This window comes from Nocardioides sp. Soil_C_8, from assembly GCF_057656315.1.
The window spans coordinates 169863-279435 of record NZ_JBDGKQ010000002.1; the positions used below are offsets into that span (position 1 = coordinate 169863).

A 109573-nucleotide genomic window follows, 5' to 3' on the forward strand; every position below is an offset into this window, starting at 1 on the left:
GCGCTGGGCCTTCTCCGCCTCCCGCTCCGCGGCACGCTGGGCCTTCTCCGCCTCCCGCTCCGCGGCACGCTGGGCCTTCTCCGCCTCCCGCTCCGCGGCACGCTGGGCCTTCGCCGCCTCCCGCTCGGCCGCACGCTGGGCCTTCGCCGCCTCCCGCTCGGCCGCACGCTGGGCCTTCGCCGCCTCCCGCTCGGCAGCACGCTGGGCCTTCTCCGCGTCCTTGTCGGTCGTCGTGTCGTCCGTCGTGTCGTCGGTGGCCTGGTCGTCCGTCGACTGCTCGTCGCTGTCCTGCGTGGTGGTCGTCGTGTCGGTCGCGGACCCGTGGGTGGCGGACGACCCCGGCCCGCCGGAGCCGGCTGCGGTCGCAGCCTCCGAACCGTGGGTGGAGGCCTTCTCGGCAGAGGCGGCGACGACGGCGGCGAGCGGCTGGGCGCTCAGCTCGGCGGGGATCGCTGCGGGAGCTTCCTTCGCGACCGGCTCGGACGGCGGCGCCACCGGGGTACGCTCGACCGGCGCGGCGATGGGCTTGCCGGGGCGGACGAAGTCGCTGAGGCCGAACCCCCGGTCGACGGAGATCCCCATCAGGACTGCGCAGAGCACTGCGACGAGGACGAAGCCGACGAGCGGTCGCTTCTGGTCAACCCCCACGGGGTCCCCTTCCCACATGCTGACGAGACGCCAGTGTCTCCGGACCATGACGGAAGTCCTGCTTCGATGGCCCGGAATAGTCCGAAGTGACTAGACCGCCATGGTTAGATGGGGTCAGCGTCACCTCGGGCCAGGGGTCAGGCGGACTTCTTCTTGCGGCCCTCGGCCTCGCGCGGGATGAGCGTCGGCGCGACGTCGTCCTCGACGACCTCGCGGGTGACGATCACCTTCGCGATGTCGCCCCGCGACGGGACGTCGTACATCACGTAGAGGAGGACCTCCTCGATGATCGCGCGCAGCCCACGAGCGCCGGTGCCACGCTCGAGGGCCGCCTCGGCGATCGAGTCGATGGCGTCGTCGGTGAACTCGAGCTCGACGCCGTCGAGGTCGAAGAGCTTCTGGTACTGCTTGACGAGCGCGTTGCGCGGCTCGGTGAGGATCTGGACGAGCGCCTCCCGGTCGAGCTTGCTCACGCTGGCGATCAGCGGCAGGCGACCGATGAACTCGGGGATCAGGCCGAACTTGGTGAGGTCCTCGGGACGGACCTGGGCGAGCAGGTCGTCGGCCTCGCGCTCGGCGGCGCCACGGACCTCGGCGGTGAAGCCGAGCGACTTCTTGCCGACGCGCTGCTCGATGATCTGCTCGAGACCGGCGAACGCGCCGCCCACGATGAACAGGATGTTGGTCGTGTCGATCTGGATGAACTCCTGGTGCGGGTGCTTGCGCCCGCCCTGCGGCGGCACCGACGCGGTGGTGCCCTCCAGCATCTTCAGGAGCGCCTGCTGCACGCCCTCGCCCGACACGTCACGCGTGATCGAGGGGTTCTCCGCCTTGCGGGCCACCTTGTCGATCTCGTCGATGTAGATGATGCCCGTCTCGGCCTTCTTGACGTCGTAGTCGGCGGCCTGGATGAGCTTGAGGAGGATGTTCTCCACGTCCTCGCCGACGTAGCCGGCCTCGGTCAACGCCGTGGCGTCGGCGATCGCGAAGGGGACGTTGAGCATCCGGGCGAGGGTCTGGGCGAGGTAGGTCTTGCCACAACCCGTCGGCCCGATCACCAGGATGTTGGACTTGGCGACCTCGACGACGTCGTCCTTGGCCTTGCCGGTGACGGGCTGGAGGCCGGCCTGGACGCGCTTGTAGTGGTTGTAGACCGCGACGGCGAGCGACTTCTTGGCGTGCTCCTGGCCGATCACGTAGGAGTTGAGGAACTCGAAGATCTCGCGGGGCTTGGGCAGCTCCTCGAGGCTGACCTCGGCACCCTCGGCCAGCTCCTCCTCGATGATCTCGTTGCACAACTCGATGCACTCATCGCAGATGTAGACGTTGGGGCCAGCGATGAGCTTCTTGACCTGCTTCTGGCTCTTTCCGCAGAAGTTGCACTTGAGCAGGTCGCCGCCGTCACCGATACGTGCCACGAGTCGTGTCCTCCAGTCTCGCCGGATGGGGGTTCCGGCTCTCCACACCTTGCGCTGTGCTGTCGTGCAGTGGGCCGTACGACGGTACCCCGTGCCGGCCCCCGACGGGGGCCGGACACGAGATGTCGCCGACCATCATTTCGAGCCTCGGGCCGCCGTCAGGCGAGGGCCGGGGCGCCCTTGCGGGACTCGATGACCGCGTCGATGAGGCCGTACTCGACGGCCTGCTCGGCGGTCAGGATCTTGTCGCGCTCGATGTCGCGGCTGACCTGGTCGATGTCCTTGCCGCTGGAGTCCGCGATCATCCGCTCGAGCAGCTCGCGCATCCGCAGGATCTCGTTGGCCTGGATCTCGATGTCGGAGGTCTGGCCGAACGTGCCCTCGGTGTAGGGCTGGTGGATCAGGATGCGGCTGTTGGGCAGCGCCATCCGCTTGCCCTTCGCGCCGGCGCCCAGCAGGATCGCCGCCGCCGAGGCCGCCTGGCCCAGGCACACGGTCTGCACGTCGGGCTTGATGAACTTCATCGTGTCGTAGATGGCGGTCAGCGCCGTGAACGAGCCACCGGGGCTGTTGATGTAGATGCTGATGTCGGTGTCGGGGTTCATCGTCTCCAGGCACATCAGCTGGGCGATGACCGCGTTGGCCACGTCGTCGCTGATCGGCGTGCCGAGGTAGATGATGCGCTCCTCGAACAGCTTGGCGTAGGGGTCGATGCGGCGGAAACCGTAGGAGGTCCGCTCTTCCCACTGCGGGATGTAGTAGTTCATGTTCAGTCCTGCTTCCGGGCCGGGCGGCCCTCGTCGGCGGCTTCGCGGGCGCTGGTGATGACCTGGTCGACGAGGCCGTACTCGACGGCCTGGTCGGCGGTGAACCACCGGTCACGGTCGGCGTCGGCGACGACCTGCTCGACGGTCTGGCCGGTGTGCTCGGCGATCAGGTCGAGCAGCACCTTCTTGATGTGCAGCGACTGCTGGGCCTGGATCTTGATGTCGGAGGCCGAGCCGCCCATGCCCGAGGAGGGCTGGTGCATCATGATGCGGGCGTGGGGCAGCGCGTAGCGCTTGCCCTTGGTGCCGGCGCAGAGCAGGAACTGGCCCATCGAGGCCGCCAGGCCCATCCCCACGGTCGCCACGTCGTTGGGGATGTAGTTCATCGTGTCGTAGATCGCCATGCCGGCGTCGACCGAGCCGCCGGGGCTGTTGATGTGGAGGAAGATGTCGGCCTCCGGGTCCTCCGCGGAGAGCAGGAGGAGCTGCGCGCAGATCGCGTTCGCGTTCTGGTCACGCACCTCCGAGCCGAGGAAGACGATGCGCTCACGGAGGAGGCGCTGGTAGATGTGGTCGTCGAGGCCATACATCCCACCGGCGCCGTTCATCTCGGGCGAGAGGGCTGGGCTGGAGTTCTGGTTCACGCTGGCGACACTAGCCGGAAGGACGGACACTTCCACGCGCTGACCCACCCTGTTCGCCCACAGCGGATTCAGCGGTGTCACGCTCGGTCGAGCGCTACCTCCTCCAGCACCTCGCGGAACACCCGCCACCGCTCGGGGCCCACGCGCGCGGCCCACTCCTCGTCGCAGGCCGCCAGGACCGCCGCGGAGCGCGCGAGGGCGTCGCGCCCGGCGGCGGTGATGCGTACGACGCGGGCGCGGGCGTCGTGGTCGGCCACCGAGACCTCCACCATGCCGAGCGCCTCGAGCTGGCGGACGAACTGCCCACAGCCCTGGGTGGTCATCTCGGCACACTCGGCGAGCTCGCTGATGGTCAGCCCCTCCACCGGGAGCCACTCCAGCACGCGCAGCTGCGAGGGCCGCAGCTCGGGTGCCTCGACGGCCAGGCGTTCGCGCAGCCGCCCGAACACCATCCCCATCAGCATCGGCAGGTGGGGCCGCGCGGCCGGCATCCTCTTGACGCAAGTCATGAAAGCAACTTACCTTCTACTGTCATGAAAGCAACTTTCACGCTGTCGCCCGGGGGCGGCCCGCGTGAGGTGCTCGGCGCTGACGACGTCACCGACGCCGAGCTCGAGGCGATGGTCGCCGACCTGTGGGGCGTGCCCGTGGTGCGGCTGCTCGACTCCACGGCCGAGCCCGTCGCCTACGACGTCCCCTCGATCCTCACCGGCGCCCGGACGTGGGTCCGGGGCCACGCCATGGCCGACGAGGACCCCGGCGAGGACCCCGGCGAGGAACGGGAGTTCACGCTGTTCGTGAAGCGGGTGCACAACTGGCGCCACTCCCCCGCGTTCGCCTTCGTGCCACCCGAGATCGGCGAGTGGGCGGCGTCCTCCGTGCCGTGGCGTGCCGAGCCGCTGCTCTACGCGAGCGACCTGGCCGAGCGGCTGCCCGCGGGACTGACGATGCCTCGAGGCGTGCGCGTGGACGAGCGCCCCGACGAGACGGCCGTCGTCTGGATCGAGGCGGTCGAGTCCAGCGCGGAGCCGTGGGACCGCGAGACCTACGCCGAGGCGGCCGGCCTGCTCGGGCGGATGTCCGGCAGCACCCGCGTAGCCGAGCTGGCCGCGATCGACCCGCTGCCGTGGCACATCCAGTACTTCGTGGTGGGCCGGCTCGGTCACACGGTGCTGCCGGGGCTCTTCGACGACGCGACGTGGGAGCACGAGCTGGTCGCCCCCTACTTCGGCGACCTGCGCGCGCAGCTGACGGCGGTGGCCAACCACCTCGACCCGCTGGCCGAGGAGTTCGCCCGCCTGCCGCACCGCACCTCGCACGGCGACGCGTGCCCCAACAACCTGCTCCGTCACCCGTCCGGGGCGGGCTTCACCCTGATCGACTTCGGTTTCTGGCGCCCGCAGCCGGTCGGCTTCGACCTGTCCCAGCTCCTGGTGGGCGACATCCAGATCGGCAAGCGCGACGCCGCCGACCTCCCCGAGCTCGCCGAGGCCTGCCTGACGGCGTACGCCGCCGGGCTGGCCGAGGAGGGCGCCGAGGTTCCCGACGCGGTCCTGCGCCGGTGCCACGCCGTCAGCCTGATGCTCTTCAACGGCCTGCCGAGCCTGCCGCTCGAGCACCTCGCCGAGGAGCCCACAGCCGCCATGCACGACTGGTCGCTGCAGCGCTCACGGATCGCGCGCTACGCGCTCGACGTGCTGGACCGCACCGATCCCTAGGTTCGCCTGACTCCGGGCGTCGGCCTCACTACCGTGGGCGCGTGGACCGGAGGGGGAACCGACCCAGTGTGCTGATGCGCTGCGCGGTGGTGGCACTGGCGCTCGGCGCCGTCGCGTGCGGGGAGCAGTCGCCACCCCGGGCGACCGGGACCACCGCCGCGTCACCCGCACCCTCCGACGGTGTCCCTGACGACGCCGCTGCGATCGCGGCCGCGGAGAAGACCGTGCGCGCCTTCTTCGCGGTGAAGGGGCGAGCCGAGGACCCGATCAGCGTCATGATCGACGAGCAGGCTCCGTACCTCACGTCCCGCGACGTCCACCCCACGACGGCGTACGACGTGAGCAGGAGCAACCACCCGTCGGGGATCACGGTCGAGCACGTGGACGTCGAGCTGTCGGACCCGAGGATGGTCGGCGAGGAGGTCCTCGTCGACTTCGCGTTCCGGAGCACGGGCGTGACCTACGCGTTCATCGACGACGAGATGCAGCTCGACCAGGGACAGCCGCAGGAGTCGCGCTGGGACGGCACCGCCACGCTCGCGGAGCGGGGCGGCGCGTGGCTGATCAACGAGCTGACCGTCGACAGGACCGGCGCGTCCTGGGGTTGACACGCAACGGCAGACCGGCGCCCACCCGAGGGTGGACGCCGGTCGTGTGCGTGTGGAGCGGGGAGGGTCAGGCCTGCTCGGACTCGGCGCCCTCGTCGGTGCTCTCGTCGGCGCTCGCCTCGACGGTCTCGTCGACGGGCTCGCCGATCGTGCCGTCCGGGCGCAGGTTCTTGAGCTCGACCACGTTGCCCGACGCGTCCTTGACGGTCGCCGCCTCGACGATCGTCGCCAGCGCCTTGCCGCGCAGGATCTCCTGCACGAGCTCGGGGATGTGGTTGTGCTCGAACATGTGGTTGGCGAACTCCTGCGGGTCCTGGCCGGACTGCTGGGCGCGCCGCACCAGGTGCTCGGAGAGCTCGGCCTGGTCGATGCCGAACTCCTCCTTCTTGGCGATCTTGTCGAGGATGAACTGGGCGGCGACGGCGTCGCGGACCCGGCGCTCGAGGTCGGCCTCGAACTCCTCCTGGGTCTGGCCCTCGTCCTCGAGGTACTTCTCCATGGTGATGCCGGCGAAGCCGAGCTGCTGCTCGACGTTCTGGCGGCGCGCGTTGAGCTCGTCGGTCACCATGACCTCGGGGAGCGGGATGGAGACCTTCTCCAGCAGCGCCTCGAGGACGGCGTCCCGGGCGGCGGCGGCCTGCTCGAGGCGCTTGCCGCGCCCGAGGCGCTCGCGCACGTCGGCGGTGAGCTCCTCGGCGGTGTCGAACTCGGAGGCGAGCTGGGCGAACTCGTCGTCGTACTCGGGGAGCTGCTGCTCCTGCACGGCCGTCACCTTCACGGTCACCTGGACGGGCTCGCCCACCAGGTCGCCACCGACGAGCTCGGAGTCGAACGACTTGTCGTCACCGGCGGACAGACCGACGAGGGCCTCGTCGAGGCCGTCGATCATGCCGCCGCGGCCGACCTTGTAGGACATGCCGGTGACCTCGCCGCCCTCGACGGTCTCGCCGTCCTTGGCGGCCACCAGGTCGATCGTGACGAAGTCGCCGTCGGCGGCGGCGCGCTCGACCGGGACCAGGGTGCCGAAGCGCTCACGCAGCGCCTCGACCTGCTCGTCGACGTCGGCGTCGGAGATCTCCACGTCGTCGACGCTGGCCTCGAGGCCGTCGTAGGCGGGCAGCTCGAAGTCGGGCTTGACGTCGACCTCGGCGGTGAACTCGAGGGACTCGTTGTCCTCGAACTTCGTCACCTCGATCTCCGGCTGGGCCAGCGGCTCGAGGTCGTGCTCCTGCAGCGCAGCCATGTACTGCTGCGGGACGACGGCGTTGATCGCCTCGTCGAGGACCGGACCGCGGCCGACCTGGCGGTCGATGACCGCCGGCGGGACCTTGCCGCGGCGGAAGCCCGGGACGTTGATCTGCTTCGCGATCTTCTGGTACGCCGCGTCGAGGCTCGGCTTGAGCTCCTCGAAGGGCACCTCGACGGTCAGCTTGGCCCGGGTGGGGCTCAAGGTCTCGACGGCGCTCTTCACAAATGTCTCCTGATGCTGAAGGTCTGTGGGTGGACCACACGGGGAAATGAGCGGCGCTGCCAGGGCACGGGGCCCGGCGACCGCAAACCTCTCCAGTCTATCGAGGGCGCGGGCACAGGCCGAATCACGCCCGGGCCGCCGCCGCGGGCCGTGGGGACCGCGTGACGGGTGGGACCAGAGGGTCGGGGCGACAGGACTCGAACCTGCGATCTCCTGCTCCCAAAGCAGGCGCGCTAGCCACTACGCTACGCCCCGCCAAACCGGACGCGACGGCCCGTGGAGGGGCCGCGCGACCTGCTTGGAGCGGATGACGGGAATCGAACCCGCGTAGCCAGTTTGGAAGACTGGGGCTCTACCATTGAGCTACATCCGCGCGCGTCCCGGCGACGTCGTCCCGCCGGTGTGCGGGTGTCATGGTGCCACACGCGCGAGCGCGCCACGCAACCCGGCTCAGCGCCGGTGCACCAGCAGCAGCGCCCGGTCGTCGTTGCGGGAGCCCAGCGCCTCGACGAGTCGCGTGGCGCCACCCTCGAACTCGCCGCGCAGCAGCCGCTCGGCCTGGCCGAGCATCCGGTCGATGCCGAGGGCGATGTCGCGGTTGCGCGTCTCCACCATGCCGTCGGTGTAGAGCAGCAACGCGTCTCCGTGGCGGATCTCCCCCGATACGGCGGGGAACACGGCGCCGTCGACGAGGCCCAGGATGGGGCCTTCCGACTCGAGCACCTCCCACCGCCCCGACCCCGCGTGGCGCAGGGCCGCCGGCGGGTGGCCGGCGCTGCGGATGTCGTAGTGGCCGGTGGCGAGGTCGAGCGAGAGGTGGATGGCGGTCGCGAACCCCTCGTCCCAGTCCTGCTGCAGCAGGAACCGGTTGGCGCCGTCGAGGAACTCGCTGGGCGGCAGGGCGCTGAGCAGCCCGCCCAGGGCCCCGCACAGCAGCAGGGCGCGGGTGCCGGCGCCCTGGCCCTTGCCGGAGACGTCGACGACCGCCACCTCGAGGCGGCCCTCGACCCGCGAGGCGACGACGAAGTCGCCCGCGAACGGCGTGCCGCCGGCGGACCTCAGCTCGCTGGCGGCGTACCACTCCGAGGGCAGGTCGGGGATCCCGCCCTGGCGCAGGATGCGGTCGCGCAGGTCGACGAACATCATCTCGCCCTGGATCCCCGCCACGCCGAGGCGGGAACGGCGGAACGACGACAGCAGCACCACGAAGCCGAGGCCGAAGATGATGGCGACGGTCAGCGCGATCCGGACGTTGATGTCCTGGCTCGGCACGACCAGGGCGAGGACGAGGAGCACGAAGAGCACGAACCACGGCAGCTGCCGTGGCCCCAGCACCAGGCTCGAGAGCACCATCGGCACCAACAAGGTCACCAACGGGAAGTCGTCGGCGAAGAACCAGATGGCGAGGCCGATCAGCAGCGTCGCCGCGACCAGCAGCACCAGGATGCGCGAACCCCGCGGGACCAGCCGGCTCGCGGCTCCACGGAGCGATGGAGAACTCATGCTCGAGCTCCTCCTGCTCTCCCAGTCCCCTTGGTGGGAGATCGTAGGGCCCGCGACCGGAACTTCGGCTGACATTTGGGGCACCAGAACGAGTTGCGCCCCGCGAGCTCCGCCGTCCGGACCGGCGTGGCGCACACCAGGCACGGCATCGACGTGCGCCGGTAGACGTAGACCTCGCCGCCGTGGTCGTCCTTGCGGGGCGGCCGACCCATCGCCTCCGGGGTGTGCTCCGGGCGCACAGTGTCGATGCGGCCGGTGCGCACGCCCTCGGCCATCAGCTCGACGAGGTCGGCCCACATCGCCCGCCACTGGCCGCTGCGCAGCGTGTTGCCGGGCCGCAGCGGGTGGATGCGGTGCCGGAAGAGCACCTCGGCGCGGTAGACGTTGCCCACGCCTGCGAGGACCTTCTGGTCCATCAGGAGGTCGCCGATGGTGCGCGGGCTCGCCGAGATGCGCCGCCACGCCAGGTCGGGGTCGGCGTCGGCTCGCAGCGGGTCGGGACCGAGCCGGCCCAGGATCTCGGCGCGTCGAGCGGCACCGACCAGGTCGCAGATGATCGCGCCACGCAGGTCGGCGTACGCCGTCGGGCGCGGGTCGGAGGGGTCGTCGACCGTGACCAGGCGCAACCGCACGGCGCCCACCGGGGTGGGCACGGCCTCCACGCCGCCCTCGACCCCTGTGTGGACGTCGAACTGGCCGATGAGCCCGAGGTGCACGTGCACGAAGCGCTCGCCCTCGTGCTCGACGAAGAGGTGCTTGCCGGCGGAGTCGGCACCGACGACCAGTGACCGGTCGAGGTGCTCGGCGTCGGCTGCGAAGCGGCCCTGCGGCGACGACACCCGGACCCTGCGGCCCGCGAAGGCAGCGGTGAGGTCGTCGGCCAGCTTGCGAAGGGTGTGACCCTCAGGCATCCGTGCGGTCGCGGGAGGAGTCGGCGGCGGGACCCCGGAGCGCGGACTCCGGCAGCGGCGGCAGCTCCCCCGTCTCGTCGTAGGTGGAGAGCTGGCCGATGCGGCGCACGTGGCGCTCGTCGCCCGAGAAGTCCGTGGAGAGGAACACCTCGACGAAGCGGGTCATGTCGTCGACCGGGTGCATGCGTCCGCCGACCGACACGACGTTGGCGTCGTTGTGCTCGCGGGCCAGCGCGGCGGTCTCCTCCGACCAGGCGAGCGCGCACCGGATGCCCTCGACCTTGTTGGCCGCGATCTGCTCGCCGTTGCCGGAGCCCCCGATCACCACGCCCAGGCTGTCGAGGCCCTCCGCACGGTCGGCGGCGACTCCCTCGGCCGCGCGGAGGCAGAAGCAGGGGTAGTCGTCGAGGGCGTCGTAGACGAACGGCCCGTGGTCGACGGCCTCGTAGCCGTGGTCGACCAGCCAGGTCAGCAGGTGGTCCTTCAGCTCGAGGCCGGCGTGGTCGGAACCCAGGTGTACGCGCATGAGGAGGAGTTTGGCAGAGGTAGGTCCATGGCATCGAAGCGGCTGGAGCGTGCCTGTGGACACGCGCGTCGACACGCGTGGTCCTCGCCGTACGAGGCGGAAACTCCTTCATCCACCGGTGGACCCGCGCGTTGACCGGTGAGTGAATACGTGGGCAAATCGAACACACTTTCGATTTGGCGGAGGAGCGACAACAGTGAGCGAAGCCGGCCAGGGCTGGGGGCCCGAGGACCTGCACGCGCTGGCCGATCTCGTCGCCCACCTCTCCCCCGGCGCCACCCCGGTCGACCACCTCGACATGCTCGAGGCCCTCGAGCGGATCAAGTCCGCGGCCGCGGCCGCCCAGGTGGTCGTGGCGGCGACCTTCGCCGATGCCGCCGACAGCGAGGACGTGCCAGTGAGCGGCAGACGCATGCCGCCGCGGGCGATGTCGATCGGCGCGGAGGTCGCGCTCGCGACGCTTGCCAGCCCCTACACCGGTGAGCAGCGGGTGCTGCTGTCCCGCCGACTGCGTGACCACTTGCCACTCACGCTTGCAGCGCTACGGCGGGGCGAGCTCACCGAGGCCCGAGCGTTCGCCGTCGCGCGCGAGGTCGCCCACCTCACCCCCGAGCAGCGCCTGCGCGTCGATGACGACCTGGCGCCACGACTCGCCGGTCTCGGCGACATCCGTCTTCGCGATGCCGTGCGCCGCTCCTGCCTCACCCACGCCGCCGAGTCCGAGACCCGGCGCTGCCGGAGGGCCCGCGCCGACCGGCGGGTCACCTCGCGCCGTCTCGACGACGGCACCGGTCAGCTCGTCGCCACCCTCCCCCTCGAGGTGCTCGCCGCGGTGCGCGCCTCTCTCGACGCCGCGGCCGCCACCACCCGGGCCGCCGGCGACGAGCGCACTGCCGGCCAGGTCCGCGCCGACACCCTCGCCGCCCGTATCACCGGCGACCAGAGCGTCACCGACCCCGTCCCGGTGCGGGTCAACCTCGCCATCGGTGTCGAGTCCCTCCTCGGCGGCAGCACCGAGCCCGGATTCGCCCAGGGGGAGGGCTTCCTGCCCGCAGCCCTGTGCACAGCGTGGGTACGCCGCGCCAGCGACGCCGCGAAGGCCACCCTGCGGCGACTCCTGGCCAGCCCCGACGACCGCGCGCTCGTCGCGATGGAGTCCACCAACCGGTGCTTCGACGGCCAGCTCGCCGAGCTGATCGACCTCCGCGACGCCGGCACCTGCCGCACTCCCGGCTGCAACGCCCCCATCCGCCACCACGACCACGTGACCGGCGTGGACGACGGCGGACCGACCGCCGCAGGCAACGGCCAGGGGTTGTGCGAGCGCTGCAACTACGTGAAGGAATCGCCCGGCTGGGCCTCCTGGGTTGCCGATCCCGGCGACACCGGCCGCCACGAGGTCCATGGGGTCACGGAGCACCTCCGCATCACCCGCTCCACCTCGCCACCGCTCCCAGGTGGTGACGCCTGCATCGTCGACTACTCCCCGCTCGAGCTGCGCCTTGCCAGCAACTACACGCTGGCCTCGTAGTCCTGACCTGGCGACACCGTCGCTCGGCGTCAGGCGCGGATGAACGCGACCAGCATGCTCAGCAGCACGAGACCGCCCCAGACCTGAAGCAACCGCAGCGCCCAGTCCTGTCGATATCTCGTGCCGAGGCTGCCGCCTGAGAACCGCGATGCCGGCTCCGCGTAGAACACCGGGACCACGGCATCCGGGCGGACGTCGACACGGAGCGCGCGGACCCGGGTGGGGTCCCACCGCGGCGCAACCTGCACCAGGTGCGGCCCGGCGGGCACCTCGAGCACGTTGTCCCCGACGCTCACGGGTACGTGGACCCCGTCGACGTGTACCCACGGCGCGTGACGTCCGCTACCCATGGTGGGCGGACGCACGTTCAGTCGAATCAGCCCGTCGGACTGCGCTGGGGGCTCACCCATCACGATTTCATTGAATCAGGAAGCCGCCTGCCAAGGCACTCAGCTGCGGTGGACCGCGATCGCCCGCCTTCGGCTCAGGCGGTCGTCAGGTGCTGGTCGAGCCAGCCGGCCACCTGGCGCACGAGCGGCTCCGAGGCGGTGAAGGCCGCATGCCGCCAGAAGCCGTGGGTCTGGCCGAGGCAGCGGATGCCGACGACCTCGACCCCCGCCTCGGCGGCGCGGCGGGCGAGCTCCTCCCCCTCGTCGCGCAGCGGGTCGGCCTCGGCGGTGGCGACGAAGGTGGGCGGCAGCGTGTGGAGGCGCTCGGAGAGCAGGGGCGCGAGATCGGGGTCGTCGTAGTCGGCCTCCGAGCGGGCGTACTGCTGCCAGTACCAGGTCCCCTCGGCCGGGTCGAAGCCCGACTCCTCCCCCAGCTGCCACGACGGGAAGCCGGCGCGCGGGTCGAGGAACGGGTAGACGAGGGCGACCGCGCTGAAGAAGCCGGGGTTGCGCAGGGCGGCGACCAGCGCGAGGTTCGCACCCGCCGAGTCGCCGTGTGCGGCGTACGGGCCGGGCGGGCCCTCGCGGCGCAGCCAGCCGACGACGGCGTCGAGGTCGTCCGGGGCGGCGGGGAACCGGTGCTCGGGCGGTCGGCGGTAGTCCACGCTGAGGACCGCCCGGCGGCCGCGGTTGGCCATGCGCCGGGCGATGCCGTCGTGGACGTCGATGTCGTTGAGCACGAAGCCGCCGCCGTGGGCGTGCACGACGAGGCCGGGCTCGGGATCGACGGGGACGTAGAGCCGGCACCGGACCCCGTCGGCGTCGACGTCCTCCACGGACGCGACGTCCTCACGGGGCAGTCGGAGGCTGGCGATACGGGCTTCCTCGCGGTGGGCGGCGAGGTCGAAGCCGGGGGCGGTGGGACCGGTCCCGGCGTCGGCGGCGACGGCGGCGCGGACCTCGGGGTACATCACGACGGTCGCACCACCTTGATGTTGAACTCCGCGGTCCCGAGCGAGCCCATCAGGCGCAGCCACAGCGGCAGCCACATCTCCGTGCCGCGGGCGGTCTCGATGCCGCCCAGGTCGATCACGTCGCGGTGGCCGAGCTCGGTGAGCAGGCCGGTGACCAGCTGCTTGGCGTCGGCGTCGTCGCCGCTGACGAACACCGACGTGGGCTCGGGCAGCCGGTCCGGGTGGACCATCAGCTCGGCGGTCAGGGTGTTCAGCGACTTGACCACACGGGCGTCGGGGAACGTGCGCTGCAGCTGCTCGGCCAGGGAGTCGGTGTCCTTCACGGACAGGGTGGGCGGGAACCCGGCGGAGAAGTCGAGCGGGTTCGACACGTCGAGCAGCACGGTGCCGGCGAGGTCGCCGGCCCGGCCCAGCAGGTCGAGCGCGGCCGCGCCGCTACCGGCGTGCACGACGAGGTCCGCCCCCGCTGCGGCCTCGGCGAAGGTCACGAGCGGGACGCCCGGCGCCTCCGACCAGCCGTCGCGGGCCCGGGTGGCCGCCGGGTCGCGCGTCCCGAGGCGCACGGAGTGCCCGAGCTCCGCGAGCCGCGGTGCGATCGCGCGACCGACCGACCCGGTGCCGAGGACTGCGACCTGCATGACGACCTCCTGGTGCTGTGGCGGAGCCGGCTCAGAGGGCGGCCGCGCGGGCCAGCTCCTCCTCGACCACCGACGGGTCGAGCTTGGTGAAGACCGGCGTCGGCTTGTCGACCTTCGCACCGACCACGACCGGCCGCGACTCCCACGCGGGCGTCGAGGTGTACTCGCCGGTGATGATGGCGTACGACGTGTGGCCGGCGCCGTTGCCGGGCTCGAGCTCGTCGACCTGCTCGATGCGGGGCATCGGCATGAGCTCGCCCTCGCCGCCGAGCACGGTGTGCACCTTGTTGGCGGAGTGCGGGAGGAAGGGCGAGAGCAGCGTGTTGCAATCGCTCACGCACTGCGCGGCAACGTGGAGGACGGTGGCGAGGCGCTCGCGCTGGGACTCGTCCTTCATCTTGTAGGGCTCGGTGACCGTGAGGTACTTGTTCACCTCGCCGACCACGCGCATCGCCTCGGCGATCGCGGCGCGCAGGCGGTGCTTCTCGATCAGGTCGCCGACGGTCGTGAAGCCGTCGCGGACCGTCGCGAGCACCTGCTCGTCGACCTCCTCGAGCGGGCCCGCCGCCGGGATCTCGCCGAAGTTCTTGGCGATCATCGTGGCGGTGCGGTTGACCAGGTTGCCCCAGCCGGCGACGAGCTCGGAGTTGTTGCGGGTGACGAAGTCGGCCCACGTGAAGGCGGCGTCGGAGGTCTCCGGACCGGCTGCGCAGATGTAGTAGCGCAGCGGGTCGGGGCCGTAGCGGGCGAGGAAGTCGCCGACGTAGATCACGTTGCCGCGGCTCGTGGAGAACTGCGAGTCACCGAAGGTGAGGAACTCGCTGGAGACCACCTCGGTGGGCAGGTTGAGCGTGCCGTAGGGGCCGGGCTCGCCGCCCATGTCGCCCTTCCCGTTGTAGGCCAGCAGCTCCGCCGGCCAGATCTGGGAGTGGAAGACGATGTTGTCCTTGCCCATGAAGTAGTAGGACTCCGCCTCGGCGTCGTTCCACCAGTCCCGCCACTTGTCGGGCTCCCCGAGCCGTCGCGCCCACTCGATGGACGCGGACAGGTAGCCGATGACGGCGTCGAACCAGACGTAGAGCCGCTTGGTCGGCTGGTCCTCCCAGCCCGGGACCGGGATGCCCCAGTCGATGTCGCGCGTCATCGCGCGCGGCCGGATCTCCTTGAGGATGTTCTGGCTGAACTTGATGACGTTGGGGCGCCACAGGCCGGTCGCCTCGCGCTGGTCGAGCCACTCCCCCAGCGCCTCGGCGAGCGCGGGCAGGTCGAGGAACCAGTGCTGGGTGTCCCGGAACTCCGGCGTCTCACCGTTGATCTTCGACCGCGGGTCGATGAGGTCGGTGGGGTCGAGCTGGTTGCCGCAGTTGTCGCACTGGTCGCCCCGGGCCTCCTTGTAGCCGCAGATGGGGCAGGTGCCTTCGATGTAGCGATCCGGCAGGGTGCGCCCGGTCGAGGGACTGATCGCGGTCTTCGTGGTCTCCTCGACCATGTAGCCGTTGCGACGGCAGGTCTCGAACATCTCCTGCACCACGGCGTAGTGGTTGCCGGTCGTGGTGCGAGTGAAGAGGTCGTACGACAGGCCGAGGCCGCAGAGGTCGTCGACGATCACCTGGTTGTACTTGTCGACCAGCTCACGGGCCGGCAGCCCCTCGTTGTCGGCCAGCACGAGGATCGGCGTGCCGTGCTCGTCGGTGCCGCTGACCATCAGGACGTCGTGGCCCGCCATCCGCATGAACCGGCTGAAGACGTCGGAGGGCACGCCGAAACCGGCGACGTGGCCGATGTGGCGCGGGCCGTTGGTGTACGGCCAGGCGACGGCGGACAGGACACGAGTCATGGGCGCAAGCCTAGTGACCGGACGCCACCCGGATTCCCCGGGTCAGCTGAAGTCGAGGTCGCCCGTGCGGGAGCGCTTGAGCTCGTAGAAGTAGGGGAACTTCGCGACGGCGACGGCGCCGTCCCACAGCTCCCCGGCCTCCTCGCCGCGCGGGATCTTCGACAGCACGGGTCCGAAGAACGCCGAGCCGTTGATGTGGATCGTGGGGGTGCCGACGTCGTCGCCGACCGCGTCCATGCCCTCGTGGTGGCTCTTCGCGACGGCGTCGTCGAGGGACTCGTCGTCCCAGGCCTCGATGAGGTCGGCGGGGAGGCCCACGTCGGCCAGCGACGCGGCGACGGTCTCCTGCGAGAGCTCCTCGCCGTTGTTGTGACGACGGGTGCCGATCGCGGTGTACCAGTCGCCGAGGGTGGCGTTGTCGTGCTCCTGGGCGATCTTGATCGCGACGCGCACTGGCTTCTCGGTGCCCTGCAGCATCTCGCGGTAGTCCGCCGGGATGTCCCTGTCCTTGTTGAGGTACGCCAGCGACATCACGTGCCACTGCACCTCGATGTCGCGGGCCTGCTCGACCTCACGGATCCAGCGCGAGGTGATCCAGGCGAACGGGCAGAGCGGGTCGAACCAGAGGTCAGCGGTAGCCATGCCCACAACAATTCCTCGTCTCGCCCACCTATTCCCCACCAGCTCACCAGCGGTTCCCCGCTCCTCCCCACCGATGTGGGCGCCGCCACACCCCGGTGGCAGGATGCCCGCATGCCTGGAACCAACCTCACCCGGGACGAGGCCGCCACCCGCGCCGCCCTCCTGGACGTCACGGCGTACACCGTCGACCTGGACCTGACGTCAGCCACCCAGCCCGAGAAGACCACCTTCGTCTCGACCACCACGCTCGAGTTCACCTGCCGCGAGCCCGGTGCCACCACCTTCGCCGACCTCGTCGCGCCGAGCGTCCGCGAGATCACGCTCAACGGCCGCAGCCTCGACCCCGCGACGGCGTACGCCGACAGCCGCATCGCGCTCGACGGCCTCGAGGAGACCAACACGCTCGTCGTGACGGCCGACTGCGCCTACTCCAACACCGGCGAGGGCCTGCACCGCTTCGTCGACCCGGCGGACGACAGGGTCTACCTCTACAGCCAGTTCGAGGTGCCCGATGCCCGTCGCGTGTTCACCACCTTCGAGCAGCCCGACCTCAAGGCCGTCTTCACGTTCAACGTCACCGCCCCCTCGCACTGGGTCGTCGTCTCCAACGCCGCGACGCCGGAGCCCACCGACGCGGGCGACGGCGCGTCGCTGTGGAGCTTCCCCACCACCAAGCGGATGTCGACCTACATCACCGCGATCGTCGCCGGCGAGTACCACGGCGAGTTCGACACCTACGAGGGCAAGTTCGGCACCATCCCGCTCGGCCACTACTGCCGCCAGTCGCTCAAGGAGCACATGGACACGGCCGAGCTGGTCAAGCTCACCAAGCAGAGCTTCGAGTGGTTCGAGGAGCAGTTCGACTACCCCTACCCGTTCGGGAAGTACGACCAGCTCTACGTCCCCGAGTACAACGCCGGCGCGATGGAGAACGCCGGCTGCGTGACGCTGCGCGACGAGTACCTCCCCCGCAGCCGCCAGCCGCGCTCGTTCTTCGAGTTCCGCGCCTCGGTCATCACCCACGAGATGGCCCACATGTGGTTCGGCGACCTCGTGACCATGAAGTGGTGGGACGACCTCTGGCTCAACGAGTCGTTCGCCGAATGGGCCTGCTACTGGTGCGAGGCCAACGCCACGGAGTTCACCGACGCCTGGACCGGCTTCGCGAACGCCCGCAAGCAGACCGGCTACCGCGCCGACCAGCTGCCCTCGACGCACCCGATCGCGGCCGACAACGTCGACCTGCACGCGGTCGAGGTCAACTTCGACATGATCACCTACGCCAAGGGCGCCTCGGTGCTCAAGCAGCTCGTCGCGTGGGTCGGCATCGAGCCCTTCCTGGAGGGCCTGCGCGACTACTTCAAGGAGTGGGAGTACGGCAACCCGGAGTTCAAGGACCTGCTCACCACGCTGGAGCAGTCGTCGGGCCGCGAGCTGCAGGGCTGGGCCCAGGAGTGGCTCCAGACCGCCGGGGTCAACACGCTCGCCCCGTCCTTCGAGGTCGGCGCCGACGGCACCTACACCTCGTTCGCCGTCGCCCAGACGGCTCACCAGGACTGGCCCACGCTGCGCCGCCACCGTCTCGGCATCGGCCTCTACGACGAGGTGGAGGGCTCCCTGGTGCGCCGCGACTACGTCGAGATCGACGTCGAGGGCGCCAGCACCGAGGTCCCCGAGCTGGTCGGCGTGGAGCAGCCGGCGCTGCTGTTGCTCAACGACGAGGACCACGCCTACGCCAAGATCCGCCTCGACGAGCGGTCGCTGGCGACCGCCATCGCGTCGCTGTCGACCTTCGAGGACTCGCTCCCGCGTGCCCTCGTGTGGGGCGCCGCGTGGGACATGACCCGCGACGGCGAGATGCGCACCCGCGACTGGGCGGACCTCGTCCTGGCCAACATCGGGCAGGAGACGGACGCGTGGGCGGTGACCCGGATCCCGGCGTCCACCGCGCTGGCGATCAACTTCTACTCCGACCCCGCCCACCGTCGCGAGCTCAAGGCGACGTGGGAGAAGGGCCTGCGCGAGCTGCTGCTCGCCGCGGAGCCCGGCAGCGACCACCAGCTCACCTTCGCGCGGTCCTACGCCGGTGCCGCCCACAGCGACGCGGCGCTCGACGACCTCATCGGCCTGCTCGACGGCTCGTTCGAGGTCGAGGGCCTGGCCGTCGACCAGGACATGCGCTGGGTGCTCATCACGGCGCTCGCCAAGCAGGGTCGCTTCGGCGACGCGGAGATCGACGCCGAGCTCGAGGTCGACCGGACCATCTCGGGCAAGGAGCAGGCCGCCGCGGCCCGCGCCGCGCAGCCGACCGCGGAGGCCAAGGCCGCCGCCTGGGACGCGCTCCTCGACCCGACGACGCCCAACGAGACGTCGCGCGAGATCGCCTTCTCGATCTTCCGCTTCGGCCAGGAGGACGTGCTCGCGCCCTACCTCGAGAAGTTCCTGGCCGCGTCGGAGACGCTCGTCGACGCCCTCGGCTTCCACAAGGCCTCGACGATCCTCGAGTACGGCTTCCCCAAGCCGCTCGGCTCCGAGGCCACCCTCGGCCGGCTCGACGAGTGGCTCGCGGACGGCTCGGCGCCCAAGCAGGCGCAGCGCTACGTCGGCGAGGCGCGCGCCGAGATCGCCCGGGCGCTGGCTGCCCAGCAGTACGACGCCCGCTGAGCGTCGTACGACACGTCGAAGCCCCCGCCGCGACCTCGCGGCGGGGGCTTCGTCCTTGCTCAGGCGTGGAGGGTGTTCTGCGGGCGCGCGTGCTCGGCGAGCATCGCGATGCCCCGCTGGAGGCCGACCAGCATGTTGCCGGCGGCGAACTCCGAGGCCATCTCCAGGACGGCCAGCTCGACCTCGGCGTCGCTCAGGTGACGGCGTACGTCACCGCCGGTGACGACCTCGATGACCCGGCGGCGCGGGTCGACCAGCACCAGGACGCTGCGGGCCGGGACCACGAGGCGGTTGTGGAGCCGGGTGGCCCAGGCACGGGTGTCGTCGCCCTCGACGGGGCCGACGTAGACCGAGAACTCGAAGCGGCAGGTCTGCTCGGCGAGACGGATCGTCTTGTCGAGGGCCAGCCGGTCGGTCTCGGTCAGCGAGTCACCAGCGGCCACTTGCGCCACCCGCCCGGGAGTCGTCGCCGTCGGGGGCGGGGAGCTCGGCGACGCCCTGACGGGGTCCGCCGATCCACTGCGCCTCGCCTGCGGAGTAGTCCGGCAGGAGCTTCTCGCCGCGGACCATCGCGGGCAGGTAGACCGCCAGCGCGATCAGCACGAACAGCAGCCCCGGGATCCCGAGGAAGATCACGAAGCCGTTCAGCGGGTCGAGCGTGTCGTGCTCGGTCTGGCCTCCCCAGCCCTCCGGCACGTCGGCGTGGGCCGGCGCGGCGAGCAGGAGGAGGACGGCACCGGCGGCGAGGGCCGAGGCGCGGCCCGTCCGACGGACGCGCATGCTGCGGGACGGGCGGGAAGGGCTGACGTGCGTGGTCACGGGCAACAGGGTATCGCCCATACTGGCCGGCATGCCTCACCCCCTCACCACCCCGATCATCGCCATGACCGAGGTCTCCGGGAGCGAGACCAACCCCTGCGACACCGGCGAGAACCTCTGCAACCTGACGTTCGACCAGACGGGCGATCCCACGCTGTCGACGGCCGTGGACTGGGTCGTCGGCAAGCCGTCCGCGCTGGTGGGACTGATCATCATCGGACTCGTGGTCCGGTGGGTGCTCCACCGGCTCATCGACCGCATCGTCCGGAGGGCCGAGACCGGGATGCTGCCCAACCGGGTCAGCCGCGCGATCTCGGGCGGCCGGGTGGGGACGGCCCTCAACCTGCGCGACGACCCGGGCTACACGCGGCGGGTGCAGCGCGCGGCGACGATGGGCTCCCTGCTCAAGAGCATCGTCACCGGCGTCGTGCTCACCGTCGTCACGCTCATGTTCATCGCCGAGCTGGGCTACGACATCGCGCCCCTCATCGCCAGCGCCGGCATCATCGGCGTCGCGATCGGCTTCGGCTCGCAAGCTCTGGTCAAGGACTTCCTCTCCGGCATCTTCATGATCTTCGAGGACCAGTACGGCGTCGGCGACGTCGTCGACCTCGGTGAGGCCTCCGGCACCGTCGAGGCGGTGAGCCTGCGCGTCACGCGGCTGCGCGACGTCAACGGCACCGTCTGGTACGTCCGCAACGGCGAGATCCTCCGGGTGGGCAACATGAGCCAGAACTGGGCGCGCACCGTGCTCGACGTGACGGTCGGCTACGACGAGGACCTCGTCAAGGTGCGTCGCGTGCTCGAGGAGGTCGCCCACGACCTCTGGGACGACGAGGACTTCAAGGGCCTCGTCATCGAGCAGCCCGAGGTGTGGGGCGTGGAGTCGCTCGGTGTCGACGGCATCGTGGTGCGGGTGACGCTGAAGACCGCACCCCTCGAGCAGTGGGGCGTCGCGCGAGCGATGCGCGAGCGCGTCAAGGCCCGCTTCCAGCACGAGGGCATCAACCTCGCGGTCGCCCAGCACGTCATGTGGCAGGAGAGCGCCCCCTCGGCGGCCTCCGCAGACCGCTCCGAGGACGGCTGACCCCGGTCGGGCACGCGTCGTGAGCGCGCGGGACAATCAGGACGTGACGACCACCTTCTACGAGGAGATCGGCGGCGAGGCGACGATCCGCACGATCGTGCACCGCTTCTACGCCGGCGTGGCCGACGACGAGCTGCTGCGCCCGATGTACCCCGAGGAGGACCTCGGTCCCGCCGAGGAGCGGTTCACGCTGTTCCTCATGCAGTACTGGGGTGGCCCCACGACGTACGGCGACACGCGGGGGCACCCGCGGCTGCGGATGCGCCACGCCCCGTTCCGCGTGACGCCCGACGCCGCGCAGCGGTGGCTGGTGCACTTCCGGGCGGGACTCGACGAGGCCGCGCTCACCGAGGAGCAGGACGCCCGGTTCTGGGACTACGTGACCCACGCCGCCCAGTTCATGGTCAACTCGATGGAGTGACGGCCCCGACGACGTCGCGGAACCCCTCGGGCACCGGTGCCGGCCGGCCCGTGGCGCTGTCGATGCACACACCCACCACCTTCGCGCGGGCGAGCACGTCGTCGCCGTCGCGGACGACGGACTCGAACACGACCGAGGTGCTCCCGATGTGGGAGACCCACGTGGAGCAGTCGTACGGCTCGGGGCGGAAGAGGATCGGGCGTCGGTAGTCGACGTCGGTCTGCGCCACGACGAGGTGGTAGCCCTGGCCGAGCTCACGACCGCTGGCGACCATGAGCTGGATGCGTGCCTCCTGGAAGTACTCGAAGTACTTCACGTTGTTGACGTGCCCGTAGACGTCCACGTCGCTGAAGCGCACGTGGACCGGGTAGTGCCCGCCCGGCACGTCGACGACGTCCGGTGCGGCCGGCGGACGAACCGGCTCGTCCGGCTCGAGCAGGCGGCCGAGCGACTCGCGCTCCTCGGGGTGCAGCCGGCGCGGCCGCTCGGTGGCGAAGACGTAGGGCGTGAGCACCGTGCGCGCCCGGAGGAACACGGTGCGCTCCCCCGACCCGTCCTCCTCGAAGACCTCGTAGGCCATGGTGAAGCTCGCAGCCCGGATCTCGGCGACCCAGCACTCGATGGACACCGGCTCGAACCCGAAGGTCAGCGAGGACACGTAGGTGACCTCGTGCCGGACCACCACGACGCCCTCCGCCAGGTCCTCCGCACGGCTGTCCGGGGCGTGGGTGCGGAACATGTCCACCCGCGCCTCCTGGAGGTAGTCGACGTAGGTGACGTTGTTGACGTGGCCGAGCAGGTCGAGGTCGGCCCACCGGAGGGGACAGCGGTACAAGTGGCGCACGCCCCGATCGTCGCAGAAGCGAGCGATCGGGGCGCGGCGGTGTCAGGGGCTGGCCCGGGGGTCGGCCAGGACAGTGCTCAGGCGGCGAAGTGCAGGCGGCCGTAGTAGGTGGGGATGGACTCGCGACGGGCCACGCGGTCGGTGCGGGTCTCGCGGAGCGTGGCGGGGAGCGCGACCGCAGCCAGGGCGACGGCGGCGAGGGCGGCGATGCCGACGAGGACCATGAGGGCGATGGCGGCGGCGGGGTCGAGGAGCTGCATGATCGGTTCCTTTCTACAGGTGTAGAACTTCTACGTATGTAGAAGCATACGCCGCTGGGCGGGGATCGCAAGTCGGGCCGGTAGTGTCCTGCGTCACCGCCGACCGCGACTCCGGCGGCGCCCGAGGAGGAGACCGTGAGCCCTGCACCAGAGGAGCTGTCACCGCGCCGTCGGCAGATCCTCGCGGCCGCGACGACCGTGCTGGCCCAGCAGGGAAACCGCGGGCTCACCCATCGTGCGGTCGACCGCGAGGCGGGACTCTCCGAGGGCAGCTCCTCGGCCTACTTCCGCACCCGCGACGCCCTGCTCCGTGCCCTCGGCGACGTCGTTGCGGACCGGCTCGCCGCCGACGTCGCCGCGCTGGGGGCGCGGCTCGCGACGTGCCCGGGCGACCACGAGCGCGCCGTCGCGGAGGTCTCCCGGCTCTTCTCCCGATGGCTCGGCGAACCCGACCTCCTGGCCGCCCGGCTCGAGCTGACGGTCGCCGCCACCCGCGACGCGGCCCTGGCCGAGCGCTTCACCCAGTGGCGCGACGACCTCGTCCGGACGGTGCGCGGGGTGATGGAGGCGGTGGACGAGGACGGCGGCGCCTCGGCCGAGACCCTCGTCGCCGCGCTCGACGGTGTGCTGCTCGCCTCGCTGCTGCTCCCCCAGCGACGCCGACGTGCCTTCGTCAGCGCCAGCGTCGAGCAGCTCCTCTCTGGGCTCCGGCCCGGCCCTGCACAGACCTGACCACGGGTGCCGCACTAGGGTGCGAAGAGACCGTGCAACCCGCCCAGCAACCGGAGTTCCCCCATGCCCGAGGCAGTGATCGTTTCCGCAGCGCGCACCCCCATCGGTCGCGCCAACAAGGGCTCGCTCAAGGACTTCCGTCCCGACGACCTCACCGTCCTCGCCGTCCGGGCCGCTTTGGACAAGATCCCCGACCTCGACCCGACCACCATCGAGGACCTGCTGCTCGGCTGCGGGCTGCCCGGCGGCGAGTCAGGCAACAACATGGCACGGGTGGTGACGACGCTCCTCGGCCTCGAGGTCCCCGGTGCGACGATCACCCGCTACTGCTCCTCGTCGGTGCAGACGACGCGGATGGCGTTCCACGCGATCAAGGCGGGCGAGGGCGACATCTTCGTCTCCGCCGGCGTCGAGACGGTGTCGCGCTTCGCGAAGGGCACCTCCGACCACATCCCCGGCACCCGCAACCCGCTGTTCGAGGACGCGGGGGCGCGCACCGACGAGACGGCCAAGGGTGGGCAGGACTGGCACGACCCCCGCGAGGACGGCCTGCTGCCCGACATCTACATCGCCATGGGCCAGACCGCAGAGAACGTCGCCCGCATGCGCGGGCTGGACCGCAAGGAGCTCGACGAGTTCGCCGTCCGCTCGCAGAACCTCGCCGAGAAGGCGATCGCCGACGGCTTCTGGGAGCGCGAGATCACCCCGGTGACGACGCCCGACGGGACGCTCGTCACCAAGGACGACGGCCCGCGCGCCGGAGTGACGTACGACGCCATCGCGGGCCTCGACCCGGTGTTCCGCCCCGACGGCGTCGTCACGGCCGGCAACTGCTGCGCGCTCAACGACGGTGCGGCGGCCGTCGTGGTCATGTCCGACACCAAGGCGGCCGAGCTCGGCCTCACCCCGCTCGCGCGGATCGTGTCCACCGGCGTGTCGGCCCTCTCCCCCGAGATCATGGGCCTCGGCCCGGTCGAGGCGACGAAGAAGGCCCTCGCCCACGCCGGCATGAGCATCGGCGACATCGACCTGGTGGAGATCAACGAGGCGTTCGCCGCCCAGGTGGTCCCGTCCTACCAGGACCTCGGCATCGACCTCGACCGGCTCAACGTCAACGGCGGCGCGATCGCCGTTGGCCATCCCTTCGGCATGACCGGCGCCCGCCTGCAGAACACGATGCTCAACAGCCTCGACTGGCACGACAAGTCGACCGGCCTCATCACCATGTGCGTCGGCGGCGGCCAGGGCATGGCGATGATCCTCGAGCGGCTCGCCTGAGGCGCCCGCGGGCGCGCCAGCACTAGGCTTGACCCATGACCGGGACGGGGGAGCCGCGATGGCTCGACGACGACCAGCAGCACTCCTGGCGCGCCCTGATGATGGGCTTCACCCTCCTCGAGGAGCGCCTCGACGACGACCTGCGTCGTGAGTTCAGCATGTCGCTGACCGAGTACGAGGTGCTCGTCCGGCTCTCGGAGAGGCCGGGGCGGGCGATGCGGATGGCGCAGCTCGCCGACGCGATGGCTCACTCCCGGAGCCGGGTGACCCACACCGTCGCCCGGATGGAGGCGGTCGGCTACGTCACGCGCGGCACCACGCCCGAGGACGGGCGGGGGGTCGTGGCGACCATGACCGACAAGGGCTACGAGCTCCTGGTGCGGGCGGCGCCGTGCCACGTCGAGAGCGTGCGGCGCAACATCGTGGACCTCGTCCCGGCCGAGGACTTCGCCGCCCTCGGCCGGGTCTTCGACCGGGTGGCCGACCACCTGGTCAACCGCCACCCGGAGTCGGAGCTCCGCCAGTCCTGAACGGGGGAGTCACCGGATATCCGGTGACTCCCCCGCTTGTCACACAAGATCTCGGCCGCCAAGCGGGAGTCTCGGGTGTGAAGCCCGCTCAGTCGCGCGTGAGGCGCCGGTGGGTGACCCGGTGCGGGCGGGCGGCCTCGATGCCGAGCCGCTCGATCTTGTTCTCCTCGTAGGACGCGAAGTTGCCCTCGAACCAGAACCACTTCGCCGGGTCCTCGTCGTCGCCCTCCCACGCCAGGATGTGGGTCGCGACGCGGTCGAGGAACCACCGGTCGTGGGAGGTGACCACGGCGCAGCCGGGGAAGTCGAGCAGCGCGTCCTCCAGGGACGACAGGGTCTCGACGTCGAGGTCGTTGGTGGGCTCGTCGAGGAGCAGCATGTTGCCGCCCATCTTCAGGGTGAGCGCGAGGTTGAGGCGGTTGCGCTCACCGCCGGAGAGCACGCCGGCCTTCTTCTGCTGGTCGGGGCCCTTGAAGCCGAACGAGGCGACGTAGGCCCGCGAGTTCATCTCGAAGTTGGCGACCTTGATGAAGTCGAGCCCGTCGGAGACGACCTCCCAGACGTTCTTGTTGGGGTCGATGCCGCCGCGGGTCTGGTCGACGTAGGAGATCTTGACGGTCTGGCCGACCTTGAGCTCACCCTCGTCGGGCTGCTCCTGGCCGGTGATCATCCGGAACAGCGTGGTCTTGCCGACGCCGTTGGGGCCGATGACGCCGACGATGCCGGCGCGGGGCAGCTTGAAGGACAGGTCGTGCATCAGGGTGCGGCCCTCGAAGCCCTTGCCGAGGCCGTCGGCCTCGAGCACCACGTCACCGAGGCGCGGACCGGCCGGGATGTTGATCTCGGAGGTGTCGATCTTGCGCATCCGGTCGGCCTCGGCCGCCATCTCCTCGTAGCGCGCGAGACGCGAGCGGCTCTTGGTCTGGCGGGCCTTGGCGTTGGAGCGGACCCACTCCAGCTCCTTCTCGAGCATCTTGGCGCGCTTGGCGTCCTTCTGCCCCTCGACCTTGAGTCGCTCGCGCTTGGTCTCGAGGTAGGTCGAGTAGTTGCCCTCGTAGCCGTGGATCTTGCCGCGGTCGACCTCGGCGATCCACTCGGCGACGTTGTCGAGGAAGTAGCGGTCGTGGGTGATGGCCATGACTGCGCCGGGGTAGGTCTTGAGGTGCCCCTCGAGCCACTGGACCGACTCGGCGTCGAGGTGGTTGGTGGGCTCGTCGAGGAGCAGCAGGTCGGGCTGCTCGAGCAGCAGCTTGCACAGGGCGACCCGGCGGCGCTCGCCACCGGAGAGGTTGTCGACCAGCACGTCCGGCGGCGGGCAGCGCAGCGCGTCCATGGCCTGGTCGAGACGGCTGTCGAGGTCCCACGCGTTCGCGTTGTCGAGCTCGGTCTGGAGGTCGCCGGTCTCCTGCATGAGCGCGTCCTGGTCGGCGTCGGGGTCGCCCATCTCCATGTAGGCGTCCTCGAGGCGCTTCATCTTCGACTTGAGGTCGGCGACCGCCTCCTCGACGTTCTCCAGGACGGTCTTGCCCTCGGTCAGCGGAGGCTCCTGCTGGAGCATGCCGACCGTCGCCTCGGGGTCCTTGATCGCATCGCCGTTGTTGGCGTGCTCGAGGCCGGCCATGATCTTGAACAGCGTGGACTTGCCGGCGCCGTTGGGTCCGACGACACCGATCTTGGCCCCGTGGAGGAAGGAGAGGGTGACGTTGTCGAGGACGACCTTGTCACCGTGGGCCTTGCGCACGTTGCGCAGTGTGAAGACGTACTCAGCCATGCGGGCGAGCCTACGGGGAATCGCCGCCGCCCCGACAATCGCACCGGTCGCGGACGACCAGCGGTCTCACGCTGCCCGGACCGACTGCTCCACCACGCCGGCCGCGGGGGCAGCCCGGGTGAGGACCGTGGTGCCGTGGGAGAGGTCGTGACCGACCGCGCTCGCGACGACCTCGAAGGACGTCTGCGGCTTGCCGTCGCGCTCCCAGACGTCGGCCACCAGCCTGCCGTGCACGACCACGGGGTCGCCGCTGGCGAGCGAGGAGGCGACGTGGCGACCGAGACGGTTCCATGCCTTGACGGTGTGCCACGACGTCGTGCCCTTGACCCACTCGCCGTCGCGGTAGCGCGTCGGGGTGCAGGCCATCCGGAAGGTGGCGACGGCTCGTCCGTCGGTGAGCTCGCGCAGCGCGACGTCGCCGCCGATCCAGCCTGCGAGGGTGATCTGGGTGTCGTTCATCGGGGTGCCTCCTGGTGTCCGCGGCAGCTGGTCCGCCGCGCTGCTCCAAGGCTCCGGGCCACGACCGACACGAAGGCACACGGGCGCCGTCGCCCTGTGGAGGGACGGCGATCGACCCCGGCTGTGGACGATAGCTGGCTCGGTGGTCGCCCAGGTGTTCCCGATTCCACCGCGCACGCGTCCGGGCAGTGGCCCTGGACCGGCGATTGAAGGGCCACAACCGCCGCACGTGTCCGCGATGTTGCCGTCGAATTGTCGTTATGAGGGCCACATCCGCCGCACGTGGGCAGGTTGAGACGCGACGGCGGACGGGCGTGGCCCGCGCCGGGAGGCTGGCCCGGCGAGGGGCGGGGACGCCGATGAACTGCGGCCGTACGACGTCTGCGCGCCGCTGCGGATGTCGCCCGGCCGCAGTTCGTCCGACGTGAGGCCCCGCCGCGGGACGCGGGCCGGATCGGGCGGGCCGTCGGGGCGCCGGCGACCCGCTCAGCGCAGGGCGATCGCCAGTCCCTCGCGGACCGTGGCGTAGGAGGCGAGCTCGGCCTCGATGGGCTGCACGACCATCTCCTCGGAGACCTCGGAGATCGCGTCGCGCAGGCGCTTGTCGGCCGCCCGCGCACGCGACCTCGCCGTCAGCGCGACCAGCCACCGGCAGACGAGGGCGAGGAGCAGGCCGAGCACGATGCCACCGAGCAGCAGCAGGGTCGGCAGCGGGAAGGCGCCGACCTCCGGCGTCGGGGGCTCGGGCAGCCGGGCGTAGGACCCCAGGGCGAGCAGCGCCAGCCAGCCGGCGCCGACGACCGCCGCGAGGATGAGGACGTACTGCAGGACGCGCACCAGCCCGGCCCACACGGGGATCTTCGTCGCGCCGAGGTCGGTGGCGGCCACCGCGCGGTCGAGGCGGTCACCGAGGTCGGGCAGGCGGGACACCGAGGCCGCGCGCACCGCGCTCGCCCACGACGGGGCCATGCCCTCCCCCACCTGGTCGGCCAGCGCGCGCACCTCGGTGTCGACGCGGGCGCGCTGGACGCCGGTGGCCTTCGGCACGGACGTGCGTGCGGTGCCGGTGAGCTCCTTGCCGGCGGCGCCGAGGTCGAGGTGGAGACGCTTGAGCGGGTCGGGCTTGAGCCGTGAGAACCACGCCGTGACGGGCCAGCCGGTGGCGCGGTTGGCGCGCATCCGGGTCGAGTCGGCCACGGCCTTGACCACGGTCGGCACGCCGGCGGCCTCCGCGAAGGCGTCGTCGAGCGCCGCGACGCGCTCCTTGGACAGGGTGGGCACCTTGCCGGCGCCGGTCGCCGCCTCGAGGCGCTGGGCCGCGGTGCGCACGTCGGCCTCGAGCCGGGACCGGGTGACCTTCTTCTCCGCCACGCGCTCGGCGATCAGCCCGCGCAGCTCCTGGATCCCCCAGCCGTGGCGGGCGCTGACCGGCAGCACCGGGACCCCGCCGAGGCCGTCGGCCTCGAGGAGACGGCGTACGTCGTCGACCATGCCGGCGCGGCGGTCCTCCGGCACCGTGTCGATGTGGTTGAGCACGACGAGCATCACGTCCTGGTGCCCGGCGAGGGGCTTGAGGAACCGCTCGTGGATGGCGGCGTCGGCGTACTTCTGCGGGTCGAGGACCCACACCATCATGTCGGCGAGCTGCACGAGCCGCTCGACCTCGAGGTGGTGGGACACCTCCGTGGAGTCGTGGTCGGGCAGGTCGAGCAGCACCACGCCCCGCATCTCGACGTCCTCGTCGGCCTTCGACAGCATCGAGTCGCGGGTGACCTGGTGGCGGGCCGGGATGCCGAGCCACTCCAGCAGCTCCTCGGCACCCTGCTTGCCCCACACGACGGCGGTGGCCCACGAGGTCGTGGGGCGGCGGACGCCCACGGCGGCCAGCTCGAGGCCGCTCAGCGCGTTGAAGGTGGACGACTTGCCGGAGCCGGTCGCGCCGCCGAGGGCGACGACGGTGTGCTCGGCGGAGAGCCTGAGGCGGCTCGAGGCACGTGCGGCCACGGCGGCGGCGTCGTCGACCACGGCGTCGTCGACCCGACCGCGGGCCGCCTCGGCGGCGCGCTCGAGTCCCTCGACGCGCGCGCCGGTGTCAGAGCTCCTGGTGACCAGCTTCTTGGCCCCTTCGAGCAACGACGTCATGGGTTCCTCACCGTCCGAGTGGTGCTGCTGTGCACCCCAACCCTAGGGGGCGTCACCCTCACGTCCCGACACCCGGGGAGGCTCCTGCGTCGCGACCGCTGCTGCCTCCGGCGCGCGTCGGGCCGAGGCGAAGCGCACGTCGTCGACCTTGCGCGCGGCGGCACGCATCCGCTCGGGCGCCTCGGGCGAGACCTCCAGGGTGTCGAGCAGGTCGGTGAAGCGGCGGCGCTCGGCGTCGAGGAGGTCCCGCATGGACGCCTCGAGCCGCTGGCGCGCGCGCTCGGCCAGCGAGCGCACGGCCTGGTCGCCGAAGACCGCCTCGAGCAGCTTCTGGCCGAGGATGGCGGACCCGCCGGCGATCCCCGCCTCGGCCCCGGTGACACCCGCGGTGTGGGCGAACACCACGACCATGAGGGCCACCGACAGGCCGTTGACGCCGAAGGCGAGGAACCGCGCCGTCGAGCGCTTCTCGGCACCCTCGGTGCGGACCATCTCGAGCACGTCGGACTGCCAGTCGCGGACCGCCCGCTCGGCACGGCGGCGGAAGTCGCGGGACGCCCGGCCGAGGTCCTCGCCGGCGTCGCGCAGGAGGATCTGGCCAGCGGCCGTGCTGCGCCACGAGGCCTCCGCGCGCTCGGCGGCGGCCTCGGCGTGCTCGAGGATCAGCGTCTCGAGCCCGGACTCGACGGCCACCGTGACCCGCTCGGCCTGCTGCGGCTTTCCCTTGACGGCGTTGACGACCCGGTCCCTGATCCAGCCGACGCGGGTCTCCAGCGAGCGGAGCAGCTCCCCGGTGCCGACGAACTCCTGCCAGCGCGCCAGCACCTCGCCGCGCAGGAGGGTGCCGTCAGCCGACGCCTCGCCGACCGCGGTCACCGCCCGGTCGTAGGCGTCGTTGGCGTCCTCGCGCAGACGGCGTACGGCGTCGACCTGCTCGGTGGCCGCGTCCGCCACCGAGTGCGTACGGCGAGCGAGGGTGCGGATCGCGCCGTCGAGGGTCTGCTGCACCACCGACTGGCGGGCCTCCTGGTCGTCGGCCAGGGCGCGGAGCCACTGCCGGATCTCCATCACCGACGACGAGGGCAGCAGCCCCATCTCGGAGACCTCGCCCTCCTCGACGACGAAGAGCGGGGAGTCCTTCAGGCCGCGGCTCGCGAGCATCCGGGCGAGGTGGGTGGTGATGGTGTCCACCGCGTCGGGCGGGGTGCGGTCGAGCACGATCGCGACCGCCGCCGAGCGCTCCGCGGCCTTGCGGAGGAAGTCCCAGGGCACCTGGTCGGCATAGCGGGCGGCGGACGTGACGAAGAGCCACAGGTCGGCGGCGGCGAGCAGCTGGGCCGCGAGCACGCGGTTCTGCTCCTCGACCGAGTCGATGTCGGGGGCGTCGAGGACGGCGAGGCCGGGCGCCATGACGGGTGACGGCACGAGCTGGAGCGCGCCGGGGTCGTTGGTCTGGCGGTCGACGCGCTCGAGCTCGGGGAGCAGGCGGTCCTGGCCGAACCACTTCGCGTCGTCGGGGTGGTGGACGAGCACCGGGGACCGGGTCGTGGGACGCAGCACGCCGGGCGTGGTGACCCGGGTGCCGACGAGGGAGTTGACCAGGGTCGACTTGCCCGCGCCGGTGGAACCGCCGACGACCGCGAGGAGCGGTGCCTCGAGGGTCATCAGCCTTGGGATCACGTAGTCCTCGAGCTGGTCGACCATCTCGGCGCGGGCGGCGCGCTGCTCGTCGGCGCCGGGGAGCTCGAGCGGCAGGCGTGCCTCCTGGAGGGCGCCGCGCAGGCGCACCAGGGCGGTCACCATCGCGGTCGTGGCGTCGGGGCTGCGCCGCTGGTCCGGAGCCTGGTCGGCAGCCTGCTCGGGAGCCTGGTCGGGCGTCGCGTCGTCGTCGTGGGTCATCGCGTCGGGACCACCTGTCCGGGGAAGGAGATGTAGGGGCGGATCCGGCGCAGGTCCTCGACGTGCTCCTGGCCCCGCTGGGAGAAGTCGGACGGTGCCGTGCCGCGCAGGTAGCGGTGGTGGAGGTAGCCGAGCTCGATGGCGGCGGCCTGGTACTCGCGCATGCCGCGCTCGGCGAGCGGGCCTCCCCGGTGGCGCGCCCACCGGCGGGCGTGCCTGCGGGCGCGGAGGTCGACGAGCCACGGGATGTCGGTCGCGGGCAGCAGCCCACGGTCCGCGGCGTCCTGCAGGGCCTGCGCGAGCAGCGGGCGCTCGGACCGGCGCCGGTAGACCGCGAACGCGACGACGCCGAGGAACACCGGGAACATCAGCGTGCCGTAGACGACGAGGAAGTCGCCGGTGCCGGAGAGGGTCGAGGAGTTCCAGACGCCGTGGAGGAGCGCGGCCAGCGCCAGCCCGGCGATCGGCGCGAGGACCCGGACGACCATCCGCCGGGAGGCGATCGCGAGGCCGACCCCGATGCCGATGAACGCCGTGAAGAACGGGTGCGCGAACGGGCTGATCAGGCAGCGCACGATGAACGTCGAGGTCAGCGCCGTGGTGCCGCCGGGGCCGAGCCCGTCGGTGCCGTCGTAGGCGGCCGCGAGGTAGAGGATGTTCTCGGTGTAGGCGAACCCGATCCCCACCATGCCGGCGTAGACGATGCCGTCGAGCACTCCGTCGAGCTCGTGGCGCCGCCACCACAGGAGCAGGAACAGGAACGCCCCCTTGGTGACCTCCTCGGTGATGGGCGCGACGACGCTGAGCACGTCGCGCTCGGTGGCACCGCCGGCGAAGCCGAGGCCCTGGAACACGATGGCCGCACCGGTGGCGGCGAACGCTCCCCACAGCAGGCCGGCGACGAGGAGGTTGCGGGGCTCGGGCTCGTAGCGGTCGAGCCACATGAAGCAGCCGACGAGCGGACCGACGGGGACCGCGGCGAGGAGAGCCGCGAGCGCGAGGGAGCCGGGGGCGCCGGACAGGGCGACGACGACTGCCATGACGACGGCGCCGAGCAGCACCAGTGCGGCCACCACGACGGTGAACGCGACACTGTCGCGACGGCCTCGTCTCATGGCTCCGACCCTAACGGAGCAGCCACTTCCGACCCGCGTTGCCGCACCCCTTCGGGGGACGCCCGATCGGCTCCGTGCGGCCCGTTGCCCCGGCGTACAGTGACCGCGTGAGCGAGCCGACTGCCGAGAACCCCTCCGAGACCGTCCAGACCGCCGCCGAGGCCGGCGAGCAGCCCAGGACCGAGTCGCACGACCCGGCGGTGCCGGCCGCCTACGCCGCCTTCATGCGCGAGGGCTGGGGCGACCGCCAGCTCGACATGCCACGGCACCCGGTGGCCGACCGGGCCGCCGAGCGCCGGGCGAAGCTCGCCGCCGCGTTCCCCGACGACCGGTTGGTGCTCCCCGCCGGCACCTACAAGGTGCGCGCCAACGACACCGACTACCGCTTCCGTCCCGACACCGCGCACACCTACTTCTCCGGCAACCAGACCTCCGACGCCGTGCTGGTGATCGAGGACGGCGAGTCCGTCCTCTACGCCCGTCCTCGCTCGGAGCGCGACACCGACGAGTTCTTCCGCGACCGCCAGTACGGCGAGCTGTGGGCAGGGCGCCGCCCGTCGGCCCAGGAGATCTCCGACTCCCTCGGCATCGAGGTGCGCCACGTCAAGGACCTGCCGTCCTTCGACGACGACCGCAAGACCCGCGACGTCACCCGCGACGAGGACCTCGCCCGCGTCGCCGACGAGCTGCGCCTCGTCAAGGACGAGTGGGAGGTCGGCGAGCTGCAGGAGGCCTGTGACATCACCACGCTCGGCTTCGAGGACTCGGTGCGCGAGTGGGACCGGGTGCGCGAGTTCGGCGAGCGGTGGATCGAGGGCACCTTCTTCCGACGCGCCCGCGCGATGGGCAACGACATCGGCTACGACTCCATCTGCGCCGGCGGCTCGCACGCCACGACGCTGCACTGGATCGACAACACCGGCGCCATCGAGCCCGGCAAGCTCGTCCTGCTCGACATGGGCGTCGAGGGCCACAACCTCTACACCGCCGACGTCACGCGCACGCTGCCGGTCGACGGCCGGTTCACTCCGCTCCAGCGCGAGCTCTACGACCTGGTGCAGCAGGCGCAGCAGGCCGGCATCGACGCCGTACGCCCCGGCGCGAAGTTCCTCGCCGCGCACAACGCCGCGATGAAGGTCCTCGCCCACGGCCTCGAGGACATGCAGCTGCTGCCGGTGTCCGCGGAGGAGGCGCTCGACCCGGAGTCCAAGGTCTACGCCCGCTGGACCCTCCACGGCACCTCGCACATGCTCGGCATGGACGTCCACGACTGCGGGCGCTCGTCGGTCGACATCTACCCCAAGGGCGACCTCGCCGAGGGCATGGTGCTCACCGTCGAGCCGGGCCTCTACTTCCAGGAGGACGACCTTCTCGTCCCCGAGGAGCTGCGCGGCATCGGCATCCGCATCGAGGACGACATCCTGGTCACCGCCGACGGCAACCGGAACCTCTCGGCCTCGCTCCCCCGCACCTCGGCCGACGTCGAGGAGTGGATGGGCTCCCACATCGGTGGCTGACCGGGCGCCGGCGCCCAGCCTGACCGTCGTCGACGGGGTGCCGCGCTGCCACCACTTCGACGCCTTCCGCTGCCGCTCCTGCACCCTGCTCGGCACCCCGCGCGGGCGACAGCTCTCCGACAAGGAGGCGCAGGCGCGCTCGCTGGTGGACTCGCCGGTGTGGCTGCCGACCGTCGCCGGCGCGGACGCGCGGTTCCGCAACAAGGCCAAGATGGCGGTCGGCGGCACCGTTGACGCGCCGACGCTGGGCATCCTCGACCGCGACCTCGCAGGGATCGACCTCCACGACTGCGGCCTGCACTCCGACGGGCTGCGGGCGACCCTCGACCGCCTCGTCCCCTGGATCGCTGACGCCGGCCTGGTGCCGTACGACGTCGCGACCCGGCGCGGCGAGCTCAAGCACGTGCTGCTCACCGAGTCGCCCGACGGCGCGCTGATGCTCCGGCTCGTGCTGCGGTCGACGGCGCTCGAGGCGCGCGTCCGCTCCCGGTTGCCGGGCCTGCTGGCTGCCGTTCCGGCGTTGCACGTGGTGACGCTGAACATCCAGCCCGAGCACAAGGCGGTGCTCGAGGGCGAGCGCGAGATCGTGCTGACCGACACCGCGACGCTGCCGATGCGGCTGGCCACCGGGGTGACGCTGCGGCTGGGACCGCGGTCGTTCTTCCAGACCAACACCGCGGTCGCGGAGGCCCTCTACGACCAGGCGCGGACGTGGGTGCTCGGGCTGCCCGACGTGCGCACCGTCTGGGACCTCTACTGCGGGGTCGGCGGTTTCGCCCTCCACCTCGCCGGGCCGGGGCGGGAGGTGCTCGGCGTGGAGGTCTCGGCCGGCGCGATCGCGGCCGCGACCTCGACGGCCGAGGCGCTCGGACTCGACGCCGCATTCGTCGCCGGCGACGCGACGGCGTACGCCCTCGCTTCCGAGGCGGTGCCCGACCTCGTCGTGGTCAACCCACCCCGTCGCGGGATCGGGCCCGATCTGGCCGGGTGGCTCGAGGGATCAGGTGTGCGCCACGTCGTGTACTCCTCGTGCAACGCCGAGTCGCTGGCGCGCGACCTCGCGCTGATGCCGTCGCTGCGGCCCGTCGAGGCACGGGTGCTCGACATGTTCCCGCACACCACCCACTACGAGGTGATGGTGCTGCTCTCGCGGTGAGGTCAGCCGCGGCGGATCCGCGGCCCCTTCGCGATGCTGTTCTCCCGGAAGCCGTCACGCTGCCCGTCGTCGACGAGGAAGAAGACGGTGGCCGGATTGTCGGGGTTCGTCCTGGGGGTGGCGGTCATCCGGACGCCGAGCCGCACCCACCGCGGGGAGCCGATGCACCGCGCGGGGAGCGAGAGGGTCACGGTGTCGGCCGCGCCGTCGTACGCCACGCTGAGCCCCCGACACCCGAACGCCTCGCCACGCTGCCTGGCCACGGAGACGGTCGCCCGGCGCGCCGACCGGCGCTCGGCTGTGACGTCGAACGTCCCTGCGGGTGTCCAGATCCGAACCAGCGTCTCGTGCCTGGCTCGCACCTCCAGGTCGCGGGTGTGCACCGCGACGCTCAACCGGCGCTCACCGAACGCCGCCGCCGTGCTGATGACGTCGACGGATGCCTCCCACGGCGCCTCGACGTACTGGAACCGCTGGTCGGCGGTCCACGCCCGCGCGTCGCCGGCCGGGTCCTCGGTCACGACCGTCTCGGCGTGCGCGGCAGCCGGGAGCAGCAGCGCGATGGGCGCAACACGCGCAGCCAGCCGGGCGAGACGACGAGGGAGCATGGGTCCGTCCTGAGCATCTCAGGTTTCAGCCCCGGCGGACCTTCGGGCTGCGGCCCATGCCGTTCTTGCTGATGCTCGAACGGAAGGCGTCGTCGACCCAGCCCGCGAGGTTGACGGAGCCGTCGCCGATCGGGGTGACCTGGATCCGGGTCGCACCAGAGGCGACCTGGATCCAGCGCGGGTCGTCGATGCAGGCCGCAGGGAACGACGCGGTCACGGTCTCGGCGTCCACGTCGTAGCGACCGCGCACCGAGCGGCAGGCGCGCGGGATGTCGTCGTCCTTCATGACGATGGCAGGCAGCAGCTCGGCGGACCCGGACCCGTCGGCGGCGCGTGCGACCACCAGGTCGAACCGTCCCCTCGGGGTGCGGATCTGCATCTGCACCGAGTGCTCTGCGGTCTCGACCAGGTTGCGGAAGTACGTCGTCACGGTGATCCGCTTCGCGTGCTTGATGGTCGTGCGGGTGATGTCGGTCGCCGACTCGGCCGGTGCGTCGAGGAAGAGCGGTTGATCCCCTGCGTCCGACCCGAACAAGAACGCTCCGAACTCGGCGCCCAGGTTCATGGCCTTCGCGTCGCCGACGGCGTCGTCCACGGTGACGGTCTCGGCGTGGCCGGCGGCGGGCAGGAGGAGGGCGACGGGGGCGAGGACGGCGACGAGCCGTGTGGCGATGCGTGGCATGGCGCGAACCCTAGGTCTCCCCCTGCGGCTCCTGTGACGCGAACCACGGAATCGAAAGTATGAACCTTCCGTTGGGCTGGACGTGCGAACCGCCACGACCACCCCCACGAGCGTCGGAGACCTCCTGACGCAGCGTCGTGCCGTCGACCTCGCCCGCACCGAGAGCGCGCTGTGTCGCCTCGGACGCATCCTCGACTGATCCTCGACCCACCTGCGTCCCCGCCCGGTTGCGACCGCGCGGTCCCGAAAGGTTACCTTCTCAGTATGAATACTTCTGTTACGGCGGAGAAGAAGCCCACCCGCTTCCGCACGCCCTCGTTCGCCGTCCAGGTCCTGATCGGCCTGGCGCTCGGCGTCGTCCTCGGTCTCGTCGCCCGCAGCATGGGAGCGGACGGCGTGGACGCCACGACCGGCGAGGTGGACCCCAACTGGCTCACCGAGACGCTCAGCACCATCGGCAGCACCTTCGTCACCCTGCTGCGCGCCGTCGTGCCGCCGCTCGTCTTCCTGGCGATCGTCGCCTCGATCGCCAACCTGCGCGACGTCACCGGCGCCGCCCGCCTCGCCTGGCGGACGCTCGCGTGGTTCGCGATCACCGCGCTCATCGCGGTCAGCATCGGCATCGTGCTCGGCCTCGTGCTGCAGCCGGGTGACCACACCAGCGTCACCGCCGACGCGGCCTCGGCGCCGTCGACGACCGGCTCGTGGCTCGACTTCCTGACCGGCCTGGTCCCGGCCAACGTCCTCGGCCTCGAGGGCTACGACAACGGCGACGGCTCGGTCGGCTTCTCGTTCAACGTCCTCCAGATCCTCGTCATCTCGATCGCCGTCGGCATCGCGACCCTCAAGGTCGGCGAGGCGGCCGAACCCTTCCTCGTGTTCGTCCGCTCGGCGCTCGCCGTGGTGCAGAAGGTCCTCTGGTGGATCATCCTGCTCGCCCCGGTCGCCACCGTCGGCCTCCTCGGCAACGCCGTCGCCAGCTACGGCTGGGACGCCCTCGGCTCGCTCGGCATGTTCACCGTCGCGATCTACGCCGGACTCGCCCTGGTGGTCGCCGGCGTCTACCCGACGCTGCTGCGACTGAACGGCCTCTCCGTGCGCCAGTTCTTCACCGGCGCGTGGCCGGCGATCTCGCTGGCCTTCGTGTCGCGGTCGTCGATCGGGACGATGCCGGTCACCGAGTCGGTGACGGAGCGCAACCTCGGCGTGCCGCGGTCCTACGCCTCCTTCGCCGTGCCGCTGGGCGCCACCACCAAGATGGACGGCTGCGCCTCGATCTACCCGGCGATCTCGGCGATCTTCGTCGCGCAGTTCTTCGGTCTCGACCTCTCGGTCACCGACTACCTGCTCATCGCGTTCGTCTCGGTGATCGGCTCGGCCGCCACTGCCGGCGTCACGGGCGCCACCGTCATGCTCACGCTGACGCTGTCCACGCTCGGCCTGCCGCTCGAGGGCGTCGGCCTGCTGCTGGCCATCGACCCGATCCTCGACATGGGCCGCACCGCGGTCAACGTCGCGGGCCAGGCGCTGGTCCCGACCATCGTCGCCAAGCGCGAGGGCATCCTCGACAAGACGGCGTACGACGCCCCGCGCGGGCGCGACGCCTGGCGCGAGGACGCCGACACCACCCGCCAGCCGGCGCCCGCCGCCGCCTGACGACGTACGTCCCGCAACGCCGGCCCGGTCCCCGACCGCGGCCGGCGTTGCTGTGCTCGGCGCGGCTGGGATACTGCTCCCCGCAAGCCCCCGTGGCGCAATGGATAGCGCAACGGCCTTCTAATCCGTGGGTTGCAGGTTCGAGTCCTGCCGGGGGCGCCATGGACGCGGTCGCGCGAGCACGGTGCAGGCAGTTCGCCGCCCGTCCCGACCGCCTGAGCGTGGCCCGGCCGGCGCCCGTCGCGAACTGCCTTCATGGTGCTCTCGTGGCCCGGCCGGAGCCCGTCGCGAAGTGCCTGCGTTGCTCGAGCCCCGACACGCCCGCCGACCTCCCCGCGGACGGCCGCCACCGCCGTCAGGATGTGGACAGGCCCCGCCACGTATGAGGTAGCGGGGCCGAATGCTTGCCCGGCGGACCGGAGCGGGAGGTGTCGAGCTCCCGCTCCGGTCCGTCAGCAGAATGCAGGCGTCAGACGCCCAGGTTGAGCGCCGCCAGGATCTGGTTCAGCAGGGTCTGCAGCTGGCCCAGGAGGCCGGCGAGCGGACCGCCGTCGAGCAGCCCGGCGACGGCGCAGAGCAGGTTGCCGAGCAGGTTGCCGGCACCGGCGACCGCGACGATGTCCAGCACGACGCGCTGGAGGTGGATCTCGAGCCCCAGGAGGTTGAGGTCCAGCGGGCCGAGCACCAGGTTGAGGATGTCGCAGGCGCCGGCGTTCGCCGCTACCCGCCCGTTGGCGAGAGAGCTGCCGTTGATCTTCTTGATCGGGATGTTCTGCACGCCCGAGAACTTCGTGTTGGGACCTGCGTCCTTGATGACGCCCTTGAGGAAGCCCTTCACGTACATCACGCCATCGCGCTCGATGACCTTGATGGGCGTGAAGGACCCGCTGACCTTGTCACCCGCCGACGTCTTGCCGACGACCGTGCTGGTGATCTTGCCGAGGTCGGACTTGCCGACCACGCCGCGGGCGGATGTCTCCGCAGCCGAGGCTCCTGCGGTGGTGAGCGAGGTCATGCCGACGGCCATGGCCAGTGCGACGATCGCGCCGGCGACGAGCCGCCGCGCGACGTGTGTGAGGTGGTTCATGTGTTCCCCTCCGAGTGGTGAATTCCCTCCCGCAGAGCAGCAGGCGCCGCCCCCTCCGCTCGACGCTAGGCACGACTGTCCGGAGCCGGTCATACCCCTTCGGGTAAGACGCACGTGGCAACTCGCAGTTACGCGCTCCGGCACCGCCCTGCGGGTGAAGGCGGCTCATGTGCCCGCGCCGCGCGGGTACGGGCTCGCCGTCCCACTCCCCCCACCAGATCGGAGTCCCGATGTCCAGCGACCTGGGCTTGAGCCTCCTGACCGTGCTCGGCGTGCTCGCCGGCATCGGCGCACTGCTCTACGTGATGGCCGTCCTCGACCCCACCAACGCCCGCGCAGCCAAGCAGCTGCCGAGCCACCGCGCGTCCCGGGGTCGCGCCGACACCTGACGGGCCGACCGGCCGTCAGCGGGCGGCGTACTCCTCGATCTCGGCAGTGATGCGCGCCTTGACGTCGGCTGGGGCGAACGACGCGTCGACGGCCGCCTTCGCCAGCTCGGCCACGCCCTGCTCGTCGAGGTCGAGGAGGTCGGCCGCGACGGCGTAGTCGTGGTTGAGCGAGGTGGCGAACATCGGCGGGTCGTCGGAGTTGATGGTCACCGCCACGCCGGCCTCGACGAACGTCCGCAGCGGGTGGTCCTCGATGCGGTCCACGGCCCGTGTCGCGATGTTGGAGGTCGGACAGACCTCGAGCACGACCCCGGTGTCCGCCAGGTGCGACAGCAGCTCGGGGTCCTGGGCGGCCGAGACGCCGTGCCCGATCCGCTCGGCGCCGAGCAGCCGCAGTGACTCCCAGATCGTCTCCGGCCCGGTGGTCTCGCCCGCGTGCGGCACGGACCGCAGCCCGGCGGCTCGCGCCGTGTCGAAGTGGCTGCCGAACTGCGCACGCGGGACCCCGATCTCCGGCCCGCCGAGCCCGAACCCCACCAGGGCGTCGGTGCGGTGCTCGAGTGCGTACTCCAAGGTCGCGTCCGCCGCCGGGATCCCGGACTCGCCGGGGATGTCGTAGATCCACCTCAGCACCAGCCCGAAGTCGCGCTCGGCTGCGACCCGCGCATCCTCGATCGCCTCCGTGTAGGCCTGGATCGGGATGCCGCGGACCACGGAGGTGTACGGCGTGCAGGTGAGCTCGGCGTAGCGGAGGTTCTGGCCCTCGGCCATCTCGCGGGCCACCTCGTAGGTCAGCAGCCGGACGTCCTCCGGCGTGCGGACCAGGTCGACGACCGCCAGGTAGACCTCGATGAAGTGGGCGAAGTCGCGGAAGGTGAAGAACTCGCGCAGCGCGTCGAGGTCGGACGGGACGCCGGCTGCCGGGTGGCGCGCCGCGAGCTCGGAGACGATCCGCGGCGACGCCGACCCGACGTGGTGGACGTGCAGCTCTGCCTTGGGCAGGCCGGCGATGAAGGACTGGAGGCTCACGCCCCGCAGTGTGTCAGGAGCCGCCCGCTCCGCTGGTGCCGGCGAGCATCTCGGTGGCGATCTGGTCCATCGTCTGGCCCTCGACCTGCTTGCCGTCCACGAGCACCGTCGGGGTGGCGTTGACGCCGGCCTTCGAGGCGGCGTCACCGGCTGCCTCGACCCAGCCCTCGAAGGTCATGTCCTCGATGCCGGGACGGACCGCGCTCTCGTCGGCGCCGGCTTCCACGGCCCACTCGACCAGCTGGTCGCTGTCGGGGAACGGCCCCGACTCCGACGGCTGGTTGTCGAAGAGCAGGTCGTGGAACTCCTTGGCGACCTCCGGACCGGACTCCTCGAGCACGACGGCGAAGGCGTTGGCCGCCTCCGGGGAGTAGTCGCTGATCCGCTCGAGGAACGGCAGCGGCCGGTACTCGACGTTGACCTCGCCCGCCTCGACCGCGGCGTCGAGCTGGTCGCCGACCGTCTGCTCGAGCTGGCCGCAGAACGGGCAGAGGAAGTCCTCGTAGATGACGATCGACTTCGGGGCGTCGGCCTCGCCGACGACCATGCCGTAGTCGGCGGTCGCGCCGGTGGGCGCGGTGTCCGGCTTGTCCGAGCCGAGGTTGGTGATGAGGAAGTAGCCGCCGACCACGAGGAGCAGCACGGCCCCGATCAGGCCGAACCTGGTGAGCTGCTCCTTGCGCTTGGCCTTCCTGCGGCGCTCCTCGGCCTGGACCCGGGCGCGCTCGGTCCGCGCCCGCCGCGCCTCCCGCTTGGCCGCGGTCGCCGCCTTCTCGTCAGCGGTCCTGTGCGAGCTCTTCTTCTGCGCCATCGAGGCTTTCTTCCTTCGTGATCGGTGGGGTGATCTGCCCCGACCATATGAGGCGAGGCTGAGTCGAGCCTGAGAGCGTCCACGCCGGGCCCAGTAGGGTGGCCCGTCGTGAGCGACAGACTGGTGTGGATCGACTGCGAGATGACCGGCCTCGACCTGGGGGCCGACGCGCTCGTCGAGGTGGCGGCACTCGTCACCGACTTCGAGCTCAACGTGCTCGGCGAAGGCATCGACGTCATCATCAAGCCGTCGCAGGAGGCCCTCGACCAGATGGTGGAGTTCGTGCGCAGCATGCACGAGAAGTCCGGCCTGCTCGACGAGCTGGACAGCGGTACGACGCTGGCGGACGCCGAGCAGCAGGTGCTCGCCTACATCAAGGAGCACTGCCCCGACGGCAGCCGCCCCCCGCTCGCGGGCAACACCGTCGCCACCGACCGCTCGTTCCTCGCCCGCGACATGCAGGAGCTCGAGTCCTTCCTGCACTACCGCATCGTCGACGTCTCCTCCATCAAGGAGCTCTCGCGCCGCTGGTACCCGCGGGCCTACTTCGCCGCCCCCACCAAGCGGGGCAACCACCGCGCCCTCGCCGACATCCAGGAGAGCATCGAGGAGCTGCGCTACTACCGCGAGGCCGTCTTCGTGCCCCAGCCCGGTCCGGACAGCGTGCTCGCCAAGGAGATCGCGGCGCGCCACGGCGGTCAGCTCACGGGCCTCGGTCCGGACACGGACGCCGATTCCGGCTCCACGGACTGAGTGCCCTACACTTCTCGTCGTCCACAGCGCCAGCGTTGCGGGACATGGTGGGTATAGCTCAGCTGGTAGAGCGCCGCCTTGTGGTGGCGGATGTCGCGGGTTCGAGTCCCGTTACTCACCCCAACGATCGAGCCCCCGGCCGCGGAGATGCGGCCGGGGGCTCGATGCGTCTGACGGCGCGCGGTCACGCGTCGGCGACGCGACGCACGGGCACACGGAGGGGGATGCGCGAGCCGCCGATCGGGTTCGCCTCGGCGACGCGGTCCATGGCGTCGATGATGTTGCGCAGGTTGATGATGAGCGCGCCGTAGATCGGCCACTCGGCGGATCGCTCGGTGGCCCGGAGGCCGTCGCTGAGGACCACCAGCCGGCGGCGTACGTCGAGCAGCGAGTCGGGGTCGGCCGCACTGGTCGCGCGCCCGATGTCGTGGAGCATGGAGATCCACGGCTCGGCGAAGTCCTCGCCCCAGGCCTCGCGGTGCGCCTGCTGCCCACCGAGGGTGCGCGCGAGGCTGCGCGTCTCGGCGATGGCCTGCTCCATGCGGCGCAGGAGCTCGTGCCACTCCCGGGGGTTCTTCATCACCTTCGCCGACCGGCGCGGGTTCATCCGAGCGCTCTCCTCGGCCTGCCGCACGAGCGCCCAGGCCTGGTCGAGGTCGCCGTCGAGGTCGCGGGTCCGGTCGATCCACGCGTCGACGTCCTCGTCCTGGCAGCCCTCCCCCAGGCCGCCGGCCATGTCCGTGAGGAGCTCACCGATGCCGTCGTCGACGCGGTCGAGGGCCTTCGCGGCGGTGTGCCGCCGCAGCGGGGGCCACACGAGGACGTTGACCAGCAGGCCGACCGCCACGCCGATCGCGGTGTCGAGGAGCCGGGCGACGAGCATCACGTCGTCCTCGAAGCCGGTGGTCAGGACCACCAGGCCGGTGGTCGCGATGGTGGTGGCCTCGGCCCCCAGCCATGGCACGGCACCGAGCACCAGGGCCACCACGAGCAGCAGCGTGATCGCCCAGGTGGTCAGCCCGAGGGACTCCCCCACCACCGTCGCGAGGACGACCGCGACGACGGTCGCGGCGACCTGCTGCATGCCCTTGGAGAAGGTGCGGTAGACCGTCGCGTGCACCACGAGCAGCGCCGCCCACGGCGCCAGGAACGGCTGCGCGAGGTCGAGGACGCTCGCCGCGATCACCCAGGCCGCGACCGCGGCCAGCACCGTCTTGCCCAGCTGCAGGACGTCGTTCCACCAGATCGGGTCACCGAGCCGGTCGTCGACGCGCTCGCGCCACCTCTCCCACGTGCTCGCCCTCACGTCGTGCTCCTCTCCCTCATCGATCGACACTACGGATGAGGGGAGGCGGTGCAAGTCGCCCACAGGGGTGGCGGTGCGGGATGATCGTCACTTCTTCGCGACCACCCGCGCCGTCACACCACCCCCAAGGAGGAGGGCACGCATGTGCCGAGCAGTGCGATGCAGGACCTGCGGCAGGACCACCTGGGCCGGCTGCGGCCAGCACGTCGCCCAGGTCGAGGCGGGCGTGCCTGCAGAGGACTGGTGCAACGGCCAGCACACCGCTGCGGAGAAGGCTGCCAGCGGCTCGAGCGGCGGCTTCCTGTCCCGGTTGCTCGGTCGCTGACCCGTCACGGGTGGTACGCCGACCGGTGCGGTCGCGGCGTCGCGAGCAGCACCGGGCACGTGGCCTCCCTGAGCACGGCTCGGGCCACCGGGCCGATGTGCGAGCCGATCGGGACGAGCGGGTCGTGGCGACCGATCACCAGCAGCTCGGTGCCCGCCGAGGCCTCCACCAGCACCTCGGAGGCACGGCCCTGCTCGACTCGCACCTCGGCGTCGGTGGTGGCCGTCAGGTCGCCGACCCGGTCGAGCGCGGCACAGACCTCCGCGTGGGCGCTGTCCGACCAGCGTCGGACGTCCTCCGGCCCGTAGATGCCCTCGTAGGCCCGCGGGAGCGCCCACGAGTGCACGAGCCGCAGGCGGGCCCCGCGCGCGTGGGCCTCGGCGAGCGCGGCGCGCAGCACCTCGTCCGACCGCTCGGGGACGTCGACACCGGCGACCACCACCCGCGGCTCCCCGTCGGGACGCCACCCGGTGGGTACGGCGACCACCGGCACCCGCAGGTGCGCAGCGACGCCACCGGCGACGGTGCGGTTCACGATGCGTGACAGCCGGGTCAGCCTCCGGTGCTCCAGCACCACCATCCGCGCGGTCCGACCGACCTCGACGAGCGCGCCCACCGGCGTGCCGCGCACGAGCTCGTGCGTGACGGGGACGGCGCCTCCGACGACGTCGTCCGCGACCTTGACCGCCTCGGCGAGGCGCGCGGCGCCCCAGGCCTCGACGTCGGCCGCAGGGATCAGGACGTGGTCGGCCGGGATCGGGGTCAGGTCGACGGCGTGCACCAGGTGCAGGCCGCAGCCGGCCCGCAGCGCCTCGTCGGCGGCGAACGCGAGCGCCGACCCGAACTCCTCCGGTCCGATCCCGACCACGATGCGGGGTCCGCGTGCGGTGGTGCGCTGATCGGTCATGACGTCCTCCTCGACTGGTCCTGTGCCTCCACTCTTCGCCGGTGCCGACGTCGTACGAAGAGTCGTTGGACCCGCGGGCGCTCGGCAAAGGGCCCTGCTCGCGCGGTGTCGCTCCCGGCGCGGCCCGCGCCAGGGTCTACGTTGGATCGGTGAATCCGGCCAGGAACAGCTATGACGTGGTGGTCGTCGGCGGCGGCCACAACGCCCTCGTGAGCGCCGCCTACCTCGCCCGAGCCGGGCTCTCGGTGGTGGTCCTCGAGCGCCTCCCCCACACCGGTGGGGCCGCGGTCTCGGTCGAGCCCTTCGCCGGGCACCCCGTGCGACTCTCGCGCTACTCCTACCTCGTCAGCCTGATGCCCGAGCAGCTGATGGCCGACCTGGACCTCGACATCCGCCTGGCCTCACGCACCACGGCGTCGTACACGCCCTGGACGCGCGGCGAGCGGTCCGGCGGCCTGCTGGTCGAGCGGCCGGAGGCCGAGGCGACGCGGGCGTCGTTCCGCGACCTCACCGGGCGCGAGGAGGAGTACGCCGCCTGGGAGGCGTTCTACGGCGAGGTCGGCCGGCTGGCCGAGGCCGTGGCCCCGACGCTGATGCAGCCGCTCCCCCTCGAGCGCGACGTCCGCGCCCTGGTCGACGAGCGCATCTGGACCGACGTGGTCGAGGAGCCGCTCGGCCGCGCGATCACCCGTCGCTTCGCCGACGACACCGTGCGCGGCGTCGTCGCCACCGACGCGCTCATCGGCACGTTCGCCTCGATGGACGACCCGTCGCTCGTGCAGAACCGGTGCTTCCTCTACCACCTCATCGGCAACGGCACCGGCGAGTGGCGGGTGCCGGTCGGCGGCATGGGAGCGGTCACCGACGCGCTCGCGCGAGCAGCCGTCGAGGCGGGGGCCGAGATCGTCACCGGTGCCGGCGTCGGCGCCATCACCCCCGGACCGGACGGCGCCGAGGTCGTCTGGCACGACGGCGAGCGCGAGCACTCGGTGACCGGTCGCCGGGTGCTCTCCGGGGTCGCGCCCTGGGTGCTGCGGATCCTCCTCGGCGAGGGCGAGGACCTCGCCACCAAGCCCGCCGGCTCGCAGCTCAAGATCAACTTCCTGCTCGACCGGCTGCCCGCCCTGCGGTCGGGCGCCGACCCCGCCGTCGCGTTCGCCGGGACCCTCCACCTCGCCGAGGACTACTCCACCATCGAGCAGGCGTACGCCGCCGCAGCGGGGGGCTCGGTGCCCGACCCGATGCCGGGCGAGGTCTACTGCCACAGCCTCACCGACCCCTCGGTCCTGGGCGACCGGGCCGGCTCGGCCCACACGCTGACCTACTTCGGCCTCCACACGCCGGCCGGGCTCTTCGACGCGGACCCCGGCGCGAAGGACGTCGCCGTCCAGCGCGCGCTGTCCTCGCTCGACGCGGTGCTCGCCGAGCCGCTCGCCGACTGCCTGGCCATGGACGCCGACGGCCGGCCCTGCATCGAGGCGAAGGTCCCGCAGGACGTCGAGAGCGACCTGGCGATGCCGGGCGGCCACATCTTCCACGGCGACCTCGACTGGCCCTGGGCTCCCAACCGCTCCCGGCTCGAGACACCCGCCCAGCAGTGGGGCGTGCAGACCGGCCACGACGCCGTGCTCCTCTGCGGCTCCGGAGCCCGGCGAGGCGGGGCGGTGTCGGGTCTCGGCGGCCACAACGCGGCGCAGGCCGTGCTGGCCGAGCTCTAGTAGCCATCTCGTAGGGCCACCTCGATTTCGCCTGCCGATCACGAGGCGGTAGAGTTCTACTCGCTTCACCGCACGCGCCATTAGCTCAATTGGCAGAGCAGCTGACTCTTAATCAGCGGGTTCGGGGTTCGAGTCCCTGATGGCGTACAAGAGCGAAGGGCCGGTCCTCACGGACCGGCCCTTCGTCGTTCTCCCGCAAGGGTTCTACGTGAACAGGCTGACTCCGCCGGGGCCGACGAGCAGCCCGACGATGATGAGCACGATGCCCCAGAGCATCTGACCCCTGATCAACGAGACGATGCCGGACACCACCAGGATGACGGCAAGGATCCACAGCAGAAATGCCATTGTGCATGCTCCCTTCGGTTGAACCCTCAACCTAGCCTTCACGGTTGCGAAGCGGTAATGACGTACACCCGGATGGGCGTGTCGCGAGCCCTCAGGCCCGGTCCTCCTCGCGCAGCCGCGGCGGCGTGAAGCCCTCGGGCCGGAAGCCCGTCTTGTCGGCGTAGAACTCGCGCAGCACGTCCATGTCGGCGCCCACGTCGCCCGTCGGGTGGAACGTCGGTCCCCAGCCCACGGTGCGCGACGGCACGTCGAGGAACGCCAGGGTGATCGGGAGGCCGGTCTGGCGGGCGATGCGGTAGAAGCCCGACTTCCAGTAGTCGCCGCGCGAGCGCGTGCCCTCGGCGGCGATGCCGATGAGCCACGGGTCGTCCCCGTCCGCCTCTGCCAGCAGCTCCTTGATCGTCGCGGCGGGATTCCTGCGGTCCAGCTCGACGGCACCCGTGCGGCGCAGCAGCCAGCCCAGCGGCCCCACGAAGAGCTCCTTCTTCACCAGCAGCCGGATCGTGATGCCGTAGCGCCACGCCAGCAGCATGGTCAGCACCCAGTCCCAGTTGGAGGTGTGCGGTGCGCCGACCAGCACGCCGCGCTGCGGCACCTCGCCGACCGCCCTCCAGCGCGCCGCGCCGAGGAGCACGCGGGCGAGCGTGCGGCGCACTCCCCCGCCGCCGGACGTCGGCACCGGCGCGGTGCCGGACGTCGGCGAGGAGGTCGCCACGGTGGCCGCCGCTCGCTCGCGACCCGCCTTGCGCTCACGGTCGAGGTCCCACAGGTAGTGGTCGAAGTCGACCTCCATGGTGTGCCGCGGCGAGGCGTAGAACTGCAACTTGTCCCGGCGGTGCTCGGACTCCATCTGGCTTCGTACGACGTCGTCCCCGGGAGGCACGTAGCGGCCGGCGAGCGTGTCGGCGACCCACGCCGACTGGGCCTCGGCGATCGGCATCACCGCGCCGATGGCCTGCACGAGGCCGATGAAGTAGAGGCCCGGGAGGTCGGGGTGCACCGTGCGCTTCCACAGCGGCAGGTCGTTGTCGTGCGCGGAGACGAGCTCGGGCTTGAAGAACGGGAACGTCACGCGGTAGCCGGTGGCCCACACGACGAGGTCGGCCGGGGCGGTGCTGCCGTCGAGGAAGACGACGCGGTCGCCGTCGAGCCGCTCGATGCCCGGCCGCGCCGTCACGGCACGGGCGTCGAGACGCTCGCGGATCCTGTCCGACTGGACGGGGTGCGACTGGCCGGGCTTGTGCGTCGGCGCCGGCAGGCCGTACTTCGTCATGCTGCCGGCGTACGTCGCCCCGATGCGGAGCCGGGCCGCGGTCACCCACCACGGCAGCCACCCCGGGAGGGCGACCTGGTCGCTCGGCTTGCCGAGGAGGAACTTGCGCAGCACCCACTCGGTCCGACGCACCGACCACGTCGTCGTGCGCGCGACGTAGGACGACTCGACCGCGATGTCCATCGCCGAGTTGCCGGCGCCGACGACCACGACGTCGCGCCCCGCGAGCTGGTCGGCGGAGCGGTAGTCGTGGGCGTGGATCTGCTCCCCGTCGAAGGTCCCGGGGTAGGCCGGCTCGGGCCAGCGCGGGTCCCAGTGGTGGCCGTTGGCGACGAGGACGGCGTCGTAGGTGCGGGTCTCGGTGCCGGCTGGTCCGGTGATGCGCACCTCCCAGCGGCCGTCCGCCGATCGGGAGACGTCCTCGACCGTGGTGTCGAAGGTGATGGTGTGGCGGAAGCCGAAGTGGTCGACGTACTGCTCGAAGTAGGCGCGCACCTGGTCGTGCTTCGCGTAGGGCGGGTAGTCCGCCGGCATCGGGAAGTCGGAGTAGGCCATCCGCGGGCACGACGTGTTGATCTCGAGGGTGTCGTAGCAGGCCGACTGTCCGTTCGAGTTGTCGAGGACCCACGTCCCGCCGATGTCGCTCCCCTTCTCGAAGCAGTCGAAGGGGACTCCGGCCAGGTGGAGCTGCTTGGCGGCTGCGATCCCCGACGACCCGGCGCCGATCACGCACGCGCGGGGCAACGACTCGTCCACGGGCACCGGGGAGGTCACCGCCGGCGCGCGGTGGGACTGCTTGACGAGGTAGGCCATGGCCCGAAGCCTAGGACCGGCCTCCAGCGCCTCAGAGGTAGAGGCCGGTGGAGCCGCCCTCGAGGCGCTCGGCCGCGACCGCGTGCACGTCGCGCTCGCGCATGACGACGTAGAGCTCGCCGTGGACCTCGACCTCGGCCTTGTCCTCAGGGTCGAAGAGGACCCGGTCGCCGACCTCGACCGCGCGGGCGTGCGGCCCGACGGCGATCACCCGCGACCAGGCCAGCCGGCGGGCGCCCATGGCGGCTGTGGCCGGGATGACGATCCCGCCGCTGGAACGACGTTCCCCGGCCTCCTGGTCGACCTCGACGAGGAGCCGGTCGTGCAACATCTTGATCGGTGCGGACCCGGGGTCGGTGCCCCCCGCCGCCCTGCTGCCGGAGGACACGCTCAGCTCGCGACCTTGCGGACGAGGGCGAAGAGGACGACCGCGCCGACGACGGCACCGGCCGCCTTGAGGATGTTGTCGGTGCGGGGGGCACCCGTGTCGAGGTCGACGAACTGGGACTTCACGATCGTGACCTGCCGGCCGATGATCGTCTTGGGGTGGGCGCGGTAGGCGAGCTGGTCGATCGTCGAGGCGAGCCGCTCGCGGGTCTCCTCGATCTCGCGCTCGAGCGCGCTCATGTCCTGGGTCACCCGGGAAGGCTATCAATGCGCCGCGGGTCGAAACCCCAGGGCAGCTCGAGCCTGTGGGCGGCCATCAGCGCGTCGTCGGTGAGGACGTCGAAGGTCGGCCGGTCGGCGACCACGACACCCTCGCTCAGCACGACGCTGCGCGGGCACAGCTCCAGCGCGTAGGGCAGGTCGTGGGTGACCATCAGCACCGTCACGTCGAGGCTGCGCAGGATGTCGGCGAGCTCGCGGCGCGAGGCGGGGTCGAGGTTGGACGACGGCTCGTCGAGCACCAGGATCTCCGGCTCCATCGCCAGCACGGTGGCGACCGCCACGCGCCGACGCTGGCCGTAGGAGAGGTGGTGCGGCGGCCGGTCGACGAAGTCGGCCATCCCGACCCGGTCGAGCGCGTCCATCACCCGGCGTTCGAGCGCGGGTCCCTTGAGCCCGAGGTTCGCCGGACCGAACGCGACGTCCTGACGGACGGTGCCGAGGAACAGCTGGTCGTCGGGGTCCTGGAAGACGATCCCGACGCGGCGCCGGATCTCCTTGAGGTGCTCCTTGGCGACCGGGAGACCGCTGACGGTGACGGTGCCCCGGCCCCCTGTGAGGATGCCGTTGAGGTGCAGCACGAGGGTCGTCTTGCCGGCGCCGTTGGGCCCGAGCAGCGCGACCCGCTCGCCGCGGTGCACGTGCAGGTCGACCCCGAACAGCGCCTGGTGGCCGTCGGGGTAGGCGAACGCGAGGCCGCTGACGTCCAGCACGGGCGTGCTCATCGCGCGTCCTGCGGGAGGCGGCCGTCGTACCCCCGCGACAGCATCGCCAGGTGGACGCGCTCGCCGCGCTCGTAGGACCGGATGAACAACGCCCCGAGCGAGCGGGCCAGCACCGGCCAGTGCCGCGGCGACCGCGGGTCGCAGCCGCGCGAGCGGAGCGCGGTCATCATCCGGCCGAGCTCGGCGGTGACCACGTCGAGGTAACGGATCATGAAGCCCATGATCTGCACGACCAGGTCGGGGGTGCGCAGGCGCTGGAGCCCGCGGAGGAGGTCCTGCGGCTCGGTGGTGGCGGCCAGGGTGAGCGAGGCGAGGACGCCGATGGTGCCCTTGAGGAGCAACGCGACGCCCGCGACCAGGCCCGGTTCCGAGACGCTCACCCCGAGCACCTCGGTGCGCGGCCCGTGCGCGATGAACGGCATCAGCACGGCGAAGACCACGAAGGGCAGCTCGACGACCATCCGCGGCAGCAGGTAGCGCAGCGGCACACGGGAGAGGGCCACGACGCCGAGCAGGACGACGGCCCAGAGGGCGAACAGGGCGTACGCCTGGCGGGGGGTCGCGACCACCACCAGCATGAAGCCCACCAGCGCCAGGACCTTGAGGTGCGCGGGCGCGCGGTGCACCGGGCTGTGGCCGTGGAAGTGCAGCCGGTGCCCGTGCCCGGCCCCCATCAGGCCTCCGACTGGTGGGCAGGCTCGCGGTCGTCCTGCGGGTCGCGACGTCGTACGACCCAGAACAGGCCGGTGCTGAGCACCAGCATCACCACGACGCCGATCACCCCGGCGAGGCCGCCACTGATGCGGGCGTCGTCGACGCCCGACGTCTGGTAGTCGGCCAGCGGGCTGTCGGCGGCGGCGGAGTCCTCGGCGGAGTCGATGAAGCCGGTCTGCTCGGCGACGTACTCGAGACCGTCGGGGTGCGAGCTGGCGTAGTAGCTCGCGACGCCCGCGACGAGCAGGCTGACGACGAGGGCGACGGCGAAGAAGCGGCGGCTGCTCATCGGAGGACTCCCGTGCGGACCTCGAGCTCGCGCTCGACCACGAGGGGTCGAGCGCCGTGGACGAGGTCAGGCCGCGCGGCCACCACGGACGCCACGACGAGACCGGTGACGACCGCCTCGCCGACGCCGATCACGGTGTGCCACCCGAGCATGGCGGTCAGGAGCGCGCCCAGGTCGACCGGGACGTTGCCACCGACGGCGAACAACGCGGTGAAGACCAGCGCCGCGACCGGGACGCTGACCAGGGCTCCGATCGCGGCTGCCGGGGCAACCATGCTCAACCGCTTGGGCAGCACCCGGCGCGCGACGAGGAAGACTCCGTAGCCCACAGCGACGGTCACGATGCCGATGAGGGTGATGTTGGTGCCGAGGGCGGTGATCCCACCGTCGGCCATCAGCAGGGCCTGCACGACGAGCACGACCGACAAACAGAGCACGGCGGTCCACGGCCCCACGAGGACGGCGGCGAGCGCGCCGCCCATCAGGTGCCCGCTGGTTCCGGCGCCCACGGGGAAGTTGATCATCTGGGCGGCGAACACGAAGGTCGCGACCAGGCCCGCCGCCGGCGCCGTGCGGTCGTCGAGCTCGCGCCGTGCGCCGCGCAGGGAGAGGGCGACCGCGGTCGCGGCCACCACTCCCGTCGCCACCGACGTCGGTGCGTCGAGGAAGCCGTCGGGCACGTGCACGTGGTCGCTCCTGCTCGTGGTGGGGCTGGTTGGATGTCTGGTGGCCGGCGCGGATCCCCCGATGCCGTGCCGGCACGCACCCGACCTTATTGCAAACCTCTTGCAACAACCAGCCGGACCGCCGTCCGGACCGACCGCGCACAGGAGACCCCATGTCCGACCGCCTCGCCGCCGGCGACACCGCCCCCGACTTCACCCTGACCAGCGACACCGAGGAGCAGGTGTCGCTCTCGGACCTGCGCGGCAAGAAGGTGATCCTCTACTTCTACCCCGCCGCGATGACTCCCGGCTGCACCAAGCAGGCCTGCGACTTCTCCGAGTCCCTCGACTCGTTGCGGGGCGCGGGCTACGAGGTGCTCGGGGTCTCCAAGGACAAGCCGGCCAAGCTCGCGAAGTTCCGCGAGCGTGACGCGCTGACCCTCACCCTGCTCTCCGACGAGGACCTGGCCGTGCACCGGACCTACGGCGCCTACGGCACCAAGAAGCTCTACGGCAAGGAGGTCGAGGGCGTGATCCGCTCCACCTTCGTGATCGGCGAGGACGGCACCGTCGAGGTCGCCCAGTACAACGTCAAGGCCACCGGCCACGTGGCCAAGCTGCGGCGCGACCTCGGCCTCGACTGACTGTCGTACCCCTCGCCTAGCGTTTCGCCATGGGCACGCGACCTCCGTTGCTGACCCGCGCCCTCATCGAGTCCGGCGTCCCCTACGCCTGTGCCGTCTGTGGCTGTGACGGCACCGGGCTGGGCATGCCGCTGACTCTGGAGGTCGACCACATCGATGGCGACTACCTGAACAACGTGCAGTCGAACCTCCGCTTCCCTCTGCCCCAATTGTCACCGGCAGACCGACAACTTCGCCGGACGGAGCAAGGGCAAGTACTCCGGGTACGTCACTGCTGCGAGGGCCAGGAAGGCCACTTCGTAGACTCTCGACCTCACCGCCGAAGTGGTGGAACGGCAGACACGCGGCGCTTAGGACGCCGTGCCTCAGGGCGTGCGGGTTCGAATCCCGCCTTCGGCACCCACTGAGAAGCTGACTGGCAGCACTTGCACGCGGACTCGACCTAAGTACACGTCTGCCGCCGATCCCTCCCCCTGTGACCCGCGTCACCACTAGGGTCCGCGCATGGATTCTGCGCTGACCACCGTCGGACTGCCGCTCGCGCTGGCCATCATCATGTTCGGCCTCGGCCTGGACCTGACGGTCGCCGACTTCAAGCGGGTGGGCAAGGCGCCGAAGGCCGTGGTCGTCGCGCTCGCCTGCCAGATCCTGCTGCTGCCGGCGATCTGCTTCGGGCTCGTCGTGCTCTTCGACCTCCCGGCCCTGCTCGGCATCGGCATGCTGCTGCTCGCCGCATCGCCGGGCGGCACGACCGCCAACCTGTTCAGCCACCTCTTCCGCGGCGACGTGGCCCTCAACATCACGCTCACCGCGATCAACACCGTCATCGCCGTGGTCACGCTGCCGCTGATCACCGGCCTCGCCATCGCCTGGTACGACCGGCAGGACGACGTGTCGATGCCGCTCGTGGAGATCGTCAAGGTGTTCGCGCTGATCCTGCTGCCCGTCGGCATCGGCATGCTCGTCAACGCCCGCGCGCCCGGCTTCGCCCGGCGGATGGACAAGCCGGTGCGGATCGGCTCGGCGGTGATCCTCGCCGTCCTGGTGCTCGGCATCCTCCTCGACCAGCGCGAGGACGTCGGTGACTACCTCGCCGACGTCGGCCTCATCTCCGCCCTGTTCTGCGCGATCAGCCTCGTCGTCGGCTACTACGTGCCCAAGGCCGTCGGGGTCACCGGCCCGCAGGCCATCGCCTCCTCGATGGAGGTCGGGGTGCACAACGCGACGCTGGCGATCTTCGTGGCGGTCGAGGTGCTCGACGAGGTCGAGATCTCCGTGCCCGCGGCCGTCTACTCGCTCGTGATGTTCCTGTTCGCCGCACTGTGGGGCTCGTGGGTCAGCAGGCAGGTCGGCGCCCGCGAGGACGTGTCAGTCGCCTGACAGGTCCGCCGCGACCTGCGGCGCGAGGGCGCGCAGCGCGCGGCCCCGGTGGGAGATCCGGTCCTTCTCCCCCGGCTCGAGCTCGGCTGAGGTGAGGTCCTCGGCGTCGTGCTCGGCCGCGACGAACACCACGTCGTAGCCGAAGCCGCCGCTGCCTCGCACCTCGCGGATGATGCGCCCGTCCATCCGGCCCTCGACGACCCGCTCACGCCCGTCGGGCATCACCCACGCCACGGCGCAAGCGAAGTGAGCACCGCGGCGCTCGTCGGGTACGTCGTCGAGCTGGGCGAGCAGGAGCTCGTTGTTCCGGTCGTCACTCTTCGGCGGTCCCGACCACCGGGCCGACAGCACGCCCGGCATCCCGTTGAGGGCGTCGACGCACAGGCCGCTGTCGTCGGCCACGGACGGCAGCCCAGTGGCCGCGACGCCGGCACGCGCCTTGAGCAGGGCGTTGCCCTCGAAGGTGGGCTGGTCCTCGACCGGCTCGACGTAGCCCTCGACGTCGGCGATGCCCAGCACCTCGATGCCCGGCACGTGCTCGGCGAGGATGCGCTGCATCTCGAGGATCTTCTTGGTGTTGCCCGAGGCGAGGAAGATCTTCACCGGGCGAGCGCCTCCTGCTGCAGGCGCGTCAGGTCGGCGCACCCCTTCTCCGCCAGTGTCAGCAGCGCGTCGAGCTCGGTGCGGTCGAAGGCGGCGCCCTCGGCCGTGCCCTGCACCTCCACGAACTTCCCGTCGCCCGTCATGACGACGTTCATGTCCGTCTCCGCGCGCACGTCCTCGACGTAGGGCAGGTCGAGTCGTGGCGCGCCGTCGATGATACCGACGCTCACCGCCGCCACCGACCCGGTCAGCGGCTCACCCGTGAGCGCGCCGTTCGCGCGCAGGTGCGCGACGGCGTCGGCCAGGGCGACGTACGCCCCGGTGATCGCAGCGGTGCGGGTGCCGCCGTCGGCCTGCAGGACGTCGCAGTCGAGGACGATCGTGTTCTCCCCGAGCGCCTGGTAGTCGATGACGGCGCGCAGCGAGCGGCCGATGAGCCTCGAGATCTCGTGGGTGCGGCCGCCGATGCGGCCCTTGACCGACTCGCGGTCCGACCGGGTGTTGGTCGCCGCGGGGAGCATCGCGTACTCGGCGGTGACCCAGCCGAGGCCCGATCCCTTGCGCCAGCGCGGCACGCCCTCGGAGGCGGACGCGGCGCACAGCACCCGCGTGCCGCCGAACTCGACGAGCACCGACCCGGCCGCGTGGTCGAGCCAGTTGCGGGTGATGGTGATCGGGCGGAGCTCGTCGTCGGCGCGGCCGTCGGCGCGCGGAGTCTGGGCCGGAGTCGGGGCGGAAGTCATGGGCACGACCCTAGACGTGGCTGAGCCGGGTCCGGTCACCCCCGTGTGTCACCGGACCCGGCTCGAAGCCCCTTCCCCAGCGGGACCGTCCACTCATGCGCGGCCCCACACCGCGCAGCTCCCTCCACGCGGTTGGTCCGACCACCGTGCGCCCGCGACCCGGGTCCGCGCATCGGCCCTCGGGCCATGTCCATGCGACCAAAGTAGGAAATCGGCTCGTTTACCCTGAGCGCCGTGGACCCGAGACCCGACACCCAGCCGGAGCTGACGTGGGTGTCGCACGCGTGGCGCTACGCGCTGTGCCTCATGTTCTCGGCCGCGGTCTGGCAGACCGCGGCAGCGGCCGAGTGGCGCGACCACCGCCTCCTCTTCGCCGTCGAGGTGGTGCTGGGCGTCGCCGCCTTCGTGCTGGTGTACTTCCGCCGGCGCTCGCCCATGCGGGTGGCCCTGGCGATCGCCGCGATGAGTGCCCTCTCCGGGCTCGCTGCCGGCCCGGCGACGCTGGCCGCGGTCTCCCTCGCGACCCGGCGACGCTGGCGCGAGGTGGTGGTGGTCGGCACCGCCAACTTCGTCTCGGCCATGGTCTGGACGACGATCGCGCCGATCGAGGACAACAGCTTCCTGGTCACCACGCTGGTCAACCTCGCCGTCAACACCGGGATGATGGGCTGGGGGCTCTACATCGGGTCGCGGCGCGAGCTGCTCTGGAACCTCCGCAACCGCGCCGAGCGTGCCGAGCTGGAGCAGGAGCTGCGGCTCACCCAGGCCCGCTCGACCGAGCGGGCGCGCATCGCCGGGGAGATGCACGACGTCGTGGCCCACCGCATCACCCAGGTGTCCATGCAGGCCGGCGCGCTCGCGTTCCGCGACGACCTCGACGGCGACCGCCTCCGCGAGGGGCTCGGACAGATCCAGCGCCAGGCCAACGACGCGCTCCACGAGCTCCGCGGGGTGCTCGGGGTGCTGCGCGAGGACGACCCGAGCCCGCCCACGGCACGACCGCAGCCGACGTACGACGACATCGCTGCGCTGGTCGACGAGGCGCGGTCGCACGGCCTCGAGATCGACTGGGCCGACCACGTCGACGGCGACGTGCCGGTGCCGCCGGCCACGGGCCGCACGGTCTACCGGATCGTGCAGGAGGGCATCACCAACGTCCGCAAGCACGCCCCGGGCGCGGGGATGCACATCAGGTCCTCGGGCGACCGGATCGGCGGGATCACCGTCGTGATCAGCAACCCGCTGCGCGACCGTCCCAGCGCCGCACCGGGAGCGGGCCTGGGGCTGGTCGGGCTGCGCGAGCGCACCGAGCTGCGGGGCGGCCGGCTGCACCAGCGCACGGAGGGGTCGAGGTTCGTGCTGGAGGCTTGGCTACCGTGGACCGCGTGATCCGCGTGCTCCTCGTCGACGACGACCCGCTGGTCCGTTCGGCGCTGACCCTCATGCTCGGCGGGCAGTCCGACATCGAGGTGGTCGGCGAGGCGCCCAACGGTGAGGCCGGACTCGCCCAGGTCGCCGAGCACCGGCCCGACGTCGTGCTGATGGACATCCGGATGCCGGTGATGGACGGGCTGGAGGCCACGCGGGTCCTGCACTCGCGACCCTCCCCGCCGGCCGTCGTCGTGCTCACCACCTTCGACGCCGACGACCACGTGCTCCGTGCCGTGGCGTCAGGCGCCGACGGGTTCCTCCTCAAGGACACCCCGCCCGGCGACATCGTCAGCGCGATCCGCACGGTCGCGGCGGGCGACGCCATGTTGTCGCCGTCCGCGACCCGCAGCCTGGTCTCGCGGCTGCGCACCACCTCGCCGACCGACCGCACCACGACCGCCGCCGACCGGCTGACCGTGCTGACCGAGCGCGAGCTGGAGGTCGCCGTGTGCGTCGGGCGCGGCCTGAGCAACTCCGAGATCGCCTCGGAGCTCTACCTGTCCATCCCCACGGTGAAGTCGCACGTCTCCCGCCTGCTGACCAAGCTCGACGCCACCAACCGCGTGCAGGTCGCGATGGTCGTGCACGACGCAGGGCTGGTCTGACGCCCGCTGGTCTGCCGGGTACGGCTAGACGTCGTACGTCGCGCCGGCGCGGGCCAGCTCGACCGGGCCCGGCCACTCGCCGCGCGCCTCGGCCTCGGCGTCGGCCGGGTCGTGCCACGGCGGGACGTGGGTCAGCACCAGGCGGCCGGCTCCGGCCTTCGACGCCGTCCGCCCGCAGTCGGCGCCGGTCATGTGCAGCTCGGGCGGGTTGTCGTCCCCGCTGCGGAACGACGCCTCGGCGAGGAGCACGTCGGCCCCGACGGCCACCTCGTCGAGCTGCTGGCACGGCCCCGTGTCGCCGGAGTAGACGAGCGTCCGGCCGCCGGCGGTGACGCGCAGGGCATAGGCGGCGACGGGGTGGACCACCCGGCGTGCCTCGACGCGGAACGGGCCGAGCTCCACGACCCCGCCATCGTCGCCGTACGCGCGGAACGCGAACTCCTCGTTCATCCCGGGCTCCAGCGGCAGGTCGTAGGCCCGCGCCATCCGCTCGGCCGTGCCGGCAGGCCCCCAGACCGGGATCTGCGGCTGCGCGCCGGTGGGGTGGTACTTGCGCATCACGTAGTACCCGCAGAGGTCGAGGCAGTGGTCGGCGTGGAGGTGGCTGAGGAAGACCGCGTCGATGCCGAGCGGGTCGGTGTGGCGGTGCAGCTGGCCCAGCGCACCGTTGCCGAGGTCGAGCAGGATCCGCCAGGTGCGCGCGCCCGCCTCCGACTCGTCCTCGGCCTCGAGCAGGTAGCAGCTCGCTGCGGACTCGGGGCCGGGGTAGGAACCCGAGCACCCGACGATGGTGAGTCTCATCGGGGCCCCCGCGGCGTTGTTCGACGGGGGAGCGCAGCGGAGGAGGCGAAGAACTCCGTGGGGTGGTTCATGCGCGTCCCCCGGCGAACTGCGTCGCCCCGAGCAGCTCGGAGCCGAGGAAGCGGCGGCCGATCGTGGCGAAGTCGTCGGGACTGCCGGTGGTGGAGAAGGTGTAGGTGGGCTCGCCGTCGGGACGCATGAGGCCGGTACGGGCGAGCATCTTGTAGACGTCCTTGGCGCACTCCTCGGCCGAGCTGACCAGGGTGACCTGGTCGCCCATCACGTAGGAGATGACACCGGTCAGGAGCGGGTAGTGGGTGCAGCCCAGGATCAGCGTGTCGACGCCGGCCTCGGCCAGCGGGTCGAGGTACTCGTGGGCGGCGGCGAGCAGCTCGTCGCCGCCCGTGACGCCCTGCTCGACGAAGTCGACGAAGCGCGGGCAGGCCCGGATGTGCAGGTCGAGGTGGGGCGCGGCGGCGAAGGCGTCGTCGTACGCCATCGAGCTGGCGGTGGCACGCGTGCAGATCACCCCGACCCGCTGGTTGCGCGTGGCCGCGGCGGCGCGCCGGGCCGCGGGGAGGATCACCTCGACGACGGGGACGTCGTAGCGCTCGCGGGCGTCGCGCAGCATCGCGGCGCTCGCGGAGTTGCACGCGATGACCAGCGCCTTGACCCCTCGCTCGTAGAGGTGGTCGAGGCACTCGAGGGCGTACTCACGGACCTCGCCGATCGGCTTCTGGCCGTAGGGCTGGCGGGCGGTGTCGCCGAGGTAGACCACCGACTCGTGCGGGAGCTGGTCGATCACGGAGCGGGCGACGGTCAGCCCGCCGAAACCGGAGTCGAAGATGCCGATCGGGGCGTCGGCGGTCTCTCGCGGCGTGGACGTCGGCACAGGCAGCAGGCTAGGCGGTCCGGCAGTGGTGGGTCACGTGGTCGCGTGCGTCGGCCCCGTCACACCGCACGCCACGGGTTAGGGTCGCCGCGTGACCATGCGTACCGCGCTCGCCTCCCTGCTCGCCTGCTCCGCCATCGGGTTGTGCCCCGCGTCCGCCCCGGCCCAGGTGCCGTCCGGCGACCCGCTGCCGGGTGCCTCGCGGGTGTCCGCGGACAACGCCATCGACTCGGTCGTGGCCATCTCGGTCGACGGGCTCAACACCGACGCGCTCAGCAAGCTCGGCACCGAACGCACGCCTCACCTGCACGACCTCATGGACTCCGGGGCGTCGACGCTCAACGCGCGCACCGAGCACGAGCTCACCATCACGCTGCCCAACCACACCGGGATGGTGACCGGTCGACGCATCGAGGCCGCGACGGGCGGCCACGGGGTGACCTGGAACGACGACCGGCGCCGTCCGGCGACCGTCCAGGCGGCAGCCGGGAAGCGCGTCGAGTCGGTCTTCACGCAGGTCAGTGCCGCCGGCGGCTCGACGGCCCTCTTCGCGAGCAAGACCAAGTTCTCGCTCTGGAAGCGCAGCTGGCCCCTCTCGATCGACACCACGCGGATCCAGCTCGACAACACGCGCCTGGCCCGGTCGGTGCGGCGGGACCTGCGCGACCAGGAGCGCGCGTTCCGGTTCGTCCACCTGTCGCTGCCCGACGCCGCCGGGCACGAGTACGGCTTCATGTCGCCGCGCTACCTCCGCGCCGTCCAGCAGGTCGACACCCTCGTCGGCTCGATCGTCGACGCGGTGCGCTCCGACCCCGGGCTCGTCGGTCGGACCGCGATCATCCTCACCAGCGACCACGGCGGCCTCGGCGCCAGCCATTCCGACCCGCGCCGCCTGGCCAACTACCGCGTCGCCTTCATGGTGGCCGGACCGGGCGTCCCGGCCGGCGCGGACCTCTACGCGCTCAACGCCGACGACTACCGCGACCCCGGCAAGCGCCGCACCACCTACCGCCAGTCCCCGCAGCCGATCCGGAACGGCGACCTGGCCAACCTCGCGCTCGACCTCCTCGACCTCGGTGCCGTCCCGGGAAGTGAGCACAACTCCAGCCTCGATCTCGACGTCTCACCTCCCGCCTGACCCCACCGCCCGGACGCCCCGCCGAGGAGCCACCATGCCGCTGTCGAAGAAGCCCCTCCTGAGGCGACTGAGCGTCGCGACCGTCCTCGCCGTCGCAGCGTCGACCGTCGTGCTCTCCCCCGCGGCCGGGCGTGAGCCCGCGCCGGACCAGCGGGCCGCCGCCGTCGTCGGCTGGCCGCCGGCCCCGCCGACCCAGCTGGTCATCGACACGGCCGGGGCCGCGATCGGGCGCGAGGACTACGTGCCGGGCACCGTGACCCTCGACGGCGTCACCCGCGTGACGGAGGTGCGGGGGCGTGGCAACTCGACGTGGGGATGGGCGAAGAAGCCCTACAAGCTCAAGCTGGAGGAGGACGCTGCCCTCGTCGGGTCGCGCGCGTACGACGAGTGGGTCCTCCTCGCCGGCTACGCCGACCGCAGCTCGCTGCGGACGGCGGCGGCGTTCGCCGTCGCGGCCCAGACCCGGCTCCAGTGGACCCCTCGATTCCGCTTCGTCGAGGTCGTGCTCAACGGCCAGTCGCAGGGCCTCTACATGCTCACCGAGCAGGTCGAGGAGGGGAAGGGCCGCGTCGACCTGCCCGACGACGGCTACCTGCTGGAGGTCAACAAGCGCTACCTCCGCGACGACGAGCCCGGCTTCCGCACCCGCCGCGGGACGCCCGTGGCGTTCAAGGACCCCGACGAGGTCACCCGGAAGCAGCGACGCGAGGTCCGGCGCGCGGTGTCGCGCTTCGAGAACGTCCTCTACGGTCCCGGCTTCGCCGACCCCGAGACGGGCTACGCGGCCTACGTCGACGTCCGGAGGCTCATCGACTGGTACCTCGTCGAGGAGCTGTTCGCCAACCAGGACTCCAACTTCCAGTCGAGCGTGCACTTCAGCTGGGTGCCCGGGAAGCGGTTTCGGTTCGGACCGGTCTGGGACTTCGACCTGAGCGCCGGCACGAAGTGGAAGTCGTCGACCGCCCCGGACATCTGGTACACCCGCACGGGCCGGCACTGGGTCTCGCGGATGCTCGAGGACCCGGCGTTCTCCGCGCGGGTCAAGAGCCGCTGGGCCCGGCTGAAGCCGATCGCGCGGCAGGTGGTCTCCCAGATCCCCGGCGCAGCGGCGACGCTGGCGCCCGCCGCCGAGGCCGACTGGGCCCAGTGGCACGCCTCCGGCGACCTCGAGTGGACCCACCGCGGTCGCGACCGCCAGGCCGAGGTCGACTTCCTCGCGGACTGGCTCACCCGGCGGATCCACTGGCTGAGCAGCAACGAGGTCCGGCTCGGTGGCATCCGACAGCGCACCGAGGAGCGCGCACGCACGGTCTGGGTGCCCGTCCGGCTGCAGACGCCCGCCACCGGCGCGGTGGACGTGTCCTGGACAGTGCAGGCCGGCACCGCGACCGCTGGCGAGGACTTCGTCGCCGGCACCGGCCAGGTGACCTTCGCCCCCGGGCAGGCCGAGCGCTACGTCCCGGTCCCGGTCCTCGACGACCGCGTCACCGAGGGGCGCGAGACGATCGTGGTCAGCATCACCGGCTCCTCCGGCAACGTCGTCGTCGGCTCGCCGTCGACCACCACCGTGGTCATCGACGCCAACAAGCGGTGACGCTCAGCGCCGCCTGACGGCCGCCGCCTCCCGGGGCAGCGGCCACGGGTTGAACCGGCACCCGCCCGTGCCCTTGGACTGCTGCATCATCACCGGCGCCCGGCCGCGCCCGTGGCAGTGCGCGTGCCCCCGGCCCAGCCAGTGGCCGGTCTCGTGGTTGACGACCATGTGCCGGTAGTCGCGCAGCGACCGTCCCGCACGGTTCCAGGCGGGCGAGGCCTTCGTCCAGCGCAGCTGGTTGATCACCACGTGCCGCCCGACGCGGCACGACCACCGCACCGAGCACCCGGAGGAGAACGACGGCAGGGTGCCGGCCGCGGCGAGGACCAAGGTGAAGTCGCCGCCCCGGCGCACCCGGCGGAACTGCACGCCCGCGGTGCGCCAGCCACGCGGGTGGTCGAAGGTCTGCTGCGCCTGGCGGCGGAAGACCTTCATCGACGCCGTCACGCGGCCCCGGGTGGTGACGGAGTAGGTGACGCGCCGCGTCACCGGGACGGCGTACGCCTCGACGGTCGGCTGCGTCGGCGTGGGGGTCGCGCGCCGGTGGTCGCTGGCGTCCTCCCCCGTCGCGTGGGACGGGGCCGCCAGCAGGGTCAGGACGAGCGGGACCAGCGCGACCCGGAGTCGCAGGAGGGGCCGCACGGGGCGGGGCGCTGGGTCCACCGCACCAGCCTAGGACACGCCCTAGGCCCAGAGCTGTCCGTCGAGCCTGTCCTCGGCCTCGTCGATCGTGCCCTCGTAGGCGCCGGTCGAGAGGTACTTCCAGCCGCCGTCGCACACGACGAACGCGATGTCGGCGCGCTCGCCGGCCTTGACGGCCTTGGCAGCCTGCCCGAGCGCGGCGTGCAGGATCGCGCCGGTCGAGATGCCCGCGAAGATGCCCTCGAGCTCGAGCAGCTCGCGCACCCGGCGTACGGCGTCGCGCGGGCCGACGCTGAAGCGCGAGTCGATGAGCGAGGCGTCGTAGAGCTCCGGGACGAACCCCTCGTCGAGGTTGCGCAGGCCGTAGACGAGCTCGCCGTAGCGCGGCTCGGCCGCCACGATGCGCACGTCGGGCTTGGCACCGCGGAAGAAGCGGGAGACGCCCATGAGCGTGCCGGTCGTGCCGAGCCCGGCGACGAAGTGGGTGATGCCCGGGAGGTCGGCGAGGATCTCCGGTCCGGTGCCCTCCTCGTGCGCGAGGGCGTTGGCCTCGTTGCCGTACTGGTAGAGCATCACCCAGTCGGGGTGCTCCCCCGCGACCTGCTTCGCCACCCGTACGGCCTCGTTGGAGCCGCCGGCGGCGGGTGAGGAGACGATCTCGGCGCCCCACATCCGCAGGAGCTGGCGGCGCTCCTCGGACGTGTTCTCCGGCATCACGCAGACGATGCGGTAGCCCTTGAGCTTGGCGGCCATCGCCAGCGAGATGCCGGTGTTGCCGCTGGTCGGCTCGAGGATCGTGCACCCCGGCCGGAGGACGCCGTCCTTCTCGGCCTGCTCGATCATCCGCAGGGCGGGGCGGTCCTTGATGGAGCCCGTCGGGTTGCGGTCCTCGAGCTTCGCCCAGATGCGTACGTCCGGGCTCGGCGAGAGCCGCGGCAGCCCCACCAGCGGGGTGTTGCCGACGGAGGCGAGCAGGTCGTCGTAGCGCGTCACGGGATCAGGGGTGAGCTCCACCGGCGACGGCCGGCAGCACGACGACCTGGTCGCCGTCGGAGAGCTCGGCCTCGAGGCCGCCCATGAAGCGGACGTCCTCGTCGTTGATGTAGACGTTGACGAAGCGACGCAGGTCGATCGACCCGGACTTGTCCTCGACGAGGCGGTCCTTGATGCCCGGGTGGTTGCCCTCGAGGTCGTCGATGAGCGCGGACAGGTTGCCGCCCGTGCCCTCGACGGACTTCGCGCCGTCGGTGTAGGTGCGCAGGATGGTGGGGATCCGGACCTCGATGGCCATCAGGGGGTGCTCGCTTCCTCGGTCTGCTGGGGGTTCGTCAGGGGGACGATCGTGACCTCTTCCTCGGTCACGGCTCCGTCGGTGATTCTGTAGGACCTGAACTCCACCGGGCCCGCACTATTCCCGTGGTCGCGTGTGCTCACGAGCACGTAGTGGGCGTTCGGCTCGCTCGCGAGGCCGATGTCGGTGCGGCTCGGGTAGGCCTCGGTGGCCGTGTGGGAGTGGTAGACGACGACCGGCTCCTCGTCGCGTGCGTCCATGTCCTTGTAGAGGTGCAGCAGCTCCGTGGAGTCGAACTCGTAGAACGTGGGACTGCCGGCGGCGTTGACCATGGGGACGAAGCGCACGGGACGGTCACTGCCCTCGGGGCCTGCGACGACGCCGCAAGCCTCATCAGGGTGGTCGCGCTTGGCGTGCGCCACGATGGCGTCGAAGATCTCCTGGGCGATGGTCAGCACACCGTCAAGGGTAGGCAGGCCCTCGATGCGACCCGCACGCGTCTCACCACATAGTCTTGACGTCGAGAGACTTCGAGGGGAGACACATGTCGTTGCCGCAGGCGCAGGCGCCACTGACCCGTCGCGGCATCCCCCTCGAGCGCGACCTCCGGGTCCTGGCGCTCGGCTCGTTCGCGAACCGGTTCGGCGCCGGTGCGGTGATGACGACCAGCGCCCTCTACTTCACCCGGCAGGTGGGCTTCTCCGCCGCCGAGGTGGCCTTCGCACTCGCCGTCGCCGCCGTGGTCGGGATCCTCGTCCAGGTACCGGCCGGCCAGCTCGGTGACAGCCACGGCCCTCGTCGCGTGCTGACGGTGTTCATGGCGGGGGCGGCCCTCGCGAGCGCGCTGCCCGTCCTCGCCCGTACGCCGTGGCAGCTGGCCCTGCTGCTCGCTGTGCTGACCCTGTTCGAGCGCTCGGCCGGCTCCGTGCAGCAGGGCGTCATCGCCCAGCTCGCCACGGGCGGCCGCGGCGTCCAGTTCAAGGCGTACCTGCGCGCGGTGACCAACACCGCGCTCGGCCTCGGCTCGGTCTTCGGAGGCGCCGCGCTCGTCATCGACGAGTCGTGGGCCTACGTCTCGGTCTTCCTCCTCAACGCCGTCTTCACCGGCTTCGCCGCCTGGAACACCACCCGCCTGCCCGACCTCCCGGCCTACGTCCGGCTCGAGGGCGAGCCGCGGCTCGCGGTGCTGCGCGACTGGCCCTACGTGGTCGTCGTGGCGATCACCGGCCTGTTCTCGCTGCACTTCTTCGTGATGGAGCTCGGCCTCGCGCTCTACATCTCCGAGCGCACCGCCGCACCGCCCGTCATGGTCGCCGTGCTGCTGATCCTCAACACCGCCTGCGTCGCGCTCTTCCAGGTGCGGCTCTCGCGCCGGGCCGACTCGGTGGAGGCGGGTGCCCGGGCGCTGGTCCGCGGCGCCGTGTGGATCGCCGCCGGATTCGCCATCGTCGCCTTGGCCGACCGCGGCGACGCCACCTTCGCCGTCGCGGTGCTCGTCGTCGGGTCGCTCGTGCACGTCGTCGGCGAGATGATCGGCTCCGGCGGGCAGTGGGGCCTCCAGATGGGCCTCGCCCCCCACGAGCGGCAGGGCCAGTACCAGGGCTTCGCCGGTCTCGGCTTCAGCGTGATCGCGGTCGTCGGTCCGCCCGTGGTGACGCTGTTCTGCGTGGAGATGGGCGAGACCGGCTGGCTCGTGCTGGCCGCACTGATGCTGGGCGTCGCGCTCGTCTCGGTCCCCGCCTCCCGCTGGGCGCTCGCCTCCCGCGAGCGCTACGGCGTGCTGACGCACTCCGGCTGACCGCCCCTAGGGGCTCAGACCGGGGCCGGTCCGGGGACAACAACCGCCGCACGTGTCCGAGAAGTTGCCCTCGGACCGGCCGCCCGAGGGCCACAACCGCCGCACGTGCGGCGTCAGACCCAGATCGCGGCCGGGATCCCGTCGGAGAAGACCTCCGGCACCTCGGGGAACGACTCGGAGACCCCGAGCGCGTGGCGTACGGCCGTCCACGCGGCGGCGCACGCGTCGAGCAGGTCGTCCTCACCGAAGCCGGCGCCGCGGAACCACGCCGGCGCGACGATGCCGTGGGCGGCGAGCGCCTCGCGGCGGGCGCGGACCCCGTCGGCGTCCTTCTTGCGAGCCAGCACCGGGGCTCCGGCCATCCGGGCGAAGCTCACCTCGGGGTGCACCTCGATCACCCGTGCGCCGGGCCGTCCGCGCACCCACGCGTCGACCTGCAGGACCTTCTCGCTCAGGGCGTACGCCTGGGCGCTGACGCTGGTGCGCCCTCCGGTCGCGGCGAGGTTGGCCGCCCGGGCCTCCTCGTAGGTGGCGGCCTCGACCGCGGCGCGCACGGGGGTGGAGAACACCGACGACGCCTTCCCGACGAGCGCACGCCGGGCCTCGGCGTCGGCCAGCCGCCCGCCCGTGTCGGGCAGCCCGATCGGGATGTCGACCCCCACGACGACGACGTCGTGCCGCTCGCGGACGAGCTCGACGAGACCGGTGACGTCGGGTGCGACGAAGACCGACGTACGGCGCTGGGGGTCGATCACCACCCCGACCCACCCGGCCGGGCAGGCGTCCACGCCGAGCACGGGCGCCGGCGGCGCGAGGACGGGCGGCGGCTCCTCGTGGACGCCACCAGCAGGGGCGACGAACCGAGCGGCGGCCTCGCCGCTGGTCGCCGCCTCGATGCGCGCGGTCATGATCTCGCTCATCGGGGGCAGCGCGGCCAGCGGCCACCACCGCACCTCGCTCGACTCGTCGTCGGCCACGTGGGCCTCGCCCCCGAGCCAGGTGCAGGCGAAGGTCAGGTCGAGGTAGGTCGCGCGGTCGCCGTTGGCGTGCACGATCTCACCGTGGACGCCCGTCGCTGCCAGCCGGTCCACCCGGATCCGGACACCCGTCTCCTCGAGCGCCTCACGGGCCGCGGCCAGCGCCGGCTCCTCCCCCGGGTCGGGGATCCCGGTGATCGGGGTCCACTGGCCGTTGTCGGCACGTCGCACGAGCAGCAGCTGGTCCGCACGTCGTACGACGGCCGTCACCCCGGGCAGCCACAGCGGGTCATGCCCGATCTTGTCGCGCAGCGCCAGGACGAAGTCCGGGACGGGGCTCACGACGCGGTCACGAGGTGAGTGCCTCGACGACCGTCTCCTGCAGGTAGCCCACCCACTCGTAGATGTCGTGCGCCTGCGCACGGGGGTCGTCGTCGGACAGCGAGTGCCAGTAGTGCTCGTCGCCGGCCTCGACGCCGAGCCGGGTGGCGAGGGCGAGCCGGATGTCGGTGAAGGCGCGCATCCACGTCTCGGCGTCGGCAGGCGTGAGCTCGACGTCGATGACGAGGCCGTCCTGGGTGAGCTCGGGCGGGAGGCCCGCGTCCTCGAGGGTGTCGATGATCGCCCCGGCCGCGGCGGCCTTGCCGTCGCGCAGGCCGCCCTCGGTGAAGCGGCGGAAGTCGGCGGCCGACTCCTCGTCGTCGGGGTAGGCCGTCGGGAAGAGCCGCGCGAGGACGGGGTCCTCGGGGATCGTGGTGGCGCCGGAGAACTCGGCCATCATCGCGTCGAAGGTGTCGCCGGCGGGTGCCGCGGGCTCGGCGCGCTCGTTGCGGAGGAGCTCCACCATCTGCGACGCCAGGGAGCGCAGGAGGTCGGCCTCGAAGCCGCTGAAGGTGGCGATCACCCGGCCGGACCTGCGGTGTCGTTCGAAGCCGCTCACCTCAGGATGCCTTCTCCATCGTCGCCCAGAGTCCGTACTCGTGCATGGCCTGCACGTCGCGCTCCATCTCCTCGCGCGTGCCCGTGGAGACCACCGACTTGCCCTCGGTGTGGACCTCCAGCATCAGCTTCTCGGCCTTGGCCTTGTCGTAGCCGAAGTACTTCTGGAACACGTAGGAGACGTAGGACATCAGGTTGACCGGGTCGTCCCACACGAGCGTCACCCACGGCTTGGCGAGGAAGGTGATCTCGTCGGGGGTGAGGGTCGGCTCGACCTCTACGGGACTGGCGGCTGACACGAGGCCCATCGTGGCACAGTGTGGGTCGTGACGACCTCATCCCGTACGTCATCGGCGCTGCTGACCGACCACTACGAGCTGACGATGGTCCAGGCCGCGCGGCAGTCCGGCACCGCCGACCGCCGGGCCGTCTTCGAGCTGTTCCCGCGGCGGCTCCCGCCGGGCCGGCGCTACGGCGTCGTGGCCGGGGTGGGCCGGGCGCTGGACGCGCTCGAGGACTTCTGCTTCGACGCCGCCGCGCTGACCGCGCTCGAGGGGGTCGTCGACCCCGACATGCTCGAGTGGCTCGGGTCCTACCGGTTCTCCGGCGACGTGTGGGGCTACGCCGAGGGCGAGGCGTACTTCCCCTACTCACCGCTGCTGGTCGTCGAGGGGACCTTCGCCGAGGCCGTCCTCCTCGAGACGGTGCTGCTGTCGGTCTACAACCACGACTCCGCGATCGCGTCGGCGGCGTCCCGGATGACGCTGGCCGCAGGCGACCGCCCGTGCATCGAGATGGGGTCGCGGCGCACCCACGAGCAGGCCGCGGTGGCGGCGGCGCGGGCGGCCTACGTCGCCGGCTTCGACGCCAGCAGCAACCTGGCCGCGCGCGCCCGGTACGGCGTGCCGTCGACGGGCACCGCCGCCCACTCCTTCACGCTCCTCCACGACGCCGAGGCCGACGCCTTCCGCGCCCAGGTGCAGACGCTCGGGGTCGGCACGACGCTGCTGGTCGACACGTACGACGTCGCCGAGGCAGTGCGCCTCGCGGTCGAGGTGGCCGGCACCGGTCTCGGGGCGGTCCGCCTCGACTCCGGCGACCTCGGCGAGGTCGCGCGCGAGGTGCGGGCCCAGCTCGACGGCCTCGGGGCGAGTGCCACGCGCATCGTGGTGACCAGCGACCTCGACGAGCACGCCATCGCCGCGCTCGCGGCGGCACCGGTCGACGCCTACGGCGTGGGGACCCAGCTGGTGACCGGCTCGGGCCACCCGACGTGCGGCTTCGTCTACAAGCTGGTGGCGCGCGAGGACGACGCCGGCGAGCTGGTGTCGGTGGCCAAGAAGTCGACCGACAAGCAGTCCATCGGCGGCCGCAAGTACGCCCTGCGCCGACGTGGCCCGGGCGGGATCGCCGAGGCCGAGGTCGTGGGGATCGGCGCGGCGCCGGAGGACGACGGCGACGACCGTCCCCTGCTCGTGCAGCTCGTGCGTGGCGGCGAGGTGGTCGGCCGCGCGACGCTCGAGGAGGCCCGCGCCCGCCACCGTGCGTCGGTGGCCGAGCTGCCGCGCTCGGTCACCATGATGTCGGCCGGGGAGCCGGTGATCCCGACGCTGCACCTGGGCCCGTGACCGCCTGAGGCCGGTTTTCCCGGTGCCCGGCGGGGCCGTCGGCTGCCATCATGCCGACATGGGTCTCGTCGCGCGCGACGCCGAGCTCGTGATGATCGCCGAGGTGCTCGACCGCGAGCCGACCTCGGTGCAGGCCTTGGTGCTCGAGGGCGAGCCGGGCGTCGGCAAGACCAGCCTGTGGGAGCACGGCCTGGCCGGCGGGCGCGACCGCGGGATGCGGGTGCTGGTGGCGCGCGCGAGCGCCTCCGAGACCGGGCTCCCCTTCGCGGGGCTCATCGACCTGCTCGACGAGGTCTCCGTCGACGAGCTGACGTCGGTCCCCGCGCCGCAGCTGCGCGCGTTGGAGGTGGCGCTCTACCGGGCCGAGCCCGGCGACGAACCGCCCTCCGAGCAGGTCGTGTCGCTCGCGCTGCTCTCGAGCCTGCGCTCCCTCTCCCGCGAGCAGCACCTCCTCGTCGCCGTCGACGACCTGCAGTGGCTCGACCGGTCGTCACAGGCCGCCCTCGCCTACGCCGCACGCCGGCTGCAGGACCGGGTGACGGTGCTCCTCGCGCGCCGTCCCGGCCCCCGCAGCGCGGTGGAGGGAGCGTTCGGCGACGAGCGCGTCGACCGCCTCGTGGTGCGGTCGACGACCCTCGGCGGCACGCGGCAGATCCTCGCGAGCCGGCTCGGCCTGCGGCTCCCCCACCACCTGCTTCGCCGCGTCTACGACACGACGCTGGGCAACCCGCTCTTCGCCCTCGAGGTCGGCCGGATGCTGGCGGGCACCGACCTGACGACGGTGGGCGACGAGCTGCCCGTCCCCGATGCCGTCGAGGACCTGCTCGGCCTCCGCGTGGCCGACCTCGACCCGACGACGCGCCGGCTCCTCCTTGCGCTGGCGCTCGACGCCGACCTGCGCGCGCCGCAGCTGCGCGACCTGACCGGGCCCGACGCACTGGACGGCGCGTCCGCCACCGGCATCGTCGACGTGGACGGGGAGCGGGTGCGGCCGGCCCACCCGTTGCTCGCCGAGGCCGCCCGGCGCGCGGCGTCGACGGACGACGTACGACGACTGCACGCCGACGTCGCCGCGGTGGTCTCCGACGACCAGCGCCGGGTGCTGCACCTGGCCCTGGCCGCCACCGAGCCCGACGCGGTGCTCGCCGCCCGTCTGGACGGGGCGGTCGCGCGGGCGACGGCTCGGGGCGCGATCCGGCTGGCCGCGGACCTCGCCGGCCACGCCCTGCGTCTCACCCCGCCCGGCGACGCCGACGCAGGGCGGGTGATGCTGCTGGCCAAGCTGCTGCAGATGGCCGGCGAGAAGCAGCGCCTCACCGACCTGCTCACCCCCCGAGCCGCGAGCCTCCCCGACCGGGCCGACCGGGTCCGCGCCCACGTGCTCCTCACCGGGGGCGTCGTGCACGGAAACGACGACATCCTCGCGCTCCTCCAGCGGGCGCTCGACGAAGCCGGTGACGACCACGCGCTGCGCCTGCGGGTGCTCAGCCACCTCGCCGAGAACGAGGCGGTCATCGAGGTCCGCAACGTCGCCGTCGCCGACGCTCGGGCCGCCGAGGCAGTGGTCGCGTCGGCCTCCGGGTCGGCAGGGGGCCAACGGCTGGCGCTCTACACCCGGATCTGGACCTCCGCGCTGCGCGGCCGGCCCCTCGACGACCTCCTCGAGCGGTACGACGCCATCGCGTGCGAGTCGACGTACCTGGCCCGGACGCCCGGCCGCGTCGTGGGCCAGCAGCACGTCTGGCGCGGGGAGCCGGGGCCCGCCCGCGAGCGCTTCGAGGCGTTCCGCTCGCTCGCCGCCGACCGGGGCGAGCCCAACCCGTACGCACTCGCCCGGCTCCACCTCTGCGAGCTCGAGCTGCGCCTGGGCCGGTGGGACGACGCCGAGGACCTGCTCGACGAGTGGGCCGCCTCGACCGACAGCAGCCTGCTGCACTGGCCGATGTACGAGCGGTGCCGCAGCCTGCTCGCAGCCGGCCGGGGGGACGCCGCCGGCGCCCGCGAGTGGGGCGAGCGGGCGGTGGCGCAGGCCGAGGAGACCGGCATCCGCTGGGACTGGCTGGAGGCGACCCGGGCGCTCGGCGTGGCGGCCCTCCTCGACCACCGCCCCGACGAGGCGGTCCGGCACCTGCGTGCCGTGTGGGCCCACACGCGTGCGCAGGGAGTGCTCGACCCCGGCACCTTCCCCGCCGCGCCCGACCTCGTCGAGGCCCTCGTCGACACCGGCTCCGAGGACGACCGCGAGGACGCGCGCACGGTCGTCGAGGCGCTGCACGAGGCCGCGGACCTGCAGGACCACAGGTGGGCCCGGCTCACCGCCGCCCGCGGGGCCGCAACCGTCTCGCTCGCAGGGGCGTGGTCCGACCGCGACGCGCAGGCCTTGGCCGGCGTGGCCGCGGCGTACGACGAGCACGGGCTCGCGGCCGAGGCGGCGAGGACCTGGCTCGCGCTTGGCCGGGCCCAGCGTCGGGCGCGCAAGTGGGGCGGCGCCCGCGAGTCGCTCGAGCGGTCGGTCCGCCTCTTCGAGGAGCAGGGCGCCCCGGGCTGGGCGGACGCCGCCCGCGCCGAGCTCGAGCGGGTGGGCGCGCGTCGGCCGAGCTCCCCCGGCCGCCTCACCACCACCGAGCGGCGGGTGGCCGACCTCGCCGTGCAGGGACTCGCCAACAAGGAGATCGCCCGGACGCTGGTGGTCACGGTCAGCACCGTGGAGTTCCACCTCCGCAACGCCTACACCAAGCTCGGCATCCGGTCCCGGATGGAGCTCGCACCACGCCTCGAGGAGCTCGACCGCACGGCTCCCTGAGCCGCCGCGACCCACCTGCCCGGCTGTCAACTGGGGTTGTTCCCGGGGTCATTTCCTCGGGTCATCCGCAGTTTCGGCACCCCTGCCCGGGCGAGCACCGTGGAACACATGGCCGAGTACCTCGTCGAGCTCTACGTCGCCCAGGGCGACCCCGCCGTCGCGCAGCACCACGTCGCGGTGGCGGAGCGGGCCGGCGCCGACCTGACCCGCGAGGGCCGGGCGGTGCGCTTCCTGCAGTCGTTCTTCGTCCCCGAGGACGAGACGTGCTTCCTGCTCTACGAGGCGGACTCGGCCGACCTGGTCACCGAGGCGGTGGGACGGGCCGGACTCCGGCTCGAGCACGTCTCGGCGGCCACCACGTCCGTCGCCGGCGCACAGGAGTCGCCGGACGGCACCACGAAAGGAACCCGCATGACCAGCACCACCACCAGCAGCACCAGCCCCGACCTCACCGAGCTGCGCGACAAGCAGCAGAAGGTGTGGAGCAGCGGCGACTACAACAAGATCGCCGCCCTCACGGTCCCGGTGTCCGAGCACCTGGTCGACCACGTGGGGGTCGGCCCGACCGACCGCGTGCTCGACGTCGCGACCGGCACGGGCCACGTCGCCCTCGCCGCGGCGCGCCGGTCGGCCGAGTCCGTCGGCATCGACTACGTGCCCGAGCTCCTCGAGATCGCCCGCCGCCGCGCGGCGGCCGAGGACCTGGTCGTCGAGCTGACCGAGGCCGACGCGGAGCACCTCCCCCACGAGGACGCGTCGTTCGACGTCGTGCTCTCGGCCATCGGCGTCATGTTCGCCGCCGACCACGACGCGGCTGCGCGCGAGCTGGTCCGGGTGACGCGCCCCGGCGGCCGCATCGGGCTGGCGAGCTGGACGCCCGAGGGGTTCGTGGGCGGCATCCTCCGCACGGTGGGCGCGCACGTGTCGCCCCCTCCGGGCGCGCAACCCGCCACGCGGTGGGGCACCGAGGACGTCGTCGCCGGGCTCCTCGGCGACGGGGTCACGGACGTCCGTTCCGTGACCGCCACCGTCACCCAGCGCTTCACCGACGGCGCCGCCTTCGCGGACCTGTTCCTCACCTACTACGGGCCGACCTTCGCGGCAGCGAGCCGGCTGGACGACGAGGGCCGCGCAGCGCTGCGGGCCGACCTCATCGCGCTCGCCGAGTCGCACGACCGCGGCGACGGCGACGGCCTGGTCTGCGAGTGGGAGTACCGGATCGTCACCGCGACCCGGCGCTAGGCTCCCCTGCATGGCTCGTGCCCTGATCGTCGTCGACGTCCAGAACGACTTCTGCGAGGGCGGCTCGCTGCCCGTGCAGGGCGGTGCCCGCGTTGCGGCGGACATCAACGACCTGCTGCACCGCTGGCACTCGCGGGCGGACGACGCACCGGCGTACGACGTGGTGGTCGCCACGAAGGACCACCACGTCGACCCGGGGTCGCACTGGTCGGCGAAGCCGGACTTCGTCGACTCGTGGCCGGTGCACTGCAAGGTCGGCACCGAGGGCGCGGCGTTCCACCCCAACCTCGACCCGCAGCCCTTCGACGAGGTCTTCTACAAGGGCGAGCACGAGGCGGCCTACAGCGGCTTCGAGGGGCGTACGTCGTCGGGGGACGCGTTGACCGACTGGCTGCGCTCCCACGAGGTGGAGGAGGTCGACGTGTGCGGCATCGCCACCGACCACTGCGTGCGGGCCACCGCGCTCGACAGCGCCCGCGAGGGGTTCACCACGCGGGTGCTGACCGCGATGTGCGCCGGCGTGGCGGAGGACTCCACCGCGGCGGCCATCACCGAGCTCGCTGGGGCCGGTGTCGAGATCGCCTGAGCGTCGAGCGGTCGCGGGGGTCAGCACCACTTCTCGGTGACGGTGCGCAGCACCTTGACCGTGCGGGCGGTGCCCTTCCCGAGGGCCGTGACCTCCTTGGACGCCAGGAGCCTCGAGGTGTGGATGTCGCCCTCGAGCAGGACGTAGGCGGCACGGCCGTCGACCACGACGGTCTCCCCCTCGTGCTCGAGCGCGTGGGCGGCCTCGACGGCAGCGGGGGTCGGCGCGGCCGAGTAGAGGGTGACGTAGTGCTGGCCCGACGGGTCGTGCTCGGCGTGCAGCTCCTCCGCCCGGGCGGTGAGCGCCGCAAGGTCCTTGGTGGTGAAGACGACCGTCGGCACCTCGAAGCCCGCCGCGGCGGCGTACGCCTCCTCCAGCGCCGCCTGCACCTTCGCCACCGAGCGGGCGGAGTGGGTCAGCCGGACGTTGCCGGTGTTGATGTAGGTCTCCACGTCGCGACCGCCCGCGGCCTCCGTGGCGGCCTTGATGGCGTCCTTCGGGAACTTGCGCGTGGCGCCGAGGTTGATGGCGCGCAGGAAGGCGACGTAGGTGGGCACACCGGGAGTATGCCTTCGCGAGTGCCAGGTCACACCCGGTCTAGGGTGGCGTCATGAAGACTCGAGCCCTCGCAACCGGTATCGCCGTCGCCCTCTCCCTCGCTGCCGCGGGGTGCGCGAAGGACGACACCAGCACGACCACGGAGTCGGGTGTCACGCTCGTGGAGGGCGACACGCTGACCATCTGCACCCACCTGCCCTACGAGCCCTTCGAGTTCACCGAGGGCGGCGAGGTCGTCGGCTTCGACGTCGACGTGCTGAAGATCGCCGCCGACGCCGAGGGCTGGGACACCAAGGTCGTCGACATCGGGTGGGAGACCATCGTCTCCGGCGAGGCGCTCAACACCGGACAGTGCGACGTCGCCGCGGGCGCCATGTCGATCACGCCCGAGCGCGAGGCCGTCATGGACTTCTCCGACCAGTACTTCGAGGCCAAGCAGGCACTGCTGATGAAGGCCGGTGCCGGCTACACGACCCTGGACGACCTCGCCGGCAAGACCATCGCGGTCCAGGACGCCACCACTGGCGCCGACTACACCCGTGAGAACGCCCCGGATGACGCCAAGATCGTCTCCTTCGAGGACTCCGCCCTGATGCAGCAGGCCGTCAAGACGGGCAAGGCCGACGCCGGCGTCAACGACAACGGCCTGCTCAACTACTTCGCCAGCCAGAACCCCGACGTCGAGGTCGGTGCGGAGTTCGAGACCGGCGACGTCTACGGCTTCTCGGTCAAGAAGGACGGGAACGACGAGCTGCTCACGATCGTCAACGACGCCATCGCCAGCGACGACTACGACACCGCGTACGAGAAGTGGTTCGGCTCCGCTCCGGAATGACCCACGCAGTGACCCCGAGGTGACCCCGGCCCGAAGCAACGTGCCCCGACAGGAGTGATCCATGGCGAGTCCCCGCCAGCGTGCAGCGAGGCTGCGCTACGTCCAGTACGTCGTCCTCGTCCTCGTCGTGCTGGCCATCGCCCTGCTCGCCGACTGGGACCAGCTGCAGCGGGCGTTCTGGGACTGGGAGGTCGTCAAGGACCAGTTCCCCGACGTCATCACGATCGCGCTGAAGAACACGATCATCTACACCGCGTGCGGGTTCACGTTCGGACTGGTGCTGGGCCTGGTCCTGGCCCTGATGCGGCTGTCCAGCGTGGGCCCCTACCGGTGGATCGCCACCGGCATCATCGAGCTCTTCCGCGGCCTGCCCGCCCTGGTGGTGTTCATCGCGCTGAGCGTCGGCTTCAACCTCGCCTTCCCCGATCGCGAGATCCCGTTCGGCAACCTCGGCATCGTCACCCTGGCGCTCGGCCTCGTCGGCGGCGCCTACATGGCCGAGACCATCCGGGCCGGCATCCAGGCGGTGCCGAAGGGTCAGATCGAGGCGGCCAGGTCGCTGGGCATGTCGCACAGCCGGGCGATGATCAGCGTCGTCGTCCCCCAGGCGTTCCGGATCATCCTGCCGCCGCTGACCAACGAGCTGATCCTGCTGACCAAGGACTCCTCGCTGGTCTACATCCTGGGCCTCGCGCTCGAGGACTACGAGCTCACCAAGTTCGGCCGCGAGGGCATGAACACCGCCGCCAACCTGACCCCGATCATCGTGATCGGACTGTGCTACCTGCTGATCACGGTGCCGCTGTCGATCGTCGTACGCCGCATGGAGAGCCGCGCGGAGAGGGCCCGCTGATGACCGAGACCACGCCGTCCACGACCCCCGACCGCTCCACCGCGGCGATCGACGTCCAGAACCTCCACAAGTACTTCGGCGACAACGAGGTGCTCAAGGGCATCGACTTCCACGTCGCCCACGGCCAGGTCGTCTGCGTGATCGGCCCCTCGGGCTCGGGCAAGTCCACCCTGCTGCGCTGCGTCAACATGCTCGAGACGCCCACCAGCGGCAAGATCTTCGTCGAGGGCAACGAGATCACCGATCCCGACGCCGACGTCGACAAGCTCCGCGCCCGGATCGGGATGGTCTTCCAGCAGTTCAACCTCTTCCCGCACATGACGGTGCTGCGCAACCTCACCATCGCGCAGGAGAAGGTCAAGGGGCGCAAGAAGGACCAGGCCGTCGAGGTCGCGCGTGCCAACCTGGCCAAGGTCGGCCTGTCGGAGAAGGAGTCGGCCTACCCCGCGCACCTCTCGGGCGGGCAGTCGCAGCGCGTGGCCATCGCGCGCGCGCTGTCGATGGACCCCGACATGATGCTGTTCGACGAGCCGACCTCAGCGCTCGACCCGGAGCTGGTCGGCGACGTGCTGGCGGTCATGAAGGACCTGGCCTCCGAGGGCATGACGATGATGGTCGTCACCCACGAGATGGGCTTCGCCCGCGAGGTGGGCGACAACCTCGTCTTCATGGACGGCGGCGTGATCGTGGAGGAGGGCGACCCCCGCGAGGTGCTCACCCAGCCGCGCCACGAGCGGACGCAGTCGTTCCTGTCGAAGGTGCTCTAGCCCCGCTTGCACTGGCTGGGCGGGGTGACGGCGGGGTCGAAGACGTACTTGGGCGGCGTGATGCTCGTGCCGTCCGGCGACTCCTTCATCGTCATCGCCCACCAGCCCGCCTTGCGCGTGTCGATGGCCGCGAGCTCCTCCTCAGGGAGGGCGTTCCACATGTTGAGGACGTCGACGCCCACCTCGACCAGGTGGCCGTGCGGGGTGACGACGGCCCGTGCCTCGACCCCGTCGAGTGCCGCCGGGACCGAGGGGAAGAGGCCGCGCGGCATGCCGGTCAGCACCGCCTCGGCGGGAACCCCGACGGCGACGCCGTCGCCGGCGAGCTTGACGGCCCGGGCCGAGGTGACCGGCCAGGTCGGGTCCAGGTCGGTGGGCAGCGCCCAGCTGCGCCCCTCCTGGTCGTCGGTGATGTCGGCCCAGCAGTCCGCGGCGTTGGGGCCCCAGACCTCGCTGTTGAAGTAGGTGCGGCCTGCGACCACGAGGTAGTCGACCTGCTGGACGTCGCCGCCGATCGCGGAGTCCATCGACAGCTCGCTGTAGCCGGTCGAGGGGCTGTAGCGGCCGTCGAGGTCGAAGATCCGCTTGCCGCCGGCGTCGGGACTCTTGGTGAGCAGCTGGCCGTGCCACTCGACGATGCCGAGCTTGTCGACCTGGCCCTGGATGGACTCGAGCTTCTCGCCCTCGAGCATGAAGTCGTCGCCCTTGGTCGCGGCGGCCTCACCGGACCCTCCGCAGGCGTTGAGGGTGAGCACCAGACCGACGCAGAGGGCGGCGGCCCACGTTGCGCTTCGACGACGTGCCACTGGGTTTCCCCGATCAGGTCGTGACGAGCTCCGTGCTCGATCTCGCTCGGAGCCTAGGACCGGCCACGGGGACTGTCAGGGGAATCACAACATCTTGTCCGAGCGGCACGGTCCGCCCGCTCAGCCCGCCATCCAGCCGCGCGCGGCACCCACCACCGCGTCGGTGAGGTCGTCGACCAGCGCTGAGCCGAGCCGCCAGTGCTGCCAGAACAGCGGCACCTCGGGCCGGCGTCCCGGCACCAGCTCGACGAGGTCGCCACGGTCGAGCTCGTCGACGACGTCGGACTCCGGGAGGAGACCCCATCCCATGCCGACCCGGATCGCCCGGTCGAACTCGCGCACCGACGGCAGGTAGGTCGCCGGCGGCGCGAGGTGCCGCCGCGTCACCCGGCGGATGAAGTCGTGCTGGAGCGAGTCGTTGCGGTCGAACGCCACGATCGGCGCCTCCGCCAGCGTGCCCGACCCGACGCCGTCGGCGAAGTGGGTGGCGTGGAAGTCGCGGGTGGCGACCGCGGCGTACCGGAGTCGCCCGAGCCGCACCACGCGACATCCCGGCACGGGCTTGGGCTCTCCGGTGATCGCTGCCACCACCTCCCCGCGCCGGAGGCGCTCCGCGGTGCGGGTGTGGTCCTCGCGCACCACCTCGAAGACCACGCGGTGCCGCGACTGCACCTCGGCCAGGGCGTCGACGAACCACCCGTAGAGCGCGTCCGCGTTGACCGCGATCGGGAGGGAGGCGTACGACGTCCCGTCCGCGTCGGCCTCCTCGACGAGCTCGGCGACGGCCTCCCGCTCCAGCAGCTCGGTCTGCGTGGCCAGCCGCACGAGCACCAGGCCCGCCTCGGTGGGCTCCAGCGGCTTCACGCGGTGCAGCAGGACGCGGCCGATCCGGGTCTCCAGCGCCTTGATCCGCTGGCTCACCGCAGAGGGGGTGACGTGCAGCTCGCGGGCCGCCGCCTCGAAGGTGCCGAGCCGCACGGCGACGGCCAGTGTGCGCAGGGCCACAGGGTCGAGCTGGGTGATGTCTTTCATACTTAGACATCCTAATGATTGCTCAGAATCCTTCGCTGGATTGAACATGCGACGCGACCTAGCGTTGTCTTCATGTTCCAGGTTGCTCTCACCGGTCTGCTCACCGGACTCGCCCTCATCGTCGCCATCGGCGCGCAGAACGCGTTCCTCCTGCGTCAGGGCATCCGCGGCGAGCACGTGCTGCCGATCGTGCTGACCTGCCTGATCTCGGACGTCGTGGCGATCACGGCCGGCGTGGCCGGCCTGGGCGTCGTGCTCGAGCGGTGGCCCGCGGTGCTGCCCGTGGCCCAGCTGCTCGGCGGCCTGTACCTGATCGCCTTCGGTGTGCACGCCGCGATGCGCGCGTGGCGCCCGGCGGCGCTCGACGCCGGCGAGTCCACCTCGATGACCGCCGGCCGGGCAGTGCTCCTGACGCTGGCCCTCACCTGGCTGAACCCGCACTTCTACCTCGACGCCGTCCTCATGCTCGGCACCGTGGCCAACAGCTTCGGCACCGACCGCTGGTGGTTCCTCGCCGGCACCCTGCTCGCCAGCCTGCTCTGGTTCTTCGGCCTGGGCTACGGCGCGCGCCTGCTCCGCGGCCTCTTCGCCCGCCCGGGCGCCTGGCGCGTCCTGGACTCGGGCATCGCGGTCGTCATGGGGACCCTCGGCGTGGGGCTCATCGCGCACTGATCGCCTGCGCTCGCACCGCATCGCGCGAGCCGCCCTGTGATCGAGGTCGCAGGGCGGCGTCTGGATGTACATAGGTTTCCTATGTACCTTGGAGCGGTGACCTCCTCGACCGACCCGGACCCGTCGTTCCGCGAGCTCGCGAGCGACCTCGTGGTGCTCTCGGCGCGGTTGACCCGCGCCGTGCGTCGCGAGGTCGAGCACCCGGCCGGGGCTCGTGCGCTGTCGATCCTCGACGAGCTGGGGCCGTCCGGTGTCACCGCGCTCGCCGTCGCCGACCGGTGCAGCCAGCCCACCATGACCGCCACGGTCAGGGGACTGGAGGAGCAGGGGCTGGTGAGCCGGCGCCCCCACCCGACCGACGGCCGGGCCCAGGTCGTCGAGCTGACCGACGCCGGCAACGCCGAGCTCGCGCGCATCCGCCGCCTCAACGCCGAGCTGGTCACCACCCGGCTTGCCGACACCCACCACACCGCCGAGGAGGTCGCCACCGCGGTCGCGGTCATGCGCGACATCCTCCGACCGAACCCCCAGGAGGACACCCTGTGAGCAGCCCGTCGATCCTTCGCCAGCCGCGCGCCGTGTGGGCCGTGGCCTTCGCGTGCGTCATCGCCTTCATGGGCATCGGCCTCGTCGACCCGATCCTCAAGGAGATCGCCGCGCGGCTCGAGGCCAGCCCGAGCCAGGTCTCGCTGCTCTTCACCAGCTACATGGCCGTGATGGGCGTCTCGATGCTGGTGACCGGCGTGGTCTCCAGCCGGATCGGGCCCAAGCGCACGCTGCTCGCCGGGCTCGCCCTCATCATCGTCTCCGCCGCCCTGGCCGGCCTCTCCGACAGCGTCGGAGCAGTGATCGGGTTCCGGGCCGGGTGGGGTCTGGGCAACGCCCTCTTCGTCGCGACCGCCCTGGCAACCATCGTCAGCGCGTCCGCCGGCCCGGTGGGCCAGGCCATCATCCTGTTCGAGGCGGCGCTGGGCCTGGGCATCGCCTCCGGTCCGCTCATCGGCGGCCTCCTCGGTGAGGTGTCGTGGCGTGGACCCTTCTTCGGCGTCTCGGCCCTCATGACCGTCGCGCTCGTCGCGACCGCGTTCTTCCTCCCCGCCACTCCCCCGGCCGGGCGGCGTACGTCGCTGCTCGACCCGTTCCGGGCGCTGCGGCACCGGGCGCTGCTCCTGCTCGCCCTGGTCGCGATCTTCTACAACCTCGGCTTCTTCACCCTGATGGCCGCCGGGCCGTTCGCCCTGCCCACCTACTCGATCATGGGCATCGGCTGGACGTTCTTCGGCTGGGGCCTGCTGCTGGCCGTCACGTCCGTCTGGCTGGCCCCGGTGCTGCAGCGCCGCTTCGGCACCCTGCCCACGCTCACCGCTGTCCTCGCGCTCTTCTCGCTCGACCTGGCCGCGATGGCCCTGGGGGCGGGCCACGAGACGGTCGTGACCGCCGGCATCGTGGTCGCCGGAGCCTTCCTGGGAGTGACGAACACGCTGGTGACGGAGGCCGTGATGGGTGCTGCTCCGGTGGATCGGCCGGTCGCCTCCGCCGCCTACTCCTTCGTCCGCTTCACCGGCGGTGCCGTGGGACCGTTCGTCGCCCTCAAGCTCGCCGAGCGGGTCGACCTGCACGCGCCGTTCTGGTTCGGTGCCGCCGCCGTGGCGGTCGGCGTGGTCGTCGTGGCTGCGGGCTCGCGCACCATCTCCTCGGCCCTCGCGTCCGACCCGACGCACCACGGCGTCGTCGAGGCGGAGAGCGAGCTCGTCGGCGACCTGGCGTAGTAGCGTCCTCCCATGCCGTGCGACTACTGCGGGGAAGAGTTCGACCCCATCTCGACCCGCTGGCTCTGCCCGCACTGCCACATGAAGGCCAACTGCTGCGACGGAGCGCCGCTCTAGCCGGCGAGCCCGCTCCCCTGCTCGGCGAGCGCCTCGCCGAGCCGCGCGATCGCGACCGGCCCGACGCCGTGCATCGCGGCCAGCTGCGCGGCGCTGTACGACGCCGCCTGCTCGAGCGTCGTCACGCCCACCTCGCGCAGGGCGCGGGTGGCGGGCGCACCGATGTTGCGGGGCAGCGGGGTGCCCTGCTCACGAGGGGCCCGCACCCGGGGCTCCGGCAGGCCGGCGTCGACGACCGCCTCGCCACGCGGCGAGAGCAGGTAGCCGATCGCCAGCGACTCGGTGAGGCCGAGCTCCTTGAGCTTGCGGACGTCCTTCTTGAAGTCCTGCGTCTCCCGGCCCACCTGTGCCGCCAGGTCGGGCGCGCGGACAGTGGGGTTGCGGTCGATCAGGTCGAGCGTCTCCCGCGTCCACGCGCCGTACGACGACGCCGCGTCGAGGCGGTCGAGCCGGGCGTTGATGGTCGCGAGCTCGTCGGCGTCCGGGACGGTGGCCCGGAGCGCCTCGCGCGGGTCCGGTCCGGCGTACGCCAGCCCGATCCGCCAGGCGGGGTCCTCCGAGCGCGCCGCCAGTCCCTGCTTGAGCGCCGCCAGCGACGGCGCACCGGCCCGGCGGGCGTCCTCCGCCCGCAGGACCGAGACGCTGACCTGCTCGAGGCTCGTCACCTCGATCACCCCGACCCCCGTGCGCATCCGGGTGCCGACGACCACGCGCGGCTTCGCCCATCGGCGGAACGCCAGGTCGATCGTGCCCGCCTTGATCGCGGCCAGCTCGGCCGGTCGGATCATCATGGGTCCAAGCCTAGGAGAACGCGACGAGCGGTGAGTGAGACAGCTTTCCGAGGCCCAGAACCTGCGTCACTCACCGCTCGGTGTGCGGACATGCGACGAGCGGTGAGTGAGACATGGTTCCGGGCTCCGGAACGTGTCTCACTCACCGCTCGGGTGGGACCTACAGGTTGCCGCGTGCGTCCTGCTCGCGCTCGATGGCCTCGAAGAGCGCCTTGAAGTTGCCCTTGCCGAAGCCGAGGGAGCCGTGGCGCTCGATGAGCTCGAAGAACACGGTCGGCCGGTCGCCGAGGGGCTTGGTGAAGATCTGGAGGAGGTAGCCGTCCTCGTCGCGGTCGACGAGGATGCCGCGCTTCTGCAGCTCCTCGATCGGCACGCGCACCTCGCCGATGCGGGCGCGCAGCTCGGGGTCCTCGTAGTAGGAGTCAGGGGTGTTGAGGAACTCCACGCCGTTGGCGCGCAGGGCGTCGACGGTGGCGAGGATGTCGCCGGTGGCGAGGGCGAGGTGCTGGGCGCCCGGGCCGTTGTAGAACTCGAGGTACTCGTCGATCTGCGACTTCTTCTTCGCGACCGCGGGCTCGTTGAGCGGGAACTTCACGCGGTGGTTGCCGTTGGCGACCACCTTCGACATGAGCGCCGAGTAGTCGGTGGCGATGTCGTCACCGATGAACTCGGCCATGTTCACGAAGCCCATCACCTTGTTGTAGAAGGTGACCCACTCGTCCATCCGGCCGAGCTCGACGTTGCCGACGATGTGGTCGAGGGCCTGGAAGAGGCGCTTGGGCTGGCCGTCCTTCTTCTCCCAGCGCGGCTGGACGGCGACGTAGCCCGGGAGGTACGGACCGGCGTACGTCTCGCCGTCGACGGTGCGCTGCACGAGGGTGTGGCGGGTCTCGCCGTAGGTCGCGATCGCGGCGACGCGGACCTTGCCGTGCTCGTCGGCGACGGTCTCCGGCTCGACCAGGACCTTCGCGCCGGCCTTGCGGGCCTGCGCGATGCACTGGTCGACGTCGGGGACCTCGAGGGCGATGTCGACGACGCCGTCACCGTGCTTGGCGTGGTGGGCGATGAGGTCGCTGTCGGGCGCGACCGCGCCGCTGAGGACGAACTTGATCGAGCCGGACTTGAGCACGTACGACTTGTGGTCGCGGTTGCCGTTCTCCGGGCCGGAGTAGGCGATGAGCTCCATCCCCCACGCAGACGCGTAGTAGTGGGCAGCCTGGGTGGCGTTGCCGACCACGAAGCAGATCGCGTCCCAGCCGGTCACGGGGAACGGGTCGGCGTCGGCGTCGTACTCCACGAGGCCGACGAGCTGGCGCAGCTGCTCGAGGGAGAGGTCGGCCTTCATCTCGTCCACGGTCAGGGCGCCACCGGTCGAGGCGATGTCAGTCGTCATGGGTCGAACACTGCCGAGTTGCGGCAACGTGTGCAACAGTACGACGAAACGTCGGACAAGTTGCACAGTCGAGGGGCGCAGATGGACGAGATCGATGGCAAGGTGATCGACCTGTTCGCCGCCGAGCCGAGGATCGGCGTGCTCGAGGCGAGCCGACGTCTCGGCATCGCCCGCGGCACCGTGCAGGCACGGCTCGACAAGCTCGTGGCGGCCGGCGTGATCACCGGGTGGGGACCCGACCTCTCCCCCGAGGCGATCGGCTTCCCCGTCACCGCGTTCCTCACCCTCGAGATCCGCCAGGGCTCGGCCGAGCGCGGCGGCCACGACGCCGTCGCCACCCACCTCGCCGGCATCCCCGAGGTGCTCGAGGCCTACACGATCACCGGCGCCGGCGACATGTGGGCGCGCGTCGTCGCCCGTTCCAACGCCGACCTGCAGCGGGTCATCGACCTGGTCCTCACCGAGCCGGGGATCGACCGCTCGACGACCGTGATCGCACTGGCCACGCAGATCCCCTACCGGGTGGTCCCCCTGGCGCGCGCGGCGGTCAGTCCCCCGCCCGCATGATCATGCAGGTCGACGTCGCGTGCGCGACCAGCCGGCCGGCCTCGTCCGTCAGCTGCGCCTGGGCCAGCGCCGTACGACGCCCGCGCTGGATGACCGTGCCCTCGCAGGTCAGTAGGCCCGAGTCGACGGTGACCGGCCGGAGGAACTTCACGGTCAGGTCGACGGAGGTGTAGAGCTCGCCGACGGCGAGCGTGGTGTGGACCGCGCAGGCGGCCGCCGTGTCGAGCATCGTGGAGATCACGCCGCCGTGCACCGTGCCGAGCGGGTTGTAGTGGAAGTCGGCCGCGGGCATCTCCACCACGACCCGGCCGGGCTCGGGACGCATGTCGGTGAGCCCGAGCGTGTCCATGATCGGCGGTCGCGGCAGCTCGCCGTCCCGCATCGCCTGCAGCTGCTGCAGCCCGTCGAGCTCGAGCAGGCGGGACACGTCCGCCTGGCCGGGCGAGGCCCAGGTGAAGGTGCGGCTCTCGGTCCTGAACTGCTGGGTCTGCGTCATGGATCCAGCCTCGCACCGGTTGCTGAGTCTGTCAACGAGACCTAGGGTGGGGTCATGAGCGCCTCGCCCGCCGCCCTCCAGTGGTCCACCGACAACTGCACGGTCGGCCGCACGATGGAGGTGCTCGGCGAGCGCTGGAGCATGGTCGTGCTGCGCGAGGTCTTCAACGGCGTACGCCGCTTCGACGACATGCGGCGGCACTCGGGCATCCCCCGCCAGGTGCTCACCAACCGGCTCGCCGTGCTCGTGGACGCAGGGATCCTGCGACGTGAGCCCTACCGCGAGCCGGGCCAGCGCGAGCGCCACGAGTACCGCCCGACCGACAAGGGCTTCGACCTCTACCCCGTCCTGGTCGCCGTGCGGGCGTGGGGCGACCGCTACCTCGCCGACCCGGAGGGCTCGCCGGTCGAGTTCGAGCACGTCGGCTGCGGCGCCGAGGTCGAGGTGGTGCTGCGCTGCGCCGAGGGCCACGAGGTCACCGGCCGCCGCGACGTCGCCACCCGTCCCGGCCCCGGCATCAAGCCGTTCGCCTGACCGCGGTCGCCCGAGCGCCGTCGGTCACCGCATCCGCTCGGCGACGGCCGCCGCGGCAGCGATCACCTGCGGCGCCACGACGTCCTCGTCGATGGCGCCGTCGAGCGTCACGATCCCGACGCTGGCGCGGAGCCCCTCGACGCCCCGCACGGGGGCGGCCAGGCCGCGGGCGCCGGTCTGCAGCTCGCCGCTGGTGACGGCGTACGCCGCCTCGTCGCCCTCGACCAGCCCGATGGCCTTGCCGGCCGCGCCCTGCGTCAGCGGGTGGCGGGCGCCGACGCGGTAGGACACGTGGAAGTCGGTCCACGACGGCTCGACCACGGCCAGTGCGAGCGCCTCCTCGCCGTCGGCCACGGTGAGGTGCGCGGTCGAGCCGAGCGACTCCGCGAGCCCCCGCAGCACCGGCATCGCGAGGTCCCGGAGCAGGGGCTGCACGCCGCTCGCCAGGTGCAGCACGCCGAGGCCCACGAAGAGCCGGGAGCGTGCGTCGCGGCGGACCAGCCCGTGCTGCTCGAGGGTGCTGATCAGGCGGTAGACCACGGTGCGGTTGACCTCGAGCCGGTGCGAGACCTCGGTGACCGTCAGGCCCTCGGGGCTCTCGGCGAGCACGCGGAGCACCCGCAGGCCGCGGTCGAGCGTCTGCGAGGTCTCGGTGGGCACGGGCCCACTATGGCAGTCCGGAGGCGGGGAGGTCGTTCAGGAGGTCTTGCGCACGGCCCACTCGCGGATCCGGTTGATCCGCTCGTGCAGCTGCTCGGCGTTGGCGACGGCCGCGGGCGGCCCGCCGCACTCCTTGCGGAGCGCGTTGTGGGTGATGCCGTGCGCCTGACCGGTCCGGTGGTGCCAGGCCGCGACGAGGCCGTTGAGCTCGCGCCGCAGCACGCCGAGCTGCTGGTGGGTGCTGAGCTCCTGCACCGAGTCGACGACCCGGTCGACGACTCCGTCGGACTTCTGCTTGCGGGCGCGCTCGCTCTGCCGGGAGTGCAGCAGCTCGCGCACCTGGTCGGGCTCGAGCAGGCCCGGGATGCCGAGGAAGTCCATCTCCTCCTCGGACCCGACGTGCACCTCGCCCGAGTGGCCGAACTGGGCGCCCTCGTAGAGCACGTGGTCGAACGACGCGGTGGACCCGAGCGCCTCCCACGACATCTCGAGGTCGTCGGAGGCTCCGTCCTCGGCGTTCGCCGCGGCGAGGAGGTCCTCCTCGGCGGCGAAGATGTCGTCCTCGTCGGTGACCCGGCGGCCGAGGACGTGGTCGCGCTGGGCCTCCATGTCGGAGGCGAACTCGAGGAGGTGCGGCACCGACGGCAGGAAGACCGACGCGGTCTCGCCGCGGGACCGGGCACGCACGAAGCGGCCGACGGCCTGGGCGAAGAACAGCGGGGTCGACACGGTCGTGGCCCAGACCCCGACCGCGAGGCGCGGGACGTCGACGCCCTCCGACACCATCCGGACCGCGACCATCCAGCGGTCCTCGGAGGCGGTGAACTTCTCGATCTTCTTCGACGCGCCCTTCTCGTCCGAGAGCACCACGGTGGGCGACTCGCCGCTGATCTTCTTCAGCAGCGCGGCGTAGGCGCGCGCCGACTCCTGGTCGCCGGCGATCACCAGCCCGCCGGCGTCGGGCACGTGGCGACGTACCTCCGACAGGCGCCTGTCGGCCGCCTCGAGCACCGCCGGGATCCACGACCCGCGGGGGTCGAGGGCCGTGCGCAGCGCCTGGGCGTGCATGTCCTTGGTGAGCGGCTCGCCGAGGCGGGCGACGACCTCGTCGCCGGCACGGGTGCGCCACTGCATCTCACCGGAGTACGCCATGAAGAGGACGGGGCGGACGACGTGGTCGGCGAGCGCGTGGGCGTAGCCGTAGGTGAAGTCGGCCGCCGAGGTCGGGATGCCGTCGTCGCCGGGGGCGTAGCTGACGAACGGGATGGGGTTGATGTCGGAGCGGAACGGCGTACCGGTCAGCGCCAGCCGGCGGGTGGCCGGGTCGAACGCCTCGCGCACGCCCTCGCCCCACGACAGGGCGTCACCTGCGTGGTGGATCTCGTCGAGGATCACCAGCGTCTTGAACCGCTCGGTGCGGATCCGCATGGCGAGCGGGTTGACCGCCACGCCGGCGTAGGTGACCGCGATCCCGACGTAGTCGTCGGACGTCCTGCCCTTGCCCGCGGAGTAGGCCGGGTCGATCGGGATGCCGGCGCGCGCGGCCGCCTCCGCCCACTGGGTCTTGAGGTGCTCGGTGGGCGCGACGACGGTGATCCGGTCGACGACGCGACGGCTGAGCAGGTCGGCCGCCACGGTCAGCGCGAACGTCGTCTTGCCGGCGCCGGGCGTCGCCACCGCGAGGAAGTCGCGCGGCTGCCCGGCCTGGTACTTGTCCATCGCCGCCTGCTGCCAGGCGCGGAGGGAGGGCGCGGTGCCCCAGGCGGCCCGGTCGGGCCACGCGGGAGGCAGCGGCGCGTCAGGCCGCCCCGTCACGCCTCGGGACCCGAGCCGTCGGAGCCGTCGCCACCGGACTTGCCGGGGTTCATCGACTCCCAGATCTCCTTGCACTCCGGGCAGACCGGGTACTTCTCGGGGGCGCGCGAGGGCACCCACACCTTGCCGCACAGCGCGATCACGGGGGTGCCCATGACCATGGCCTCGGTGAGCTTGTCCTTGGGCACGTAGTGCGAGAACCGCTCGTGGTCACCCTCGTCCGTCGGGACGGTCTGACGCTCTTCGATCGTCTGGGTGCCCGGCGAGAATCCGATGGTGCTCATGATGGAAGAGCCTAACGCGGGGATCAGTTCAAGTCGGGATCGACGGGGCGGTTCACGTGCCAGGCGAGCATGCCGGGCTGGCGTCGCATCACGTCACGCCACAGGCCGCTGGGGTCGTCGCGGAACGCGTCGGCGGCCTCGCTCGTGACGACGTACCAGCTGCCCTCCTCGACCTCGCCGTCGAGCTGCCCCGCACCCCACCCGGCGTAGCCGGCGAAGACCCGCATCGCGGTGAGCGTGCCGTCGACGAGCTCGGTCGGGGTGTCGAGGTCGACCATGCCCAGCAGCCCGGCGACCGGCCGCCACCCGACGGGCGGGTCCTGCGGGTCCCGGAGCGCCCCGACGGCGAGGGCGCCGTCCGTGCCGACCGGTCCGCCGCGGAAGAGCACCTCGGGCTCCGCGACCACGTCGCGCCACGGCTCGAGGACGTCGGCGACCAGGATCTGGGAGGGACGATTGAGGACGACGCCGAGCGCCCCCTCCTCCGTGACGTCGAGCAGCAGCACGACCGTGTCGGCGAAGTTGGGGTCCTGCAGGGCCGGCGTCGCCACCAGCAGCATCCCCGATGCGAGCTGCATGGGAACCACTATGGCCGGTCCCGCGCCGCGACACACCACCCACGTGAGCCCGGTCACCTAGCATGCGATCCATGGAGACCCGGCGGCAGCGCTACTCCGAGGCCACCAAGCAGGCGCTCGTCGAGGTCGCCGAGCGCCTCTTCACCGCGCACGGCTACTCCGCCACGTCGCTGGACGCCATCGTCGCGGGCGCCGACGTCACCAAGGGCGCGCTCTACCACCACTTCAGCGGCAAGCAGGCCGTCTTCGAGGCGGCCTTCGAGCGGGTGCAGTCCCGGGCGACGACGGCGATCGTCGACGCCACCGCCGAGCACCAGGACCCGTGGGACAAGGCGCAGGCCGGGCTGCGGGCCTTCCTCGAGGCGGTCCAGGAGCCCGGCTACCGCCAGGTCGTCGTCTCCGACGGCCCCTCGGTCCTCGGGCACGAGCGCTACCGCGAGCAGGAGGAGCGCTCGACGTACGCCCTCGTCGACGAGATCGTGCGCTCGGTGCTGACCACCGAGGACTCCCTGCACGACGGCTCCGGGCTCGACGACGCGATGCTCGACACCTTCACGCGCATCTTCTTCGGCGCGATGTCGGCCGCAGGGGGCGCGGTCGCCGTCAGCGACGACCCGGCTGCCGCGGCCCTGCGGGTCGAGGCGGCCATCGGCGTCATCCTGGCCGGCCTCCAGCGTCTCCTCGACGAGGACGCCGGAGCGGCGGTGTCGGGGGCTACTTCGCGAACGTGACGTTGCCGTTGACGGCCGGGACCAGCTCGACCCACACGTGGCCGGCGGGGACGGTCAGGTCGCCACCCTTGGTGGAGAGCTCGATCGCGCCGGTCAGACCGTCCTTGGTCCACGTGCCCTTCACGACGCGGCCGCCGTGGAAGAGCAGCGCGGCGCCCTTGCCCTCGAACTTGGTCTCGGGGACGGGGTAGCCGGCCGGGTCGCGGTAGCCCGCGTCACCGACGCGCACCCGCAGGACGAGGACCGAGTCGGCCGGGAACTGGTCGCCCTGGGCGGCGTAGGAGTCGGTGTTGACGTAGCCGCCCTTCTGGAACTGCCAGCTGGTGGAGTGGGCACCGAAGTCGGCGGTGAGCGTGCTGGCCTTCGCGCCCTTGGGCAGGTCGGCCTCGTCGCCCCACGGGAGGTACGGCGGCGGCTCCTCGTCGGCCTTGAGGCCCTTGGCGATGTTGCCGAGGTGGGCGAAGAGGTTGTACGGCGCGGAGCGCGACGTCTCGCGGTAGACGTTGGCGTCGCCCTCGGTGATCCACGGGATCCCGGCGCCGTTGATGCGCTTGATCGTGATCGGGGCCGCGCCGCTGGTCACCACCGTCGCGCCCTCCGGCACGATGCCGATGTCGCTGGCGCGCATCGAGCGGACCGGGCCGATGGCGGCGGGCACCTTGGAGTAGTAGAAGGCCGCGAGGCGCGTGTAGCCGCCCTCGACGAGCTCCTCGACGACGAGGTCGGCCGAGCCGAGACCCACCTGGGGGGCGCTGGAGGAGGTGTTGTCGACCTTCGTGACGACGACCGGGTGCTTGGGTGCGTCGCCCTTGCGCTCGAGGCCGGTCAGGGGCCAGTACGACGGCTCCGGCGGCTCGGTGGTCTCGGAGGCGGTCGGCTCGGAGGACGCGGAGGCGCTCGGCGCCGGGTCGTCGTCGCCGCCGCTGCAGCCGGCGAGGAGCAGCGTGGCTGCCGCCAGGGCGGCGGCGATCGCTCGGGGCGACGAGAGGTGGCGACGGTGACGCACGGGGTAACTCCGATCGAGCGGGGGTGTCGAGCCGGTGGCTCGGGTGGTCCTCTGGAAAGTCTGGGGGCGCGCCTCCCCCGATCGGGGAGGCGCGCCACAGGGTAGATCAGCAGGAAGTACCTACCAATCCGAGCCTGTCACCCGGGTGCGGACGCCGCTCAGGCGCGGCGGACGGTCCCGGCGAACCACGCCGACGTCCACGGGACGGCGACGCGTACGCGCTGTCCCGAGCCCGGCGAGTGGACCATCACGGCGTGCCCGTGCGACCAGCGCAGGAAGATCGCCGCGTGGTAGACCCCGCCGCCGCCGTAGAAGAACATCATGTCGCCGGCGCGCAGGTCCTTCTTGGCGATGCGGCGGGCAGCGCCCGCCTGGGCACTCGACGTGCGCGGCACGGACAGGCCGGCACGGCTGTAGGCGTAGCGGACCAGGCCGGAGCAGTCGAAGCGGTCCGGGCCGGCGGCGCCGTACGCGTAGGCGTCGCCGCGCTGGTTCATGGCGATGTTGCGTGCGGTGAGCACGCGGTTGGCCACCCGACGCTTGGCGGTGGTGCGCGCCTTCTTCTGCGTCGTCTTCGCGGTGGTCGTGGTGGAGGTGTTGTCGGACGTGCTGCCGCCGGTGGCGGCGGTTGCGGGGAGGGCGCTCATCGTCGAAGCGGTGAGGCCGATCCCGGCGAGTGCGAGCGCGAGGGCTCGCCCCTTGCGAGGGGTCGCAGGCATGGATGTTCCTTTCCCACGCCTGTGAGGTGAGCTGTCGGGCTAGGGCTGGAAAGTGCCCTGCCACCGTGCTCCCGTCGTGCTGCTGGAAGGCTGGCGACTTCGCCCCGAGCCGGTCGGACGACCGGCGGTGGAACCTGTGGGTCCCCCACTCCTGCCCCGGTGTGTCTCGGGGGTCGTCCCGGCCGGGCAGGACTCGGCGTAGTCCGGGACGGTTGGGTCTCTCGACCGCCATCCAAGGTGACAGACGACCCCGGGGGACGCAAACCGGCCACGGTCCCCCAGCGGGAGTCCGTGGCCGGGATCACGCCGGGACCGGGGCTCAGCCCAGCTTGCGGCCCCCGTCGACGTACAGCGTCTGACCGGTGATGAACGACGCCTCGTCGCTGCACAGGAAGGCAGCCGCAGCGGCGATGTCCTCGGGCTGTCCGACGCGCCGCACGGGCGTCGCCTCGGCGTTGAGGCGCTGCAGCTCCTCGGGCTCCATCTTGAGCCGGCGCGCGGTCGCGTCGGTCATCTCGGTGACGATGAACCCCGGCGCGATGGCGTTCGCGGTGACGCCGAACGGGCCGAGCTCGATGCCGAGCGTGCGGGTGAGGCCTTGGATGCCCATCTTGGCCGCGGAGTAGTTGGCCTGGCCGCGGTTGCCGAGCGCGGACACGCTGGAGAGGTTGAGGATCTTGCCGTACTTCTGCTCCACGAAGCGGGACTGCGCGGCCTTGGTCATGTTGAAGACGCCCTTGAGGTGGACGTTCATCACCAGGTCCCAGTCCTCCTCGGTCATCTTGAAGAGCAGGTTGTCGCGGGTGATGCCGGCGTTGTTGACCAGCACGTGGATCCCGCCCAGCTCGTCGACCACGCGCTGCACGGCGGCCTCGGCGGCGGTCGCGTCGACGACGTCGCACCCGATGCCGACGGCGCGGGCACCCTCGGCGAGCTCGAGACGGCCGGCGGCCTCCTGGGCGGCGGCCTCGTCGAGGTCGAGGATCGCGATGGAGGCGCCCTCGCTCGCGAGGCGCTGGGCGATGCCGAAGCCGATGCCTCGCGCTGCTCCGGTGATGACGGCGACGCGGCGGTCGTAGCGACCCATCTCGATGACTCCTCAGGCTCGGTGACGTCTTCGTCCGTGAGGGTAGTGCGTGGGTCCCCCGGGACCTCACCCGACTTGTGGAGATCCGGTGCAGCACCCTCGCGCCGACGCGGCGGTTGCCCTAGCGTGCCAAGCATGGGACGGGGGTACTTCCGCGGCGCGATGGGCGTCGCCGTTGCCATGGCGCTCGCCACGTGGGTCGTCGCGGCCGCCTACGACCTGCCGGTGCGCGACCCCGACGGGGTCTCCGTGCCGACCTGGGTGCGGCTGCCGCTGATCGTGCTGGCCGCCGTGCTCCTCGACGTCGTCGCGCGCTGGGCGACGTACCTCCGCTCGACGCCGCGTCCCGGCGCCTGGGCGGCGCTGCGCACCGTGGTCCGCGCGCGGTGGACGCGGGAGCAGGTCTGGTTCACCGTGAGCGGGCTGGTGGCGTGGTACGTCACCTACGTCACGTTCCGCAACTTGAAGGGCTACCTCCCGTTCGTCAACGACCGGCTGTGGGACACCGAGCTGCACCGGCTGGACCGGCTGCTGTGGCTGGGCCACGACCCGGCCGTCGTCCTGCACAACGTGCTCGGCACCGGCTGGGCCGCCTGGCTGCTGTCCGGGGTCTACGTGCTGTGGATCGGGCTGGTCCCGGCGGCGCTCGCGATCGCGCTCGTGTGGACCCGGCGCTCCATCACCGGCGCCCTCTACGTCACGGCCGTGTCGTTCAACTGGCTGATCGGCGTGGCCGTCTACTACCTCGTCCCGTCACTCGGCCCGATCTACTCCCGCCCGCAGGAGTTCGCCGGCCTGCCGCACACGTTCAACACCTCGGTGCAGGAGCTGCTGCTCGACGACCGCGTCGCCGTGCTGAGCGACGTCTGGGACACCCGCGCCGTGCAGACGGTCGCCGCCTTCGCGTCGCTGCACGTGGCCATCACGATCACCACCTGCCTGGTCGCCGAGCTGCTCCGGTTGCCCCGCTGGGTCCGCCTGTCCGGCTGGACCTTCGCCGCCCTGACGTGCCTGTCCACCGTCTACCTCGGGTGGCACTTCTTCGTCGACGTCCTCGGTGGCTTCGCCGTCGGCACGCTGGCTCTCGTCCTCGCCGCCTGGACGACCGGTCACCCGCTCCGACGCCGCGACCGGCCGTGGTCGCTCGGCGAGGCGCGGGCCCGCGAGGAGGAGCAGCTCGCTCCCGACGGTCAGGACGACGCGAGGGCGTCGCGCAGCCGCTCGGCGTAGGTCGCCGCCTCGCCGTCGCCGTACTTCGTGCGGGGCCAGAAGAAGCCCCGCAGGCCGTCGCCCTTGGTGCGCGGCACCACGTGCAGGTGGAGGTGCGGGACGGACTGGCTGACCGTGTTGTTGATCGCCACGAACGAGCCCTGCGCCCCGAGCGCCTCCTTGACCGCCGTGGCGAGCCGCTGGGCCGCGGCGAGGAACCCGTCGCGCTGCCCGGCCGGCAGGTCCGGGAGCGTCTCGAGGTGGGTGCGCGGCACGAGCAGCACGTGCCCCTTGAAGACCGGCCGGGTGTCGAGGAACGCCACCAGGTCGTCGGTCTCGAGCACGACGTGACCGGGCACGTCACCCGCGATGATCTGGCAGAACACGCATCCGTCCACGTCACGGATCGTGCCACGCCGTCGGGTGGCGCACCGACCGTCGGGGTGGGGCGCGACGCGTCGCTCGTGCCTAGCCTCGACGGCGTGCAGACGTTCCTCCCCTTTCCGGACTTCGAGGCGTCGGCGCGCGCCCTCGACCAGAAGCGGCTCGGGAAGCAGCGGGTCGAGACCATCCAGGTGGTGCGCGCCCTCACCGTCGCTGACTACGGCTGGGCGAACCACCCGGCCGCGCTGATGTGGAAGGGCTACGAGGAGGCGCTCGGACGCTACGGCTTCGTGTGCTGCGAGGTCTGGCTCGAGCTCGGCTTCGGGGACACCTGCGCCGCCACGATCGCGGCTGACCTCGCCACCGCGGGTGTGACGACGGTTCGGACGCAGGCCGAGCTCGCCGAGGCCGGCGCGCTGCCGCCGTGGCTGGGCGATGCCGACCTCCACCGCAGCCACCGCTCTGCCCTGGTCCGCAAGGACCCCGACTTCTACCGTCCGAGGTTCCCCGACGACCCGGACGATCTGCCCTACGTGTGGCCGGTGCGCTCGCCCGCCGTGCTCGAGGCCGAGCGGCGCCGGGCCGAGAACGCCGTACGACGTGAGCAGCGCGCGGCCGAGCGCCTGCTGCAGGAGGCCGAGCGTGCCCGCCGTCGCCGCAGCCGCGCCGCACGGAAGGGCTGGGAGACCCGACGAACATCTGGCGAGGGCGGCGGGTGACAGACGCCGTTCCGCGACGCCCCGGCACCGACCGGCAGGGCGAGTTGCCGCGTTCCACCCACGGCGGCGCCGCGACGGTGTGAGGCTGGTCCGATGCACCACCAGCTCCTCCGCGCCCTCACGCTCGCCGTCGTCGCCCTGGGCCTCGGCTTCCCGGCACCGGGGCCGGCTTCTGCCGTCGTCGACCGCGACTGCGGCGACTTCGCGAGCCAGGCCGCCGCACAGCACTTCTTCCTGAACGCCGGGGCCGGCGACCCGCACCGCCTCGACGACGACGGCGACGGCGTCGCGTGCGAGTCCAACCCGTGCCCCTGCACAGGTCGCGGCAGCACGGCACCGCAGCAGGTGGCGAGCACGGGCACCACCCAGGGCCATGCCCAGCAGGGCCCGCGCACCCACCGGGAGACCGGCAACGTCGTCCGGGTCACCGACGGCGACACCCTCCGGGTCCGCCTGCGCGGCGGGGCCCACGTGTCCGTGCGGATGCTCGGCATCGACACCCCGGAGCGGGGCCAGTGCGGCGCGGACGCTGCCTCGGCGAACCTCCGGAGGCTGGCACCGGTCGGCTCGACCGTGCACCTGGTCTCCGACCGCACCCAGGCGGCCACGGACCGCTACGGCCGGCTGCTGCGCTACGTGCAGCGGCAGGGCGGCTACGGCGACCTGTCGTTCCGCCAGGCGTGGGACGGATTCACCCGGCCGTACGTCTTCGGCGGCAGGCCCGTCGCCCGGCACCGCGAGTACGTGCGCGCCATCGACCACGCCCGCGACCACGCGCGCGGGGCGTGGCGACGCTGCTGGTGACCATCATCTGCGCCTGACCGGCGCTAGCGTCGGGTCATGATCCTGCCGGCGGTGCGTGACCCGCGCCTGGTCACCATCAGGCGCGGGGGCACGCTGACCGACGACGACCACCACCGGCTCGCGCTGTGGGCCGCCGAGTGCGCGGAGCACGTGCTTCCCCTCTTCGAGGCCGTGCGGCCCGACGACGACCGGCCGCGCGAGGCGATCGCCGCCGCACGCGCCTGGACGCGCGGCGACCTGCCGATGATGCAGTCGCGGGCGCTCGGCGGTCACGCCATGGGCGCGGCTCGCGACCTGCTGGGCGCACCGCGCTTCGCGGCGTACGCCGCGGGGCAGGCCGCCGTCGTCGCCCACGTCGCCGAGCACGACCTGGGCGCAGCGGCGTACGCCATCCAGGCCGCCGTGGCAGCCGCCCCGCGAGGACACGAGGCGGAGACGCGTGCTGCGGAGTGCCGGTGGCAGCGCGACCGGCTCCCCGACGAGGTTCGTGACCTGGTGCTCGAGGACCAGCGGCGGCGCAACGCGATCTGCTGGGACGTGTTCGACGTCTAGGCTCGCGGGATGCGCATCGTCTCCCTCATCCCGTCCGCCACGGAGATCCTGTTCGCGGTGGGCGCGGGTGACGACGTCGTGGGCGTCACGTTCGAGTGCGACCACCCGCCGGCGGCCCGCGAGCGACGCGTGGTCTCGACCTCGGCGATGCCGGAGGGGCTCGGACCCAAGCAGATCGACGACTTCGTCGCCGCGGCCCTCGCCGCGGGCGAGGACCTCTACCGCCTCGACGCCGACGCGCTCGCGGAGCTCGACGCCGACCTCGTCGTCACCCAGGACCTCTGCGCCGTGTGCGCGGTGGACGTCGGCACTGTGGACGAGGCGCTCGGCTTCCTCGGGTGCCGCGCCGAGGTGGCGACGATCGACCCGCACACGCTCGACGAGGTGCTGGCCTCGATCTCCGAGCTAGGACGGCGCACCGGGAACGACGAGCGGGCAGCGGCGCTGGTGTCCGGGCTCGAGGCACGCCTCGCGGCCGTCGCCGACAGCGTCGCCGGGCTCGACCGGCCGCGCGTGCTCGCGCTGGAGTGGACCGACCCGCCCTTCGCGCCGGGGCACTGGATCCCGGAGATGGTCACCCGTGCCGGCGGTGACCCGACCATCGGTGTCGCGGGCACACGGTCGAGCCGCGTCACGTGGGACGACGCGGTGGCCTCGCAGCCCGATGTCGTCGTCTGCGCGCCGTGCGGCTTCGACCTCGACGGCAGCGCGAGGCTCGCGAAGGAGGTCCGCGACCGCTTCCCCGGCGTGCCGGTCTGGGCCGTCGACGCCGACGGCCACTTCGCCCGTCCCGGCCCGCGCCTCGTCGACGGCGTCGAGGTGCTCGCCGGGATCCTGCACCCCTCGGCGTTCCCGCCCTCGGACCACTGCCGCGAGGTCTGACGGTCCTTCAGCCGCGCTCCGGACGCACCAGCACGTCGAACGGCATCCCGTCGCGACGAGCCGCGAACGACCCGACCCGCACGAAGCCGAGCGATTCGACGGTGCGGCGCGCACGCGTGTTGAACGACGCCACCGTCACCCGGAACGCCGGCGGGGCGTACGTCGCCCGACCGAACTCCAGCCCGGCCCGGACCACCGCACGACCGAGGCCCTGCCCCGTGAGCGAGGGCCGCATCCCCCCGCCGGTGTCGAGTGCCGCGTCGTCGTAGTCCCACCCCGGCACCCGACCGTCCGGTCCGAACGAGCGGAACCCGATGAGACGGTCCCCCGCGAGCACCGCGTGGAAGCCGAGCGCCGGGTCGAGCAGCTCGTCGGGGTCCGCGCCCGCCAGGTCGTAGACGTCGTAGGGCGGCTGGTAGCGCCACGTGGCGAGGTCCTCTGCGTACGCCCTCGTGAGCGGTGCGATGCGGATTGCGGCGGGGTCGATCACGCCACCCATCCTGTACGTTCGGAGCATCGTCGAGGCGGAGGTGCGACCCGTGATCGAGCTGTCCGAGGGCCAGGAGCTCAGCGTCACCGGCGAGGACGGGGAGTCCCTCGGTCAGGTGCGGATGGCGGTCGGCTGGGACCACTCCCCCACAGCGGGCTTCATCGGCAGCGGGGCCGCGCCCATCGACCTCGACGCGTCGGCCATCCAGTTCGCCGGCGAGCAGTTCTTCGACCTGGCGTTCTTCAACCACCTCGCCACCCGGGACGGGTCGGTGGTGCACCTGGGCGACAACACCACCGGCAGGGGCGAGGGCGACGACGAGGTGATCACCGTGGACCTGGGTCGCGTCTACCCGCGGGTGGACACGATCCTGTTCATGGTGAGCAGCTACCAGGGCCACTCCCTGGAGTTCATCCGCAACGCCTACTGCCGCCTCGTCGACGACGCCGGCACCGAGCTCGCCCGCTTCACCCTCACCCTCGGGGTGCGCGAGACCGGCCTCATCATGGCGAAGCTGTTCCGGGACGGCCCGGTCTGGAAGCTCCGCACCATCGGGACGGGCATCGCGCTCAAGACGCCGACGGATGACCTCGAGGCGCTCCGGCCGTTCCTCTAGGGCTCTCGCCCCTCGAGCGAGGCGAGCACGCTGCGGTCGGCCTCCGAGAGCCACGTCTCCTCGAGCAGGCTCGCGCCGACATCGCGCAGTGCCTCCGTGAGCGGCGCTGCCCAGAGGTGCTCGACCAGCGCCACGACCGAGACGCCCTGGTCCGGGACGACGTCCGCGAGCGACCAGCCGTCGTCGGCGCCGTCCTCCTGACCGGCGTCGCCGGTGTGTCCGAGCAGCGCGGCAGCCACCTCGCCGTACCCGTCGAGGTGGCCCTCCACCGTCTCCAGCGAGCCGTCGTCCGCGCGCCGCACGACGAGGACGTCCACGAGGCGTACGACGCCGGCCTCGCCGAGGCGGGTCAGCTCCGCGAGCACCGATCCGTCGAACGTCGAGTCCGCCAGGCCCAGCACGAGGACCTGCACCGGTGCCGGGCTCATGCAGGCACCCTCGCGGACAGCGTCGCGAGCTCGTCGTCGGTGATCACGCCGTCGTCGTGCAGCTTGCGCAGCCGGCGGAGGGCCTTCGACGCCTTCGGCGTCACGGCCGACCTGCTCGCCCTCGGCAGGCCGAGTCCCTCGGGAACGGGTTGGCCCGGGTGCTGGAGGGCGTAGATGTGGGCCGGGGTGAGCCGACCTCCGTAGTACGGGACCTGACCGGTCATGGTCGATCGTTGCAGCTGCCGTGGCACGAGGATCACGGCGTACCTCCTTCTCTCGATCCCAGGTGGGCTGGTGGGTGGGTCAGCCAGTCGTAGACCACCGAGGTGCGCAGCAGCAGGTCGTGGACCGACCGCCGGTCGCGGTCGACCGCGCACCACAGCAGGCCGATGGGGAAGACCGCGCACGTCACCGCGCGTACGAGCGAACGGGCGAGGCCGAGCCGGCTGCCGTCCCTGGACGTCACGCGGACCCCCCATAGGTGGTCGCCGAGGGTCCGACCCGCCATCCACCACGCCACGGTCAGGTAGACCACGAGGTACCCGAGGAAGAGGGTCATCGACCACAGGAACGAAGGGTCGGGCATGTGGAAGCTGCGTGGCTCGAGCACGAAACGGGCCCCGACCAGGGCGACGTACGACCCGCCCAGCGCGAGGGCGACCAGCAGGACGTCGACGATGCCGGCCGCCAGACGCGTGACGACGCCGGCGCTGGTGCCCTGGAAGGAACGCGCCTCACGAGGGACGCTCCGCATCTCCTGGTCGTTCACGATGGGTCCGCCGGGGCGGCCCGCTTGCGCCGGCGCCGGAACAGGTGGTTCTCGAGGCTCCGGCTGATGGCCTCGTCGGCCGAGATCCCCGTCATCCGCGCGCCGCGGATGGTCTCCGAGGCCATCGAGCCGGTCGAGTCACGGATGATCGCGGGCAGGTCGATGGCGTCGATCACCTCCTCCACCATCGCGACGAGGTCGATGCGGGCGATCAGGGCATCGAGGTCGATCCTTCCGGCGATCGCGTCGATGTCGACACCACCCACCGCCGCATCGAGGTCCACGTCCGCCACGACAGCGTCGAGGTCGACCCGCTTCACGATCGCGTCCAGGTCGAGCCGGTCGACGACCGCGTCGATGTCCACCGCCCGCACGACCTCGTCGAGGTCGACGTGGTCGATGACGAGCCCGGTGAGGTCCAGGCGGGAGACCACCCGCTCCACGACGACGGGCGCCCAGTGGTCGATCAGGACCTGCGCCACCCGCACCATCTCGGCACGGCGGGCCGCGCCGTGCCGGGCCGCGTCGCCGACCAGCGTCGCCGGTTGCCAGCGCTCGGCGACGAGGCGTGGGCGCCAGAACATCTTCCGGTGCAGCAGGGGCAGGCCCACGACGGCTCGACCCATCGCCACACCGGTGCCGACGACCGCGCCGGCCACCCCCAGCGCGACGTCGAGGACCAGCTGGGGCTCGTGCGGGACGGATGCCTCCACAGGCACCCGTGGCGCTTCCGCCAGGCGCGTCATCCCCCCAGCGTGCTGCGGGGCCGCCGAGGCCGCCTCACCCGGGCAGGATGAGCGAGCCCGGACATGACAGGACCTCCCTGCCGGTGAGACGTGGCAGGGAGGTCCTGTGGTGGTGAGGGGCGTGGAGCTGCGGGGAATCGAACCCCGGTCCTCGAGCGTCGATCCAGGTCTTCTCCGGGTGCAGTCAGTGATGTCGCTTTTCTCGGCCCCGGCGCTCGCACAGACACGTCGCCGACAGGCCCAGTCAGGATCGAGTCCCGGTCACCCCTCCTGACAGAGAGTGACCAGCAAGTCTCCTAGATGAGGCCTGGATCCGGGACGGAGACGGGTGCCCGGTCAGACCCTTCGATCACTGCTCAGGCAGCGAGAGCGAAGTCGTTGCGATTGGTGTTGGCAACTATGGATTTCCAGCGGTCGTTAACGAGATGACGCTGGCTTCTCGACCCGCTTCCCCTGGAACTAACGTCCCAAGTCGAAACCGATCAGCCCCTCTTGTGTTGTCAAGCAGGCCCGAGCCCACGGCTCCAGCCTACTGGTCCCAACCGACGAGCGGCGAACGCTATTCCCTGGGACGCAGCGGTTCGGAGTGCCAGACGTCGTCGTCGAGGCGCCACAGCTGGTGGTCGGTGCTGCCCACCAGGTCGTACGGCACGTCGTTGTCGAAGTCGAGGCCAGCCTCCACGACGGCCTGCTGGTGCCTGGTCCACGCCGCGGCGTGACGCGCCCTCGCGTCGGCCTTCTCCGCGTCGGTCGCACCGGCCGGGGTGAACACGGCGCCGATCGGTGCCTCGAGCCCGATCTCGGCCGGGGTGCCGTCCGGAGCGATCCCGTAGAGCCGCTCGTCGGTCATCCGGTGGCTCGCCCGCACCACGAGCGTCCCGTCGTCGCGCCAGCGGAACCGGACCGACCACCCCTGTCCCTTGAGGTGGCCGTCGCGGTGCGCGGCGACGGCGTCGTCGGGCAGGAACAGCCCCCAGGTGCCGAAGTCATCCGCGAACGCGTGCTGCTGCGGCGTCGGCCCGCCGGACCCCTCCTCCGCCCCACCGGTCTGGGCGGGCGCGGCGTGGAGGCGTACGCGGGTGATGCGGTGACCGTCGACCTCGACCACCTCGAGCTGACGGTCGGCGACGACCACGGAGTCACCGACCTCGCTCATCCGTGCCAGCCGGTGGAGGACGTAGCCGGCGACGGTCTCGTAGGGTCCGTCCTCCAGCTCGACGCCGGTCCGCTCGGCGAACTCCTCGATCGTCAGGCCGGCGTCGACGGTCGTGGGGTCGGCGGACGCCGCGATCTCGGCGTCGGTGTCGTACTCGTCGTGGATCTCGCCGACGAGCTCCTCCATGAGGTCCTCGAGGGTGACGATGCCGTCGGTGCCGCCGTACTCGTCGACCACCAGGGCGATGTGCGCGCCCTGGCTGCGGAGCTGGTCGATGGAGGGCAGCACCCGGTTGGTGCGCGGGAGCACCGGCAGCTCGCGGGCGATCGCGGCGACGGTCGTCGAGCTGTCGTCCGCGCGGCCGAGCACGTCGCGCAGGTGGAGGTAGCCGAGCACCTCGTCGAACGACGTCCCGGTCACCGGGTAGCGGGTGTAGGGCTGCTCGACGATGACGGCCACCGCGTCGGCGAGGCTCATGTCGCCGCGCAGGAAGACGACGTCGCCGCGCGGCTTCATCACCTCGCTCAGCGAGCGGTCACCGGCCTCGAACACGTCGTCGACGAGCTTGCGCTCGCCCTCGGGGATGTCCTCGTGGCCGGAGATCATCATCCGCAGCTCCTCCTCGTCGACCTCGTCGCCGGCGGCGTCGGGGTTGCCGCCGAGGAGGCGGACGAGCAGGTTGGTCGAGAGCGAGAGCAGCCAGATGACCGGTGTCATCACGGTGGCGAACTTGCCGAGCGGCGGCGCGAAGAGCTTGGAGACCCCGACCGAGCGCTGCAGCGCGAGGCGCTTGGGCACGAGCTCCCCGAGCACCAGCGACAGGTACGACACGACGAGCGTCGTCACGACCAGCGACACCGTGTCGGGGGCCGGGAGGCCGAGGCTCTCGAAGGCGGGTGCGAAGGACGGCGCGAGCGTCGAGGCACCGAAGGCGGCGGAGAAGAAGCCGGCCACGGTGACTCCGATCTGCACCGCCGAGAGGAACCGGTTGGGGTCGCGGGCGAGGGACGCCACCGCGTGCCCGCGACCGCCCTCGGTGTCGAGCCGGTCGACCTGGCCGGAGCGCAGCGACACCAGCGCGATCTCGGTCGCGGCGAAGACACCACCCACCAGGATGAACGCGAGCACGAGCAGGACGTCGATCCAGGTACCGGCTTCCACGCCGCCAACCTATCGAGTGGCCACCAACGCGGCGCCGACAGCGGCGACCGGGTAGTGGAGCGGCACCATGCTGAGCCGGTCCGCGAGCCCGAGCGAGGCGAGGAAGGGCGACCCCTCGCCCAGCGCCCGCAGCTGCCGGACGACCTGCTCGCGCAGCGGCTCGCCGACCTCGGCCACACCACCCCCGAGGACGATGCGCGCGGGGTCGATCGTGAGGCCCAGGGCACGGACCGCGCTGGCCACGCCCCAGCAGAAGCGGTCGCGCACGGCGACGGCCGCGGGGTCACCCGAGGCGGCCGCCGCGAAGAGCGCCGCCGCGGGAGGCCCGTCGGGGGTCGGCCAGGCGCGTGCGAGGGCGCGGCCCGAGGCGATGGTCTCGAGGCACCCCACCTGGCCGCACCCGCACGCCTCGCCGGCGGGGTCGACCGGCAGGTGGCCGATCTCGCCGGCTGCCCCGTGCTCACCGCGGCGCAGCCGGCCGTCGACGACGAGGCCCGCGGCCAGTCCGGTGCCGACGCTGAGGTAGACCACGTCGTCGGCCTCGACCAGCGCACAGGCCGCGAGCGCGGCGGCGTTGACGTCGTTCTCGACGACCACCGGCACACCGAGGCGCGCGGTGAGGAGGTCGCGCAGCGGCAGGTCGTCGCCGTTCACCCCGAGGTTGACCGCGTGCCGCAACATCCCGCGCTCGCTGTCGACGAGCCCCGGCACGCCGACGCCGACGCGACACTCCAGGCTCCCGCCGCTCGCACGGGCGAGCGCCTCGAACACGCGCTCGGCGGTCGCGACGACCCCGTCGGCTCCGGGTCGGGTGGACTCCCTGACCTGGGCGAGGATCGCGCCGCCCTCGCCGAGCACGACGCCGTGCGTCTTGGTGCCGCCGATGTCCAGGCCGACGCCTCGCGCGCCCGCTGGTGCGGTCCTCACCCCGCCCACCCGGCCCCTCGCAGCAGCTCGGCCACCGCGGCGACGCCCGGGCCGGACGAGCCTCGCGTGCTGATGGTCGTGAGGCCGACGTCGCTGGTCGACGGCCATCCCCACTCGACGACGACGGCCGGTCGCCCGGTCGCCGCGACCGCGCGCAGGAAGGCCAGCACCTCGGGCCGCCGCCCGGCGTCGCGCACCTGCACGACGAGGGGTACGCCGTCAGGGACCACGTCGGGCAACCGGTCCGCCAGCGACCCCGGGTCGAGGCGGTGCTCCGGCGGGAGGCCCCACACCACGTCGCCGACCGCGATGTTGGCGACGGTCTCGACGCTGACGACGGCGGCACCGGTGAGGTCGGGAAGGTCGCCGTCGACCCGCGTCGCGGAAGCGGCTGCGCCGGCCTGGCGGACGGCGTCGGGGGCCTCCGGCACTGTCTCGGTCGCCGGCACGTCCAGCGCGGCGACGCGACGGGCGGCGTCCGCGAGCCGGTCCTGGGTGAGGCGCCCGTCGGAGACGGCGGCCACGAGGGCGTCGCGGACCTCCAGCACCAGGGGCGCCGGCTTGTCGGGCCCGAGGCAGAGCAGGTCGCACCCGGCGGCGAGGGCCTGCACGGCCGCCTCGGGGATCCCCCGGGCCGCAGACGCCCCGGCCATGTCGAGCGCATCGCTGACGACCACGCCGTCGAAGCCGAGCACCTCGCGCAGCATGCCGAGCACGAGCGGGCTCAGGGTCGCCGGTCGGTCGGGATCGATCGCCGGCACCACGATGTGCGAGGTCATCACCGCGGCGGCGCCGGCCTCGACGGCGGCGTCGAAGGGCACGAGCTCGCGGGTGGCGAGGGTGTCCGGGTCGACGTCGATGCGCGGCAGGTCGAGGTGGCTGTCGGTGGCGGTGTCGCCGTGGCCGGGGAAGTGCTTCGCGCACGCCGCGACACCGGTCGACTGGAGCCCGCGGGTCCACGCCGCCACGTGCGCGGCGACCTGCTCCGGGTCCACCCCGAAGCTGCGGGTGCCGATGACGGGGTTGTCCGGGTCGCTGTTGACGTCGGCGTCCGGGGCGAGGTCGAGGGTGATGCCCACCGCGGCGAGCTCGTGGCCCACCCAGCGACCGACGGCCTCGGTGAGCCCGAGGTCGGCGGCGCCACCGAGGGCCGCAGCACCGAGCACCGGGCTCGGCTCGCGGGTGTGCAACCGACTGACGTCGCCGCCCTCCTCGTCCACAGCGACCACCGCACGGGGGTTGGCGGCGCGGATCTCCGCGCTGAGCGCGGCGAGCGCGTCGGGTCCGTCGGCGGTGTTGCTGCCGAAGTAGCAGATCCCGCCGAGGCCGTCCTCCAGCAGCGCGCGGTAGTCGTCAGGGAGCGTCGTACCCGTGAAGCCGGGCAGCAGGACGCGGAGGGCGAGCGTGCGCACGTCGTCGTCGATCCTCATCCCTTCACGGCACCTGATGTGAGTCCGCTGACCATCCGGCCCTGCACGACGAGGAAGAAGATGATGACGGGGATCGCGATGAGGGTGGAGCCGGCCATGATCCCGCCCCAGTCGGCGCCCCGGTTGACGTCGGTGAAGGTCGACAGCCACAGGGGCAGCGTGCGCTGGTCCTCACGCGTCATCACCACGAGCGCGAGGGTGAACTCGTTCCACGCCTGGATGAAGCCGAAGACGCCGGTCGCGACCAGGCCGGGGGCCAGCAGCGGGAGCGTCACGCGGAAGAAGGCCTGCACGCGCGAGCACCCGTCCATCATCGCGGCCTCCTCCAGCTCGTAGGGCACCCCTGCGACGAAGCCGCGCAGGGTCCAGATCGTGAAGGGCAGCACGCCGGCGACGTAGACCAGCGTGAGCCCGGCGACGGTGTTGAGCAGGTCCATCGCCTCGAGCATCTTGTACTGGCTGATGAACAGGCCCTCCACCGGGATCATCTGGATCACCAGCAGGGTGATGATGAAGGACAGCCGACCGCGGAACCGGAACCGGCTCACGGCCACCGCCGCGACGAACGCGAAGAGCAGTGCGACGACGATCGTCAGGCCGGTGACCATGAGGCTCACCTGGAGGGCGTCGAGGAACTGGTCGGTGCGGAAGACCGTGCGGTAGTTGTCGAGGTCCCCGCCGAAGGGCACCCAGGTCGGGGTCGGGCTGCGGATCTCGTTGCGGGCGAGGAACGAGCTGTTGACCATCCAGTAGACCGGGAAGGCGGCGACGAGGAACGCGAGCACGCCGACCGTGTTGGCGGTGACGCGCAGCGCGGGTCGGGTCGTCCGGCTCATGTCGTCTCACCCTCCTGGCGGAGCATCGCGCGGACGTAGGGCGCCGTCAGCACGACGGTGAGGGCGAGCATGAAGATCGCCACCGCCGCCGACATGCCGAACTCGCCGCCCCCGATGCCGAGCCGGTAGATGTAGGTGCCGAGCAGGTTGGTGTCGCGGGCGCTGCCGCCGGCCTCCTGGAGGATGTAGATCTGCGTGAAGACGCGCAGGTCCCAGATGATCTGCAGCAGCCCGACGACGAGCAGCACCGGGCGGATGGTGGGCAGCACGACGTGGCGGAAGCGCGAGACCGCACCGGCTCCGTCGATCTCGGCCGCCTCGACGAGCTCCTCGGGCAGCTGCGTCAGCGCGGCGTACACCGTGAACGCGACGAAAGGCACGCTCATCCACACGACGATCACGGTCGCGACGAAGAAGAACGACAGCGGGCGCAACAGCCAGCCGTGGCCCTCGAAGTCGAGGCCGAGACCGGTGAGGACGTAGTTGACGACGCCGTACTGGGTGTCGAAGAGCCACTGCCACACCGTGAGCGACGCGACCACCGGCATCGCCCACGCGAGCAGCAGCCCGGTCTGGACGAGGAGTCGTACGCCGCGCGACATGTGCCTCATCAGCAGCGCGAGGCCCACCCCGATCGTCATCGTGAGCGCTGCGTTGACGAGGCAGAACGCGATGGAGCGGAGGGTGACCACCCACAGGTAGCCGTCGGCGACGAGACGGCGGTAGTTCTCGGCTCCCACCCACTCCGGCGGCTGGCCGAACTGCTGGGCGAGGCCGAAGTCCTGGAGGGACAGCGCCACCTGGCGCACGAGCGGGTAGCCCAGCGCCACCGCCAGCGCCACCAGCGCGGGGAGCAGGAGGGCGTACGGCAGCGGGGCGGCGCGGCGGCGACGGGGTGGCGTTCCGGGCGCGGTCGCGCGGGAGGTGTCACGGGTCGTGTCGCTGAGCGTGCTGCTCATCGGTCCTCCTCTCCTGTGCCGGTGTGATTGTCGCGCGGGCGCGCCCCGGCGGGGGCAGCGGCTCGCGCCGCCCCCACCGGGTCGTCGAGGGGTCAGCCGTTGAGCTGGCTGTTCATCTGCTCGTCGGTCTTCGCGGCGAGCTCCTCCACGTCACCGCCCTGGGCGATGGCGCTGAAGAGGTCCTCCAGGGCCCGCGAGCCCTCGACCGTCGCCCAGCCCGGGGCGGCCGGGGTGAGCTTGGCGTTGGACGCGGCGGCCACGGTGGCCTGGGCGTACTCGTCGTCGCCGAGCAGGGACGCGAGGGAGGTGCGTGCCGGCGTGAGGCCGGCCTCGGCCATCAGCGTCTGGTAGTCGTCGCTGAGCATGAGCTCGACCGCCTTCTGGGCGAGCTCCTGGTTGGCCGACTTGGCAGCGATCGCGATGTCGGACCCGCCGAGCAGCACGGGCGCGGGGTCACCGTCCGGGCCGGGCAGCGCGAAGACGCCGACCTGCTTGGCGTGGCCGTCCGGGCACCCGGTCTCGGGGTCCTCGAGGAGCCCCTTCACCCACCCGGGCGTCGACATCATGCCGACCTCACCCGCGCAGAACGGGGTCCACGGGTCGGCCTCATTGCCGTCCTTCGGCGCTCCGGACGCATCGGTGAAGAGCTGCTGGGCCATCTCCAGGCCCGCCACGGACTCGGGCGAGGACAGTGACCCGGTCCACTCGCCGCCGTCCTCGACGGCGAGGTCGCCGCCGGCGGACCAGATGAAGGCCGCGCCGTTGCGCCAGTCCTGGCCGGGGAACCAGAAGCCCGAGAAGTTTGCCGGCTTGGGGTTGTCCTTCTTCAGGGTGGCGGCCGCCTCGACGAACTCGTCGAGCGTCGTGGGCACCTCGAGGCCGGACTTCTCGAAGAGGTCCTTGCGGTAGAAGATGTACTTCGAGCCGGCGTAGTACGGAACGGCGTACGTCTCGCCGTCGACGGTCGCGCCCTCGACGAAGCCGGGCAGCAGGTCGTCGCCGCCGAGGGCGTCGAGCTGGTCGGTGAGCGGCGAGAAGGCACCGGCCGAGGTGAACGTCGGCGCCTGGGTGTTGCCGATCTCCACCACGTCGGGAGTCTCGGACTCGCTGGAGAGCGAGGTGGTGAGCTTCTCGACGAGGCCGTCCCACTCCTGCTGCTCGATGGTGAGCGTGGATCCCGGGTTGTCCTCCTCGAAGGTCTTCTTCAGCCAGTCGCGGGCCTCCTGCGGGGTGTCCGTGCCGTTGAGCCAGACGCGGATCTCGGCCGACTCGGCGCCGCCGTCGTCGTTGGTGGACGAGCCGTCGTCATCGCTGCCGCACGCGGCGAGCGTCGTCAGCGCGAGTGCGGCGACCGCCACCCCGGTCAATGACTTCTTGATGCGCACCACAGTGTTCCTTCCATCGATCTTCCAGTGGGATGTGAAGCGAGAGGCGCTCACGAGACGCCCAGCTCTCCGGCGAGCACGAGCACGGCCGCTCCCACGACCACGACGTCCTCACCGAGCTTCGAGGTGCGGACGGCCAGCCCTGTCGAGCTGATCGGCATGGTCCGCTTGCGGATGGTCCGGTCCGCCGCGTCGAGCAGCGGTCCGTCGAGCAGCTCCGCGGGGCCGCTCAGCACGATCTCGTGGAGGTTGAGCGCGGCGACGACCGGCGCCAGCACCTCGCCCAGCCGGGTCCCGACCTCGGCGAGCACGGCCGGGCCGTCCACGCCGGGCTCGCCGATGCGTCGCCGCAGCCGGGGTGCCGCGAGCAGGGTCTCCAGACAGCCGGTGCGTGAGCAGGCGCACCGCTCGCCGTCGGGATCGACGACGACGTGGCCGATCTCGCCCGCGGCTCCGAGGTGGCCGTGGAGCAGCGACCCACCGAGGACGAGGCCGGCACCGACACCGGTGCCGACCCGCAGAATCATCAGCCCGCCGTCGCCGGACTCGCCGAAGGTGTGCTCGCCGAGGACAGCGGTGTTGGCGTCGTTGGCGACGAACACCGGCACGTCGAGCGTCTCGGCCAGCCGGGCGGAGAGCGGGGTGTCGGTCCAGGCGAGGTTCGGCGCGTCGACCACCGTCCCGGCCGCGTCGACGACGCCGGGGCTGCCGACGCCCACGCCCAGGACGGGGCGGTCCGTCATCGTCATCAGGTGCGAGGCGAGGGCCAGGACGAGCTCGACTGCCTGCTCCCCCTCCGCTCCGTCGACGTGCACCTCGTGCCGGGCCTGGACGGTGCCGGCGAGGTTGACGACCGCGCCCGACATGCGGTCGGTCTCGGAGAGGTCGAGGCCGATGATGTGGTGCGAGTCGGGGGCGAGACCGACCAGCGTGGGCGGCTTGCCGACCCGGCTCTCGGCGGGGGCCCCGAGCTCGGTGACGTACCCGTCGGCAAGCATTTCCCCCACCAGGTCGGACACCGTGACCCGCGTCAGGCCGCTCGAGCGCGCCAGGTCGGCGCGGCTCGCCGGGCCCTCCCGGAAGAGCTGCTGGAGCAGCAGCGAGCGGTGGTGGCGGCGGGCGTCCTCCTGGAGCAGCTTGCCCCGGGGGCGGAGCGGGCGGCCGACCGGTGTGTGCGGTGTCACATTAGTTAGTTCAGCGCACTTACATATCCCACGTCAAGAGGGTGAGGAGACGCTTCTGCGACTGGTCCAGTCCAGGAGCGGTGGCCCAGCCACATTCCGACGGCCACGGATGTGGGTGGCACACCGCTCTTGGCGGGTCGACGTACGACACGCGCCTGGGCGGTGGCCCAGCCACATTCCGACCGCCAGAAATGTGGCTGGCGCACCGCTCGGGCGGCGCGAGGGCTCAGCCGAGGAGGGCGGCGGTGTTGTCCCAGCACACGGCGCGCAGCCAGTCCTCCCCCAGTCCCAGCGCGGCGAGCGCCTCGAGCTGGACGACGTAGGGGTAGGGGATGTTCGGGAAGTCGCTGCCGAGGTGGACCTTCCCGGCCCAGCCGAGGTCGCGCAACCGGGGCAGCAGGTCGGGCGGGTACGCACCGCCCATCTCCTCGAAGAACGGGGTGAACGCCATCGTCGTGTCGAGCGCGACCCGGTCGTACGTCTCGGCCAGCGCCAGGAACTCGGCGTACTCGGGAGCGCCGGCGTGCGCGATGACGAGCCGCAGCCGCGGGTGGCGCGCCAGCAGCTCGGCCACCGGTGCGGGACCGGTGTGCTCGGTCGGCACGGGCCCGCTGCCGGCGTGCAGCACGACCGGTGTCCCGGCGTCGGCGACGATGCCCCAGGCCTCGTCGAGCAGCGGGTCGGTGACGTGGAACGCCCCCACCTGCACGTGCACCTTCCAGACCTCGACCGGCTGGGACGAGGCAGCCGTGCGGGAGGCGACGTACGCCGTCACGCCGGGCTCGGGGAAGAAGGTGCCGCACACCGCGGCCTCGGGCACCCGCGCCGCGAACCCGGCGGCCCAGTCGTTGAGGAACTCGGCCATGCCGGGCTTGTGCGCGTAGGGCAGCGCGGTGAAGCGGCGTACGCCGTAGGAGCGCAGCACGTCGACGAGCGCGTCGTCCTCGTCGCGGTAGTGCAGCGGCCACGGCCGGCCGATGAGCGGACCCGCCGCGTCGAACTGCGCCCGGACCTTGGCCATCACCCGCGGCGGCAGGAAGTGGGTGTGCAGGTCGATCAGCCCGGGCAGGCCGAGCGCCTGCGCGAAGGCGACGGGGGTCAAGCCCGCCTCAGTCCCGGTGGCCCTTGAGGCGACGCTGGACCGCCTCGACCTTCTCGCGGTTGGCCTGCCGCTCGGCGAGGGTGTGCCGCTTGTCGTAGGCCTTCTTGCCCTTGGCGAGGGCGATCTCGACCTTGGCGCGGCCGTCCTTGAAGTAGAGCGCGAGCGGCACGATCGTGTAGCCCTTGTCGGTGATCTTGCGCTCGATCTTGTCGATCTCGGACCGGTTGAGCAGCAGCTTGCGCCGGCGTCGGGCGGAGTGGTTGGTCCAGGTGCCCTGGCTGTATTCCGGGATGTGCACGCCGAGCAGCCACGCCTCGCCGTTGTCGATCTCCGCGAAGCCGTCG

General features: G+C 71.9%; 119 protein-coding genes, 6 tRNA genes, 1 other RNA gene and 1 riboswitch (1 of these 127 running past the window's edge). Of the genes, 46 read left to right on the forward strand and 80 right to left on the reverse strand.

The genetic code is table 11. From position 1 onward, the window contains the following. The 5 genes from AC3A3L_RS10575 to AC3A3L_RS10595 all read right to left on the reverse strand — a co-directional run. A partial coding sequence (locus tag AC3A3L_RS10575) for a hypothetical protein (protein ID WP_487639992.1) occupies nt 1–648 on the reverse strand: 648 nt, incomplete at its 3' end. A gap of 137 nt (nt 649–785) precedes the next feature. Further along, entirely contained in the window at nt 786–2066 is a 1281-nt protein-coding gene (gene clpX / locus AC3A3L_RS10580; protein ID WP_487639993.1) for an ATP-dependent Clp protease ATP-binding subunit ClpX, read from the reverse strand. Nucleotides 2067–2224: 158 nt separating this feature from the next. Then, a complete protein-coding gene (locus AC3A3L_RS10585) occupies nt 2225–2833 on the reverse strand; it encodes an ATP-dependent Clp protease proteolytic subunit (protein ID WP_487639994.1) in 609 nt (202 codons plus the stop codon). 2 nt (nt 2834–2835) lie between these two features. Then, nucleotides 2836–3441, reverse strand: coding sequence for an ATP-dependent Clp protease proteolytic subunit (locus tag AC3A3L_RS10590; RefSeq protein ID WP_211732383.1), 606 nt, complete (start codon nt 3439–3441; stop codon nt 2836–2838). A 113-nt stretch (nt 3442–3554) separates the two neighbouring features. Continuing rightward, complete coding sequence (locus tag AC3A3L_RS10595; protein WP_487639995.1) at nt 3555–3986, reverse strand: MarR family winged helix-turn-helix transcriptional regulator; 432 nt, start codon at nt 3984–3986, stop codon at nt 3555–3557. Nucleotides 3987–4010: 24 nt separating this feature from the next. On the opposite strand from AC3A3L_RS10595, the gene AC3A3L_RS10600 reads away from it, so the two are divergent. Continuing rightward, the gene (locus tag AC3A3L_RS10600) at nt 4011–5195 is read left to right on the forward strand and encodes a phosphotransferase (RefSeq protein ID WP_487639996.1); all 1185 of its coding nucleotides are present in this window, start codon (nt 4011–4013) and stop codon (nt 5193–5195) included. Nucleotides 5196–5236: 41 nt separating this feature from the next. Further along, nucleotides 5237–5803: a hypothetical protein gene (locus AC3A3L_RS10605; RefSeq protein ID WP_487639997.1), complete on the forward strand. Its 567-nt coding sequence runs from the start codon at nt 5237–5239 to the stop codon at nt 5801–5803. 67 nt (nt 5804–5870) lie between these two features. Here AC3A3L_RS10605 and tig read toward each other — a convergent pair whose 3' ends face one another. The 6 genes from tig to AC3A3L_RS10635 form a co-directional block, all read right to left on the reverse strand. After that, entirely contained in the window at nt 5871–7274 is a 1404-nt protein-coding gene (tig, locus tag AC3A3L_RS10610; protein WP_487639998.1) for a trigger factor, read from the reverse strand. A 182-nt stretch (nt 7275–7456) separates the two neighbouring features. Next, nucleotides 7457–7529 (reverse strand) — tRNA-Pro (locus AC3A3L_RS10615). Between the two features lie 44 nt (nt 7530–7573). Continuing rightward, a tRNA-Gly gene (locus AC3A3L_RS10620) sits at nt 7574–7647 on the reverse strand. A gap of 77 nt (nt 7648–7724) precedes the next feature. Continuing rightward, on the reverse strand, nt 7725–8777 hold the full coding sequence (locus AC3A3L_RS10625; protein WP_487639999.1) for a PP2C family protein-serine/threonine phosphatase: 1053 nt from the start codon (nt 8775–8777) through the stop codon (nt 7725–7727). Then, nucleotides 8774–9688, reverse strand: a complete 915-nt coding sequence (locus tag AC3A3L_RS10630) for an Fpg/Nei family DNA glycosylase (RefSeq protein WP_487640000.1) — start codon at nt 9686–9688, stop codon at nt 8774–8776. The genes AC3A3L_RS10625 and AC3A3L_RS10630 overlap by 4 nt, the downstream gene beginning before the upstream one ends. Beyond that, the gene (locus tag AC3A3L_RS10635) at nt 9681–10214 is read right to left on the reverse strand and encodes a ribose-5-phosphate isomerase (protein ID WP_487640001.1); all 534 of its coding nucleotides are present in this window, start codon (nt 10212–10214) and stop codon (nt 9681–9683) included. Before AC3A3L_RS10635 ends, AC3A3L_RS10630 begins: the two co-directional genes overlap by 8 nt. A 196-nt stretch (nt 10215–10410) precedes the next feature. Here AC3A3L_RS10635 and AC3A3L_RS10640 point away from each other — a divergent pair, with 196 nt between their 5' ends. Further along, the gene (locus AC3A3L_RS10640) at nt 10411–11745 is read left to right on the forward strand and encodes an HNH endonuclease (protein WP_487640002.1); all 1335 of its coding nucleotides are present in this window, start codon (nt 10411–10413) and stop codon (nt 11743–11745) included. A gap of 29 nt (nt 11746–11774) precedes the next feature. On the opposite strand, the gene AC3A3L_RS10645 is transcribed toward AC3A3L_RS10640, so the two are convergent. The 5 genes from AC3A3L_RS10645 to AC3A3L_RS10665 form a co-directional block, all read right to left on the reverse strand. Further along, a complete protein-coding gene (locus AC3A3L_RS10645) occupies nt 11775–12041 on the reverse strand; it encodes a hypothetical protein (protein ID WP_487640003.1) in 267 nt (88 codons plus the stop codon). A gap of 188 nt (nt 12042–12229) precedes the next feature. Next, nucleotides 12230–13105, reverse strand: a complete 876-nt coding sequence (locus tag AC3A3L_RS10650; RefSeq protein ID WP_487640574.1) for an alpha/beta hydrolase — start codon at nt 13103–13105, stop codon at nt 12230–12232. Continuing rightward, complete coding sequence (locus AC3A3L_RS10655) at nt 13105–13746, reverse strand: NADPH-dependent F420 reductase (RefSeq protein WP_487640004.1); 642 nt, start codon at nt 13744–13746, stop codon at nt 13105–13107. Before AC3A3L_RS10655 ends, AC3A3L_RS10650 begins: the two co-directional genes overlap by 1 nt. Before the next feature lie 31 nt (nt 13747–13777). Continuing rightward, nucleotides 13778–15583 carry a methionine--tRNA ligase gene (gene metG / locus AC3A3L_RS10660; RefSeq protein ID WP_487640005.1) on the reverse strand — a complete coding sequence of 602 codons (1806 nt, stop codon included), beginning with the start codon at nt 15581–15583 and terminating at the stop codon, nt 13778–13780. 42 nt (nt 15584–15625) lie between these two features. Beyond that, nucleotides 15626–16225, reverse strand: a complete 600-nt coding sequence (locus tag AC3A3L_RS10665; RefSeq protein ID WP_487640006.1) for a mycothiol-dependent nitroreductase Rv2466c family protein — start codon at nt 16223–16225, stop codon at nt 15626–15628. Between the two features lie 111 nt (nt 16226–16336). Here AC3A3L_RS10665 and pepN point away from each other — a divergent pair, with 111 nt between their 5' ends. Continuing rightward, nucleotides 16337–18889, forward strand: a complete 2553-nt coding sequence (gene pepN, locus AC3A3L_RS10670; RefSeq protein WP_487640007.1) for an aminopeptidase N — start codon at nt 16337–16339, stop codon at nt 18887–18889. A 59-nt stretch (nt 18890–18948) separates the two neighbouring features. On the opposite strand, the gene AC3A3L_RS10675 is transcribed toward pepN, so the two are convergent. Together AC3A3L_RS10675 and AC3A3L_RS10680 are read right to left on the reverse strand one after the other, a co-directional pair. Further along, on the reverse strand, nt 18949–19332 hold the full coding sequence (locus AC3A3L_RS10675) for a DUF5130 family protein (protein WP_487640008.1): 384 nt from the start codon (nt 19330–19332) through the stop codon (nt 18949–18951). Then, nucleotides 19319–19708: a hypothetical protein gene (locus tag AC3A3L_RS10680; protein WP_487640009.1), complete on the reverse strand. Its 390-nt coding sequence runs from the start codon at nt 19706–19708 to the stop codon at nt 19319–19321. Before AC3A3L_RS10680 ends, AC3A3L_RS10675 begins: the two co-directional genes overlap by 14 nt. Before the next feature lie 31 nt (nt 19709–19739). Between AC3A3L_RS10680 and AC3A3L_RS10685 the strand changes: the two genes are divergently transcribed. Both AC3A3L_RS10685 and AC3A3L_RS10690 read left to right on the forward strand, forming a co-directional pair. Then, on the forward strand, nt 19740–20795 hold the full coding sequence (locus AC3A3L_RS10685) for a mechanosensitive ion channel family protein (protein WP_487640010.1): 1056 nt from the start codon (nt 19740–19742) through the stop codon (nt 20793–20795). Between the two features lie 43 nt (nt 20796–20838). Then, the gene (locus tag AC3A3L_RS10690) at nt 20839–21216 is read left to right on the forward strand and encodes a globin (protein WP_487640011.1); all 378 of its coding nucleotides are present in this window, start codon (nt 20839–20841) and stop codon (nt 21214–21216) included. Here the strand turns inward: AC3A3L_RS10690 and AC3A3L_RS10695 are convergent. Both AC3A3L_RS10695 and AC3A3L_RS10700 read right to left on the reverse strand, forming a co-directional pair. Further along, nucleotides 21200–22060, reverse strand: coding sequence for an acyl-CoA thioesterase (locus tag AC3A3L_RS10695; protein ID WP_487640012.1), 861 nt, complete (start codon nt 22058–22060; stop codon nt 21200–21202). The genes AC3A3L_RS10690 and AC3A3L_RS10695 overlap by 17 nt on opposite strands. A gap of 77 nt (nt 22061–22137) precedes the next feature. Next, entirely contained in the window at nt 22138–22320 is a 183-nt protein-coding gene (locus AC3A3L_RS10700; protein ID WP_487640013.1) for a hypothetical protein, read from the reverse strand. Nucleotides 22321–22455: 135 nt separating this feature from the next. On the opposite strand from AC3A3L_RS10700, the gene AC3A3L_RS10705 reads away from it, so the two are divergent. The 3 genes from AC3A3L_RS10705 to AC3A3L_RS10715 all read left to right on the forward strand — a co-directional run bounded on the left by AC3A3L_RS10705 (nt 22456) and on the right by AC3A3L_RS10715 (nt 24860). Next, nucleotides 22456–23052 carry a TetR/AcrR family transcriptional regulator gene (locus AC3A3L_RS10705; RefSeq protein ID WP_487640014.1) on the forward strand — a complete coding sequence of 199 codons (597 nt, stop codon included), beginning with the start codon at nt 22456–22458 and terminating at the stop codon, nt 23050–23052. Nucleotides 23053–23115: 63 nt separating this feature from the next. Next, entirely contained in the window at nt 23116–24330 is a 1215-nt protein-coding gene (locus AC3A3L_RS10710; protein ID WP_487640015.1) for an acetyl-CoA C-acetyltransferase, read from the forward strand. 35 nt (nt 24331–24365) lie between these two features. Further along, nucleotides 24366–24860 (forward strand): MarR family winged helix-turn-helix transcriptional regulator, encoded by a 495-nt coding sequence (locus AC3A3L_RS10715; protein ID WP_487640016.1) that lies wholly within the window; start codon nt 24366–24368, stop codon nt 24858–24860. Nucleotides 24861–24948: 88 nt separating this feature from the next. Here AC3A3L_RS10715 and ettA read toward each other — a convergent pair whose 3' ends face one another. From ettA to AC3A3L_RS10740, 5 genes are all read right to left on the reverse strand, one after another. After that, nucleotides 24949–26631 (reverse strand): energy-dependent translational throttle protein EttA, encoded by a 1683-nt coding sequence (ettA, locus tag AC3A3L_RS10720; RefSeq protein WP_487640017.1) that lies wholly within the window; start codon nt 26629–26631, stop codon nt 24949–24951. A 66-nt stretch (nt 26632–26697) separates the two neighbouring features. Further along, nucleotides 26698–27090, reverse strand: coding sequence for a single-stranded DNA-binding protein (locus AC3A3L_RS10725; protein WP_487640018.1), 393 nt, complete (start codon nt 27088–27090; stop codon nt 26698–26700). A 486-nt stretch (nt 27091–27576) separates the two neighbouring features. Continuing rightward, entirely contained in the window at nt 27577–29232 is a 1656-nt protein-coding gene (locus tag AC3A3L_RS10730) for a YfjP family GTPase (RefSeq protein ID WP_487640019.1), read from the reverse strand. Nucleotides 29233–29274: 42 nt separating this feature from the next. Next, nucleotides 29275–31131 (reverse strand): dynamin family protein, encoded by a 1857-nt coding sequence (locus AC3A3L_RS10735; RefSeq protein WP_487640020.1) that lies wholly within the window; start codon nt 31129–31131, stop codon nt 29275–29277. Beyond that, nucleotides 31128–32246, reverse strand: a complete 1119-nt coding sequence (locus AC3A3L_RS10740; RefSeq protein WP_487640021.1) for a PrsW family intramembrane metalloprotease — start codon at nt 32244–32246, stop codon at nt 31128–31130. Before AC3A3L_RS10740 ends, AC3A3L_RS10735 begins: the two co-directional genes overlap by 4 nt. A 107-nt stretch (nt 32247–32353) precedes the next feature. Here AC3A3L_RS10740 and AC3A3L_RS10745 point away from each other — a divergent pair, with 107 nt between their 5' ends. Next, nucleotides 32354–33763 carry an aminopeptidase P family protein gene (locus tag AC3A3L_RS10745; protein ID WP_487640022.1) on the forward strand — a complete coding sequence of 470 codons (1410 nt, stop codon included), beginning with the start codon at nt 32354–32356 and terminating at the stop codon, nt 33761–33763. Next, on the forward strand, nt 33756–34919 hold the full coding sequence (locus AC3A3L_RS10750) for a methyltransferase domain-containing protein (RefSeq protein ID WP_487640023.1): 1164 nt from the start codon (nt 33756–33758) through the stop codon (nt 34917–34919). Before AC3A3L_RS10745 ends, AC3A3L_RS10750 begins: the two co-directional genes overlap by 8 nt. Nucleotides 34920–34921: 2 nt before the next feature. Here the strand turns inward: AC3A3L_RS10750 and AC3A3L_RS10755 are convergent, their stop codons facing one another. Both AC3A3L_RS10755 and AC3A3L_RS10760 read right to left on the reverse strand, forming a co-directional pair. Further along, the gene (locus AC3A3L_RS10755; RefSeq protein WP_487640024.1) at nt 34922–35527 is read right to left on the reverse strand and encodes a hypothetical protein; all 606 of its coding nucleotides are present in this window, start codon (nt 35525–35527) and stop codon (nt 34922–34924) included. A gap of 25 nt (nt 35528–35552) precedes the next feature. Further along, nucleotides 35553–36209, reverse strand: a complete 657-nt coding sequence (locus AC3A3L_RS10760) for a hypothetical protein (protein ID WP_487640025.1) — start codon at nt 36207–36209, stop codon at nt 35553–35555. A 264-nt stretch (nt 36210–36473) separates the two neighbouring features. Between AC3A3L_RS10760 and AC3A3L_RS10765 the strand changes: the two genes are divergently transcribed. Both AC3A3L_RS10765 and AC3A3L_RS10770 read left to right on the forward strand, forming a co-directional pair. Next, nucleotides 36474–37865 carry a dicarboxylate/amino acid:cation symporter gene (locus AC3A3L_RS10765; RefSeq protein ID WP_487640026.1) on the forward strand — a complete coding sequence of 464 codons (1392 nt, stop codon included), beginning with the start codon at nt 36474–36476 and terminating at the stop codon, nt 37863–37865. Nucleotides 37866–37951: 86 nt separating this feature from the next. Further along, nucleotides 37952–38027 (forward strand) — tRNA-Arg (locus tag AC3A3L_RS10770). Between the two features lie 307 nt (nt 38028–38334). Here AC3A3L_RS10770 and AC3A3L_RS10775 read toward each other — a convergent pair. Further along, nucleotides 38335–38952 carry a hypothetical protein gene (locus tag AC3A3L_RS10775; protein ID WP_487640027.1) on the reverse strand — a complete coding sequence of 206 codons (618 nt, stop codon included), beginning with the start codon at nt 38950–38952 and terminating at the stop codon, nt 38335–38337. A 248-nt stretch (nt 38953–39200) separates the two neighbouring features. Between AC3A3L_RS10775 and AC3A3L_RS10780 the strand changes: the two genes are divergently transcribed. Beyond that, nucleotides 39201–39341 (forward strand): hypothetical protein, encoded by a 141-nt coding sequence (locus AC3A3L_RS10780; RefSeq protein WP_487640028.1) that lies wholly within the window; start codon nt 39201–39203, stop codon nt 39339–39341. Nucleotides 39342–39356: 15 nt separating this feature from the next. Here the strand turns inward: AC3A3L_RS10780 and AC3A3L_RS10785 are convergent, their stop codons facing one another. Both AC3A3L_RS10785 and AC3A3L_RS10790 read right to left on the reverse strand, forming a co-directional pair. Continuing rightward, on the reverse strand, nt 39357–40370 hold the full coding sequence (locus AC3A3L_RS10785) for an adenosine deaminase (protein ID WP_487640029.1): 1014 nt from the start codon (nt 40368–40370) through the stop codon (nt 39357–39359). Between the two features lie 13 nt (nt 40371–40383). Continuing rightward, nucleotides 40384–41181, reverse strand: coding sequence for a DsbA family protein (locus AC3A3L_RS10790; protein WP_487640030.1), 798 nt, complete (start codon nt 41179–41181; stop codon nt 40384–40386). 108 nt (nt 41182–41289) lie between these two features. On the opposite strand from AC3A3L_RS10790, the gene orn reads away from it, so the two are divergent. Together orn and AC3A3L_RS10800 are read left to right on the forward strand one after the other, a co-directional pair. After that, nucleotides 41290–41934 (forward strand): oligoribonuclease, encoded by a 645-nt coding sequence (gene orn / locus AC3A3L_RS10795; RefSeq protein WP_487640031.1) that lies wholly within the window; start codon nt 41290–41292, stop codon nt 41932–41934. Between the two features lie 47 nt (nt 41935–41981). Continuing rightward, nucleotides 41982–42057, forward strand: a tRNA-His gene (locus AC3A3L_RS10800). Nucleotides 42058–42118: 61 nt separating this feature from the next. Here AC3A3L_RS10800 and AC3A3L_RS10805 read toward each other — a convergent pair. Continuing rightward, the gene (locus tag AC3A3L_RS10805) at nt 42119–43240 is read right to left on the reverse strand and encodes an FUSC family protein (protein ID WP_487640032.1); all 1122 of its coding nucleotides are present in this window, start codon (nt 43238–43240) and stop codon (nt 42119–42121) included. A 142-nt stretch (nt 43241–43382) separates the two neighbouring features. Here AC3A3L_RS10805 and AC3A3L_RS10810 point away from each other — a divergent pair, with 142 nt between their 5' ends. Beyond that, nucleotides 43383–43565 (forward strand): hypothetical protein, encoded by a 183-nt coding sequence (locus AC3A3L_RS10810; protein WP_487640033.1) that lies wholly within the window; start codon nt 43383–43385, stop codon nt 43563–43565. Nucleotides 43566–43569: 4 nt separating this feature from the next. Here the strand turns inward: AC3A3L_RS10810 and AC3A3L_RS10815 are convergent, their stop codons facing one another. Beyond that, a complete protein-coding gene (locus AC3A3L_RS10815) occupies nt 43570–44472 on the reverse strand; it encodes a universal stress protein (protein ID WP_487640034.1) in 903 nt (300 codons plus the stop codon). A gap of 149 nt (nt 44473–44621) precedes the next feature. On the opposite strand from AC3A3L_RS10815, the gene AC3A3L_RS10820 reads away from it, so the two are divergent. Together AC3A3L_RS10820 and AC3A3L_RS10825 are read left to right on the forward strand one after the other, a co-directional pair. Continuing rightward, nucleotides 44622–46190 (forward strand): phytoene desaturase family protein, encoded by a 1569-nt coding sequence (locus AC3A3L_RS10820; RefSeq protein WP_487640035.1) that lies wholly within the window; start codon nt 44622–44624, stop codon nt 46188–46190. A gap of 74 nt (nt 46191–46264) precedes the next feature. Next, nucleotides 46265–46337, forward strand: a tRNA-Lys gene (locus AC3A3L_RS10825). Between the two features lie 57 nt (nt 46338–46394). On the opposite strand, the gene AC3A3L_RS10830 is transcribed toward AC3A3L_RS10825, so the two are convergent. The 8 genes from AC3A3L_RS10830 to AC3A3L_RS10865 all read right to left on the reverse strand — a co-directional run bounded on the left by AC3A3L_RS10830 (nt 46395) and on the right by AC3A3L_RS10865 (nt 51704). Beyond that, complete coding sequence (locus tag AC3A3L_RS10830; RefSeq protein ID WP_186340748.1) at nt 46395–46538, reverse strand: GPGG-motif small membrane protein; 144 nt, start codon at nt 46536–46538, stop codon at nt 46395–46397. Nucleotides 46539–46629: 91 nt separating this feature from the next. Continuing rightward, nucleotides 46630–48624, reverse strand: coding sequence for an NAD(P)-binding domain-containing protein (locus AC3A3L_RS10835; RefSeq protein ID WP_487640036.1), 1995 nt, complete (start codon nt 48622–48624; stop codon nt 46630–46632). Between the two features lie 31 nt (nt 48625–48655). Continuing rightward, a complete protein-coding gene (locus AC3A3L_RS10840; protein WP_487640575.1) occupies nt 48656–48955 on the reverse strand; it encodes a GroES family chaperonin in 300 nt (99 codons plus the stop codon). Nucleotides 48956–49014: 59 nt separating this feature from the next. Beyond that, nucleotides 49015–49263 (reverse strand): DUF3618 domain-containing protein, encoded by a 249-nt coding sequence (locus tag AC3A3L_RS10845; protein WP_487640037.1) that lies wholly within the window; start codon nt 49261–49263, stop codon nt 49015–49017. Continuing rightward, complete coding sequence (locus AC3A3L_RS10850; RefSeq protein WP_487640038.1) at nt 49260–50015, reverse strand: energy-coupling factor ABC transporter ATP-binding protein; 756 nt, start codon at nt 50013–50015, stop codon at nt 49260–49262. Before AC3A3L_RS10850 ends, AC3A3L_RS10845 begins: the two co-directional genes overlap by 4 nt. Further along, nucleotides 50012–50689, reverse strand: a complete 678-nt coding sequence (cbiQ, locus tag AC3A3L_RS10855; protein ID WP_487640039.1) for a cobalt ECF transporter T component CbiQ — start codon at nt 50687–50689, stop codon at nt 50012–50014. The genes AC3A3L_RS10850 and cbiQ overlap by 4 nt, the downstream gene beginning before the upstream one ends. Further along, a complete protein-coding gene (locus AC3A3L_RS10860; RefSeq protein ID WP_487640040.1) occupies nt 50689–51018 on the reverse strand; it encodes a PDGLE domain-containing protein in 330 nt (109 codons plus the stop codon). Before AC3A3L_RS10860 ends, cbiQ begins: the two co-directional genes overlap by 1 nt. Beyond that, nucleotides 51015–51704, reverse strand: coding sequence for an energy-coupling factor ABC transporter permease (locus AC3A3L_RS10865; protein WP_487640041.1), 690 nt, complete (start codon nt 51702–51704; stop codon nt 51015–51017). The genes AC3A3L_RS10860 and AC3A3L_RS10865 overlap by 4 nt, the downstream gene beginning before the upstream one ends. 152 nt (nt 51705–51856) lie before the next feature. On the opposite strand from AC3A3L_RS10865, the gene bcp reads away from it, so the two are divergent. The 3 genes from bcp to AC3A3L_RS10880 all read left to right on the forward strand — a co-directional run bounded on the left by bcp (nt 51857) and on the right by AC3A3L_RS10880 (nt 53707). Then, nucleotides 51857–52327: a thioredoxin-dependent thiol peroxidase gene (bcp, locus tag AC3A3L_RS10870; RefSeq protein WP_487640042.1), complete on the forward strand. Its 471-nt coding sequence runs from the start codon at nt 51857–51859 to the stop codon at nt 52325–52327. 318 nt (nt 52328–52645) lie between these two features. Next, nucleotides 52646–52726, forward strand: a tRNA-Leu gene (locus AC3A3L_RS10875). 105 nt (nt 52727–52831) lie between these two features. Continuing rightward, nucleotides 52832–53707: a bile acid:sodium symporter family protein gene (locus tag AC3A3L_RS10880; protein WP_487640043.1), complete on the forward strand. Its 876-nt coding sequence runs from the start codon at nt 52832–52834 to the stop codon at nt 53705–53707. Here AC3A3L_RS10880 and rdgB read toward each other — a convergent pair. Beyond that, nucleotides 53696–54310 carry an RdgB/HAM1 family non-canonical purine NTP pyrophosphatase gene (rdgB, locus tag AC3A3L_RS10885; RefSeq protein ID WP_487640044.1) on the reverse strand — a complete coding sequence of 205 codons (615 nt, stop codon included), beginning with the start codon at nt 54308–54310 and terminating at the stop codon, nt 53696–53698. The genes AC3A3L_RS10880 and rdgB overlap by 12 nt on opposite strands. Beyond that, nucleotides 54307–55053, reverse strand: coding sequence for a ribonuclease PH (gene rph, locus AC3A3L_RS10890; RefSeq protein ID WP_487640045.1), 747 nt, complete (start codon nt 55051–55053; stop codon nt 54307–54309). Before rph ends, rdgB begins: the two co-directional genes overlap by 4 nt. Before the next feature lie 234 nt (nt 55054–55287). On the opposite strand from rph, the gene AC3A3L_RS10895 reads away from it, so the two are divergent. Continuing rightward, a complete protein-coding gene (locus AC3A3L_RS10895; protein ID WP_487640046.1) occupies nt 55288–56442 on the forward strand; it encodes a sensor histidine kinase in 1155 nt (384 codons plus the stop codon). Next, nucleotides 56439–57089, forward strand: coding sequence for a response regulator (locus tag AC3A3L_RS10900; protein WP_487640047.1), 651 nt, complete (start codon nt 56439–56441; stop codon nt 57087–57089). Before AC3A3L_RS10895 ends, AC3A3L_RS10900 begins: the two co-directional genes overlap by 4 nt. Before the next feature lie 24 nt (nt 57090–57113). On the opposite strand, the gene AC3A3L_RS10905 is transcribed toward AC3A3L_RS10900, so the two are convergent. Both AC3A3L_RS10905 and murI read right to left on the reverse strand, forming a co-directional pair. Next, nucleotides 57114–57890: an MBL fold metallo-hydrolase gene (locus tag AC3A3L_RS10905; protein ID WP_487640048.1), complete on the reverse strand. Its 777-nt coding sequence runs from the start codon at nt 57888–57890 to the stop codon at nt 57114–57116. A gap of 67 nt (nt 57891–57957) precedes the next feature. Next, nucleotides 57958–58788, reverse strand: coding sequence for a glutamate racemase (gene murI, locus AC3A3L_RS10910; RefSeq protein WP_487640576.1), 831 nt, complete (start codon nt 58786–58788; stop codon nt 57958–57960). A gap of 91 nt (nt 58789–58879) precedes the next feature. Between murI and AC3A3L_RS10915 the strand changes: the two genes are divergently transcribed. Then, nucleotides 58880–59920, forward strand: a complete 1041-nt coding sequence (locus tag AC3A3L_RS10915; protein WP_487640577.1) for an alkaline phosphatase family protein — start codon at nt 58880–58882, stop codon at nt 59918–59920. 34 nt (nt 59921–59954) lie between these two features. Beyond that, a complete protein-coding gene (locus AC3A3L_RS10920) occupies nt 59955–61514 on the forward strand; it encodes a CotH kinase family protein (RefSeq protein ID WP_487640049.1) in 1560 nt (519 codons plus the stop codon). Between the two features lie 3 nt (nt 61515–61517). On the opposite strand, the gene AC3A3L_RS10925 is transcribed toward AC3A3L_RS10920, so the two are convergent. Genes AC3A3L_RS10925 through AC3A3L_RS10940 form a run of 4 tightly spaced genes read right to left on the reverse strand, consistent with a single transcriptional unit; the run spans nt 61518 to nt 63905 of the window. Further along, complete coding sequence (locus AC3A3L_RS10925; RefSeq protein WP_487640050.1) at nt 61518–62177, reverse strand: DUF3152 domain-containing protein; 660 nt, start codon at nt 62175–62177, stop codon at nt 61518–61520. 21 nt (nt 62178–62198) lie between these two features. Further along, nucleotides 62199–63149, reverse strand: a complete 951-nt coding sequence (locus AC3A3L_RS10930; protein WP_487640051.1) for a PLP-dependent cysteine synthase family protein — start codon at nt 63147–63149, stop codon at nt 62199–62201. 4 nt (nt 63150–63153) lie between these two features. After that, nucleotides 63154–63447, reverse strand: coding sequence for a MoaD/ThiS family protein (locus AC3A3L_RS10935; protein WP_487640052.1), 294 nt, complete (start codon nt 63445–63447; stop codon nt 63154–63156). After that, a complete protein-coding gene (locus AC3A3L_RS10940) occupies nt 63447–63905 on the reverse strand; it encodes a M67 family metallopeptidase (RefSeq protein ID WP_487640053.1) in 459 nt (152 codons plus the stop codon). The genes AC3A3L_RS10935 and AC3A3L_RS10940 overlap by 1 nt, the downstream gene beginning before the upstream one ends. 86 nt (nt 63906–63991) lie before the next feature. Between AC3A3L_RS10940 and AC3A3L_RS10945 the strand changes: the two genes are divergently transcribed. Then, entirely contained in the window at nt 63992–65245 is a 1254-nt protein-coding gene (locus tag AC3A3L_RS10945) for an MFS transporter (protein ID WP_487640054.1), read from the forward strand. Nucleotides 65246–65358: 113 nt separating this feature from the next. On the opposite strand, the gene AC3A3L_RS10950 is transcribed toward AC3A3L_RS10945, so the two are convergent. From AC3A3L_RS10950 to clpS, 3 genes are read right to left on the reverse strand one after another with little or no spacing between them, the layout of a single operon-like run. After that, nucleotides 65359–66564: a DUF429 domain-containing protein gene (locus AC3A3L_RS10950; protein ID WP_487640055.1), complete on the reverse strand. Its 1206-nt coding sequence runs from the start codon at nt 66562–66564 to the stop codon at nt 65359–65361. A gap of 7 nt (nt 66565–66571) precedes the next feature. Next, a complete protein-coding gene (locus AC3A3L_RS10955) occupies nt 66572–67162 on the reverse strand; it encodes a DUF2017 domain-containing protein (RefSeq protein WP_487640056.1) in 591 nt (196 codons plus the stop codon). A 1-nt stretch (nt 67163) separates the two neighbouring features. After that, nucleotides 67164–67460, reverse strand: coding sequence for an ATP-dependent Clp protease adapter ClpS (clpS, locus tag AC3A3L_RS10960; protein ID WP_407673939.1), 297 nt, complete (start codon nt 67458–67460; stop codon nt 67164–67166). 27 nt (nt 67461–67487) lie between these two features. Here clpS and AC3A3L_RS10965 point away from each other — a divergent pair, with 27 nt between their 5' ends. The 4 genes from AC3A3L_RS10965 to AC3A3L_RS10980 all read left to right on the forward strand — a co-directional run bounded on the left by AC3A3L_RS10965 (nt 67488) and on the right by AC3A3L_RS10980 (nt 73420). Then, nucleotides 67488–68789 carry a nicotinate phosphoribosyltransferase gene (locus tag AC3A3L_RS10965; protein WP_487640057.1) on the forward strand — a complete coding sequence of 434 codons (1302 nt, stop codon included), beginning with the start codon at nt 67488–67490 and terminating at the stop codon, nt 68787–68789. Between the two features lie 58 nt (nt 68790–68847). Then, a complete protein-coding gene (locus tag AC3A3L_RS10970; protein ID WP_487640058.1) occupies nt 68848–71592 on the forward strand; it encodes a helix-turn-helix transcriptional regulator in 2745 nt (914 codons plus the stop codon). Nucleotides 71593–71700: 108 nt separating this feature from the next. After that, nucleotides 71701–72834 carry a methyltransferase domain-containing protein gene (locus AC3A3L_RS10975; RefSeq protein ID WP_487640059.1) on the forward strand — a complete coding sequence of 378 codons (1134 nt, stop codon included), beginning with the start codon at nt 71701–71703 and terminating at the stop codon, nt 72832–72834. 10 nt (nt 72835–72844) lie between these two features. Further along, nucleotides 72845–73420, forward strand: coding sequence for an isochorismatase family protein (locus AC3A3L_RS10980; protein ID WP_487640060.1), 576 nt, complete (start codon nt 72845–72847; stop codon nt 73418–73420). Nucleotides 73421–73440: 20 nt separating this feature from the next. Here AC3A3L_RS10980 and AC3A3L_RS10985 read toward each other — a convergent pair whose 3' ends face one another. Beyond that, the gene (locus tag AC3A3L_RS10985; protein ID WP_487640061.1) at nt 73441–73977 is read right to left on the reverse strand and encodes a DUF1697 domain-containing protein; all 537 of its coding nucleotides are present in this window, start codon (nt 73975–73977) and stop codon (nt 73441–73443) included. Between the two features lie 53 nt (nt 73978–74030). Here AC3A3L_RS10985 and AC3A3L_RS10990 point away from each other — a divergent pair, with 53 nt between their 5' ends. The 3 genes from AC3A3L_RS10990 to AC3A3L_RS11000 all read left to right on the forward strand — a co-directional run bounded on the left by AC3A3L_RS10990 (nt 74031) and on the right by AC3A3L_RS11000 (nt 76433). Next, entirely contained in the window at nt 74031–74813 is a 783-nt protein-coding gene (locus tag AC3A3L_RS10990; RefSeq protein WP_487640062.1) for a transporter substrate-binding domain-containing protein, read from the forward strand. 61 nt (nt 74814–74874) lie between these two features. Beyond that, a complete protein-coding gene (locus AC3A3L_RS10995) occupies nt 74875–75666 on the forward strand; it encodes an amino acid ABC transporter permease (RefSeq protein ID WP_487640063.1) in 792 nt (263 codons plus the stop codon). After that, nucleotides 75666–76433 carry an amino acid ABC transporter ATP-binding protein gene (locus tag AC3A3L_RS11000; protein WP_487640064.1) on the forward strand — a complete coding sequence of 256 codons (768 nt, stop codon included), beginning with the start codon at nt 75666–75668 and terminating at the stop codon, nt 76431–76433. The genes AC3A3L_RS10995 and AC3A3L_RS11000 overlap by 1 nt, the downstream gene beginning before the upstream one ends. Here AC3A3L_RS11000 and AC3A3L_RS11005 read toward each other — a convergent pair. Next, on the reverse strand, nt 76430–77188 hold the full coding sequence (locus AC3A3L_RS11005; protein ID WP_487640065.1) for a hypothetical protein: 759 nt from the start codon (nt 77186–77188) through the stop codon (nt 76430–76432). The two genes, AC3A3L_RS11000 and AC3A3L_RS11005, sit on opposite strands and share 4 nt — an antisense overlap. A 171-nt stretch (nt 77189–77359) precedes the next feature. Then, nucleotides 77360–78271 carry a LysR family transcriptional regulator ArgP gene (locus AC3A3L_RS11010; protein WP_487640066.1) on the reverse strand — a complete coding sequence of 304 codons (912 nt, stop codon included), beginning with the start codon at nt 78269–78271 and terminating at the stop codon, nt 77360–77362. Nucleotides 78272–78343: 72 nt separating this feature from the next. Here AC3A3L_RS11010 and AC3A3L_RS11015 point away from each other — a divergent pair, with 72 nt between their 5' ends. The 3 genes from AC3A3L_RS11015 (at nt 78344) to AC3A3L_RS11025 (ending at nt 80712) form a co-directional block, all read left to right on the forward strand. Beyond that, the gene (locus tag AC3A3L_RS11015) at nt 78344–78943 is read left to right on the forward strand and encodes a LysE/ArgO family amino acid transporter (RefSeq protein ID WP_487640067.1); all 600 of its coding nucleotides are present in this window, start codon (nt 78344–78346) and stop codon (nt 78941–78943) included. 96 nt (nt 78944–79039) lie between these two features. Next, entirely contained in the window at nt 79040–79489 is a 450-nt protein-coding gene (locus AC3A3L_RS11020) for a MarR family winged helix-turn-helix transcriptional regulator (RefSeq protein ID WP_487640068.1), read from the forward strand. Continuing rightward, nucleotides 79486–80712, forward strand: a complete 1227-nt coding sequence (locus AC3A3L_RS11025) for an MFS transporter (protein ID WP_487640069.1) — start codon at nt 79486–79488, stop codon at nt 80710–80712. The genes AC3A3L_RS11020 and AC3A3L_RS11025 overlap by 4 nt, the downstream gene beginning before the upstream one ends. A gap of 113 nt (nt 80713–80825) precedes the next feature. Here the strand turns inward: AC3A3L_RS11025 and AC3A3L_RS11030 are convergent, their stop codons facing one another. Both AC3A3L_RS11030 and hppD read right to left on the reverse strand, forming a co-directional pair. Continuing rightward, entirely contained in the window at nt 80826–81620 is a 795-nt protein-coding gene (locus tag AC3A3L_RS11030; RefSeq protein ID WP_487640070.1) for a hypothetical protein, read from the reverse strand. Between the two features lie 160 nt (nt 81621–81780). Further along, nucleotides 81781–83013: a 4-hydroxyphenylpyruvate dioxygenase gene (gene hppD / locus AC3A3L_RS11035; RefSeq protein WP_487640071.1), complete on the reverse strand. Its 1233-nt coding sequence runs from the start codon at nt 83011–83013 to the stop codon at nt 81781–81783. An 81-nt stretch (nt 83014–83094) separates the two neighbouring features. Between hppD and AC3A3L_RS11040 the strand changes: the two genes are divergently transcribed. Beyond that, nucleotides 83095–83580, forward strand: a complete 486-nt coding sequence (locus tag AC3A3L_RS11040) for an Lrp/AsnC family transcriptional regulator (protein ID WP_487640072.1) — start codon at nt 83095–83097, stop codon at nt 83578–83580. On the opposite strand, the gene AC3A3L_RS11045 is transcribed toward AC3A3L_RS11040, so the two are convergent. Next, a complete protein-coding gene (locus AC3A3L_RS11045) occupies nt 83561–84076 on the reverse strand; it encodes a PaaI family thioesterase (protein ID WP_487640073.1) in 516 nt (171 codons plus the stop codon). The genes AC3A3L_RS11040 and AC3A3L_RS11045 overlap by 20 nt on opposite strands. Nucleotides 84077–84130: 54 nt before the next feature. Between AC3A3L_RS11045 and AC3A3L_RS11050 the strand changes: the two genes are divergently transcribed. Beyond that, complete coding sequence (locus AC3A3L_RS11050) at nt 84131–84610, forward strand: winged helix-turn-helix transcriptional regulator (RefSeq protein ID WP_487640074.1); 480 nt, start codon at nt 84131–84133, stop codon at nt 84608–84610. A gap of 24 nt (nt 84611–84634) precedes the next feature. On the opposite strand, the gene AC3A3L_RS11055 is transcribed toward AC3A3L_RS11050, so the two are convergent. From AC3A3L_RS11055 to AC3A3L_RS11070, 4 genes are read right to left on the reverse strand one after another with little or no spacing between them, the layout of a single operon-like run. After that, nucleotides 84635–85270, reverse strand: coding sequence for an IclR family transcriptional regulator (locus tag AC3A3L_RS11055; protein WP_487640075.1), 636 nt, complete (start codon nt 85268–85270; stop codon nt 84635–84637). A 36-nt stretch (nt 85271–85306) separates the two neighbouring features. Next, nucleotides 85307–87085 carry a DEAD/DEAH box helicase gene (locus AC3A3L_RS11060; protein ID WP_487640076.1) on the reverse strand — a complete coding sequence of 593 codons (1779 nt, stop codon included), beginning with the start codon at nt 87083–87085 and terminating at the stop codon, nt 85307–85309. After that, complete coding sequence (locus tag AC3A3L_RS11065; protein ID WP_487640077.1) at nt 87082–87369, reverse strand: DUF3039 domain-containing protein; 288 nt, start codon at nt 87367–87369, stop codon at nt 87082–87084. The genes AC3A3L_RS11060 and AC3A3L_RS11065 overlap by 4 nt, the downstream gene beginning before the upstream one ends. 23 nt (nt 87370–87392) lie before the next feature. After that, the gene (locus tag AC3A3L_RS11070) at nt 87393–87947 is read right to left on the reverse strand and encodes a YqgE/AlgH family protein (protein WP_487640078.1); all 555 of its coding nucleotides are present in this window, start codon (nt 87945–87947) and stop codon (nt 87393–87395) included. A gap of 71 nt (nt 87948–88018) precedes the next feature. Here AC3A3L_RS11070 and AC3A3L_RS11075 point away from each other — a divergent pair, with 71 nt between their 5' ends. Beyond that, entirely contained in the window at nt 88019–88678 is a 660-nt protein-coding gene (locus AC3A3L_RS11075) for a TetR/AcrR family transcriptional regulator (RefSeq protein WP_487640079.1), read from the forward strand. On the opposite strand, the gene AC3A3L_RS11080 is transcribed toward AC3A3L_RS11075, so the two are convergent. From AC3A3L_RS11080 to AC3A3L_RS11090, 3 genes are all read right to left on the reverse strand, one after another. Beyond that, nucleotides 88662–89684: a DUF3048 domain-containing protein gene (locus AC3A3L_RS11080; RefSeq protein WP_487640080.1), complete on the reverse strand. Its 1023-nt coding sequence runs from the start codon at nt 89682–89684 to the stop codon at nt 88662–88664. The genes AC3A3L_RS11075 and AC3A3L_RS11080 overlap by 17 nt on opposite strands. A 158-nt stretch (nt 89685–89842) precedes the next feature. Beyond that, nucleotides 89843–90403: a C40 family peptidase gene (locus tag AC3A3L_RS11085; RefSeq protein ID WP_487640081.1), complete on the reverse strand. Its 561-nt coding sequence runs from the start codon at nt 90401–90403 to the stop codon at nt 89843–89845. A gap of 1 nt (nt 90404) precedes the next feature. After that, nucleotides 90405–90612: riboswitch (cyclic di-AMP (ydaO/yuaA leader) on the reverse strand. A gap of 110 nt (nt 90613–90722) precedes the next feature. Further along, nucleotides 90723–91490, reverse strand: coding sequence for an SDR family NAD(P)-dependent oxidoreductase (locus tag AC3A3L_RS11090; RefSeq protein WP_487640082.1), 768 nt, complete (start codon nt 91488–91490; stop codon nt 90723–90725). 135 nt (nt 91491–91625) lie between these two features. On the opposite strand from AC3A3L_RS11090, the gene AC3A3L_RS11095 reads away from it, so the two are divergent. Continuing rightward, nucleotides 91626–92720: a phosphatase PAP2 family protein gene (locus tag AC3A3L_RS11095; protein WP_487640083.1), complete on the forward strand. Its 1095-nt coding sequence runs from the start codon at nt 91626–91628 to the stop codon at nt 92718–92720. Here AC3A3L_RS11095 and AC3A3L_RS11100 read toward each other — a convergent pair. Further along, entirely contained in the window at nt 92681–93097 is a 417-nt protein-coding gene (locus AC3A3L_RS11100) for an HIT family protein (protein ID WP_487640084.1), read from the reverse strand. The two genes, AC3A3L_RS11095 and AC3A3L_RS11100, sit on opposite strands and share 40 nt — an antisense overlap. A gap of 84 nt (nt 93098–93181) precedes the next feature. Between AC3A3L_RS11100 and AC3A3L_RS11105 the strand changes: the two genes are divergently transcribed. The 4 genes from AC3A3L_RS11105 (at nt 93182) to AC3A3L_RS11120 (ending at nt 96040) form a co-directional block, all read left to right on the forward strand. Next, the gene (locus AC3A3L_RS11105; RefSeq protein ID WP_487640085.1) at nt 93182–93802 is read left to right on the forward strand and encodes an MSMEG_6728 family protein; all 621 of its coding nucleotides are present in this window, start codon (nt 93182–93184) and stop codon (nt 93800–93802) included. Between the two features lie 93 nt (nt 93803–93895). After that, nucleotides 93896–94606, forward strand: coding sequence for an excalibur calcium-binding domain-containing protein (locus AC3A3L_RS11110; protein WP_487640086.1), 711 nt, complete (start codon nt 93896–93898; stop codon nt 94604–94606). Between the two features lie 36 nt (nt 94607–94642). Beyond that, nucleotides 94643–95158 carry a putative immunity protein gene (locus AC3A3L_RS11115; protein WP_487640087.1) on the forward strand — a complete coding sequence of 172 codons (516 nt, stop codon included), beginning with the start codon at nt 94643–94645 and terminating at the stop codon, nt 95156–95158. A gap of 9 nt (nt 95159–95167) precedes the next feature. Then, nucleotides 95168–96040, forward strand: a complete 873-nt coding sequence (locus AC3A3L_RS11120; protein WP_487640088.1) for a cobalamin-binding protein — start codon at nt 95168–95170, stop codon at nt 96038–96040. A gap of 7 nt (nt 96041–96047) precedes the next feature. Here AC3A3L_RS11120 and AC3A3L_RS11125 read toward each other — a convergent pair whose 3' ends face one another. Next, the gene (locus AC3A3L_RS11125; RefSeq protein ID WP_487640089.1) at nt 96048–96530 is read right to left on the reverse strand and encodes a GNAT family N-acetyltransferase; all 483 of its coding nucleotides are present in this window, start codon (nt 96528–96530) and stop codon (nt 96048–96050) included. Between the two features lie 49 nt (nt 96531–96579). Between AC3A3L_RS11125 and AC3A3L_RS11130 the strand changes: the two genes are divergently transcribed. Next, nucleotides 96580–97146 carry a TerD family protein gene (locus tag AC3A3L_RS11130; RefSeq protein ID WP_487640090.1) on the forward strand — a complete coding sequence of 189 codons (567 nt, stop codon included), beginning with the start codon at nt 96580–96582 and terminating at the stop codon, nt 97144–97146. Here the strand turns inward: AC3A3L_RS11130 and AC3A3L_RS11135 are convergent. The 14 genes from AC3A3L_RS11135 to smpB form a co-directional block, all read right to left on the reverse strand. Continuing rightward, nucleotides 97143–97574: a DUF6325 family protein gene (locus tag AC3A3L_RS11135; RefSeq protein ID WP_487640091.1), complete on the reverse strand. Its 432-nt coding sequence runs from the start codon at nt 97572–97574 to the stop codon at nt 97143–97145. The genes AC3A3L_RS11130 and AC3A3L_RS11135 overlap by 4 nt on opposite strands. Further along, on the reverse strand, nt 97571–97798 hold the full coding sequence (locus tag AC3A3L_RS11140; RefSeq protein WP_487640092.1) for an SHOCT domain-containing protein: 228 nt from the start codon (nt 97796–97798) through the stop codon (nt 97571–97573). Before AC3A3L_RS11140 ends, AC3A3L_RS11135 begins: the two co-directional genes overlap by 4 nt. Before the next feature lie 32 nt (nt 97799–97830). Then, complete coding sequence (locus AC3A3L_RS11145; protein ID WP_487640093.1) at nt 97831–98328, reverse strand: RDD family protein; 498 nt, start codon at nt 98326–98328, stop codon at nt 97831–97833. Between the two features lie 11 nt (nt 98329–98339). After that, nucleotides 98340–99089: a hypothetical protein gene (locus AC3A3L_RS11150; protein ID WP_487640094.1), complete on the reverse strand. Its 750-nt coding sequence runs from the start codon at nt 99087–99089 to the stop codon at nt 98340–98342. Nucleotides 99090–99208: 119 nt separating this feature from the next. Then, nucleotides 99209–99579, reverse strand: a transfer-messenger RNA (tmRNA) gene (gene ssrA, locus AC3A3L_RS11155). Between the two features lie 69 nt (nt 99580–99648). Then, nucleotides 99649–101406, reverse strand: a complete 1758-nt coding sequence (locus AC3A3L_RS11160) for a hemolysin family protein (RefSeq protein WP_487640095.1) — start codon at nt 101404–101406, stop codon at nt 99649–99651. 9 nt (nt 101407–101415) lie between these two features. Further along, nucleotides 101416–102333 carry an ROK family protein gene (locus AC3A3L_RS11165; RefSeq protein ID WP_487640096.1) on the reverse strand — a complete coding sequence of 306 codons (918 nt, stop codon included), beginning with the start codon at nt 102331–102333 and terminating at the stop codon, nt 101416–101418. After that, nucleotides 102330–103763 (reverse strand): glycoside hydrolase family 3 N-terminal domain-containing protein, encoded by a 1434-nt coding sequence (locus AC3A3L_RS11170; RefSeq protein WP_487640097.1) that lies wholly within the window; start codon nt 103761–103763, stop codon nt 102330–102332. The genes AC3A3L_RS11165 and AC3A3L_RS11170 overlap by 4 nt, the downstream gene beginning before the upstream one ends. Beyond that, on the reverse strand, nt 103760–104599 hold the full coding sequence (locus AC3A3L_RS11175) for a carbohydrate ABC transporter permease (RefSeq protein ID WP_487640098.1): 840 nt from the start codon (nt 104597–104599) through the stop codon (nt 103760–103762). Before AC3A3L_RS11175 ends, AC3A3L_RS11170 begins: the two co-directional genes overlap by 4 nt. Then, a complete protein-coding gene (locus AC3A3L_RS11180; RefSeq protein WP_487640099.1) occupies nt 104596–105558 on the reverse strand; it encodes a carbohydrate ABC transporter permease in 963 nt (320 codons plus the stop codon). The genes AC3A3L_RS11175 and AC3A3L_RS11180 overlap by 4 nt, the downstream gene beginning before the upstream one ends. Nucleotides 105559–105650: 92 nt before the next feature. Further along, complete coding sequence (locus tag AC3A3L_RS11185) at nt 105651–106943, reverse strand: extracellular solute-binding protein (protein ID WP_487640100.1); 1293 nt, start codon at nt 106941–106943, stop codon at nt 105651–105653. Nucleotides 106944–106993: 50 nt separating this feature from the next. After that, complete coding sequence (locus AC3A3L_RS11190) at nt 106994–108127, reverse strand: ROK family transcriptional regulator (RefSeq protein WP_487640101.1); 1134 nt, start codon at nt 108125–108127, stop codon at nt 106994–106996. Nucleotides 108128–108353: 226 nt separating this feature from the next. Continuing rightward, on the reverse strand, nt 108354–109229 hold the full coding sequence (locus AC3A3L_RS11195; protein ID WP_487640102.1) for an amidohydrolase family protein: 876 nt from the start codon (nt 109227–109229) through the stop codon (nt 108354–108356). A 7-nt stretch (nt 109230–109236) separates the two neighbouring features. Continuing rightward, nucleotides 109237–109573, reverse strand: the 3' portion of a protein-coding gene (gene smpB / locus AC3A3L_RS11200; protein WP_487640103.1) for an SsrA-binding protein SmpB. It continues 143 nt past the right edge of the window; only the last 337 of its 480 coding nucleotides appear in the window; the start codon falls outside the window, past its right edge — the gene reads right to left on this strand; its stop codon occupies nt 109237–109239.

Coding starts and splice junctions, on each gene's coding strand:
- AC3A3L_RS10585 (WP_487639994.1), bottom strand. CDS start 2,833: ATGAACTACTACATCCCGCAGTGGGAAGAGCGGACCTCCTACGGTTTC.
- AC3A3L_RS10590 (WP_211732383.1), bottom strand. CDS start 3,441: ATGAACGGCGCCGGTGGGATGTATGGCCTCGACGACCACATCTACCAG.
- AC3A3L_RS10595 (WP_487639995.1), bottom strand. CDS start 3,986: ATGACTTGCGTCAAGAGGATGCCGGCCGCGCGGCCCCACCTGCCGATG.
- AC3A3L_RS10600 (WP_487639996.1), top strand. CDS start 4,011: ATGAAAGCAACTTTCACGCTGTCGCCCGGGGGCGGCCCGCGTGAGGTG.
- AC3A3L_RS10625 (WP_487639999.1), bottom strand. CDS start 8,777: ATGAGTTCTCCATCGCTCCGTGGAGCCGCGAGCCGGCTGGTCCCGCGG.
- AC3A3L_RS10630 (WP_487640000.1), bottom strand. CDS start 9,688: ATGCCTGAGGGTCACACCCTTCGCAAGCTGGCCGACGACCTCACCGCT.
- AC3A3L_RS10635 (WP_487640001.1), bottom strand. CDS start 10,214: ATGCGCGTACACCTGGGTTCCGACCACGCCGGCCTCGAGCTGAAGGAC.
- AC3A3L_RS10650 (WP_487640574.1), bottom strand. CDS start 13,105: ATGTACCCCGAGGTCCGCGCCGCCGTCGCCGCCGACGCCGGGACCGGT.
- AC3A3L_RS10655 (WP_487640004.1), bottom strand. CDS start 13,746: ATGCAGGTCGCAGTCCTCGGCACCGGGTCGGTCGGTCGCGCGATCGCA.
- metG (WP_487640005.1), bottom strand. CDS start 15,583: ATGACTCGTGTCCTGTCCGCCGTCGCCTGGCCGTACACCAACGGCCCG.
- AC3A3L_RS10665 (WP_487640006.1), bottom strand. CDS start 16,225: ATGGCTACCGCTGACCTCTGGTTCGACCCGCTCTGCCCGTTCGCCTGG.
- pepN (WP_487640007.1), top strand. CDS start 16,337: ATGCCTGGAACCAACCTCACCCGGGACGAGGCCGCCACCCGCGCCGCC.
- AC3A3L_RS10685 (WP_487640010.1), top strand. CDS start 19,740: ATGCCTCACCCCCTCACCACCCCGATCATCGCCATGACCGAGGTCTCC.
- AC3A3L_RS10700 (WP_487640013.1), bottom strand. CDS start 22,320: ATGCAGCTCCTCGACCCCGCCGCCGCCATCGCCCTCATGGTCCTCGTC.
- AC3A3L_RS10710 (WP_487640015.1), top strand. CDS start 23,116: ATGCCCGAGGCAGTGATCGTTTCCGCAGCGCGCACCCCCATCGGTCGC.
- AC3A3L_RS10715 (WP_487640016.1), top strand. CDS start 24,366: ATGACCGGGACGGGGGAGCCGCGATGGCTCGACGACGACCAGCAGCAC.
- ettA (WP_487640017.1), bottom strand. CDS start 26,631: ATGGCTGAGTACGTCTTCACACTGCGCAACGTGCGCAAGGCCCACGGT.
- AC3A3L_RS10725 (WP_487640018.1), bottom strand. CDS start 27,090: ATGAACGACACCCAGATCACCCTCGCAGGCTGGATCGGCGGCGACGTC.
- AC3A3L_RS10730 (WP_487640019.1), bottom strand. CDS start 29,232: ATGACGTCGTTGCTCGAAGGGGCCAAGAAGCTGGTCACCAGGAGCTCT.
- AC3A3L_RS10735 (WP_487640020.1), bottom strand. CDS start 31,131: ATGACCCACGACGACGACGCGACGCCCGACCAGGCTCCCGAGCAGGCT.
- AC3A3L_RS10740 (WP_487640021.1), bottom strand. CDS start 32,246: ATGAGACGAGGCCGTCGCGACAGTGTCGCGTTCACCGTCGTGGTGGCC.
- AC3A3L_RS10755 (WP_487640024.1), bottom strand. CDS start 35,527: ATGCTCCCTCGTCGTCTCGCCCGGCTGGCTGCGCGTGTTGCGCCCATC.
- AC3A3L_RS10760 (WP_487640025.1), bottom strand. CDS start 36,209: ATGCCACGCATCGCCACACGGCTCGTCGCCGTCCTCGCCCCCGTCGCC.
- AC3A3L_RS10765 (WP_487640026.1), top strand. CDS start 36,474: ATGAATACTTCTGTTACGGCGGAGAAGAAGCCCACCCGCTTCCGCACG.
- AC3A3L_RS10775 (WP_487640027.1), bottom strand. CDS start 38,952: ATGAACCACCTCACACACGTCGCGCGGCGGCTCGTCGCCGGCGCGATC.
- AC3A3L_RS10790 (WP_487640030.1), bottom strand. CDS start 41,181: ATGGCGCAGAAGAAGAGCTCGCACAGGACCGCTGACGAGAAGGCGGCG.
- AC3A3L_RS10810 (WP_487640033.1), top strand. CDS start 43,383: ATGTGCCGAGCAGTGCGATGCAGGACCTGCGGCAGGACCACCTGGGCC.
- AC3A3L_RS10815 (WP_487640034.1), bottom strand. CDS start 44,472: ATGACCGATCAGCGCACCACCGCACGCGGACCCCGCATCGTGGTCGGG.
- AC3A3L_RS10830 (WP_186340748.1), bottom strand. CDS start 46,538: ATGGCATTTCTGCTGTGGATCCTTGCCGTCATCCTGGTGGTGTCCGGC.
- AC3A3L_RS10835 (WP_487640036.1), bottom strand. CDS start 48,624: ATGGCCTACCTCGTCAAGCAGTCCCACCGCGCGCCGGCGGTGACCTCC.
- AC3A3L_RS10840 (WP_487640575.1), bottom strand. CDS start 48,955: ATGTTGCACGACCGGCTCCTCGTCGAGGTCGACCAGGAGGCCGGGGAA.
- AC3A3L_RS10850 (WP_487640038.1), bottom strand. CDS start 50,015: ATGAGCACGCCCGTGCTGGACGTCAGCGGCCTCGCGTTCGCCTACCCC.
- cbiQ (WP_487640039.1), bottom strand. CDS start 50,689: ATGGGGGCCGGGCACGGGCACCGGCTGCACTTCCACGGCCACAGCCCG.
- AC3A3L_RS10860 (WP_487640040.1), bottom strand. CDS start 51,018: ATGAGCAGCCGCCGCTTCTTCGCCGTCGCCCTCGTCGTCAGCCTGCTC.
- bcp (WP_487640042.1), top strand. CDS start 51,857: ATGTCCGACCGCCTCGCCGCCGGCGACACCGCCCCCGACTTCACCCTG.
- AC3A3L_RS10880 (WP_487640043.1), top strand. CDS start 52,832: ATGGATTCTGCGCTGACCACCGTCGGACTGCCGCTCGCGCTGGCCATC.
- rph (WP_487640045.1), bottom strand. CDS start 55,053: ATGACTTCCGCCCCGACTCCGGCCCAGACTCCGCGCGCCGACGGCCGC.
- AC3A3L_RS10905 (WP_487640048.1), bottom strand. CDS start 57,890: ATGAGACTCACCATCGTCGGGTGCTCGGGTTCCTACCCCGGCCCCGAG.
- AC3A3L_RS10915 (WP_487640577.1), top strand. CDS start 58,880: ATGCGTACCGCGCTCGCCTCCCTGCTCGCCTGCTCCGCCATCGGGTTG.
- AC3A3L_RS10920 (WP_487640049.1), top strand. CDS start 59,955: ATGCCGCTGTCGAAGAAGCCCCTCCTGAGGCGACTGAGCGTCGCGACC.
- AC3A3L_RS10935 (WP_487640052.1), bottom strand. CDS start 63,447: ATGGCCATCGAGGTCCGGATCCCCACCATCCTGCGCACCTACACCGAC.
- AC3A3L_RS10945 (WP_487640054.1), top strand. CDS start 63,992: ATGTCGTTGCCGCAGGCGCAGGCGCCACTGACCCGTCGCGGCATCCCC.
- AC3A3L_RS10970 (WP_487640058.1), top strand. CDS start 68,848: ATGGGTCTCGTCGCGCGCGACGCCGAGCTCGTGATGATCGCCGAGGTG.
- AC3A3L_RS10975 (WP_487640059.1), top strand. CDS start 71,701: ATGGCCGAGTACCTCGTCGAGCTCTACGTCGCCCAGGGCGACCCCGCC.
- AC3A3L_RS10980 (WP_487640060.1), top strand. CDS start 72,845: ATGGCTCGTGCCCTGATCGTCGTCGACGTCCAGAACGACTTCTGCGAG.
- AC3A3L_RS10990 (WP_487640062.1), top strand. CDS start 74,031: ATGAAGACTCGAGCCCTCGCAACCGGTATCGCCGTCGCCCTCTCCCTC.
- AC3A3L_RS10995 (WP_487640063.1), top strand. CDS start 74,875: ATGGCGAGTCCCCGCCAGCGTGCAGCGAGGCTGCGCTACGTCCAGTAC.
- AC3A3L_RS11000 (WP_487640064.1), top strand. CDS start 75,666: ATGACCGAGACCACGCCGTCCACGACCCCCGACCGCTCCACCGCGGCG.
- AC3A3L_RS11010 (WP_487640066.1), bottom strand. CDS start 78,271: ATGAAAGACATCACCCAGCTCGACCCTGTGGCCCTGCGCACACTGGCC.
- AC3A3L_RS11015 (WP_487640067.1), top strand. CDS start 78,344: ATGTTCCAGGTTGCTCTCACCGGTCTGCTCACCGGACTCGCCCTCATC.
- AC3A3L_RS11030 (WP_487640070.1), bottom strand. CDS start 81,620: ATGATGATCCGACCGGCCGAGCTGGCCGCGATCAAGGCGGGCACGATC.
- hppD (WP_487640071.1), bottom strand. CDS start 83,013: ATGACGACTGACATCGCCTCGACCGGTGGCGCCCTGACCGTGGACGAG.
- AC3A3L_RS11040 (WP_487640072.1), top strand. CDS start 83,095: ATGGACGAGATCGATGGCAAGGTGATCGACCTGTTCGCCGCCGAGCCG.
- AC3A3L_RS11045 (WP_487640073.1), bottom strand. CDS start 84,076: ATGACGCAGACCCAGCAGTTCAGGACCGAGAGCCGCACCTTCACCTGG.
- AC3A3L_RS11050 (WP_487640074.1), top strand. CDS start 84,131: ATGAGCGCCTCGCCCGCCGCCCTCCAGTGGTCCACCGACAACTGCACG.
- AC3A3L_RS11065 (WP_487640077.1), bottom strand. CDS start 87,369: ATGAGCACCATCGGATTCTCGCCGGGCACCCAGACGATCGAAGAGCGT.
- AC3A3L_RS11070 (WP_487640078.1), bottom strand. CDS start 87,947: ATGCAGCTCGCATCGGGGATGCTGCTGGTGGCGACGCCGGCCCTGCAG.
- AC3A3L_RS11075 (WP_487640079.1), top strand. CDS start 88,019: ATGGAGACCCGGCGGCAGCGCTACTCCGAGGCCACCAAGCAGGCGCTC.
- AC3A3L_RS11085 (WP_487640081.1), bottom strand. CDS start 90,403: ATGCCTGCGACCCCTCGCAAGGGGCGAGCCCTCGCGCTCGCACTCGCC.
- AC3A3L_RS11090 (WP_487640082.1), bottom strand. CDS start 91,490: ATGGGTCGCTACGACCGCCGCGTCGCCGTCATCACCGGAGCAGCGCGA.
- AC3A3L_RS11095 (WP_487640083.1), top strand. CDS start 91,626: ATGGGACGGGGGTACTTCCGCGGCGCGATGGGCGTCGCCGTTGCCATG.
- AC3A3L_RS11110 (WP_487640086.1), top strand. CDS start 93,896: ATGCACCACCAGCTCCTCCGCGCCCTCACGCTCGCCGTCGTCGCCCTG.
- AC3A3L_RS11115 (WP_487640087.1), top strand. CDS start 94,643: ATGATCCTGCCGGCGGTGCGTGACCCGCGCCTGGTCACCATCAGGCGC.
- AC3A3L_RS11120 (WP_487640088.1), top strand. CDS start 95,168: ATGCGCATCGTCTCCCTCATCCCGTCCGCCACGGAGATCCTGTTCGCG.
- AC3A3L_RS11135 (WP_487640091.1), bottom strand. CDS start 97,574: ATGAGCCCGGCACCGGTGCAGGTCCTCGTGCTGGGCCTGGCGGACTCG.
- AC3A3L_RS11140 (WP_487640092.1), bottom strand. CDS start 97,798: ATGACCGGTCAGGTCCCGTACTACGGAGGTCGGCTCACCCCGGCCCAC.
- AC3A3L_RS11145 (WP_487640093.1), bottom strand. CDS start 98,328: ATGCGGAGCGTCCCTCGTGAGGCGCGTTCCTTCCAGGGCACCAGCGCC.
- AC3A3L_RS11150 (WP_487640094.1), bottom strand. CDS start 99,089: ATGACGCGCCTGGCGGAAGCGCCACGGGTGCCTGTGGAGGCATCCGTC.
- AC3A3L_RS11170 (WP_487640097.1), bottom strand. CDS start 103,763: ATGAGGATCGACGACGACGTGCGCACGCTCGCCCTCCGCGTCCTGCTG.
- AC3A3L_RS11175 (WP_487640098.1), bottom strand. CDS start 104,599: ATGAGCCGGACGACCCGACCCGCGCTGCGCGTCACCGCCAACACGGTC.
- AC3A3L_RS11180 (WP_487640099.1), bottom strand. CDS start 105,558: ATGAGCAGCACGCTCAGCGACACGACCCGTGACACCTCCCGCGCGACC.